Source organism: Lutimonas halocynthiae, assembly GCF_030409835.1.
Lineage (GTDB): Bacteria > Bacteroidota > Bacteroidia > Flavobacteriales > Flavobacteriaceae > Lutimonas > Lutimonas halocynthiae.
In genome coordinates this window covers 576,716-692,058 of the sequence record NZ_JAUFQO010000004.1, presented here as the reverse complement: position 1 = coordinate 692,058, position 115,343 = coordinate 576,716, and the positions used below count along the sequence as shown (strand labels likewise).

114 protein-coding genes and 1 tRNA gene (2 of these 115 running past the window's edge) are annotated in these 115,343 nt (G+C 36.6%); 60 read left to right on the top strand and 55 right to left on the bottom strand.

Annotation, left to right across the window (positions count from 1 at the left end; translation table 11 throughout):
* On the bottom strand, nt 1-765 hold the 5' end (the start) of the coding sequence (locus tag QWY87_RS08910) for an ABC transporter ATP-binding protein (RefSeq protein WP_290290389.1). The gene continues 972 nt to the left of window position 1, outside the view; 765 of the gene's 1,737 nt are visible here — the first part of the coding sequence; its start codon is at nt 763-765; its stop codon lies off the left edge, out of view.
* Nucleotides 766-904: 139 nt separating this feature from the next.
* Between QWY87_RS08910 and QWY87_RS08905 the strand changes: the two genes are divergently transcribed.
* The 5 genes from QWY87_RS08905 (at nt 905) to QWY87_RS08885 (ending at nt 4,634) form a co-directional block, all read left to right on the top strand.
* Nucleotides 905-1,378: a hypothetical protein gene (locus QWY87_RS08905; RefSeq protein WP_290290388.1), complete on the top strand. Its 474-nt coding sequence runs from the start codon at nt 905-907 to the stop codon at nt 1,376-1,378.
* Nucleotides 1,379-1,581: 203 nt separating this feature from the next.
* Nucleotides 1,582-2,058 carry a hypothetical protein gene (locus QWY87_RS08900; protein ID WP_290290387.1) on the top strand — a complete coding sequence of 159 codons (477 nt, stop codon included), beginning with the start codon at nt 1,582-1,584 and terminating at the stop codon, nt 2,056-2,058.
* A gap of 281 nt (nt 2,059-2,339) precedes the next feature.
* Nucleotides 2,340-2,687 carry a T9SS type A sorting domain-containing protein gene (locus QWY87_RS08895; protein WP_290290385.1) on the top strand — a complete coding sequence of 116 codons (348 nt, stop codon included), beginning with the start codon at nt 2,340-2,342 and terminating at the stop codon, nt 2,685-2,687.
* A 170-nt stretch (nt 2,688-2,857) separates the two neighbouring features.
* Nucleotides 2,858-4,006 (top strand): sulfotransferase family protein, encoded by a 1,149-nt coding sequence (locus QWY87_RS08890; protein ID WP_290290384.1) that lies wholly within the window; start codon nt 2,858-2,860, stop codon nt 4,004-4,006.
* Complete coding sequence (locus QWY87_RS08885) at nt 3,990-4,634, top strand: START domain-containing protein (protein ID WP_290290383.1); 645 nt, start codon at nt 3,990-3,992, stop codon at nt 4,632-4,634. The genes QWY87_RS08890 and QWY87_RS08885 overlap by 17 nt, the downstream gene beginning before the upstream one ends.
* 5 nt (nt 4,635-4,639) lie before the next feature.
* Here the strand turns inward: QWY87_RS08885 and QWY87_RS08880 are convergent, their stop codons facing one another.
* The 7 genes from QWY87_RS08880 to QWY87_RS08850 all read right to left on the bottom strand — a co-directional run bounded on the left by QWY87_RS08880 (nt 4,640) and on the right by QWY87_RS08850 (nt 13,790).
* Nucleotides 4,640-5,380, bottom strand: coding sequence for an outer membrane lipoprotein-sorting protein (locus tag QWY87_RS08880; protein ID WP_290290380.1), 741 nt, complete (start codon nt 5,378-5,380; stop codon nt 4,640-4,642).
* Nucleotides 5,373-7,637: an efflux RND transporter permease subunit gene (locus QWY87_RS08875; RefSeq protein ID WP_290290378.1), complete on the bottom strand. Its 2,265-nt coding sequence runs from the start codon at nt 7,635-7,637 to the stop codon at nt 5,373-5,375. The genes QWY87_RS08880 and QWY87_RS08875 overlap by 8 nt, the downstream gene beginning before the upstream one ends.
* Nucleotides 7,638-7,691: 54 nt before the next feature.
* Complete coding sequence (locus QWY87_RS08870) at nt 7,692-8,258, bottom strand: sugar O-acetyltransferase (protein WP_290290376.1); 567 nt, start codon at nt 8,256-8,258, stop codon at nt 7,692-7,694.
* 175 nt (nt 8,259-8,433) lie between these two features.
* On the bottom strand, nt 8,434-9,381 hold the full coding sequence (locus QWY87_RS08865; protein WP_290290374.1) for an L-histidine N(alpha)-methyltransferase: 948 nt from the start codon (nt 9,379-9,381) through the stop codon (nt 8,434-8,436).
* The gene (gene egtB / locus QWY87_RS08860) at nt 9,381-10,532 is read right to left on the bottom strand and encodes an ergothioneine biosynthesis protein EgtB (RefSeq protein WP_290290373.1); all 1,152 of its coding nucleotides are present in this window, start codon (nt 10,530-10,532) and stop codon (nt 9,381-9,383) included. Before egtB ends, QWY87_RS08865 begins: the two co-directional genes overlap by 1 nt.
* 153 nt (nt 10,533-10,685) lie before the next feature.
* Nucleotides 10,686-11,960, bottom strand: coding sequence for an NAD(P)/FAD-dependent oxidoreductase (locus QWY87_RS08855; protein ID WP_290290371.1), 1,275 nt, complete (start codon nt 11,958-11,960; stop codon nt 10,686-10,688).
* Between the two features lie 15 nt (nt 11,961-11,975).
* Nucleotides 11,976-13,790, bottom strand: a complete 1,815-nt coding sequence (locus QWY87_RS08850) for a M61 family metallopeptidase (protein WP_290290369.1) — start codon at nt 13,788-13,790, stop codon at nt 11,976-11,978.
* 82 nt (nt 13,791-13,872) lie between these two features.
* Here QWY87_RS08850 and QWY87_RS08845 point away from each other — a divergent pair, with 82 nt between their 5' ends.
* Complete coding sequence (locus QWY87_RS08845; RefSeq protein ID WP_290290367.1) at nt 13,873-14,733, top strand: CvfB family protein; 861 nt, start codon at nt 13,873-13,875, stop codon at nt 14,731-14,733.
* 3 nt (nt 14,734-14,736) lie between these two features.
* Here QWY87_RS08845 and QWY87_RS08840 read toward each other — a convergent pair whose 3' ends face one another.
* On the bottom strand, nt 14,737-15,735 hold the full coding sequence (locus QWY87_RS08840; protein WP_290290366.1) for an acyl-ACP desaturase: 999 nt from the start codon (nt 15,733-15,735) through the stop codon (nt 14,737-14,739).
* 191 nt (nt 15,736-15,926) lie between these two features.
* Between QWY87_RS08840 and QWY87_RS08835 the strand changes: the two genes are divergently transcribed.
* The 5 genes from QWY87_RS08835 to QWY87_RS08815 are packed head-to-tail and all read left to right on the top strand — an operon-like array spanning nt 15,927 to nt 21,014.
* A complete protein-coding gene (locus QWY87_RS08835) occupies nt 15,927-16,376 on the top strand; it encodes a potassium channel family protein (protein WP_290290364.1) in 450 nt (149 codons plus the stop codon).
* A gap of 41 nt (nt 16,377-16,417) precedes the next feature.
* Complete coding sequence (locus QWY87_RS08830; RefSeq protein WP_290290363.1) at nt 16,418-17,491, top strand: HlyD family secretion protein; 1,074 nt, start codon at nt 16,418-16,420, stop codon at nt 17,489-17,491.
* On the top strand, nt 17,481-18,524 hold the full coding sequence (locus QWY87_RS08825; protein ID WP_290290361.1) for a hypothetical protein: 1,044 nt from the start codon (nt 17,481-17,483) through the stop codon (nt 18,522-18,524). The genes QWY87_RS08830 and QWY87_RS08825 overlap by 11 nt, the downstream gene beginning before the upstream one ends.
* Complete coding sequence (locus QWY87_RS08820) at nt 18,521-19,915, top strand: efflux transporter outer membrane subunit (protein WP_290290359.1); 1,395 nt, start codon at nt 18,521-18,523, stop codon at nt 19,913-19,915. Before QWY87_RS08825 ends, QWY87_RS08820 begins: the two co-directional genes overlap by 4 nt.
* Before the next feature lie 16 nt (nt 19,916-19,931).
* A complete protein-coding gene (locus tag QWY87_RS08815; protein ID WP_290290358.1) occupies nt 19,932-21,014 on the top strand; it encodes an AI-2E family transporter in 1,083 nt (360 codons plus the stop codon).
* Nucleotides 21,015-21,054: 40 nt separating this feature from the next.
* Here QWY87_RS08815 and QWY87_RS08810 read toward each other — a convergent pair whose 3' ends face one another.
* The 7 genes from QWY87_RS08810 to QWY87_RS08780 all read right to left on the bottom strand — a co-directional run bounded on the left by QWY87_RS08810 (nt 21,055) and on the right by QWY87_RS08780 (nt 27,756).
* A complete protein-coding gene (locus QWY87_RS08810) occupies nt 21,055-21,318 on the bottom strand; it encodes a HypC/HybG/HupF family hydrogenase formation chaperone (protein WP_290290357.1) in 264 nt (87 codons plus the stop codon).
* Nucleotides 21,319-21,329: 11 nt separating this feature from the next.
* Nucleotides 21,330-22,199, bottom strand: a complete 870-nt coding sequence (gene hypB / locus QWY87_RS08805) for a hydrogenase nickel incorporation protein HypB (protein WP_290290355.1) — start codon at nt 22,197-22,199, stop codon at nt 21,330-21,332.
* Between the two features lie 76 nt (nt 22,200-22,275).
* On the bottom strand, nt 22,276-22,755 hold the full coding sequence (locus QWY87_RS08800) for a hypothetical protein (RefSeq protein ID WP_290290353.1): 480 nt from the start codon (nt 22,753-22,755) through the stop codon (nt 22,276-22,278).
* Nucleotides 22,736-24,190, bottom strand: a complete 1,455-nt coding sequence (locus QWY87_RS08795) for a Ni/Fe hydrogenase subunit alpha (RefSeq protein WP_290290352.1) — start codon at nt 24,188-24,190, stop codon at nt 22,736-22,738. The genes QWY87_RS08800 and QWY87_RS08795 overlap by 20 nt, the downstream gene beginning before the upstream one ends.
* 10 nt (nt 24,191-24,200) lie before the next feature.
* Nucleotides 24,201-25,469, bottom strand: a complete 1,269-nt coding sequence (locus QWY87_RS08790) for an NADH-quinone oxidoreductase subunit B family protein (RefSeq protein WP_290290350.1) — start codon at nt 25,467-25,469, stop codon at nt 24,201-24,203.
* Nucleotides 25,462-27,285, bottom strand: a complete 1,824-nt coding sequence (locus tag QWY87_RS08785; protein WP_290290348.1) for an NAD(P)H-dependent oxidoreductase subunit E — start codon at nt 27,283-27,285, stop codon at nt 25,462-25,464. Before QWY87_RS08785 ends, QWY87_RS08790 begins: the two co-directional genes overlap by 8 nt.
* 129 nt (nt 27,286-27,414) lie before the next feature.
* Nucleotides 27,415-27,756, bottom strand: coding sequence for a hydrogenase maturation nickel metallochaperone HypA/HybF (locus QWY87_RS08780; protein WP_290290346.1), 342 nt, complete (start codon nt 27,754-27,756; stop codon nt 27,415-27,417).
* 148 nt (nt 27,757-27,904) lie between these two features.
* Between QWY87_RS08780 and QWY87_RS08775 the strand changes: the two genes are divergently transcribed.
* From QWY87_RS08775 to hypE, 7 genes are all read left to right on the top strand, one after another.
* A complete protein-coding gene (locus QWY87_RS08775; RefSeq protein ID WP_290290345.1) occupies nt 27,905-29,041 on the top strand; it encodes a hydrogenase small subunit in 1,137 nt (378 codons plus the stop codon).
* Between the two features lie 6 nt (nt 29,042-29,047).
* Nucleotides 29,048-30,781, top strand: a complete 1,734-nt coding sequence (locus tag QWY87_RS08770; RefSeq protein ID WP_290290344.1) for a nickel-dependent hydrogenase large subunit — start codon at nt 29,048-29,050, stop codon at nt 30,779-30,781.
* Between the two features lie 16 nt (nt 30,782-30,797).
* The gene (gene cybH, locus QWY87_RS08765) at nt 30,798-31,517 is read left to right on the top strand and encodes a Ni/Fe-hydrogenase, b-type cytochrome subunit (RefSeq protein ID WP_290290342.1); all 720 of its coding nucleotides are present in this window, start codon (nt 30,798-30,800) and stop codon (nt 31,515-31,517) included.
* Nucleotides 31,518-31,634: 117 nt separating this feature from the next.
* Nucleotides 31,635-32,168 (top strand): hydrogenase maturation protease, encoded by a 534-nt coding sequence (locus tag QWY87_RS08760; RefSeq protein ID WP_290290341.1) that lies wholly within the window; start codon nt 31,635-31,637, stop codon nt 32,166-32,168.
* Between the two features lie 27 nt (nt 32,169-32,195).
* The gene (gene hypF, locus QWY87_RS08755) at nt 32,196-34,517 is read left to right on the top strand and encodes a carbamoyltransferase HypF (protein WP_290290339.1); all 2,322 of its coding nucleotides are present in this window, start codon (nt 32,196-32,198) and stop codon (nt 34,515-34,517) included.
* Nucleotides 34,518-35,600 (top strand): hydrogenase formation protein HypD, encoded by a 1,083-nt coding sequence (gene hypD, locus QWY87_RS08750; RefSeq protein WP_290290337.1) that lies wholly within the window; start codon nt 34,518-34,520, stop codon nt 35,598-35,600.
* Nucleotides 35,601-35,612: 12 nt separating this feature from the next.
* Nucleotides 35,613-36,638, top strand: coding sequence for a hydrogenase expression/formation protein HypE (hypE, locus tag QWY87_RS08745; RefSeq protein ID WP_290290336.1), 1,026 nt, complete (start codon nt 35,613-35,615; stop codon nt 36,636-36,638).
* 12 nt (nt 36,639-36,650) lie between these two features.
* On the opposite strand, the gene QWY87_RS08740 is transcribed toward hypE, so the two are convergent.
* Together QWY87_RS08740 and QWY87_RS08735 are read right to left on the bottom strand one after the other, a co-directional pair.
* Nucleotides 36,651-37,352 carry an urease accessory protein UreH domain-containing protein gene (locus tag QWY87_RS08740; RefSeq protein ID WP_290290334.1) on the bottom strand — a complete coding sequence of 234 codons (702 nt, stop codon included), beginning with the start codon at nt 37,350-37,352 and terminating at the stop codon, nt 36,651-36,653.
* A gap of 141 nt (nt 37,353-37,493) precedes the next feature.
* Nucleotides 37,494-38,000, bottom strand: coding sequence for a DUF456 domain-containing protein (locus QWY87_RS08735; RefSeq protein WP_290290332.1), 507 nt, complete (start codon nt 37,998-38,000; stop codon nt 37,494-37,496).
* Between the two features lie 194 nt (nt 38,001-38,194).
* On the opposite strand from QWY87_RS08735, the gene QWY87_RS08730 reads away from it, so the two are divergent.
* Nucleotides 38,195-38,644 (top strand): hypothetical protein, encoded by a 450-nt coding sequence (locus QWY87_RS08730; protein WP_290290331.1) that lies wholly within the window; start codon nt 38,195-38,197, stop codon nt 38,642-38,644.
* Nucleotides 38,645-38,650: 6 nt separating this feature from the next.
* On the opposite strand, the gene QWY87_RS08725 is transcribed toward QWY87_RS08730, so the two are convergent.
* The gene (locus QWY87_RS08725) at nt 38,651-39,787 is read right to left on the bottom strand and encodes a glycosyltransferase family 2 protein (RefSeq protein ID WP_494337526.1); all 1,137 of its coding nucleotides are present in this window, start codon (nt 39,785-39,787) and stop codon (nt 38,651-38,653) included.
* A complete protein-coding gene (locus QWY87_RS08720; protein ID WP_290290327.1) occupies nt 39,784-40,746 on the bottom strand; it encodes a lysylphosphatidylglycerol synthase domain-containing protein in 963 nt (320 codons plus the stop codon). Before QWY87_RS08720 ends, QWY87_RS08725 begins: the two co-directional genes overlap by 4 nt.
* A 72-nt stretch (nt 40,747-40,818) precedes the next feature.
* Here QWY87_RS08720 and ruvC point away from each other — a divergent pair, with 72 nt between their 5' ends.
* The 11 genes from ruvC (at nt 40,819) to QWY87_RS08665 (ending at nt 50,173) form a co-directional block, all read left to right on the top strand.
* On the top strand, nt 40,819-41,370 hold the full coding sequence (ruvC, locus tag QWY87_RS08715; protein ID WP_290290961.1) for a crossover junction endodeoxyribonuclease RuvC: 552 nt from the start codon (nt 40,819-40,821) through the stop codon (nt 41,368-41,370).
* A gap of 279 nt (nt 41,371-41,649) precedes the next feature.
* Nucleotides 41,650-42,192 (top strand): hypothetical protein, encoded by a 543-nt coding sequence (locus QWY87_RS08710; RefSeq protein WP_290290325.1) that lies wholly within the window; start codon nt 41,650-41,652, stop codon nt 42,190-42,192.
* A complete protein-coding gene (locus QWY87_RS08705) occupies nt 42,189-43,043 on the top strand; it encodes an ABC transporter ATP-binding protein (RefSeq protein ID WP_290290323.1) in 855 nt (284 codons plus the stop codon). The genes QWY87_RS08710 and QWY87_RS08705 overlap by 4 nt, the downstream gene beginning before the upstream one ends.
* On the top strand, nt 43,040-43,870 hold the full coding sequence (locus QWY87_RS08700) for an ABC transporter permease (protein ID WP_290290321.1): 831 nt from the start codon (nt 43,040-43,042) through the stop codon (nt 43,868-43,870). The genes QWY87_RS08705 and QWY87_RS08700 overlap by 4 nt, the downstream gene beginning before the upstream one ends.
* Nucleotides 43,867-44,523, top strand: coding sequence for a hypothetical protein (locus tag QWY87_RS08695; RefSeq protein WP_290290319.1), 657 nt, complete (start codon nt 43,867-43,869; stop codon nt 44,521-44,523). The genes QWY87_RS08700 and QWY87_RS08695 overlap by 4 nt, the downstream gene beginning before the upstream one ends.
* A 263-nt stretch (nt 44,524-44,786) precedes the next feature.
* Nucleotides 44,787-45,914 carry a radical SAM family heme chaperone HemW gene (hemW, locus tag QWY87_RS08690; RefSeq protein ID WP_290290317.1) on the top strand — a complete coding sequence of 376 codons (1,128 nt, stop codon included), beginning with the start codon at nt 44,787-44,789 and terminating at the stop codon, nt 45,912-45,914.
* 34 nt (nt 45,915-45,948) lie between these two features.
* Complete coding sequence (locus QWY87_RS08685; RefSeq protein WP_290290316.1) at nt 45,949-46,587, top strand: DUF4230 domain-containing protein; 639 nt, start codon at nt 45,949-45,951, stop codon at nt 46,585-46,587.
* A gap of 28 nt (nt 46,588-46,615) precedes the next feature.
* The gene (locus QWY87_RS08680; RefSeq protein ID WP_290290315.1) at nt 46,616-48,298 is read left to right on the top strand and encodes an AAA family ATPase; all 1,683 of its coding nucleotides are present in this window, start codon (nt 46,616-46,618) and stop codon (nt 48,296-48,298) included.
* A gap of 19 nt (nt 48,299-48,317) precedes the next feature.
* The gene (locus QWY87_RS08675) at nt 48,318-48,674 is read left to right on the top strand and encodes an MmcQ/YjbR family DNA-binding protein (protein ID WP_290290313.1); all 357 of its coding nucleotides are present in this window, start codon (nt 48,318-48,320) and stop codon (nt 48,672-48,674) included.
* 32 nt (nt 48,675-48,706) lie between these two features.
* A complete protein-coding gene (locus QWY87_RS08670; protein ID WP_290290312.1) occupies nt 48,707-49,252 on the top strand; it encodes a dihydrofolate reductase family protein in 546 nt (181 codons plus the stop codon).
* A gap of 105 nt (nt 49,253-49,357) precedes the next feature.
* A complete protein-coding gene (locus tag QWY87_RS08665; RefSeq protein ID WP_290290310.1) occupies nt 49,358-50,173 on the top strand; it encodes a hypothetical protein in 816 nt (271 codons plus the stop codon).
* Nucleotides 50,174-50,229: 56 nt separating this feature from the next.
* On the opposite strand, the gene QWY87_RS08660 is transcribed toward QWY87_RS08665, so the two are convergent.
* Nucleotides 50,230-51,072, bottom strand: a complete 843-nt coding sequence (locus QWY87_RS08660) for an AraC family transcriptional regulator (RefSeq protein WP_290290307.1) — start codon at nt 51,070-51,072, stop codon at nt 50,230-50,232.
* A gap of 134 nt (nt 51,073-51,206) precedes the next feature.
* Here QWY87_RS08660 and QWY87_RS08655 point away from each other — a divergent pair, with 134 nt between their 5' ends.
* Genes QWY87_RS08655 through QWY87_RS08625 form a run of 7 tightly spaced genes read left to right on the top strand, consistent with a single transcriptional unit; the run spans nt 51,207 to nt 59,285 of the window.
* Complete coding sequence (locus QWY87_RS08655) at nt 51,207-52,124, top strand: dihydrodipicolinate synthase family protein (RefSeq protein WP_290290305.1); 918 nt, start codon at nt 51,207-51,209, stop codon at nt 52,122-52,124.
* Nucleotides 52,125-52,391, top strand: coding sequence for a DUF1272 domain-containing protein (locus tag QWY87_RS08650; protein WP_290290303.1), 267 nt, complete (start codon nt 52,125-52,127; stop codon nt 52,389-52,391).
* Nucleotides 52,388-53,971 (top strand): aldehyde dehydrogenase (NADP(+)), encoded by a 1,584-nt coding sequence (locus QWY87_RS08645; RefSeq protein WP_290290301.1) that lies wholly within the window; start codon nt 52,388-52,390, stop codon nt 53,969-53,971. The genes QWY87_RS08650 and QWY87_RS08645 overlap by 4 nt, the downstream gene beginning before the upstream one ends.
* A 4-nt stretch (nt 53,972-53,975) precedes the next feature.
* Nucleotides 53,976-55,706, top strand: a complete 1,731-nt coding sequence (locus tag QWY87_RS08640; RefSeq protein WP_290290299.1) for a DUF885 domain-containing protein — start codon at nt 53,976-53,978, stop codon at nt 55,704-55,706.
* Nucleotides 55,696-56,706, top strand: coding sequence for a 4-hydroxyproline epimerase (locus QWY87_RS08635; protein ID WP_290290298.1), 1,011 nt, complete (start codon nt 55,696-55,698; stop codon nt 56,704-56,706). Before QWY87_RS08640 ends, QWY87_RS08635 begins: the two co-directional genes overlap by 11 nt.
* 24 nt (nt 56,707-56,730) lie before the next feature.
* Nucleotides 56,731-57,975: an NAD(P)/FAD-dependent oxidoreductase gene (locus QWY87_RS08630; protein WP_290290297.1), complete on the top strand. Its 1,245-nt coding sequence runs from the start codon at nt 56,731-56,733 to the stop codon at nt 57,973-57,975.
* A gap of 14 nt (nt 57,976-57,989) precedes the next feature.
* Nucleotides 57,990-59,285: an aminopeptidase P family protein gene (locus QWY87_RS08625; RefSeq protein WP_290290295.1), complete on the top strand. Its 1,296-nt coding sequence runs from the start codon at nt 57,990-57,992 to the stop codon at nt 59,283-59,285.
* Here QWY87_RS08625 and QWY87_RS08620 read toward each other — a convergent pair.
* From QWY87_RS08620 to QWY87_RS08585, 8 genes are all read right to left on the bottom strand, one after another.
* Nucleotides 59,282-59,749, bottom strand: a complete 468-nt coding sequence (locus tag QWY87_RS08620; protein WP_353959160.1) for a GNAT family N-acetyltransferase — start codon at nt 59,747-59,749, stop codon at nt 59,282-59,284. The genes QWY87_RS08625 and QWY87_RS08620 overlap by 4 nt on opposite strands.
* Before the next feature lie 33 nt (nt 59,750-59,782).
* On the bottom strand, nt 59,783-60,211 hold the full coding sequence (locus QWY87_RS08615) for a YybH family protein (RefSeq protein WP_290290291.1): 429 nt from the start codon (nt 60,209-60,211) through the stop codon (nt 59,783-59,785).
* Nucleotides 60,212-60,221: 10 nt separating this feature from the next.
* Entirely contained in the window at nt 60,222-63,257 is a 3,036-nt protein-coding gene (locus QWY87_RS08610) for an aminotransferase class III-fold pyridoxal phosphate-dependent enzyme (RefSeq protein WP_290290289.1), read from the bottom strand.
* An 11-nt stretch (nt 63,258-63,268) separates the two neighbouring features.
* Complete coding sequence (locus QWY87_RS08605; protein ID WP_290290287.1) at nt 63,269-64,183, bottom strand: aldose 1-epimerase; 915 nt, start codon at nt 64,181-64,183, stop codon at nt 63,269-63,271.
* Nucleotides 64,184-64,188: 5 nt separating this feature from the next.
* Nucleotides 64,189-65,211 carry a proline racemase family protein gene (locus tag QWY87_RS08600; protein WP_290290285.1) on the bottom strand — a complete coding sequence of 341 codons (1,023 nt, stop codon included), beginning with the start codon at nt 65,209-65,211 and terminating at the stop codon, nt 64,189-64,191.
* A 68-nt stretch (nt 65,212-65,279) separates the two neighbouring features.
* The gene (gene lhpI / locus QWY87_RS08595; RefSeq protein ID WP_290290284.1) at nt 65,280-66,230 is read right to left on the bottom strand and encodes a bifunctional Delta(1)-pyrroline-2-carboxylate/Delta(1)-piperideine-2-carboxylate reductase; all 951 of its coding nucleotides are present in this window, start codon (nt 66,228-66,230) and stop codon (nt 65,280-65,282) included.
* 154 nt (nt 66,231-66,384) lie between these two features.
* Complete coding sequence (locus tag QWY87_RS08590) at nt 66,385-66,885, bottom strand: GNAT family N-acetyltransferase (protein WP_290290283.1); 501 nt, start codon at nt 66,883-66,885, stop codon at nt 66,385-66,387.
* 35 nt (nt 66,886-66,920) lie between these two features.
* The gene (locus QWY87_RS08585) at nt 66,921-68,024 is read right to left on the bottom strand and encodes a DUF4407 domain-containing protein (protein WP_290290281.1); all 1,104 of its coding nucleotides are present in this window, start codon (nt 68,022-68,024) and stop codon (nt 66,921-66,923) included.
* A gap of 177 nt (nt 68,025-68,201) precedes the next feature.
* Between QWY87_RS08585 and QWY87_RS08580 the strand changes: the two genes are divergently transcribed.
* Nucleotides 68,202-68,969 carry an FkbM family methyltransferase gene (locus QWY87_RS08580; protein WP_290290280.1) on the top strand — a complete coding sequence of 256 codons (768 nt, stop codon included), beginning with the start codon at nt 68,202-68,204 and terminating at the stop codon, nt 68,967-68,969.
* 124 nt (nt 68,970-69,093) lie between these two features.
* Nucleotides 69,094-69,675: a PhnA domain-containing protein gene (locus QWY87_RS08575; protein WP_290290279.1), complete on the top strand. Its 582-nt coding sequence runs from the start codon at nt 69,094-69,096 to the stop codon at nt 69,673-69,675.
* Here QWY87_RS08575 and QWY87_RS08570 read toward each other — a convergent pair whose 3' ends face one another.
* Nucleotides 69,676-70,308: a sulfotransferase family 2 domain-containing protein gene (locus QWY87_RS08570; RefSeq protein ID WP_290290277.1), complete on the bottom strand. Its 633-nt coding sequence runs from the start codon at nt 70,306-70,308 to the stop codon at nt 69,676-69,678.
* A 2-nt stretch (nt 70,309-70,310) separates the two neighbouring features.
* Nucleotides 70,311-71,708: a dipeptidase gene (locus tag QWY87_RS08565; RefSeq protein ID WP_290290275.1), complete on the bottom strand. Its 1,398-nt coding sequence runs from the start codon at nt 71,706-71,708 to the stop codon at nt 70,311-70,313.
* 108 nt (nt 71,709-71,816) lie between these two features.
* On the opposite strand from QWY87_RS08565, the gene QWY87_RS08560 reads away from it, so the two are divergent.
* The 3 genes from QWY87_RS08560 to QWY87_RS08550 all read left to right on the top strand — a co-directional run bounded on the left by QWY87_RS08560 (nt 71,817) and on the right by QWY87_RS08550 (nt 75,144).
* Nucleotides 71,817-73,169, top strand: a complete 1,353-nt coding sequence (locus QWY87_RS08560) for a Gfo/Idh/MocA family protein (RefSeq protein ID WP_290290273.1) — start codon at nt 71,817-71,819, stop codon at nt 73,167-73,169.
* A gap of 70 nt (nt 73,170-73,239) precedes the next feature.
* Nucleotides 73,240-73,324 (top strand) — tRNA-Leu (locus QWY87_RS08555).
* Nucleotides 73,325-74,133: 809 nt separating this feature from the next.
* Complete coding sequence (locus tag QWY87_RS08550) at nt 74,134-75,144, top strand: LacI family DNA-binding transcriptional regulator (protein WP_290290271.1); 1,011 nt, start codon at nt 74,134-74,136, stop codon at nt 75,142-75,144.
* Between the two features lie 44 nt (nt 75,145-75,188).
* On the opposite strand, the gene corA is transcribed toward QWY87_RS08550, so the two are convergent.
* Together corA and QWY87_RS08540 are read right to left on the bottom strand one after the other, a co-directional pair.
* A complete protein-coding gene (gene corA / locus QWY87_RS08545) occupies nt 75,189-76,253 on the bottom strand; it encodes a magnesium/cobalt transporter CorA (RefSeq protein WP_290290269.1) in 1,065 nt (354 codons plus the stop codon).
* A gap of 75 nt (nt 76,254-76,328) precedes the next feature.
* A complete protein-coding gene (locus tag QWY87_RS08540) occupies nt 76,329-76,832 on the bottom strand; it encodes an outer membrane beta-barrel protein (protein ID WP_290290268.1) in 504 nt (167 codons plus the stop codon).
* A 283-nt stretch (nt 76,833-77,115) separates the two neighbouring features.
* Here QWY87_RS08540 and QWY87_RS08535 point away from each other — a divergent pair, with 283 nt between their 5' ends.
* Nucleotides 77,116-77,769, top strand: coding sequence for a hypothetical protein (locus QWY87_RS08535; protein WP_290290267.1), 654 nt, complete (start codon nt 77,116-77,118; stop codon nt 77,767-77,769).
* Between the two features lie 64 nt (nt 77,770-77,833).
* On the opposite strand, the gene QWY87_RS08530 is transcribed toward QWY87_RS08535, so the two are convergent.
* From QWY87_RS08530 to QWY87_RS08475, 12 genes are all read right to left on the bottom strand, one after another.
* Nucleotides 77,834-79,561: a sulfatase family protein gene (locus tag QWY87_RS08530; RefSeq protein ID WP_290290265.1), complete on the bottom strand. Its 1,728-nt coding sequence runs from the start codon at nt 79,559-79,561 to the stop codon at nt 77,834-77,836.
* Nucleotides 79,562-79,696: 135 nt separating this feature from the next.
* Entirely contained in the window at nt 79,697-80,617 is a 921-nt protein-coding gene (locus tag QWY87_RS08525; RefSeq protein ID WP_290290263.1) for an alpha/beta hydrolase, read from the bottom strand.
* A 21-nt stretch (nt 80,618-80,638) separates the two neighbouring features.
* Nucleotides 80,639-80,980 carry a cupin domain-containing protein gene (locus tag QWY87_RS08520; RefSeq protein WP_290290262.1) on the bottom strand — a complete coding sequence of 114 codons (342 nt, stop codon included), beginning with the start codon at nt 80,978-80,980 and terminating at the stop codon, nt 80,639-80,641.
* Nucleotides 80,981-81,038: 58 nt separating this feature from the next.
* On the bottom strand, nt 81,039-81,740 hold the full coding sequence (locus QWY87_RS08515) for a DNA alkylation repair protein (RefSeq protein ID WP_290290260.1): 702 nt from the start codon (nt 81,738-81,740) through the stop codon (nt 81,039-81,041).
* A 119-nt stretch (nt 81,741-81,859) separates the two neighbouring features.
* On the bottom strand, nt 81,860-82,834 hold the full coding sequence (locus QWY87_RS08510; protein ID WP_290290259.1) for a substrate-binding periplasmic protein: 975 nt from the start codon (nt 82,832-82,834) through the stop codon (nt 81,860-81,862).
* An 84-nt stretch (nt 82,835-82,918) separates the two neighbouring features.
* Nucleotides 82,919-84,616, bottom strand: coding sequence for a GMC oxidoreductase (locus tag QWY87_RS08505; RefSeq protein ID WP_290290257.1), 1,698 nt, complete (start codon nt 84,614-84,616; stop codon nt 82,919-82,921).
* Nucleotides 84,609-85,175 carry a gluconate 2-dehydrogenase subunit 3 family protein gene (locus QWY87_RS08500; protein WP_290290255.1) on the bottom strand — a complete coding sequence of 189 codons (567 nt, stop codon included), beginning with the start codon at nt 85,173-85,175 and terminating at the stop codon, nt 84,609-84,611. Before QWY87_RS08500 ends, QWY87_RS08505 begins: the two co-directional genes overlap by 8 nt.
* A gap of 165 nt (nt 85,176-85,340) precedes the next feature.
* Nucleotides 85,341-86,528 (bottom strand): acetyltransferase domain-containing protein, encoded by a 1,188-nt coding sequence (locus QWY87_RS08495; protein WP_290290253.1) that lies wholly within the window; start codon nt 86,526-86,528, stop codon nt 85,341-85,343.
* Nucleotides 86,529-86,661: 133 nt separating this feature from the next.
* Complete coding sequence (locus QWY87_RS08490) at nt 86,662-87,684, bottom strand: methyltransferase (protein ID WP_290290251.1); 1,023 nt, start codon at nt 87,682-87,684, stop codon at nt 86,662-86,664.
* A 24-nt stretch (nt 87,685-87,708) separates the two neighbouring features.
* Nucleotides 87,709-88,215 carry a nuclear transport factor 2 family protein gene (locus QWY87_RS08485; RefSeq protein WP_290290249.1) on the bottom strand — a complete coding sequence of 169 codons (507 nt, stop codon included), beginning with the start codon at nt 88,213-88,215 and terminating at the stop codon, nt 87,709-87,711.
* Nucleotides 88,216-88,250: 35 nt separating this feature from the next.
* Nucleotides 88,251-89,018 carry a hypothetical protein gene (locus QWY87_RS08480; protein WP_290290248.1) on the bottom strand — a complete coding sequence of 256 codons (768 nt, stop codon included), beginning with the start codon at nt 89,016-89,018 and terminating at the stop codon, nt 88,251-88,253.
* Between the two features lie 31 nt (nt 89,019-89,049).
* Entirely contained in the window at nt 89,050-89,556 is a 507-nt protein-coding gene (locus tag QWY87_RS08475; RefSeq protein WP_290290247.1) for an ester cyclase, read from the bottom strand.
* 263 nt (nt 89,557-89,819) lie between these two features.
* On the opposite strand from QWY87_RS08475, the gene QWY87_RS08470 reads away from it, so the two are divergent.
* Nucleotides 89,820-91,784 (top strand): tetratricopeptide repeat-containing sensor histidine kinase, encoded by a 1,965-nt coding sequence (locus QWY87_RS08470; RefSeq protein WP_290290246.1) that lies wholly within the window; start codon nt 89,820-89,822, stop codon nt 91,782-91,784.
* Here the strand turns inward: QWY87_RS08470 and QWY87_RS08465 are convergent.
* Nucleotides 91,781-92,521, bottom strand: a complete 741-nt coding sequence (locus tag QWY87_RS08465) for a response regulator (RefSeq protein WP_290290244.1) — start codon at nt 92,519-92,521, stop codon at nt 91,781-91,783. The genes QWY87_RS08470 and QWY87_RS08465 overlap by 4 nt on opposite strands.
* 360 nt (nt 92,522-92,881) lie before the next feature.
* Between QWY87_RS08465 and nadA the strand changes: the two genes are divergently transcribed.
* Nucleotides 92,882-93,880, top strand: a complete 999-nt coding sequence (gene nadA / locus QWY87_RS08460; protein ID WP_290290242.1) for a quinolinate synthase NadA — start codon at nt 92,882-92,884, stop codon at nt 93,878-93,880.
* Between the two features lies 1 nt (nt 93,881).
* Nucleotides 93,882-95,450 (top strand): L-aspartate oxidase, encoded by a 1,569-nt coding sequence (gene nadB, locus QWY87_RS08455; RefSeq protein WP_290290240.1) that lies wholly within the window; start codon nt 93,882-93,884, stop codon nt 95,448-95,450.
* Nucleotides 95,451-95,457: 7 nt separating this feature from the next.
* Here nadB and QWY87_RS08450 read toward each other — a convergent pair whose 3' ends face one another.
* Genes QWY87_RS08450 through QWY87_RS08435 form a run of 4 tightly spaced genes read right to left on the bottom strand, consistent with a single transcriptional unit; the run spans nt 95,458 to nt 98,658 of the window.
* Nucleotides 95,458-95,886, bottom strand: coding sequence for a DoxX family protein (locus tag QWY87_RS08450; RefSeq protein WP_290290239.1), 429 nt, complete (start codon nt 95,884-95,886; stop codon nt 95,458-95,460).
* Between the two features lie 8 nt (nt 95,887-95,894).
* The gene (locus QWY87_RS08445; RefSeq protein WP_290290237.1) at nt 95,895-96,341 is read right to left on the bottom strand and encodes an acyl-CoA thioesterase; all 447 of its coding nucleotides are present in this window, start codon (nt 96,339-96,341) and stop codon (nt 95,895-95,897) included.
* Between the two features lie 13 nt (nt 96,342-96,354).
* Complete coding sequence (locus QWY87_RS08440) at nt 96,355-97,542, bottom strand: pyridoxal phosphate-dependent aminotransferase (RefSeq protein WP_290290235.1); 1,188 nt, start codon at nt 97,540-97,542, stop codon at nt 96,355-96,357.
* 24 nt (nt 97,543-97,566) lie between these two features.
* Nucleotides 97,567-98,658, bottom strand: coding sequence for a fatty acid desaturase family protein (locus tag QWY87_RS08435; RefSeq protein WP_290290234.1), 1,092 nt, complete (start codon nt 98,656-98,658; stop codon nt 97,567-97,569).
* A 210-nt stretch (nt 98,659-98,868) separates the two neighbouring features.
* Between QWY87_RS08435 and rsmG the strand changes: the two genes are divergently transcribed.
* A complete protein-coding gene (rsmG, locus tag QWY87_RS08430; RefSeq protein ID WP_290290233.1) occupies nt 98,869-99,498 on the top strand; it encodes a 16S rRNA (guanine(527)-N(7))-methyltransferase RsmG in 630 nt (209 codons plus the stop codon).
* Here rsmG and QWY87_RS08425 read toward each other — a convergent pair.
* Nucleotides 99,495-100,073 carry a DUF502 domain-containing protein gene (locus tag QWY87_RS08425; protein ID WP_290290232.1) on the bottom strand — a complete coding sequence of 193 codons (579 nt, stop codon included), beginning with the start codon at nt 100,071-100,073 and terminating at the stop codon, nt 99,495-99,497. The two genes, rsmG and QWY87_RS08425, sit on opposite strands and share 4 nt — an antisense overlap.
* Before the next feature lie 222 nt (nt 100,074-100,295).
* Between QWY87_RS08425 and QWY87_RS08420 the strand changes: the two genes are divergently transcribed.
* The 4 genes from QWY87_RS08420 (at nt 100,296) to QWY87_RS08405 (ending at nt 103,790) form a co-directional block, all read left to right on the top strand.
* Nucleotides 100,296-101,393: a tryptophan 2,3-dioxygenase family protein gene (locus QWY87_RS08420; protein ID WP_290290231.1), complete on the top strand. Its 1,098-nt coding sequence runs from the start codon at nt 100,296-100,298 to the stop codon at nt 101,391-101,393.
* Nucleotides 101,394-101,405: 12 nt separating this feature from the next.
* A complete protein-coding gene (locus QWY87_RS08415; protein ID WP_290290229.1) occupies nt 101,406-102,221 on the top strand; it encodes a cyclase family protein in 816 nt (271 codons plus the stop codon).
* Nucleotides 102,222-102,245: 24 nt separating this feature from the next.
* On the top strand, nt 102,246-103,514 hold the full coding sequence (kynU, locus tag QWY87_RS08410; RefSeq protein WP_290290227.1) for a kynureninase: 1,269 nt from the start codon (nt 102,246-102,248) through the stop codon (nt 103,512-103,514).
* Between the two features lie 96 nt (nt 103,515-103,610).
* Nucleotides 103,611-103,790: a hypothetical protein gene (locus QWY87_RS08405; RefSeq protein WP_290290225.1), complete on the top strand. Its 180-nt coding sequence runs from the start codon at nt 103,611-103,613 to the stop codon at nt 103,788-103,790.
* Between the two features lie 51 nt (nt 103,791-103,841).
* Here the strand turns inward: QWY87_RS08405 and pruA are convergent, their stop codons facing one another.
* Nucleotides 103,842-105,470 carry an L-glutamate gamma-semialdehyde dehydrogenase gene (pruA, locus tag QWY87_RS08400; RefSeq protein ID WP_290290224.1) on the bottom strand — a complete coding sequence of 543 codons (1,629 nt, stop codon included), beginning with the start codon at nt 105,468-105,470 and terminating at the stop codon, nt 103,842-103,844.
* A gap of 140 nt (nt 105,471-105,610) precedes the next feature.
* On the opposite strand from pruA, the gene QWY87_RS08395 reads away from it, so the two are divergent.
* A complete protein-coding gene (locus tag QWY87_RS08395; RefSeq protein WP_290290223.1) occupies nt 105,611-106,309 on the top strand; it encodes an NRDE family protein in 699 nt (232 codons plus the stop codon).
* Here the strand turns inward: QWY87_RS08395 and QWY87_RS08390 are convergent.
* The 3 genes from QWY87_RS08390 to QWY87_RS08380 are packed head-to-tail and all read right to left on the bottom strand — an operon-like array spanning nt 106,286 to nt 108,631.
* Nucleotides 106,286-107,731 (bottom strand): DUF3667 domain-containing protein, encoded by a 1,446-nt coding sequence (locus QWY87_RS08390; RefSeq protein WP_290290221.1) that lies wholly within the window; start codon nt 107,729-107,731, stop codon nt 106,286-106,288. The two genes, QWY87_RS08395 and QWY87_RS08390, sit on opposite strands and share 24 nt — an antisense overlap.
* A gap of 39 nt (nt 107,732-107,770) precedes the next feature.
* Nucleotides 107,771-108,157: a Co2+/Mg2+ efflux facilitator ApaG/CorD gene (gene apaG / locus QWY87_RS08385; protein ID WP_290290220.1), complete on the bottom strand. Its 387-nt coding sequence runs from the start codon at nt 108,155-108,157 to the stop codon at nt 107,771-107,773.
* A gap of 45 nt (nt 108,158-108,202) precedes the next feature.
* Nucleotides 108,203-108,631: an RrF2 family transcriptional regulator gene (locus tag QWY87_RS08380; protein WP_290290219.1), complete on the bottom strand. Its 429-nt coding sequence runs from the start codon at nt 108,629-108,631 to the stop codon at nt 108,203-108,205.
* Between the two features lie 124 nt (nt 108,632-108,755).
* On the opposite strand from QWY87_RS08380, the gene QWY87_RS08375 reads away from it, so the two are divergent.
* The 8 genes from QWY87_RS08375 to QWY87_RS08340 all read left to right on the top strand — a co-directional run.
* A complete protein-coding gene (locus QWY87_RS08375; protein WP_290290217.1) occupies nt 108,756-109,331 on the top strand; it encodes a fasciclin domain-containing protein in 576 nt (191 codons plus the stop codon).
* Nucleotides 109,332-109,363: 32 nt separating this feature from the next.
* Nucleotides 109,364-109,828 (top strand): c-type cytochrome, encoded by a 465-nt coding sequence (locus QWY87_RS08370; RefSeq protein ID WP_290290215.1) that lies wholly within the window; start codon nt 109,364-109,366, stop codon nt 109,826-109,828.
* A gap of 22 nt (nt 109,829-109,850) precedes the next feature.
* Nucleotides 109,851-111,830 (top strand): Sec-dependent nitrous-oxide reductase, encoded by a 1,980-nt coding sequence (gene nosZ, locus QWY87_RS08365; RefSeq protein WP_290290213.1) that lies wholly within the window; start codon nt 109,851-109,853, stop codon nt 111,828-111,830.
* A 164-nt stretch (nt 111,831-111,994) separates the two neighbouring features.
* The gene (locus QWY87_RS08360) at nt 111,995-112,585 is read left to right on the top strand and encodes a hypothetical protein (RefSeq protein ID WP_290290211.1); all 591 of its coding nucleotides are present in this window, start codon (nt 111,995-111,997) and stop codon (nt 112,583-112,585) included.
* 76 nt (nt 112,586-112,661) lie between these two features.
* Entirely contained in the window at nt 112,662-113,102 is a 441-nt protein-coding gene (locus tag QWY87_RS08355) for a nitrous oxide reductase accessory protein NosL (protein ID WP_290290210.1), read from the top strand.
* On the top strand, nt 113,103-114,338 hold the full coding sequence (locus QWY87_RS08350) for a nitrous oxide reductase family maturation protein NosD (protein ID WP_290290208.1): 1,236 nt from the start codon (nt 113,103-113,105) through the stop codon (nt 114,336-114,338).
* The gene (locus tag QWY87_RS08345; protein WP_290290206.1) at nt 114,331-115,032 is read left to right on the top strand and encodes an ABC transporter ATP-binding protein; all 702 of its coding nucleotides are present in this window, start codon (nt 114,331-114,333) and stop codon (nt 115,030-115,032) included. The genes QWY87_RS08350 and QWY87_RS08345 overlap by 8 nt, the downstream gene beginning before the upstream one ends.
* On the top strand, nt 115,032-115,343 hold the start of the coding sequence (locus QWY87_RS08340; RefSeq protein ID WP_290290204.1) for an ABC transporter permease. Its footprint extends 471 nt past the window's final position; 312 of the gene's 783 nt are visible here — the first part of the coding sequence; it begins with the start codon at nt 115,032-115,034; its stop codon lies off the right edge, out of view. The genes QWY87_RS08345 and QWY87_RS08340 overlap by 1 nt, the downstream gene beginning before the upstream one ends.

The following is a 115,343-nucleotide window of genomic DNA, read 5'->3' as shown; positions in this document are numbered from 1 at the left end:
AAGAAGTAAGGCTGAAGAGCTTGTCATCATTGCCGTTGCTGTAAGGCTCTTTTTTACGTTCAGGAATAATTTTTCTACACCATCTTCAAAAGTTTTCAATTCCTGAGCTTCTGCGTTGAAGCCTTTTATGACTCTTATTCCGTTCAGTGTTTCCGTTAATCTACCGGTTACTTCAGCATTGATTTTTCCTCTAGCTCTGAAAATGGGTCGGATATAACCAAAAGCTTTTAATGCAATGAAGGCAAAAACGGCTACCGGTAAAAGAACAAATAGGGTCATGGTTGCATTGATTTTAATAAGGATAATCAATGAAATAACGGAGGTTAGCGAACCTCCTATGAGTTGTACCAATCCTGTTCCAACTAAATTTCTAACTCCCTCAACATCAGTCATAACTCTTGAGACCAATGCGCCGGATTTATTGTTATCAAAGAATCGAATAGGTAAAGTCAGTAATTTCTTTTGCACTTTTGCTCTCAATAAGGAAATTAAATGCTGGGCTTCAACCGAGAGTAATCTGGTTAAGGAAAAAGAACTAACAGCTTGAATAACAATTGATATAACAACTATAACGAGCAAAATTTTCAGTGCTTCAATATCCTGGGAAGGAATAATCTCATCAATAAGATTCTTAGTGGCATAGGGTAATACCAAGCCTGCTAAACTTTTTAAAATAATCAGGATTAAACCTGTCAACACAATTTTTTTACGAGGCCAGATGAATTCTTTAAATGCCCAAGCGAAGGAAACGTTATTTTTACTCATAACTTATGACCTTTCCAATATCAAGCCAAAACGAAAATATGTGACAAGAAGTCAGTTTAAGATATTTTTTGGATTCGAATACACAATTAAAAAACATTAATTGCGTTTAATGGAGTAGAACATTTTCAAAATAAACGCTATGAAATCACAAATTTTAAAAATTAAAGCTTTTGCTTTAGTAGTAATACTGGGACTTTCCTTGAGTGCATTTGGCTTAATGGAGACGAAAGAAAGATCTTTTCTTGACACCCATAAAGGAAGTTTATGGAAATTCGGAGAACCTGCTGAAGGACTAACAATTTATGCTCAGATCAATAAATCAGAGTCTGATCCATTCGAGATTTGGGTCTATAATGTAATAGATGAATGTTATTTATATGAAAAAATCTCTGAAGCCGGATCAACGGAAGTTATTGAAAACAGAAAGAATAAGGTACAGATCAAAATAAAAGAAAACGCTGATGAGTATGGTGTTTTTACCATGACCATTAATGGAAATGCCATGAATGTTGAGTTGGATTCGTATGAAAAGGGTAAGCTTGTAAAGGAGGAAAATTTTGTTCTGAACAGAACCTATGAAAAAGCGGATAATTTGGTAGTTTGTAAAAATTAATAAATTGATCAAAACATATTTAAAAGAACCGAAAGGTTCTTTTTTTTGGTTTGTATTCCCGAATTAGAATACTTTTATGCGATCATTTTATTAGAAATAATTAAAAAAAGCAGGAGCTTTGCTAATAAATTCGAAGGAACTAAGACAATTTAGACCTTTTTGTTGCGTTAGATAAAGTTCAAAAATAAATCAAATTTGAAACTATGAAACCATACATTTTAAGATTAAGAGCCTTTGCCTTGATAGCATTAATTTCATTTTCATTCATCGCTTGTAGTGATGAAGGAGATGAAGATGAAAAATTATTTTTAGAAACCCACGGGGATACTGTTTGGAAATTTGGTGAACCTGAAGATGACTTTAAGGTGTATGCCCAGATAAATAGTACTCCGAGTAATCCCTTTGAAATTTGGGTAAAATATGAATCCACAGATTGCTATGAATATCAAAGGATCACCGATGAAGGATCACCGGAAGTTATAGAGAACAGAGAAAATAAAGTTCAAATTCGAATTGGCGGCGATACTGGAGACTATGCTGACCTCACAATGACAATTTCGGGCAATATATTAAGAGTTGAGTTAGATTATTATGAAGATGGAGTTCTTGATGATGAAATTCAATTTGTTTTACAAAGAACAACTGATAGTACCGATGCCTTAGAGCTTTGTACATCTTAAAAAGTAGTTTAAAAAAGATATTTAAAAGAGCCCTAGGGCTCTTTTTTTATGCAATATGTTTTGATATCTCTTGATTTGAGGAAAAGAAAAGCTTAACAAAATTTATAGAATTAAATAGATAATTATTTATAATTTCATGTTTGATAAGGAAGTTGGATATCTTATGAACATTCCTGATTTACTAAAAATAATGATCGGTTGATAAATAGTATCTCTGGATTTTGATTAGGATAAACAATATTAGTAATTTTGCAACTGACTTCGGAATCGACTGATATATGATGAAAAAATACTTAATTGTTTTATTTTTTATACTTTTCGCTGGATTGAGCTCCATTTCCGCTCAGGTGACTACTGTTAATAATGCAGCTGAAAAGGAATCTATAGACAATTTCGTACTGAACGATGCAGTCACTATGTATCCAAACCCCGTAAGAAATTTTTTGATTATCCGTTCAAGTTATCCAATAACCAGAATACAGGTTTATAGTTTATTAGGAGATTTAGTAAAAGATGAGCTTGGAAACGATGTTGAACGAATTAATATGAGTTCCTTAAATTCCGGAATATATATGATCAAAATATATTCTAATCAGTTTTTTGTCACGAAGAAGTTGATCAAAAAATAGCAATAGTTTTAACTTCATTATTTCACCTTCCTGATTTATCAGATTCTAAAACAATTCATACTTGAATTGACGATTTATTCCTATTTTTAATTAATGTTTAGTCTTAAGTTTAAAAATGATTTTAAGTCTGTTTTAAATTAACCCAGAGAAAGCATTGCAGAATTAGACCTATGATCAATAGTCAAAAAAGAGGATTTTTATTACCACCAGCTGTAGGTTATTCTTTTAAGGTTTTATTGTACCTATTTGGAAATCACATGATTTCTTTAAGGTTTATGTTGCGGACCATCATTACGCTTTTAGTCAATCTGATAAACTGGCCTTTCAGAGCTTATGAGAAGCTTTTTATCAATAATAAATATATAGGGAATAAGATAAAAAAAGAGCCCATTTTTATTGTTGGTCATTGGCGCAGTGGAACGACTCATTTGCATAATATCCTTTGTCAGGATCCGCAAATGGCTTATGTTACCACCTTTCAAAGCGTCTTCCCAGATACACTGTTCAATAAAGTCGGAAGATTTATTTTTGAAGGCTTTGCTAGAATACTGATTCCTGGAACGCGAAAAGGCGATAATGTCATTCTGGGTACAAGCTTACCTCAGGAAGAAGAATTTGCCATTGGCGATAAGACTGCAATTAGCTTTTACTATTTCTGGATGTTTCCGAGGTCTTTAAAAAAGTTTTACAATCAATGTATAAGATTCAAGGGGGTTGATGATGCAAAGATAAAATCATGGAAAAAGGATTATAAATTATTAATCACAAAAGCACTTCACAACACCAAAAGAGAGCGGTTCCTTTCGAAAAACCCTCCTAATACGGGTAGGATAGGGGTGTTGCTTGAGATGTTTCCGAATGCAAAATTTATTCACATACATCGGAACCCGGTGGAGGTGTATTTATCAACGCAGAATTTTTTTAATAAAATGCTGCCACATCTTCAGCTTCAAACCATCGATCCATTGAAACTGGAGGAAGATATTATTCTTTTGTACAAAGACATTATGCAGGATTATTTGAATCAAAGAGAGATGATTCCCAAAGGGCAGCTCGTCGAAATAGCGTTTGAAGAATTAGAAAAGAATCCGAAGCTTTGTATTGAGAATTTATACAAGAGTTTAAACCTTTCTGGTTATCAGGAAAGTGAGTCAAACTTTGAATCTTATCTAGACAGCAAGAAAAGTTATAAAAAAAACAAACATCATATTACAGCAAAATTGATTCGCAAAATTCAAACAGAATGGGGTTTCGCAATGAAAGAATGGTCTTATGATGTTCCTGAACATATAGAAATTATTCATGAAGATCATAAATAAATATTTATTCATCGTTTTAATACTTTGTATTGTGCCATTGCATGCCCAGGACTCATGGGATCTTGTAAAAGAAAATGATGGGGTCAAAGTTTATACCAGAACGAATGAAGTCATGTCTTTTAAAGAGTTTAAAGCAACAATGACTGTCAAAGCAAAGGTTGAAGATTTTGTTGCTGTACTTTTTGACGTGGATGGACTAACTTCTTGGGGGCATAATATTTCAGAAGCGAAACTATTGGATAGACCAAATGATACAATTCAAATCTATTATGCTGTAGCAAAGGCCCCATGGCCTTATAAAGATCGAGATGGTATTTATAAAAATACTTTCAATTGGGATAAAAAAAACCGTTCATTAACCGTTGAAATTGAACTTTTAGAAGATGAAAGAGAGCTCAGCAAAAGTTATGTTCGTATGGATGGTTATGGCTTCTGGAGGGTTACAGAAATCTCAGCAAATCAATTGAAAATAGATTTTCAAATGCAGGTAGATCCGGGAGGTTCTATAAAGGCTTGGCTGGCAAATATGTTTGTCACAGATTCACCATATCAAACCATGACAGGAATCAGAGAGGCAATGAGTCTGGAAAAATACCAAGGAGAATCCTTTGAATTTTTAATCAAATGATCACTCTACTCTTTAGGTTTTAAGTTTTCAACGGTGAATATATTGTCATCAATTCCTTGATCGAATTTGATCTCGGTAAGAATAATTTCTGTTGAATGCTCTTTCTTGAGGTCTGTCATGACGACTTCCTTAGCATACCAGTATTTTCCTTGCTTTTTATAATTGAATTTTGCATTTTTAAAATACACCTTATTTTTATCGAAATACTCCATTCTTATGGGGTATAAATGGGTTTTATTCAAATAAACAATAATCTTTGAATAGCGTGACTTCATTGATTTCGGCATCAGCTCCAATTGATAGTTGTTGTCATCAGATGAGGATAAAATTTTCGGCGTAAAGCGCTCACTATATGAGCTTCCACTCATATCTTCATATGAAAAATCAGTTCCTGTAAAAGCCTGACTTTTGCTAAGAAGTGTCACTTTTACAGCTTTATTAAAGGCCGGCATATACAGCCAGATAATATCATCAGGAAGCGAAAGCGTCGCAATACCAATCTGTTTTTCAGGAAAGGTATACCTATATATTTTATGATACTGACCCTTTTGTTTCATGATGGCCTCTCTGACTTTTTCTTTTCCAGATTTATCCTTAAGAACCATTTTAACAAGCGCTTCTTTATCTTTTGGAGCAGACATTAATGCGTCCATTCCAGTAAGAAGAGAAGCAGCACTTTGACTATATACGGTGATCGAAAGTGTTACAAGAACAAAATAGATCCAAGTAGTTTTATAATTATTCATGTGAGTCATGAGTTTTATTTTTCTTTTTATGAATCGTGATTAATATAGCCGGGAGCAAGGTCATTGCCCCTAAACTTGAGCTAAACATACTGATAGCAATCAATATGCCGAAATATTGTAAGGGAACCATATCTGAAAATACAAGTACTAAAAACCCGGCAGAAACTGAAATCACATTGATAATAATCGCATTACCACTTATTAATAAAGTGTCTCGGATTGATTTTTCCAATTGACCCGTTTTTTCATAGATATCGTTAAAATGTGAAATAATATGAATGGAGTAGTCGATTCCAATTCCTAATGCCACACTAGCTACAAGTACGGTGGCGATATTTAAGGAAATCCCCGTAAGGCCCATAACTCCAAAAAGGATGATGATAGCAGCAATAATGGGAATCGAAGCAAATAAGCCGTTTCTGATTGATCTTAGCATAAGGCCAACGATGAGAATCACGAAAATAATAGCGATTGAGATACTGCCCAATTGACTATTAATCAAACTTCTATCCATGGTAATATCGACAAAAGGCATCCCCGTAATTTGAATTTCACAATCTTCTCTCGAGTTTTTTTGAATAAATTCATCCATATAGCTGGCAAATACTATTTTAGACTCATTATCAGGAGATTTGAACTTTGAGATGATTATTCCCTCGCTTAGGTCTTCACTTACAAAGCGCTGCATCACTTCATTGCCATCTAATAAAAACCACATTTGCTCTACCATAGCAAGATCCTCGGGGACTTCTCTTTCTCCCATAATGGCCAGATTTATTTCGGATATTAACTTGGCCACAGACATCGAACTATAAATGTCAGGGCTTTGCTCCATATACTGACTAGTTGCCATCATGGTTTTTAAAACTTCCGGATCCTGCATGTTTCCTTTGAAATGAACAAAGACGGGTTTTGTTCCTCCAAACTTTTCAACCATAATCCGTTCAGCTTCTCTGGTAGGGTTTCCTTTTTTAAAATATTCTTGAATATCTACGCTCCGCTCAATAGACATGATTCCGCTAAGACTCACTATGATGGCCAAAACCCAGAGGCTCAATATTAATTTGGTTCTTGAAAACAGGCTATTTGAAAGAGGCCTGATTATTTTATTTTCAATGAAAGAACTATTAGTTGTAGTCGTGCTATTTTTTTGCTTTGAAGCGGGTAATACTGAAAGCAATGCCGGAACAAAGAAGATCGCCATTAAACAGGCAACGAAGGTTCCTAAAGCGGTGTATAGACCAAAATCTACAATCATGTCAAGATAGGCGCCAAATACAAATGAGACGAATCCAATAACAGTGGTTATGGCAGCTAAAACCACAGGCACCATGATATAAGACAAAGCCAGTGCCACACTATTATTGATTTCTATTTTTTCTTGTTGATTTACTCTATTTACAACATGTATGGTATAGGCACTCCCTATGGCAAGTAGAATGATCGGAATATTATTTGAGATCATTGACATTGAATACCCAAGCAATGACATCGTTCCAAGAGACCAGATAATTGCAATAACCGCTGATAAAAGAGGTAAGAACACGCCTTTTAATGATCTAAAACTGATGAACAAGATGATTGCGATTAATAAAAATGCGATGGGCAGCAACAACATAAGATCACTCTTCATCAATTCAGCAATGTAGGTGATCAACATAGGAGAACCAATATAATAGAGTTTTTCGGGAAGGTTTAGGGCCTCGGTTTTGTCTAATACCTGACGCGCAACAGCATTAACATTGGCGCTGTCTTCAAGTGTAAAAATCACCAGGCATGAGGTCTCATCTTCAGACACAATTGAGCCTTTATACATCTCATTTGCAGCAATATTGCCTCTTAATTCATCGAAAGCCTCTTTTGATTGAGGAATTTCGTATTCATCAACTAATCGACCTATTTCAATACCATCATCACCACCTTTAATATTGATAATGTTGCTTAGGCTTGAAACTGAAGATATACCTTCAATTTTTGCAATGGTATCGGTTAGGGTTCTGATGTGTTCAATAACAGAAGTCTGGTAAATATTGTCAGTTTCAAGAATGACAATACCCATTCTATTACCTCCAAAATTCTGTCCAATTTTTTTGAGTAGAACAGCGTGTTTATCATCATCTGGTAGAGAGCTTAAAACATCTGCATCAATACTTAGTTTGCCGAGTTGGATTGAAAAAAAGGAGGTAAGGAGAACAACCAACACGATGATGGGCCACCTTAATTTAATGATATTTTTTGATAAGTTATCGACCTTCACAAGCTTTATAATTCAGTTTTTAAATGCTAATTTAAGCGTTTTTGAACGTTAAAATCAGCTATTCGAATTGTCAATTTCTTTAATAATTTTTGCAGGGTTTCCACCAACTACTACATTTGCTGGAACGTCTTTATTTACAATGGCTCCTGCCGCAATAACAGCCCCGTCACCAATAGTTACACCAGGATATATAATTGCTCCTCCACCAATCCATACATCATTACCTATCGTAATTGGTTTGGCGTATTCAAGCCAAGTGTTTCTTGTTTTAACATCAAGAGGATGAGTCGCCGTATAAATTTGAACATTTGGACCAACAAGCACGTTGTTGCCAATATCAACTTTCATCACATCTAGAATGACACAGTTAAAATTGAAAAAAACATTTTTACCTGTATGGATATTATAGCCATAATCACAATAAAATGGTGGCTCAACCCAGAGTCCTTTCCCGGCATTTTCAAGTAACTGATGGAGTAATTGCTTTCTTTCCTTTTTGCTGTCATCCGATAATTGATTGATCTTTTGAAAAAGAATTCTTGCACGATGCCTTTCAGCAACCAAGATCTTATCATTTGCATTGTATAATTCTCCGGAAAGCATTTTTGATTTTTCAGTCATATTCCAAGGATAAGGGTCATTGTTGTATCAAATATATACAATAATCAATTCTTATGAATAGAATTTAGGACACAATTCTTAATGATAGCAAGTCAATTATTACTTGATCTTTTGACTCAGTTCGGAAAAAGCATTGGTGCCTATTATTTTGTTTAAAGGCCAGTATTGCATTGGTTTAAAATCGGTTCAGAATATAATCTGCAAAGTAGCCCTGACTATCGGTTAGTTTATTGATAATTTTGAAATCAGTTTTGCATAGAATTTTGTCAAGGATTTGATCATTGTACTTCCTTGAAATTTCAGTTTGCATCTTTTCTCCTTTTTCAAACTTGAACGATTTGCCAATTCCTGCTATAGGAATTTCCTGAGCCACAAGGCTTACCAGGAAGCTTCGTGCAATACCTTCAATCGAGGTGTATTCTGGTGCATGCTCAAAAGTTGACAGGTCAAAGTCACCACCTAATTCATTATTGATTCTCGACAATAGATTTAAATTAAAAGCACTTGTGATTCCATGAGGGTCATCATAGGCTGGAATAACCAGCTTCTCTGATTTTATGAGGTCAACCCCTAAAATCAACTTGTCACCCGCCTTTAGATTTGCACCGATCTGGTAAATGAAACTGGCAGACTGTTCATCTGAAAGATTGCCAATATTCGATCCTAAGAATAAAATAACCTTTGGATGATGGTTTTCTTTTAAGGTCTCTAAAACACCAAAATAGTCACCGTGTTTTTTTCTGACTTGCAGGCTGGGGAATTCTTGTTCCAAATCAGAATCTAAAGACGCTAAGGCTGACATTGAAATGTCTATAGGAAGGTATTCAAAATCAAATCCGCCATCGAGCAAGGCACTTAATAATTCTTTTGTCTTGGTGCCATCTCCTGCACCTAACTCAATTAACTCAAAAAAAGTATCGGGTCGTATAGCCATCGAGCTGATCATTTCCTGATGTTTATCCTTGAAAATTTCGAATTCAGCCCTTGTGGGATAATATTCGGGCATGTTCATAATCTGAACAAATAAGTCATCTCCAACTTTGTCATAAAAGTACTTTGATGGAATGCTTTTCGGGAAATTACTAAGACCCTGTTCAACATCTTTCTTAAATTGATCTTTCATTATTTTACGAGTCTTATTCCTGTAAATTGCCATTGAGCAGTTGAAGGGAAAAAATTTCTATATGATTTTCTACTATGGCCTTTTGTAGTTCCGATTGAAGCGCCTCTTAATACCATTTGGTTTGACATAAATTTACCGTTGTATTCTCCAACAGCGCCATCCGCTATTTTAAAGCCAGGATAGGGGAGGTAGGCAGAATTAGTCCATTCCCATCTGCTGCCCCAAGATATTTGATCTGCTGCAGCTTCCCATTCAAATTCGGTTGGCAATCTTTGGCCTTTCCAGGCAGCAAATGCCATGGCCTCATAGTACGAAATATGATTTACAAAGTCATTAGGATCAACATGAACCAAACCATCTAAGGTATAATGCATCCACCCTTCTTTTTTACTTCTCCAGTAAAGGGGTGCTTTCATATCCAGGTTTGAAATCCATGCCCAGCCTTCATCTAACCAATAGTTGAAATTGCTATAGCCGCCTGCTTCAATAAAATCAATATATTCTTTGTTTGTTACCAGATTTTCTGAAATCTCAAAAGAGTCTAGATATACCTTATGTCTGTTTAATTCATTGTCATAACAAAATTCTTTTCCATCATAACCTATTTCATAGATACCTGCCTCGATTTTTTTCCATTCCGTATTTTTGGATATAGGATTTTGTTTTTGGGAATTTCCAGAAGGAGTAAAGTTGATCGGATTTAAGGAAAGACTGTATTTTATATCAGTTTGCAGAAGCTCCTGATGCTGTTCTTCATGTTGTATTCCTAAATTCACAAGTTCTAAAACATTCTTGTCAACTATGTTCTCTAGCAGGGCTTCAATATGTTTATTTACATGGGCTCTATAATCAAATATATCTGAGATGTACGGCCTGCTTAACAAGCCACGATTATTCCTCAAAACCCTTTCTCCTAAAGTATTGTAATAGCTGTTGAATAAAAACGCATAATGATCATTAAACAATTTATATTTTGGTAAATAATTTTTGAGAATCATTTCTTCAAAAAACCATGTGCTATGCGCCAAATGCCATTTTACAGGGCTTGTGAATTCAGCGCCTTGAAGGTTAAAATCTTCAGGTTCAAGACCATTACATAGATGTAGTGTATGCCTTCGTGTAGTAGAATACTTTTCTAAAATACTAATCATTAATGGGGGCTATAATAGGGATGATTAAAATACGGATTTACTTTCTAATGACAAAGTTGAGGCTATTATTAGTAAGGAGTTTGTCATAAAAGGCCACAAAATTTACTAATTGGTTCAAATAAGTATGGAAATGATTTTAGTAAAGCGATTGAATCAAAGTTTCTCTTTTGAGAACCTTCTGATGATGACCCGCGTTCCTTTATCGTAATTGAAATAACTCCAGGCCCAATTCATGAAAACGACCATTCTGTTTCTGAAATCAACCAGTAGCATGAGGTGTACAAACATCCAGATGTACCAACCGATGATGCCACTAATTTTAAAATGAGGGAGGTCAACCACCGCGTGATTTCTGCCAATGGTGGCCATGGTTCCTTTATCGTTATAAAAAAACGGTTTCATAGCTTCTCCTTTTGCCAGTCTATTGAAGTTTTTAGCCAATTGACTTCCTTGTTGTTCAGCAACTGAGGCCAACATGGCATTTCCTTCAGGATATTTATCTGATTTCATAAAAGCTACATCTCCAACAGCATAGACATCCTCCATTCCATTTATTTTGTTTTCCCCATCAACCCAAATTCTGTTGCCTCTAACTACAAGTTCTTTTGAAATTCCTTCAGGGAAATGTCCTTTAATTCCGGCTGCCCAAATCAATGTTCTTGATTCGAATGATTTTTCATCAGTTTTGGCAACAGCTCCATCATAGCTCAATACACGGTTATTAAGCCACACATAGACCCCTCTTTTCTTTAGATATTTTTCGGCTTTTTCTGACGATTCTTCACTCATACTGGCCAGTACCCTTTCATCAGATTCAATGATATTAATTTGCATCCGCCGTATATCCAGATCAGGATAATCATTGGGTAATACATGCTCCTTTAATTCGGCCAATGAGCCGGCAACTTCTATTCCGGTAGGTCCTGCACCTACAATAACGAAGTTCATTAAACGCTCTCTTTCCGTAAGGTCAGAGGTATTCAAAGCTTCCTCAAAATTTTGAATGATCAGGCTTCTAAGATTTAAGGCTTCGATTACATCCTTCATAGGCATAGCAAACTTCTCGATATCTTTCATGCCAAAAAAATTGGAGCTGGCTCCCGTAGCGATAATCAATTTATCATAACTGATTTCTCCAATAGATGTGATAATTTTTTTCTTTTCAGCATCAATTTTTTCAGTTTTAGCCAACCTGAAAAAAAAATTCTTTTTGCCTTTAAATATTTTTCGGATAGGGTATACAATTGAGTCTGGCTCTAAGCCACTGCTCGCTACTTGGTAAAGTAATGGCTGAAAAGTATGGTAGTTATGCTGATCGATGAGTACGATCTGATATTTGTTCCCATTTATTTTTTTACAGAATTTAAGTCCTGCAAAACCACAGCCTATGATAACAATTCTGGGAAGGTCAATTTGTGGGATGTTCATAAGCTTAATTTAGTGCTATTTTGACTTTTTATTTAGCCATAGATTTCGCCTGTTTGATACTTCCTTTGATGGTTCTTTCATCAAATAGGTATCATATGCTTTGTTTTCAACGAAGGTCATTTCTGTTTTGTATTGTTTTGCATACCGGTTATAGACTACTTTGACAACATCTCCTGCATTGTATGTCATAAAAAAGTCATTTGGTTTGACCTTGTTATTTGTCAGTTTGCCGTCAATAGAAACAATTTGATCTCCTTTAGACAGACCAGCTATATAAGAAGATGAACCTTTTTGAGGATTTGAACTTAATAACCATTTGTTATTCACGTTTTGAAGTTGAGCTCCAAAATTCGGCTTCTGCTCATATTTATTCTTGAATCCGATACCAACCGAAGCAAGCAAAGATTTGTAATCGGGCATGTCGCTTTGGTAAATATACCTGTTAAAAAACCCGCTGCTATAAGACATTGAGACATATTCAGCCAGGGTGTCTTCAAGGTTTTTTACTGTGTATGGAATTTCATTTTTTCCGAATTTTTCCCAAACCAGTCGCATATAGCCGTCAAGTGTTTTGTCACCTTCTAAGTTTCTTAGACTTAAATCTAGCGCGAGACCTATTACGTTACCATAAGAATAGTACGATATAAAAGTGTTTTCCCAGTTTACCTGATCTACTGCAGTGGCTGCATCTACAAATGGCGCCTGATAGCTCATTTCAATCGGGTTAAAATAGTTTCGTGCCGGAGAATTCCAAACATATCCTAATACATTGGATAAACCAGATGCATAATTTTCTCTTGAGATGATCCCGGCTCTGCACAGGGTAAGCTTCGTGTAGTAACTTGTAAACCCTTCCGCAAACCATAATTCTCCTGACATATTTGCCTCTGTGTAATCAAACGGCTCAAGAGACGCTGGTCTGATTCTTTCAACATTCCAGGCATGAAAAAATTCATGAGCAACAGTACCAATATTTTCTTGATCTCCTCCTTCTGACAATGATTTTAAATCGGTTAGAATGGTTGAATTTCGATGTTCCATGCCGTCACCAGTTATGTTTGACATATAACAGGCTAAAAAAGTATAGGTGTCGAAATCAAATGCAGGAAGTTCTCCAAAAACGGCAACTTCTTCCTTTACAATATGTTTTACATTTTCAAAATAGTCGTCAAAGCCTTCTAGATTATCAGCCTGATGTAAAACAAAATTGATATGATATGTTTTGCCATTTGAATCCATTGTAAAGCTTTTCATCCCATGATCACTTATTTCAATCGGACTATCCATAAAATAATCAAGATTCGGAGCAAAATATTCGTTCTCAGAAAGTTGTTTTAATTGTGTGGCAACTTTCCAGTTTAGATCTTTTCTTGGATCAAACCTGATATGAATAGGGCTTTTCTCGTATTGAGGAGAATAGATAAAAGTAGCGGGAACATTAAGATGTGCATGTGTTTCATCTACCTGAGAATAGGTTCCGTCACCATGATTGGCAAAAAGTGTATAGCTAATTTTAATAGTGCCCTTATGACCTGACACATCCCATTGGTATGGATTTGGTCGGTTAACTACAAGCTCATTTCCTTTTCCATCTTCAGCTTTAAAACCATATACATTTTTTGCAAATTCATGTATGGCATAACGACCAGGGGAAGTTCGGCTCATTCTGACTGATAAAGTGTCTGGAGACACGTCAGTATAATGAATTGAAATTTGAGCCTCGTGATGAATGGCATTTTTGAAAGATACCTCGTATTCAATTATTGACTGAGAGTAAACGGTTCCTATTGTCAATAAACATAGGAAGATAGCGTATGTAGATAGTTTCATTGGATTGTTGGCGGCATTAATTGGCACGTAAATATATTCATTATAAACGCAAAATCATAGTGACATGTTTAATTATAGTTTAATGAAAAAAGAGATACCTTTGTGGCATATGGAAAACGGGAAAATTAACAAGCTACAGATCCTAGCAACAAGCCAGGCGGGATATAATTTGAAGGATGATAAGGGTGAGGAGATCTTTCTACCTATTGACCAAATAGAGGAGTCACAAGAGGTTGGAACATCTTTGGATGTGTTTGTTTATAAAGACAAAACTAGAATGGCTACTACAAAGTCACCTTTGGCACAGATAGATCAATTTGCTTTTTTAAAGGTTAAGTATTTGACTGAAGCAGGTGCCTATGTTGATTGGGGATTGGATACAGAATTATTTGTTCCAAAGGAAGAACAAATGGAAGAATTGAAGGTAGATGAGTCGTATCTGATTTTTGTATTTGAGAATGAAGAAACCGGTGTTATTAGGGGGTCTCAAAGAGTCGAAGATTTTGTTTTTCACGAAAAAGTTGATGTAGTAAGAGGAGATGAGGTCAGTTTATTGTTATATCGAGAAAGTGAGTTGGGAATTAATGCTGTCATTAATAATATGTTTCAAGGCTTAATTTTTAAATCAGATATTCATAAGGAGGTTAAAGTAGGAGAGCAGGTTACTGGCTATGTGAAAAAAGTAAGAGAAGATGGCAAAATAGACCTTATGCTAGAACCTTTGGGTTATAAAAAAAGTGTAGAGTCAAACACTGACATTTTGTTGAGGGCAATTAAGGGATCTGAAGATTTTTTACCACTTACAGATAAAAGTGATCCGGCAGAAATTAAGAAAACACTAGGGCTAAGTAAAAAAGCATTCAAACGCGCAGCAGGTCATCTCTATAAAAACAAGCTTATAGAAATTCGCCAAGATGGGTTGTATCTTTTAAAAAATGAGTAATACTTACTTTACGACCAAAGGATTCATCCACTTAAATTGATGCTGGGTATCTGGAATAACGATCCTTTCGGCAATGCGTTCCATTCTTTCAGGTAATTTCATTAAATATGCTCTGGCTTTTTCAGCTTCAGCTGTCAAACCTGAAACCTTATCGATTTCCCAGGCATTATTTAACTTCCTCATGATATCTACATAATCAAAACTTGTGTAAACACCTGCTCTTTGAGCTACTTCTGAGAACCTTTCAAATAAAGATCCTTCTGCCTCAAAAGACTCTCTTAAATGCATGGCTGGCATTGTAATTTTCATTTTCATCATGTCAAAATAGGCCAACATCATTTCACTAGGATCTACTGCAAAAATTTGTCTAACAAATTCAGTATAGGCTTTATGATGTCTCATTTCATCTCCGGCAATGATTTTACACATTTTACCGAGATTTTTCATGCCTGCTTTTCTGGCTATTTTAGCAACATTATTGTGCGATACATATGTAGCCAATTCCTGAAAACTGGTATAGACAAAGTTTTTATATGGATCTCTTGAGGTACCAATGTCAAAACCATCTGCAATCAAATGTTGCGTAGTAACTTCAACTTCTCTCATATTAACCCGTCCAGACAAATAAATATATTTGTTTAAGACGTCACCATGACGGTTTTCTTCAGCAGTCCACATTCTAATCCATTTAGCCCAGCCGTTATCGCCATCTTCACCATGCTGCGTAATTCCATCAAGGTCCATTAACCATGATTCATAGGTAGGTAAAGCCTCTTCAGTTATCATATCTCCCACAAGTGAAATCCAGAAATCATTATTTAGATCTTTAGAAAGTTCTCTTATCTCTTCCACCTCGTTCATAAAACTATCAGATTGAGGGTTTGGTAGAAAATCAGTGGGTTGCCAAATTTTTTCTGGTGGTATCAAATAATCGGTCAGAAAGCCATCAACATTTTTCTCTAGCGTTTGCATTACTTCCTTACGTATATTTTTAATCGACATACTTTTTTGGGTTTAATATGAGTTGCGAAGGTAATTAGTTTTTATTAAAACTGCTTAATAATTGTTAATTCTGCATCATTTATTGCTTTTTTTCTCATAAAATGGAAAGTTTTGATTTCATAATCTCCTGCTTAATTGGAATTTATAGTTAAAAAACCTAATTTAGGCCTCCAAACCTGAACCGCAAAAACATGCTCTTAAACATATTAGTAGGATTAATTGTTATTGGATTAACCGTTGTCCTTCAGGGCTATGGAACTATGTATTGGGTGCGTAGATATGACGCCAAAAGAAGTACTCAAACCAAAAAAAAATTTAATAAACAAGGCGTTCAACTTCTAATCACAACGGCAATTTTTTTGATTTTTATACATCTTATTCAAGCTGGAATTTGGGCTTGTGTTTACATGTTCCTTCCAGGTGTTACCGAATTCGAAACATTTGAAAAATCGCTTTATTTTTCATTGGTCACTTTCACTACCTTAGGGTATGGAGAAATAACTATAGCTTCATCAAATAGGATTTTAGCTGGTCTTGAGGCAATAAATGGAATTACTGTTATAGGTTGGTCTACCGCATTTATGTTTGCCATTTTCCAGGAACTAATGAAAAAAGGTGTCAAAGAATCACATGCCAACTAATTATTGACCTAGATTGCACTATGTAAATTGTTGAAATTTTTATGAAAAAAGATAAAAGTTCTATTAAAAAAGTAAGCCTAATTGTTCTTCTGATTACGGGAATATTCTTTGTTTGGTATGTTATTTCAGACAGGTACACGCCTTATACCGATCAAGGTAGAATTCAAGGTTTAATTACACCAGTAAGCCCAAGGGTATCAGGCTTTGTTACTGATATTAAAGTTGATTTACATTCGAGGGTAAATGCTGGAGATACACTCTTTCAACTTGATAAAAGACCCTTTGAAATTGCGATACTAATAGCTGAAGCAGAAATTGACAATTCAACTCAATCAGTAGCGGCAAGCTCAGCTTCTGTAAAGTCTTCAGCAGGAAAACTTGGTGTGGCAAAGGCGCAACTAGACAGAGCTCAAAGAAACTGGAATAGGGTTCAAAAAGTCATGGAAGAAAATGAAGGTGCCTTATCTGAATCGGATAAGGATCAATCTGAAACGGCCTTGCTTCAGGCTATAGAACAGGTAGCATCAGCAGAAGCCAGTCTTGAAAGATCAAAACAGTCATTAGGTGATTCCGGCCCTGATAATCCAAAAATAAGAAGAGCGATTCAAAACCTTGAAAAGGCCCTTTTAGACCTCGAATTTTCAACCGTTATTGCCCCTACTGATGGGGTGATTGAAAGTTTTGAGGTAGATCTAGGATATTATGCTAATGCAGGGCAACCTATCACCACACTTATTTCAAATTCTGATGTTTGGATCCAGGCCAATTTGAAAGAGAACAATTTATCTAGGATGGAAATTGACGACGAGGTTGAATTTCTGCTTGATATAGCCCCGGGAAAAATATTCCTTGGAAAAGTAAAGAGTTTGGGTTTTGGTGTTGCTACTGGTGAGACTAATAAAGGTGGGCTTCCTACTATATCAGAGAAAAAAGGATGGCTTCAGGATCCTCAGCGATTTCCAGTGATCATCACATGTGATGATCCCAGTGTAAAGGATCTTTATCGGTTGGGTGGTCAGGTTGATGTAGTGGTATACACCGGGGATAATTTTGTTTTAAATGGTGTTGCAGGTCTTAGATTAAAGATAATTTCTATGCTTTCTTATGTTAGATAAACTACAAAACATAACTATTTTTTCTATAGAATGGAGGGCATTAATTCCCGTTCTAAGATATGTTCTGGGTTCCTGTTTTATACTGGGTGTCACTTCGCTCATGAATTACGATCTGGCATACCTTACTTCGGTACTTGCGCTTGGCTATTTAGCACCTGGTGCTAAACCACTTGGATTTAAGCAAGGGGTCGGTTTTATTTTGGCCTTGACTATTATTACAGGTCTCACTGTCATTTTTACCGAATTGTTTTTGGAATATGCTATGGTGTTTATGCCTTTATTACTTTTATCTCTTATGTGGTTATATTATACAGATAAGCTTCCAATGATGGTGAAACTATTCTCTCTAGTGAGTTTGGTCATTATCCCTTTTGTCTCTATTGATGCTGGCGCTATAGGAAGTTATGTAGCTGTTATATTGGTGTTTAATGCCTTTATGGCGATTATTTTGTCTCAATTGGTGTTTATGATTTTCCCACTTTGTGAGGCAGATATTCCTTTTGAGAAGAAAAAGAAAGAGGCAGGAAAGCAAACAGAAGCTGAACGCTATAAATATGCTGTAGGCATCATTTTGATTCTGCTTCCAGTGTTTCTATTGTTTTATATATTCAAGCTATCTAATAGTGTTTTAGTATTAGTTTTTATTGCGATATTATCTATAAGTCCGGCACTTTCAAATCCAAAAGTTGGTCTTGTGATGATTGCCGCGAATATACTTGGAGGTGTTTTTGGTATTCTGGCCTACAGAATGTTGACAATTGTTCCAAATTTTATTTTTTTGATCCTGATCGCTTTGAGCATAGGCCTATTCTTTGGAAGCCGCTTGTTCTCTGATAATAAATATGCAAGTATTTATGGAAGTGGGTTTTCGACTTTTCTATTAATTCTAGGTTCCGTGACCTCGTCGGATTCTGAGGCAGCAAGTGAGGTGTGGAGCCGTGTAATTCAAATCTCTATTGCCGTTATCTATGTTGTGACAGCCGTTGGTATTATGAATCGAATTGTTAATGTAAGAAAGGAAAAGTCAATATGAAAACTTCATTTAAATATGGCCTGTTGATGATCCTTCTAGGATGTATTTTCCTTCCATTGAATAGTTGTAAAGTTGGAGCTGATTATGAACGTCAGGAAATGAAGGGCCCTGAAGTTTTTTCACAGGATTTCCCAAAAGATAGCAGCATCTCTAACTTACCTTGGTGGAAACTGTTTAATGACAGTATTTTAGTTGACCTTATTGATACCGCTTTGGTCAATAATAAGAATATTCAGATAGCTATTTCAAGGATAGAAGAGGCTCAGTTAGAAATTGATATCGCCAAAGCTGATTATTACCCGTTAATTGGTTACAATGCCTATGGTGCCAGTTTAGCAAATTCAGAAGTTTCTGGTCTGTCAAATCAAGTAGGAGGAGGCCTTAATGTTTCCTATACGGTTGATTTGTGGCAGAAGATAAAAAGCATGAATAAGATTGCCTTACAAAATTATCTTGCCACAGAAGATGCGTATAAGTCGCTGAATATTAGCATAGTGTCTACGGTTGCGGGCGCTTATGTATCACTGAGGGATATAGATAACAGAATTATTATTTCTGAAAAAACAACAAAAAATTTTCAGGAGAATCTCGATGTAATGCAAGCCAGATTTAATGGGGGATTTATTAGTGAAGTAGATCTTTATCAGGCTAAAATCCAGGTAAGGCAAGCAAAAATTTCCCTAGAGATTTTCAACAGATCAAGAGTCCAGATTGAAAATGCCATTAGCGTTTTGTTAGGAACTGCACCCAGAAGTATTCCAAGAGGTTTGCCATTATACAATCAGATTTCTGTCCCAGAAATACCGGTAGGCCTGCCTTCTGAACTTTTAGACAGGAGGCCAGATATTGTTCAGGCAGAAAGAAGGCTTCACGCTCAAACCCTTAGGATAGGTGTTGCCGAGGCATTAAAATACCCTTCACTGACCCTTAGCCTTGATATGGGAGCACAGTTAGTAAATCCTTCATTTTTATTTGCAGATTTGGGTGCTCAGTTATTGGGACCTATCTTTAATGCAGGAAGACTGAGAAGAAATGTAGAGGTAGAGGAAGCCAGGACCAGGCAATTATTATTAGACTATGAAGCTTCTTATTTGTTAGCTTTACAAGAAGTTGAGGATGCCATGATTGCTGTTCAGACATATAGAATGGAGTATAAGCTGAGAAATGAGCAGATGTTAATGGCTACCAAAGCTGCAGAGCTTGCCTGGGTGCGTTATGATGGGGGACTGACAAGTTATCTGGAAGTTTTGAGTCTTCAAGGCTCTCAGTTTGATACAGAATTAAGGGCTTCTGAAGCTTTTAAAAATCAAATAACCTCAATAGTGAGTCTATACGAAGCCCTGGGAGGAGGCTGGTATGAAAACACGGAAGATATAGAAGAATTGAACTAATTTAAAACCTTTAATAATGAAAAATACTGATTCGAAAAACCCTATTGATGTGTACATCAAAATTGTACTATTATCACTGCTCCTGATGTGGAGTTTTTATATTGTAAGACCTTTTGTAACATTGATTGTCTGGTCGATTATTGTAGCTGTTGCACTCTATCCTTTTTATCAAAAACTTTTGAAAATAACCAAGGGGAAGAAAAAGGGTTTGGTAACCTCTGTATTTATATTGATCCTGGTTGCCTTGATCATTATGCCAACAATTAGTCTGACTAGTTCAATTCTTGATTCTGGTCAAGAGATTTATACAAGTTTTGACGAGGGAACATTGAAGGTGCCACCACCTGCTGAGACAGTTAGAGACTGGCCATTCGTAGGAGAAAAAATTTATGCAACATGGTCAACAGCTTCTAGTGATTTGGAAAAATTTATTGTCAAGTACAAGGATGAAATTGCAAACTCATTAGGGTGGTTTTTTAGCAGTTTTGCAGGCTTGATGGGTTCTGTTGCGCTAGGCTTATTTGCCTTGATATTTGCTGGGGTCTTTATGTCAACTGCTGATGCCGGATATCAATCAGGTGTCCAATTTGCAAATCGCCTGGTAGCTGGAAAGGGAAAAGAATTTATGGATATGTGTGTCAGCACGATTAGAAGTGTTGTTAAAGGAATTCTGTTAGTGGCTATCATTCAGGCTGCCCTATCATATTTAGGTTTTATCGTTATTGGATTACCGGGAGCCAGTCTTTTTGCTTTGTTGGTATTAATTTTTGCAACTGTTCAAATTCCCGCTCTACTTGCTATGATTCCTGCAATTGCTATTGTGTTTTCTTATGCAGATACGACGCCAGCTATCATTTTTACAATCTATGCAGTGCTGGTTGGGGCGTCAGATAATTTCTTAAAACCTATGCTTTTGGGTAAAGGTTTAGCAACGCCAATGTTGGTCATTTTGATCGGTGCACTTGGAGGTATGATGTTACAGGGTATTCTTGGTTTATTTATAGGCCCGGTAGTCCTTGCTTTAGGATATCAGATATACTCCTCGTGGGTTGCTGAAGGAACGGTTGATAGTAAAATTGAAAAAAGTGCCGAAGAATAATGGCATTTAAGAATGGAAAAGCTCCTTTTAGGAGCTTTTTTTATTTTATATCTTCTGTATTATCAAGATCATGCAGCTCTCCAAGTTGTTTTAAGAGATCAAAAGTTTTCTTTGCTTCATCTTCATCTATCATGCTTATTGCTGCGCCAACATGGACCATTACATATTGACCTACTCTGGCTTCAGGAACCATAGTCAGACTAACTTCCTTGATGATGCCGTCAAAAGAAACTTTACCGACCCTGAATATTTCGTCCAGTTCAGCGGTAATCTCAATAAGCTTTCCAGGTATAGATAGGCACATTTTTTTAAGATTTAAATTTGTGATTTTTGCTTTAAATTACTTTGTTCTTTTTTGAGCCACTCATACCAGGTTTCCATTCCTTCGCCCTTGGTAGCTGAAACTTCGAAAAATTCAAGTTTTGGATTGACCTGTAGAGCGTAAGATTTCAATTTATTAAGGTCAAAATCTAAATAGGGTAATAAGTCTATTTTATTGATGATACATATATCAGAACTTAAAAACATGTCGGGATATTTTAAGGGCTTATCCTCGCCCTCAGTTGTACTGATAATTACAACTCTTTTCCGTTCGCCCAAATCGAACATTGATGGACAAACCAAATTACCTACGTTTTCTATCATTAAAACAGATCCGTCTTTAGGCGCTAATTGTTTTACAGCATCATGTACCATATCGCTTTCCAGATGACAGCCCTTACCTGTGTTGATCTGGATTACAGGCACATTAATCGCATCTATGCGATTCGCATCTTGCAGGGTTTGTTGATCACCTTCAATAACTGCAAAATCAAGTTGGTCTTTAAGATCTATTAGCGTTCTTTCCAGAATACTTGTTTTCCCCGAACCAGGGGAACTGACCAGATTAATGACATAAAGTTCTTTTGCTTCAAAAAAACCTCTGTTTCTTGATGCCATTAGGTCATTGTGTTGCAGGATGTCTTGTTGTACTTCTATAACGGTCTTCTTGACATGAACATGTGAATGATCATGTGAATGAGAATGACTATGATCGTGATCATGATTGTGCTCGTGATGAGAGTGCTGATGTGTATGTTCATCATGTGTATGATCATGATGATGGTTGTGATCATGAAGATCTGCCCCAGGTTTTTGTATAGAAATATGCCCGTCAGGACTTCCACATCCACAAGTGCCACACATAATTATTAGATTTTGGATTTATCCAAATATAGCAGTTTGAAATGTCAGGGCATATGATTTTCATCATGTTTGCTTTTTATAGCAAACACGGGGTTTTCTTCGTTAATATTAGGTTTAGATTTTTTTCGAGAAAGTTAGTAGCCTTGTCTAGGTTTAGCAAACCCATTTCACTGGGTTCAAGAGACAGGCCCCATTTTTCGCCTTCAATCCCCATTATAAAAGTAGTAGGCCCCGTCTTATATAATTCGTTTTCTAACCAAAGTATGGTCTCAGGCTCAAGCATGTGAGAAGTGAGCCCGAATCCATTATTTGGTTGGCATGATTTGAAATAGAAGCCGCTCTCGGTAGCTTTTTTGGTGGCATCAATAAAAATTACGGTTCGATAATGAGAAAGCAATTCTGCATCTTCTATCTGTAACTGATACCGAAACAATAAGTCTACATCTAAAAAAATATTTTTAATATAGTCAAGCATTAACCAGCCCAGACCGTCGTCACTTCGACCTGAATTCCCAATTCCGATGACCAGTATATCTTTAGTTCCTTCTTTTGACATCGGTTAAATTTCCAAGATGATCGAATAAAGAAATTTCCAAGGGCATCTGACCCATCGCATGGGTGGCACAGCTAAGACAAGGATCATAGGCCCTAATGGCAACTTCAACTTGATTTAACATTCCTTCACTAACTTTTTGATTGCCATCGATGACTTCATTGGCAACCCATTTGACCGCCTGATTCATAGCCTCGTTGTTATGCGTCGTCGAAACGATAAGGTTACAGCGTGTAATTCTATCCTTTTCGTCTACCTGATAATGGTGGATCAATGTGCCTCTAGGAGCCTCTATAATACCAATTCCTTCACTTCTTCTAACCCCTCTTCTGACAAGGTCATTACTCAAAATATCGTCATCTTCAAGCAGGTCTTTCATGAGTTCTGCACAATGCAGCAGTTCAATCAATCTTGCCCAATGAGAGTACATGGATGCATTATTAGTTTTTCCCAGGGTCGCATTCAAGAATGACAATCTTTCAAATGCAGCAAGTGGCGTAGAAATTCCCTCACAGACATTCATTCTTGCGAGTGGGCCAACTCTGTTCCAGCCCCTTTCTCTGCCGAGATGTTTTAAATATGGAAACTTAAGATAAGACCATTTTTCAACTCCTTCGTAAAAATGATTTTGATAGGTATCAGAATGAATATCATCTAAAGTGATTTTACCTGATGCATCAATGGCCCTCAAATAACCATCATATAATTCCAGGTCACCGGTTGTTTTATTTACCAAACCTAAGTGGCCCGAAGGAAAGGCTGCGAATTGATTAAACCATTCTTGGTTTTTTGAATGGTATACCTTAATGAATTCGATAATTTCTTTAGACCATTCAATCATTGCATCAATTGAAGGTATTTCTTTTCCATTTAGGAAGTAATCTCTTTCTTGTGCGCTTATTTTTTTATGCACGCCTCCCGGAGTTGCCGAGATCCCATGAATTCTTTTACCCGCAATCATTTTGATGATTTCCTGCCCGAATTTGCGCATCAGGATACCTTTTTTTGCTAGTTCAGGATATTCCATTGCTACACTGACAACATTTCTTCTGCTTGGACTTGCATCTGCTCCAAATAAAAGATCGGGAGATGCCAGGTAAAAGAAGTGAAGGGCATGAGATTGGAAAATCTGAGCATAATGCAGGAGCTTTCTGATTTTTTGTGCTGTGATTGACAAATCTTCAGGCTCTAATCCTACAATCTGATCAATGGCTTTTGCTGCCGCCAGGTGATGACTAACGGGGCAAATACCGCACAATCTCTGAACCATGACAGGGGCTTCCCAATAAGGATGGCCCTGAATGAATTTCTCGAATCCTCTAAACTCAACAATATGAAAAAAGGAATCTTTTACTTTATTATTTTCATCAAGGTGAATAGTAACCTTTCCGTGTCCTTCTACTCGCGTAACAGGATCTATGACTATTTTTCGACTCATTTTAAGCTATTTAATCATATTTAAATTCTTCATGCATAACCGGAAATTCCTTACCCAGGAGTATACTTTTTACAACTTTCCAGATATGATTGGCATTTGGAGGACACCCAGGAATGAAGTAATCGATTTTAACCACTTCATTACAGGGATAAACATTATTTAGCAATTTTGGAATGTCTTCGTGATTTGGAATGGTGTTGGCTCCAATTTCACTTGTTACGCCATGAATGTAAGCTTCTTCCAGACAGTCTTTTAAGGAGAAAAAGTTTCTCATAGCAGGAATTCCGCCCATTATAGAACATTCGCCGAATGCGATAAGTATGTCACATTTCTTTCTGAATTCTTTCAGCACTTCTACGTTTTCTGAGTTGGCAACCCCGCCTTCGATTAAACCCACATGGCAGCGCTTGCTGAATTTTTTAATATCGGTGAGGGGTGATTTATTAAACTCGACGATCTCCAATAAATCAATGAGTTCTGTATCGATATCAAGCAGTGACATATGACATCCAAAGCAACCTGCTAAAGAAGTAGTTGCGACTATGAATTTTTCGTCTTCATATTTTAAGGCGCATAATTCTCCCGGATCTGTTTGTTTTGTTTTCCCAAGGATATCATATTTTCTGTCCCCGAAAGGCTGTTTGTAAATCATACCCTTGACGAGAATGGCACCAACCGGACAAAGATTCATAGCGTGTAAAGCTTCAGCTTCAGTAAGTTTTTCTTCTTGCTCATAATCAATATGAACTCTGGTATTCACGCCCCGGTTAACAAACGAAAAGATATCCATTCCATCAGTAGTCTGAATTTCCTCTACACAACGCTTACAGAGGATGCATCTGTTCGCCTCCATGATCATTCTTTTTGGATTAAAATCCACATATTTATTGCTGAATACATGGGGGAAACGTGAAAAGGTTAGGCCCATATCATAAGCAAGATTTTGCAGATCGCAATTGCCACTTTTTTCACAGGAAGGGCAAAAATGGTTGCCTTCGGCGAATAACATTTCAATAATGGCCTTACGCGTATCAATCAGCTCGGGAGTATTGATCTCCACATGCATACCTTCTTTTACTTTGGTAGTGCAACTTGTTGTGAATTTTCCGTTAACCATCACGGTGCATATCCTGCAAGTGCCAAGAGAAGGTTCGATTTCTCTGAAATGACAAAGCGTAGGAATATAGATGCCATTTTTCTTGGCAACATCTACTAGTTTTTTATTTTCCAATACCTGGTATTCGTTACCATCGATATTGATTTTTATCTTTTTATCCATGGACTTTTTCAATTTCATTAATAATGGTATCGTATTCTAGGGTCACATTTTTAATATCAAATGATTTGTTGAAGTCGCTTTTAGCAAGAATACATTTATTAAACTCCTGCGGAAACTTAAGCATAGCCGAAAGCAAGCAGTTCGTGGAGGTTTTCCCTAATCCGCATCGGCTGGATTGTTTTATAATGGTGCTCCATTTTTCAAGATCCTCCAAATCAGATTTTTCTGCATGGCAAAGCATGATCTTTTTTAGTTTCTTAGTAAGTAAAAAATTACCTGTTCTGCAAGGCGCACAGATACCACATGACTCTGAAACAAAAAAGTCGCTAATGTTCTTGAATATCGGCATGAGGTCTCTTTTGTCATTGAAAACCATAAATGAACCGCCGCTTCTCAGGCCTATGGCACTCATTTTTCTAGCGTATTCTATTGGATCTTCCCATTTGAACTGCACCTGTTCAGCTAATAAATTTTCACCGGAGATTTCCCGGTCAAAATCAGCTGCAGAAAGGCATTCTCCGGCATAACCGTTAAACAGAATCATATAAGGGTTTTCGGCTTCAATAAGCTTTAGAAATTGCTTGAGTTTCATTCCCCATTCAATCTCATAAATACCTGGTTTTTTGCAATCACCTGATACACTTAATAATTTGGTTCCTTTTGTGGCTTCAGTCCCAATTTTTAAATATGACTTAAGAGACATATTCAGGATTCTTGGGACGGCGCAAAGGGTTTCAACATTATTGATTATAGTAGGTTTTCCGTATAGTCCTTTTTCTACCGGAAAATACTCTTTAGTTGAAGGTTCTCCTCTCTTGCCTTCCATGGAACTGATTAAAGCAGTTTCTTCTCCACAGACATAGGCTCCTGCACCCATATGGATATGAATATCAAAGTCAAATCCGGTTATGCCCAGAATATTTTTCCCCAGAAATCCTTTGGTCCTGAAATGCTGTATTTCTTCTTGAATTTTATCTCTGAGATAGAAATATTCGGCACGGAGATAGATATAGCCATAAGTGGCTCCAACCGCATAGGCAGCTGCTGCCATTCCTTCAAGCATTAACCCAGGGTGTTTATTCATAAGAACCCGGTCTTTAAAGGTTCCTGGCTCACCTTCATCAGCATTGCAAATGATATATTTTTGATCGGCTATATTATTTTTGCAGAACTCCCATTTCATTCCAGTAGGGAAGAAGGCGCCGCCTCGACCTGATAATTTTGACTTTTTCACTATATCGATGAGCTGATCAGGAGATATTTTTCTTAATTTTTTTAAGCTGGATCCTGGCGTATAGGGCTTAAAAAAAATAGTTTTGTCTTTCGCAGGAGTATACTGGATGTTGTTTTTTGGAAATGTGCTAAGCGATTCAGGATTTGCACCTTTTCTCAATTGACCAATAATATTCTTAACCTTAATTGGAGTTAGATCAGTAAAAGCTTGAAAATTGATCAAAGCAGAAGTTTCCTGGTCGCTTAATCCTATACATGAGGTCTCAAACAAGCCAAATAATTTGTCATCAGTGGTTTCTCCCACAGAGATGCCCAGTTCTTTTTCAAAGGTTTTTTTGACAACATCGTAATTACGTTGCTTAGAAATAATACCGTTGTTCAAATAAATTGTAAAGTTACCCGCGTGTGAGCGGTGATAAAAATGATAGAACGAAACAATGCCTTCCAGTTCTGTTCTGGAAATATGAAATTCACTGGCAATTTTTGTCATGTCATCAGGAGCGATGTACCGTCTTTTTTTTTGAATATCCCATAGAATATCCATCAAAGAGGATTTTGGCGGGGGGTTTTTTGGAGCAGCCATAATCAATAGAAAGTAATGCTAAAATTTACTCAATTAATTGCTTACAATTCATGACAAAAGTCACTCTTTTAAAGATTTATAAATAATTGAGATGTGAAGATTAAAACTGCGAAAGCAACAAAGAGAATGTTAAGTAACTTCAAGTGCTTTTACTCTGAGCTCTTTACCTTGAATAATTCCTTTAAGATAGTTTTGACAGCTCGGACAAGGATCATAAACATGTTCTAAGGAGAAAATGAGATCGCATTCCATGCAGTGACCTTTGCCTTCAATTAGGTCAATTTTTCTGACAGCATTCTCTAATACAGTATCCTTTACAGCACCGGGCCAGACAAAATCCAGGGCATCAAGTTCAATACCCGCTAAACTGCCTATTTCCAACTCGATAAGATCAACTGTCTTCGCACCGGCTTTTTCAGCCTCTGTTTCAGCGATTTTTAGTATCCCCATAACCACTGATAACTCATGCATTGTGATATGTATTTTCTGGTTTAACTTATAAAGATAACAGAAATTTAATCAAAAAACATGATAATAGTCATGGCCTCAGCTATTTAAATATTTTAAATTTAACATCATTATTTTTTTTCACCAACGCATTACACTTAAAATTACTGATATGGCTACAAAAGACGGGCATAGAGAAACCTACTATGAAAGTGCAATAAGAAAGGGTTATAATCGAAGGGATTTTATGAAGTTTGCGGCTTTCATTTCAGCCTATATGGGCTTGGAAAACTCTATGATAGGGCAAGTTGCGAATTCTTTGGAAACCAAACACAGACTTCCAATCATCTGGGAGCATTATCAAGAATGTACTTGTTGCAGTGAGTCATTTATCAGGTCTGATCATCCTATGGTTGCTGATATTATCCTTGACAATATATCTTTGGATTATACAGAAACCCTTATGGCTGCTTCAGGGCATCAGGCAGAGGCTGCCAAACACGATACCATGAAAAAATACCATGGGGAATACATTTTATGTGTTGAAGGATCTGTTCCTATGGGGGCAAACGGAGTGTATTGTACCATTGCAGGTAAAACCGCACTTGAGCATTTAAAAGAAGCAGCTGAAGGTGCAAAGGCTATAATTGCCTGGGGAAGTTGCGCTACTAATGGATGCGTGCAAGGCGCAAAACCAAATCCAACTGGGGCAACTCCAATTCATAAGATTATCAAAAATAAACCCATAATTCAAATGCCTGGCTGCCCACCAATTGGAGAAGCAATGGCGGCATTGATTGTTCACTATGTGACATTTGAAAGATTACCTGAACTTGACAGGTCAGGAAGACCTAAAGCATTTTATGGAAAACGAGTGCACGATACCTGTTACAGAAGGCCTTATTTTGATGCTGGTCTTTTTGCAGAAACATTTGATGATGTTAATGCAAAAGAAGGATATTGTTTATATAAACTTGGTTGCAGAGGACCTTCTACTTACAATGCCTGTGCCAGTATGAAGTGGAATAACGGTACAAGTTTTCCTATTGAATCAGGGCATGGCTGTATAGGATGCAGTGAAGCCAATTTCTGGGATAATGGGCCATTTTATAAACGGATGACCAATGTGCCTGGATTTGGAATAGAAAGTACAGCAGACAAGGTTGGAATAATTGCTACAGGAGCAGTTGCAGCTGGATTGACTGCTCATTCAATTGTAGCGAATGTATCAAAATACAAGGAATTGAAAGGCCGCTATTCGAGAGGTAAAATCAATGAAGAACACTTAGATAAAAACGAAGAAAAATAAATCACCATGGCAAACAGAATAGTTGTAGATCCTATTACCAGGATTGAGGGACATTTAAGGATTGAAGCCGAAATAAAAGATGGAAAAATAGTAGATGCCTATAGCTCGAGTACTATGGTTCGAGGGCTTGAAAACATCGTTAAAGGCAGAGATCCAAGAGATGTCTGGGCCTTTGTGCAAAGAACCTGTGGCGTTTGTACTACAGTACATGCGATCAGTTCGGTAAGAGCAGTTGAAGATGCCTTAGGTATAGCGGTTCCTCCCAATGCTGAAATGGTTCGAAATATCATGGCAGGGGCTTTATATATGCATGATCATGCAGTTCATTTTTACCACCTTCATGCCCTTGATTGGGTAGATGTGGTGAATGCTTTAAGCGCTGATCCTGCAGAAACTTCAAAAATTGCCCAAAGTATTTCCAAGTGGCCCAAAAGTTCTCCTGGTTACTTTAGTGATGTGCAAAAACGAATTCAAAAATTTGTTGACAGTGGTCAGCTAGGCATATTTGCCAATGGCTATTGGGGGCATCCTCAAATGAAATTACCGGCTGCTGTGAATTTACTTGCTGTAGCACATTATCTTGAAGCTTTAGAATGGCAAAAGGAAATTGTCAAAGTACATACTATTCTTGGCGGTAAGAATCCGCATCCAAATTATTTGGTTGGTGGAATGGCTTGTGCCATTAATGAAAACAGTACGGGAGGATTAAATGCAGAGCGTCTGGCCCATATTGGTAAATTATTAAAGCAAGGAAAAGATTTTATTGACCAGGTTTATATTCCTGACCTATTGGCCATTGCTTCATTCTATAAAGATTGGGGTGCAATTGGAAAAGGTGTTGGAAATTATATGTCGTATGGAGATTTCCCGATGAATGGATATGGAGATCCTTCTGGTTTTAAATTTCCACAAGGGGTTATTCTTGACCGAGACCTTTCCAAGATACATGATGTAGATCATCGCAATGGAGATATAGAAGAATTTGTTAATAATTCATGGTACGATAATTATAAAGAAGGAGCCGAATCTGGAAGGCATCCTTGGGAAGGAGAAACCAATATCAATTATTCAGGACCACAACCACCTTATGAACACCTTAATGTTGAGGAAAAATACAGCTTTGTCAAAACCCCGCGCTGGAAAGGTAAGGCCATGGAAGTAGGTCCATTATCGAGATTGCTTGTTGGTTATGGAAGAGGAAATAAAGAAATTCAAGATGTTGTAAATGGCGCATTAACACATTTAGACGTTCCGGTAGAGGCATTGTTTTCAACCTTAGGAAGAACCGCTGCAAGAGGAATTGAGTCGCAACTAGTGGCTAATTGGACAATTGAATTTTATGACCAATTGTTGTTGAATATAAAAAACGGTGACTCACGAATGGCAAATATGGAGCTTTGGGATCCATCAAAATGGCCTTCTGAAGCCAAAGGAGTTGGTTATACAGAAGCCCCTAGAGGAGCTTTAGCACACTGGATTACCATTAAAGATGGGAAAACTGAAAATTACCAGCAGGTAGTTCCTACTACCTGGAATGCTTCTCCACGAGATCCTTCAGGTCAAAGATCAGCTTATGAATCAGCGCTATTGGATACGCCTGTTGCAGATCCTAATCTTCCGCTTGAGATCATCCGGACGGTGCATTCATTTGACCCCTGCCTTGCTTGTGCAGTACATCTTTATGATGAACATGGGAATCACATTTCACGTGTGAGTAATGTAGGTAGTTGTGATATATAATTTATGATTTAGAGTGATGGATACAACATATAGTAAGACTTATGACTTTAAAAGAGTGTTGGTTTGGGAATTACCTGTAAGGATTTTCCACTGGCTTAATGCGCTCTGTATTACTGTTCTTGCGATAACCGGATTTATTATTGCAGACCCGCCAGCTTTGATGTCAACAGCTGAGGCTGTAGATTCATATTGGTTTGGTACGGTAAGAACCATACATTTTGTTACGGCTTATGTGTTTCTTTTAAATGCAATTGTCAGGGTATACTGGGCATTTAATGGAAATTATTATTCTAATTGGAGGGCCTTTTTACCTTTAACCAAACAAAAATGGGACAATATTAAACATGTCTTAAAAGTGGATGTTTTATTACAAAATGAAGAAACTGAGGTGCTGAAAAATATTAGTGTGGGCCATAATTACGTAGCTTCTTTTTCTTATATCATTTTATTCCTTTTAGCCTTGGTACAGATATTTACAGGTTTTGGTCTATACGCACCGACTTCTGGTTGGTGGTTGCCAAAATTGTTTGCATGGGTACCAAGTATATTGGGCGATGAAATGACAACGCGATTTATACATCATATGTCAACGTGGTTATTTATCATATTTACTTTGATTCATGTTTATCTGGTTTTTTACCATGATTGGTTAGAAGGCAGAGGAGAATCATCAGCGATGATAAGTGGTTATAAATTTGTGAGGAAAGAGCGTTTTGAAGATGATGAGCATATTTGAGGAGACTAAATCTCAATGCTTATTTGATTTAGTTGTGTTAGTTAATTTTTAGGCTTGCCATAAAGGGTCATTGTCATTAAACTTTATGGCAAGCCTAATTTTATTAAAAAGAAGAGAATGAAAGATGATCAAAGAGTTCCTGTTGCTATAAGCAGTGATGCTTACTTTTTTGAAAAAGACAAGTCAGAAAGTATATTGATCCTTGGAATAGGAAATTACTTAATGGGTGACGAAGGAGTTGGAGTGCAGTTGATTCAGCATATGAATAACATGCAACTACCATCAAATATTGATATTCTTGACGGTGGTACTGGTGGCTTTTTGCTTTTGAGTTGTATAGAGGCTTATGGACAGATTATATTTGTGGATGCAACTATGGACGGCAAGAAAGAAGGAACAATTTCATTGATCAAGCCTAAGTTTGCATCTGATTTTCCTACAGCTTTAAGTGTGCATGATGTTGGGTTAAAAGACATGATTGAAGCGGTGTATTTATTAGATAAAAAGCCCGAAATTCAATTAATTACAATCACGATTAATGAAATGAAGCCGATGACGCTCGAACTTTCGAATAATGTGGCTCAGGCAATTCCAAAGGCGGTTGATCTTATTCTTGATTTAACGAAAGAGGTTTATGCTAATCATAATTGAGGCTCAGTTTTTTATTAATGAATAAACATGTTAAAAACATATAAAATAGCAATAGGTGGCAGGGTTCAAGGAGTTGGATTTCGCCCATTCGTCAGTAAATTGGCAAGAAGAATGGGGCTATTAGGGTATGTGTCAAATAATGAAAACGGAGTTATTATAATGGTGTCTGGAGAAGCAGATACCATTTGTCATTTTTATACGGACTTAATAGAGAACCCACCGCTATTAGCCAAGATTAAAACGCATCATTATTTAGAGCTAGCATATGTTGAATACAACGCATTCATCATTATTCCCAGTCAGAAAGCGCATAAACTGAACCTGGCTCTTACGCCTGATTTTGGAATTTGTCCGGAGTGCAGGCTTGAGATCTTGGACCCTGTAAACAGGAGGTTTCAATATGCTTTTACGACTTGTGTAAATTGTGGGCCTCGTTGGGCAATTACTGAAAATTTTCCATTTGAAAGAGACCATACTACCATTGCTGCATTTAAGATGTGTCCAACCTGTCTTGCGGAATATGAAGATGGTGACGATCGCAGGTTTCATTCGCAAACAAACAGTTGCCCTGATTGTGGGATTAAAATGGAACTGACAAATAGTGAAGGCATTTCATTAAAAGTATCACAAGCTGCTATTTTTAAGAAAGTCAACGAATTGATTCTAGGAGGAAACATTATTGCAATTAAAAATACAGGAGGATATTTACTCTGTTGTGATGCAACAAATGCTGATGTCGTAAAACGATTAAGATACTTAAAAAGGAGGCCAAAGAAACCTTTTGCCATACTGTATCCATCGCTTGAAATGATGGAAGCTGATCTTAGTCTAGAACCCTTTCAAAAAAAGGAATTATGTAGTGTTGAACGGCCAATAGTTATTGTTTCAAGCAAAGATTATGCCGGAGAAATTGCAATTGATGACATTGCACCCGGACTTCAACAACTTGGTTTAATGCTGCCTTATTCTGGAATATTGGAAATGCTGTCAAAAGAACTGGAAGCCCCTGTTATCGCGACTAGTGGTAATATTCATGGGAGCCCCATTATTAGCGACAAACAGCAGGCCATTGAATCGATTTCAGAAATTGCCGACTTTTTTCTTCATCATGAATTGGCCATTTCAAACCCACAAGATGACTCAGTAGTCAAGTTTAGCGCTAAATACCAGCAGCGCATTCTATTCAGAAGAGCCAGAGGTTTTGCACCTAATTATCTTGAATATGTCAAAGGAAGTGATCAAAAAATACTGGCACTGGGTGGCCATTTAAAGAGTACTATTGCTTTTGCACCCAATGATTATTTATACTTGAGCCAATATTTGGGAAATCTGGATCACTATGAGGTATACAATAGGTTTAAGGAGACCTCAGAATTCTTTCAAGAGCTATTTGATCAGAAACCGGATTGCATACTTGTCGATAAACACCCAGCTTATCTCAGCACGCAATACGGATTAGAATTGTCAATGAAAATTAATGTTCCGGCATACAAAATTCAGCATCATAAGGCTCATTTTGCCTCTGTCTTAGGTGAACATGATTTGTTTGAAGCTGAAGAAGCCGTTTTAGGTGTTGTATGGGATGGGACTGGTTTTGGAGATGATGGTCAAATCTGGGGTGGAGAATTTTTCACTTTTCAGGATGGGCGTATAACCAGATCCGGCCATTTTGAATATTACAACTGGTTGGCAGGAGATAAAATGGCAAAAGAGCCCAGGTTGTCTTTATATGCTTTGAACCAGGATAGCCAGGCAGATTTTTTATACAAGAAATTTACAACTCTAGAAAGAGATATCTATCGTTCATTAAAAAGATCAAATACCTTAGAAACATCTTCGGTAGGACGGTTGTTCGATGCTGTAGCATCTCTATTAGGGATATGCGATATCAATACTTATGAAGGAGAGGGCGCCATATTAATGGAAAATAGTGTGACAGACTACGATTTTGAGCAACTAACCCGATATGTAAGGGTTGGGGCCAATAAAATCGTTTCGACTAATTTGCTTTGGAAGATCCTGTACAATGATTATCTCTCGGGTACTGAGAAAGAAACAATCATCCTCAATTTTTTATACACCCTCGCTCAAACGGTCACAGATATGGCAGCCATTATGGGCTTAAATAAGATAGCCTTAAGTGGAGGTGTTTTTCAGAACACGGTATTAATCGATATGATAAAAGAGTTGTGCAACGACAGATTTGAATTATTTTTGAATATAAATTTGTCGCCCAATGACGAGAACATTTCATATGGGCAAATGATGTATTATTCGAAGCTGTTAGCAAATAAAAAAGAGAAAGAAACTGCTAAAGAAGAGAAGTTTCAAATAAAGCAGGAGAACTAAATGAAATATTTAAGTGAATATAGAAACATTGATGCTACCAAACTGGTACTTGATAACCTTTCAAAATCGGTTACAAGGCCATGGAATATTATGGAAATCTGTGGAGGCCAGACGCATGGCTTGGTAAAAAATGGAATTCTTGAATTACTTCCTGAGCATATTCGCATGATACACGGGCCTGGATGTCCGGTCTGTGTTACGCCTTTACATCTTATTGACAAGGCAATTGAGTTGCTGAATCAGGGCGTTATTGTTTGTTCTTTTGGAGATATGATCAGAGTGCCGGGCAGTCAACAAAGTCTATTGGAAGCAAAGGCTAAAGGAGGAGATTTAAGGATATTGTATTCACCTCTTGAAGCGGTCAATATTGCCAGAAGCAACCCGGATAAGGAAGTTGTGTTTTTTGCAGTTGGTTTTGAAACCACTGCTCCTGCCAATGCTTTGTCAGTACTTCATGCTCAAAAAGAAGGCCTTAAAAATTATTCGATTCTTGTGTCGCATGTGCTGGTGCCACCTGCGATGGAGGCTATATTAGATGATGAATTTAGCAGTATTGATGCTTTTTTAGGAGCAGGTCATGTTTGTGCCATAATGGGATATAAAGAATACCATGCGCTATCTGAAAAGTATCATATTCCGATCATTATTACTGGTTTTGAACCCTTAGACCTGGTACAGGGAATTCAAATGGCTGTCGATCAATTAGAAAGCGGTAATCACAAAGTGGCCAATCAATATGCTAGAGTAGTTAAAGAAGAAGGGAATTTAAATGCCATTCGGATCATCAGACAGGTTTTTGAAATCGGCGATAGAGAATGGAGAGGGATTGGTATGATCCCAAAAAGCGGCTATAAACTCACTAAAGAATTTATAGCATTTGATGCGGAGCGCAAATTTGGAATTCAAGGAATTAAAGTAGATGAGCACCCCAGTTGTATGGCAGGAGAAATCCTTAAAGGCATAAAAAAGCCCATACATTGTCCGGAATTCGGCAAGGGCTGTTCACCTGCTAAGCCATTGGGCGCACCAATGGTTTCTTCTGAAGGGGCCTGCAGTGCCTATTATAATTTTTCACAATATTAATAACTTAGGACTATGGAAACGAGCGAATTTAATAATAGCACTATTAACCTAGGACATGGCAGCGGCGGGATCATGACAAGAGACCTGCTTGATAAAGTAATATTTTCAACTTTTGACAATCCTCTTATAAATCAGAAACACGATGGAGCCATCATAAAGTTTGAAACTGAAATAGCTGTTTCAACAGATAGTTTTGTGATATCTCCTATTTTTTTCAAGGGAGGTAATATTGGTGAGCTGGCTGTGAACGGAACGGTAAATGATGTGGCTATGTGCGGTGCTGTTCCTAAGTACCTATCTCTTGCGTTTATTGTTGAGGAGGGCTTGGAGATGAAGGAATTCATAAAAATTGTAGAATCCGTGAAAGAAGCCGCTGATAAAAGTGGGGTTCAGATCATTACAGGCGATACAAAGGTTGTAGAGCGTGGTAAAGGGGATAAGATATTTATCAATACCACCGGATTTGGAGCCGTGCATCCCAAAGCTAAAATTGCCACCGGAAATATCAAGATTGGAGATAAGATCATCGTGAATGGAAATTTGGCACAGCATGGAATGGCTATCATGTCAGAAAGAGAAGGCTTGGAGTTTGAATCGACAATTGAAAGTGATACGACAAATGTCAACCACCTCGTTTTAGAATTGTTAGATGCTTTTGGGGAAAAAATTCATCTTTTCAGGGATCCAACCAGAGGAGGTATGGCCAGCGTATTATCTGAAATAGCAGTAGATATAGACATGGGAGTGAAATTGGTTGAGAATGACCTGCCCATAGAAAAACAAGTTGCAGCGGCCTGTGAAATTTTAGGATTGGATCCTCTTTATGTTGCAAATGAAGGGGTATTCATCAGTATAGTGGATGAAAGTATTGCAGATGAGCTACTGGCGCTGATGAGAAAGCATCCCAAAGGAAAAAACGCAACCTGTGTAGGTCATATCACTGCAGAGCATCCCAAGAAAGTAGTGATGAAAAGTGGTATAGGAGGGGCAAGAATGGTAAGCCCTTTGATTGGCGAACAGCTGCCTAGAATATGTTAGGTTTGATTTTGATTATCCCTGACCAATAATCCAATAGATTCCAATAAGTATGGCAAATACACCACCTGTTAGGCGAATACCTTTATAGAGATTTTGACTATGTTCATTTTTGGCAAAGGCTGCTATTTTTCCTACAATCAATGAAAATAAACTCATAGCGATTATTATTCCCAAAATGAAACCGGTTATATACATACCTGCCGCTAAATTATCTTCAAATCCCAAAATTGGAATGAATAAAATAAAGTGGGCAATCCCTGCTAAACCATGAAGGACTCCAATTGAAAAAGAAGCAAAAAAACCTTGTTTTTCTTGTGGCGGATGCACGTGGTCATGACTCGGGTTATGGCTGTGTTCGTGAGGGTGTTTATGAATTAAGGGCTGGGTTTCACTATGAATATGAAGATGCTTATGGTGTGACTCTGATCTAAAGACTTTGACAAAAGCCCAAACACCTATAATTACTAACACGAAACCAACAAGTTGTTCGCTGTAATTTGAGATTTGTTCGATGGGAATGAGCTCCTTAAAGAATAAAAATAATAGGCCAATCAACAGCATTCCAAAAATATGGCCCAGACCCCAGAATAATCCAATCTTCCAGGCTTTTCTTTTGGCTTCAATAGCAAAAGGTAAGACAGCGGCAATGTGATCAGGCCCCATAATTACATGAAGCATGGACGCCAGTAAACCAGCAAAAAAAGGGAATGTCATGTCAAGATAAATATTTGATTATTTATATATACAGTAGAGGTTCAAGACATCATTACACTATCAAATTTACAATTAAATATTTAAAAATTAAAGTGATTAGAGGAGATAGTTTCATAAAAAAAAACAAGCTAAAAAGTATGGCTATAAAGAAAATAGACCGGCGCGAAATTCAAAAACCTTGTAGCAAAAAACAGCTAAGAAGATGATGCTTACAAATAGTTTCATAGTAGTCGAAGCAAGAAATCCGACAAACGACCCGAAAGCTGACTTAAGGGCTCTTTTAAGGTCTTTAGGATTGTGAATGAGTTCTCCAATTAAGGCACCTACAAAAGCGCCTATAACAAAGCCAAGTGGTATGGGTAAAATAAGGCCAATGATCAAGCCCAACGTGGCTCCGGTAGCTCCCTTTTTAGATCCTCCAAATTTTTTGGCTCCTAAACCAGGGATGATATAATCCAGAATTAAAATAATTAGGGCTATGCCAAATGTAACACCGAGCCAGTAATAATTCATTGGAATTGTTTTTGTCAGAAATAGTAGTAAAATGCCAAACCAGCCAGTGAGTGGGCCGGGTAAAACAGGAAGGACTGAACCCACAATTCCGAGTACAACGAGAACAAAACCAAAAAGAACTAATATCAAATCCATAAGCGAATGTAATAGAAACTTTTTAAACGATATAATTTATCATATGAAGCAAGTGTTTAAGGCGCATTGCTGATAGTATTAACAATTTGTCCAAGTTTTGTACAAAGGAGATGGATTTTCAAAAATATTTGTACATTCACATGGTATAAGCGAATACAATGTTTATTAGGCTGATCATCTTCATATCCATAATAATGGTAACGAATTCCTGTGATTTTATATCACCTAAAAAGACGACTCTAATAAACACCGAACTGGCAAATTCAACAATTGACTTTAACGATGTTGATGTGTACCCTCTTTTTATGGATTGCAATAATTGCGATACGAGTGAAAAACAGAATCTTTGTTTTGAAATGGAACTGATCAGACGCTTGCAAAAATTGACGAGTAAAACAGTATTAGACGCCACAGGGAAAGTTAATGATACGGTATTGGTTGATATCCTTGTAAACACCCAGGGGGAAATATCAATTGTCAAGATTCATAAAAATGAGATTGTCGCTGAGCAAATCCCTGAGCTCGACAGCTTATTGTATAAAAGTATTGCTTCGCTTCCGGCGGCGGTTCAACCTTCTCTCAAAAGAGGGATTCCTGTAAATTCGATGTTTAAATTGCCTATCCTCGTTTCAGTCAAGGAATAATTTCGATTAATATTTTCTTTCTTTCCATGTATAGTTTTTCTTAAAAGAAAGTAACACAACAAGTACTGTAAAAAAGGGATATAATAAACTGCTGAGAAAATACGACTGCATCTGTTCCTTCTGATTGAAAAAACCTGCCGTTTTATACAGAAGCACAAAATCAATATTGAATTTTAATAGAAACAGAAATCCAAAATGTAACCAGGGTATATTCCCATTCAAGGCTAAAAAGAAGCCCGTAAGAAGGCTGAAGTTGGTGAGAAAAACTAAAACGCCAACGAGTTTGGAAAAAATGTGTTTATAGGCTACTGTTTTAGAGGCCCATCTTACCCTTTGCTGTAAAAGTTCTTTTAAAGTGTTTTTTGAAGTTGTCAAGACCACAGCATCATTTGACTTGAGGAATTCAACCTTTTTTGGAAATTCAGCATACATTTTTTCGAGAAGGAATACGTCATCTCCGCTCGCGATATGTTCATTTCCTTGGAAACCATTCACTTGAACAAAACTTTCTTTTTGATAACAAAGGTTTGCTCCGTTACATAAAAACGGTTGCACAAAATCGTGATTTTTCAGACCGAAAACACCCATAGTTGTTGCTTGCAGACTTAAAAAATCTAAAGCTTGAAATTTATGAATAAACCCCGTTTCAGCTTCATAACTTACTGGAGCTACGACCATCTTTGGAGATGCTAGCCTGATGAAATTATCAAAAGCATTCAGCCAATTCTTTGGAACAATACAATCTGCATCTGTTGTTATGATCCACGGATATGATGCCAGCTCAATTCCTTGATTGAGGGCTTCTTTTTTTGGGGAAGTACTGTTGCCTGTTTTAGAGATTAACAGAATGTTCAGTTCGGGATGCTGTTCTTTAAACAGCTGAATAATATTGCTGGAGCCGTCATTAGAATTGTCATCGATTAAAATGATTTCGAATCGATCAGGGTGATAATCTAAGGTATCAATGCTTTTCAGTAATCTGGGTAAACCCTTCTCTTCGTTTCTAAATGGAACCAGAATTGAAAAATAAGTTTCAGGATTTGAATAATCGATAACAGGCACTTCTAATTTGTCAAAACCCCTACTCAAAAAAAGAATTAAAATGGAATAGAAAACGCATATGATTAGTATTGGAAATATCATTTCGAAACCTTGCTTTCATTCAGCGTTAATTGCTTGCTGTTAAATGTTAACACGTAAAAACTTCCCACTATGGCAGGAATGGCAAAATTTAGAATCCACATTGAAGCAGTGATACTAAGAATGATGATCTCGTTAATTCCAAAAAAGCGAAATAATGTAACGGCAACAGATCCTTTAACCAACCAATCGAAAAGTACAAACCCAGGAATTATCGAGGAAATCAAATACATTGAAAATATTACTGGCATAACTATGAAATAATCCATTTCTACACCAAAAAATAGAAGAAAAAAGTAGAACTGATGTGAAAAAACAAAATATCTGACCAGAGAAAATAAGAATGTTTTTTTATGAATTACACTTGGGACATTTCGCAGATCAAGAAGTATTTTTTGAATAGAAAGTGTCCATTTCTTATTGATGAAAACAACAGAAAATAAAACAATAAATGCGATAATGCCAAATATGATTAACCCTGAAACCGGAATTGGAATTTGTACAATAAAATCTTTTAAAAAGAAAAACCCAAGGCTTCCAAGAAGGATAGTAATAAACATTTGATATGCATTGCCCATGAAGTTTAATAACAACACTTTTGGCCTTTGTTCTTTTTTAAAATAAACCGCTTTTGCACCATACTCTCCAATCCTGTTTGGCGTAATGAGAGAAGCTGTGAGCGATGCAAGACTTTGCTCAGCCGAAGTCTTAAGGGAAATATTTTTGATTGTCACAACCAATGACTGCCATTTTTTAATTTCAAGTACCCAGTTCACTACAGTTAGCAGTAATAGAAAAATGAGAAACGATACACCTGTTGATCCTAAAGATTCAATTCTTTCAGACCATAAAAAATTACTGAAATGATCATTGTTCAATAGCTTATCGGAAATGACATAATAAGCCCCGGTAATGATCAGGACTTTAATTAAAAACACTAAACTCGAAAAGTATTTTTGCAAGATATTGTACATTTACACAAAGAAACAAAATATCATTCTGATATTTACACACAACCTTCAAAAGAATCAAATTTGCCAAAAGAGAAGATCATATTAGGAATTGACCCTGGAACTACCATTATGGGTTATGGCCTTATTAAGGTTGTAGATAAAAAAATGTCATTCATGCAATTGAACGAATTGATGTTGACAAAATATAGTGATCACTATACCAAACTGAAATTGATCTTTGAAAGAACTATCGAACTCATAGACACTTACCATCCGGATGAAATAGCCATTGAGGCACCATTTTTTGGCAAGAATGTGCAATCTATGTTGAAGTTAGGGCGAGCTCAGGGTGTTGCTATGGCAGCAGGTTTGTCGAGAGAAGTAAGTATTACTGAGTACTCTCCTAAAAAAATTAAGATGGCCATTACCGGAAACGGAAATGCTTCGAAAGAACAAGTGGCTAAGATGTTACAGAGTCTTTTAGGCTTAAAAGAACTTCCTAAAAATCTTGATGCCACTGATGGATTGGCAGCAGCTGTTTGTCATTTTTATAATGAAGGCAAGATAGAAACAGGAAAAAGCTATTCTGGATGGGGTTCTTTTGTTAAGCAAAATGAAAAAAGAATTGGTTGACATGTATGGCGAATATTGATTTCCTTATACTTGAAGGAATGTTTTTCGAAACTATTTTTTATATTTGAGTATGCTAAAGTCCCCTTCTCTTTAACAACCTTCGATCAATGTCTTAAGATATCAGTGTTTTATTCGGTATATTAAAGATAGGAGCATTCTTACGTGTTATGGGACTATTGTGCATTGCCCTGTTTTTTTTATAACATTGCAACTTAATCGCTCTTTTTAAAAATGCATTTTTTTTATCATTTTTATTCATGAAATTATATATTTGTTTACTTGAATAAGACAATTTTACCCATACAGCCTAGCCCAATCATTTCCTATTTTAGGGTAGGTAGATTATTGTATGCTTCACTGATACTATTTATAATAGAATCATGGATCTATGGCGTGCAGCTCATGAAATCAATTAGTTCTGGATCAGTTTTTTGGATTGTGTTTTGGACCCTATTTTTTCTGTTTTCGTTTGTTCACATATATTTGGTTATCATGGATGGCTGGTCGCGTTACCAGAATTATAAACGTATAAAGGATCAATTTTTTATCCATGGTTTTAATAAGAAAATCACACTCATTTATATAGGTTCCAAATGTCAGCGTATGGCTGCAGAAACAGCTGCAGAAGAATTAGGAATTAAAGACCAAGTACAACAATGCTATCGTGATTTTGGTGTAAAATGGTACCATTACCTTCCTTATTTTATGGTAAAGGAGCCGTTCTTTCTGTTCAAAAAAATGTTTTGGTCGCGCACTTTTCTGGAAGAATTCTACAAACCTAAATTTGATTACCGGGCTATCGTCAAATCGCAAATAGTATGATTTACTGCGAACGAGTGCATAAAAAGTATGGTAAAGTAAGAGCCCTTCATAACGTTAGTATTTCGTGTGGAAAGGGAGAAATTTTGGGTTTGGTAGGCGCAAATGGAGCGGGTAAAACGACCTTGTTTAAAATTTTACTCGGATTAGTTACTGCCGATAGTGGTGAGGTTGAAATAGCTGGCGACGGCCCAAAAAAGATTGGAGGGATTATCGAAAAGCCAGCACTTTATCCTTACTTAAATGCACATGAAAACCTGCGATTATTTGCAAAAATGCAAGGGGCAGATTTCTCAAAAATCGCTATAGAAGCTTCCCTAGAACAAGTTGGTTTACCTTTAAATAGAACAGACCCGGTTCGTAATTTTTCTATGGGAATGAAACAACGCTTGGGTATTGCTGTTGCCCTTCTTAATGACCCTTCTTGTTTGTTGTTGGACGAGCCTTTTTCAGGTTTAGACCCGCTAGGTATTGAAGCACTAAAACAACTTATTTTAGACCTGACACAGCAGACCCAAATGACCATATTAATTTCTTCTCACATCATTGATGTGTTAAGTACGGTTTGTACGAATTTATCAATAATTCATAATGGAGAGATTGTACAAACAGGAGCGACCAGCACAATTCTGGCTGCTTGCACTAAAAGTTATTCTTTATGCGGAAGCGATATTCATAAAGCATCTTTTTTAAGCGACTATGATACGGTTTCGAATGGAGATTGTATGACTATTTCGGCATCAGCTACCGAAATCTCTGAAATCATATTTAAATTATCACAGCAGCAAATAGCAATCACTTCTTGTAGGCCTGTACTTGACTTGCAACAACTATTTAATCCGAAGGAGAAATGATGCGACTACTTTATATTGAAACCTATAAATTGTTTCGTCAAAGCCGCACCTATTATGCAATTTTGGCCCTCTTTTTTATTGAAGCCATCGTACTATTAAGTGCTTATTATCAAGGCACAGGAATTATTGATATTGTGTTGGCCAATTTGAAGGATACATTCTATTTTCAAGGCAAGCTGCTTAACGGGAACTTGATCATATACTTTATACTCAACTCCTTTTGGTTTCATGTACCCTTACTATGCATGATAATTGTATCTGGCATGCTTACAACCGAATATCAAGAAAAAACTTTAGAAACGGTACTAATGCAACCTGTTGTGAAGTGGAAATACCTATTAGCGAAATATATCGTTGCCAGTTTATTTACCATTTTTTTAGTGCTACTATTGGCCTTAACGTCCTTTATATTGTCGTACGGAATTTTTGGAAAAGGAGACTTAGTGGTCTATACCAACGGACTCACTTTTTTTGAACACGATGATGCCTTCAATAGATTGGTGTATGCTTTTTTATTCGGAACCCTTTCTTTGGTATTCTTTTCTGTGGTAAGTTTAACCCTTGCGGTGATGCTCAAAGAAAGTTTTAAAACTTGGATTGTGGCTGCGTTGTTTTTGATCGTTTCTACATTATTATTGAAAATAGACTTAGGTAATGATGTATGGAACCAGATAGCCTTTTTTAAATTGAACAATACCTGGCAGTATTTTTTTAACCACAACATTGAATGGAATACGATTATAATCAATTCGGTCTTGATGGGTCTTTATATTTTAGTGACGATGCTTGTGGGGCTATTTTTATTTCAGAAAAAAGACATTGGATGAAACTACATGGAATACTTTTACTGTTTTTATATGCTGCTAATGGCTTTTCTCAAACAGCTGAAGAACAGGTACTTTTCGTTAAATCTAGACTGGATAGTATTGAAACCTTTCAAGCGGATATAAAGCTACATGTGGATATTTCATTCATTAAAATGCCAGATAAGGAAGCACTGGCAGTTTTTAAAAAGGGTGAAGATTTGGTCATCGAATCTGAAGATTTTGTACTAATTCCCAAACGAGGATTAGACTTGTCGTTTAGTGAACTGTTTGAGTATCCATTTATGGTAGTAGACAGAGGTGAAGTAGAAGGGCAGTCAACATCGCTATTGGCAATTTCTATTTTACCATCAGATAATAAGGCAGATTTTAGTGTGGCCAATTTGCATATAGATACCCAGAAGCAACGCATCACTTGGGCCGAAATCAACACTAAAAAAGACGGTGCTTATACACTGAGGCTCACATACCCAGATAGCCAGGCTATACTTCCAACCAAATTGGACGTTTCATTTGAAATGGACCGCATCAGGATTCCACTTAATTTTGCGGGCAGCGATGTCTCGATTGACCGCAAAAAGATTCGGGAAGCCGATCAGAAAACAGGAAAAATTAGACTTGCATTAGAATACAGAAGTATTGAAAAAACCCAATAATTTAGGCTTATTCATGTGTTTAAACGGTGTTTTTAATCGTGCGGAATGTTATTTTTTAAACACTTCCGGTAAAATTTATAGGTAGTGAGCAATCTAATAGCTTTTTTCCACAAAAAGGTGAAGAGTTAAAGGGAAAATTACCTTGGCCTATGCCAATTTGGAGTTGTGAATATTTCTGCTATGCTGACCTTGCCTCTTGGCTTCAATAAATAGTTGATAGTGTTCAGTACTTTGTATCTTGCGCTCCACATTTTTAATCAGTTATGGCTGGAATTTATATTCACATACCCTTTTGCAAGCAAGCCTGTTACTACTGTGATTTTCATTTTTCTACTTCGGTAAAGAAGAAGGGTGAAATGCTCAGGAGTATTCATAAAGAATTGTATTTGCGAAAATCTGAAATTAGTGAAGCGGTTGAAACCATTTATTTTGGTGGAGGAACTCCTTCATTATTGGATACCGAAGAGATAAATTTTATACTAGATCTTATCAAAGATAATTACGAAGTGGCTGTTAATCCGGAAATTACATTGGAGGCTAATCCGGATGATTTGTCAAATGAAAAAATAGAAGCCCTTGCCGCTTCAGATATAAATCGTTTGAGCATTGGTGTTCAATCATTTTTTGACGAAGATCTGATTTATATGAATAGAGCTCATAGTGCATTTGAAGCCAAGCAATCGTTAGATATGGCCATCCGTCATTTTGATAATATCACCATTGATCTTATCTACGGAATTCCAGGTCTTTCTGAGACGCGATGGCTGGAGAATTTAAAGCAAACTATTGATCTTGGGATAGGGCATATATCAAGTTATGCCTTAACGGTTGAATCAAAAACGGCTCTTGATCATTTCATCAAAAGTGGAAAATACCAGCCACTTGATGATGCCCTGGCTCAAAGACATTTTAAAATCTTGCAAGATATAGCTGAGGCGAATAAATATGATCAATATGAGGTTTCTAATTTTGGAAAAGAAGGCTTTTACTCCAGACACAATACGGCTTATTGGAAAGGAATAAGCTATCTGGGTGTAGGACCATCGTCTCATTCATATGATGGGACTTACAGGAGTTGGAATGTTTCAAACAATGCAAATTATATGGCATCAATTCAAAAAAGTGTTTTGCCATCTGAGAAAGAATTGCTCGAGGTAGAAGATAGAATCAATGAATCAATAATGACGGGCTTAAGAACTAAATGGGGTGTTTCACTTGTGGATATAGAAAAGAACTTTGGAGAGGCTCACAAGAATAAAATTTTACATAATGCTGCTAAATACTTGGAGCAGGGAACTTTAAAATTAAAAAAGGGGCAACTATCTTTGGGTCCTGATTCCTATTTTTTGGCTGATGGTATTTCAGCTGATTTGTTTTTACTGAAAGTATGATATATTTAGTACTTTTAAAACATCAAAGAATATTATGGAAGCTTTATTAGGCCTTTTTCTTGGAGCGATTATCACTTATTGGGTTTTGAAATATATCAAAATTCAAAAAAGAAAAGATATGACCAATGCGCAATCGGTCATCATTATGGAGCGGATCAGAAAGGTATGGAAACTCATTACGGTTGAAGGTGAATTTGCTGAAATTTATCATTACGAAAACACCAAGGAGCGTTTTATGAGCATGGTATCAAGTAAAAAGAAGGCCATTCTTTTGATCAATGCCAAGGCATATGTAGGTTATGACTTGTCTAAAATTAAAATGGAGGCTGTCAATGAAAAAAAAGTGATTAAACTAACTGATTTTCCTGAACCTCAAATTCTAAGTCTTGAGACAGATCTCAAATACTATGATAAGAAGGAAGGTCTTTTCAATAAATTTGACTCCACCGATTTAACTGAGGTTAATGTACAGGCAAAAGAACATGTGCTGTTAAAAATTCCAGAAAGTGGCTTGTTTGATACAGCTAAAAGTGAAGCCCTCGAGGCCGTGCTGTTAATAGAAAATATAGTAGAGACTATTGGCTGGACGCTGGATTATCAAGATTTATTATTAGCAAAAAGCAATAAAGGTATTCTTGGTAAAGAGGAAGTGATTAAAAAATTGGAATCCTGAGAAAGGACTAATCGAATTAATATAAAAAGTGAATCAAGAACAAGCCTTAGCTATATTAAAATCAGGAGATAATGTTTTTTTAACCGGCTCAGCCGGGGCTGGTAAAACGTATGTTCTTAATCAGTATATACAATACTTAAAAGCACGGAAAATTCCAGTTTCAATAACGGCTTCCACCGGTATTGCAGCCACTCATTTACAAGGAACCACTATTCATGCCTGGTCTGGAATTGGAATTAAAGATTCATTGACTACTAGGCAATTAAAGGAGCTTAGAGATAAAAAGTACCTCAAAAAGCATATTGAAAAAACCAAGGTTCTGATTATTGATGAGATCTCAATGTTGCATAGAAGACAATTTGATTTGGTGAATGAAGTGTTGCAATATTTTAGAGAGAATGACAAACCTTTTGGCGGGATACAAGTTGTTCTGTGCGGTGACTTTTTTCAGTTGCCTCCAATTGGAAGTTCAGGAGAGATCAACCGAGATAAGTTTTGTTTTATGTCACAGTCTTGGTTAAATGCCAACCTATCTATTTGTTATTTAACCGATCAGTATCGGCAAACAGAGGGTGAACTCAACAATATTCTGAATGAGATCAGGTCAGGGATGGTAACAGACAGATCAATCTCAATCCTTTCTACTAGTAACGAAAGTTTAGATATTGAAGAACCAACAAAATTATATACACATAATTTAGATGTTGATAGAATTAATTCAGCTCAGATTGCGGCGATTAAGGGCCGGAAAAAATCATTCAAAGCTAAGATTAAGGGAAATTTGAAACTAGCTGAATCGATCAAAAGGTCAATCATGGCGCCGGAATCATTAGAGTTGAAAAAGGACGCTAAAGTTATGTTTGTCAAGAATAATTACGAAAAAGGTTACCTGAATGGTTCATTAGGGACCATCATTAATTATAATGATGATGGAAATCCTGTTGTTCGCTTGAATAATGGTAATGAGATTACCGCAGAACCTGAAGACTGGAGAATAGAAGATGAGACCGGTAAACTTCTTGTGAGTTATGTCCAAGTTCCACTTCGGCTTGCATGGGCTATAACCGTGCATAAAAGTCAGGGAATGACGCTGGATGGAGCTGTAATGGATCTCAGTAAAACCTTTGAGAAAGGCCAGGGATATGTTGCTTTGTCAAGGGTTAAAGGATTAGAAGGATTGCAATTGATGGGTTTTAATCAAACGGCCCTTGAGGTTGATGGGTTGGCTTTAAAAGCTGACAGAAGGTTTCAGGAGCTATCATCTGAGATTGAACAAATTTTTGAAGAGGATGTTCTTGAGATTAAGGCTCGAAATTTTGTCAAAAAAAGCGGAGGTATCTCCAATAAAGACGAGATTCAGGAAAATAAAAAGAACCTGGAAAAAGGGGAGAAGGTGACAAAAAAATCAACTTATTTAGTCACAAAACAGTTGATTGACAAGGGAAATTCTCTTGAAGACATTGTAATAGAAAGAGGGTTGACACTCGGTACAGTTTCTACGCATCTTATCAAGATTATGGAGCTTTATCCTAAGACTGACCTCAGTCGATTCAAACCCGACTCAAAGACCTTGAATAAGGTTAAAAATACCAGAAATAAACTATTGAAAGAGGTTGGGCCAGGAGAGCGCATTAGCTTGAAGCCGATATTTGATATGCTGCAAGGCCAGGTGAGTTATGATCAGATAAAGATGTCTTTGGTATTTTTATAAAACTAGAAGCTGATTCATCATGCATATAGAAACGTTTAGAAACTATTGTCTTAGTAAACCGATGGTTACCGAGGAATTTCCTTTTGACGAGACAACCCTTGTTTTTAAAGTTTGCGGAAAAATGTTTGCCCTAACCGGATTAGAATCACCAGCGTTTAAAGTTAATTTGAAATGTGATCCTGATAAGGCCATTGAATTAAGGGAAAACTATGAAAGTATTACTGCAGGTTTTCATATGAACAAGAAGCATTGGAATACAGTATTGTTTGATGGATCATTCTCAGAGGACCTGTTTAAAGAGCTGATCGATCATTCCTATTTTTTAGTAGTAAATGGCCTGCCAAAAAAAATGCGCAATCAATTCAACTTTGATTAGCTTTTAGAAAAATAGACAAAATATATAGCGCTATGAGGAATATTGTTTACTACGTTGCAACTTCTTTGGATGGTTTTATTTCAGGACCGGATGGTGATATTAGTGGCTTTATGGCCAGTGGAAATGGAGTGGATCAATATCTCAAGGATATACAAAAGTATGACACCGTAATTATGGGCCGTACAACCTATGAGTTTGGGTATAAATTCGGAATGAAACCAGGTGATTTGGCTTACCCGCATATGGAACATTATATTTTTTCTGATAATTTGAAATTTGAAACAAAGGCAGAGGCCTTGCATCTCAGAAAATTGAATTTAGACCATATTTATGCACTGAGAAACCAAGAAGGACCAGATATTTATTTATGTGGAGGTGGTCAATTTGCAGGATGGTTATTGGAGCATGAGCAAATTACCCATTTGAAATTAAAGTTAAACCCATTTATTGCTGGAAAAGGCGTAAAACTTTTTGGATCTTCAACTAAGTTTTATAAAACGGAATTAATAGATAGTAATCTTTATGATGATGGGTTACAAATAATGACTTATAAATTAAATTACCAAATCCTTCGATAAGTAAAAGGGGGGTCTCGATAAAGAAATAGGTCACTTCGTCCTAAAGCATTTTTTATCGAATGATAAAAAGTATACTTTTCTTGTAAATTAACTAAACCCCTTTTTATGAAAAATTTACAATTCTATTTTTTAATGTTTTGCTTGTGTTTGTCAGTAAATGTCTTTGCACAGGATGAGGAAAAAAGACCCGAATTTATAACCGTAACTACCATGCATTGGAATATGGAGCAGGAAGATTATAGTTTGGATGAATGGAAAGCCGTTGAAAAAGAATATCTGGATAAGGTCGTGATGAAAAACGAATTGATTGCAGGTGCTTCTTTTTATATGCACAGGTTTACAGAAGACAATACAGAATTACTCTATGTGCAGACGTTTAATTCGTGGAATGATATTCACGATGCGGCTAACAGAAGCGGAGAATTGGCCAAAGAAGCATGGCCTGATGAAGCGGCTAGAGATGCGTTTTTTAAAAAGCGTATGGATTATTATTCGGTAGAACATTCTGACGAAATCTATGCGACTATGGATGGAGCTAAGCCATTAGCTGAAATGCCTACCAAAGATTTATTACTCTATTTGCAAGTGAGGCATTTTGCATATCCGGAAGATGGTACTTATGAAGAATGGAATGAATTGAATAAAGAATACCTGGAAAAAGTAGTTCATAAGAATGAGTATATAAAAGGATATTACCCAAATGAGCACTATTATGGGGCAGACAGAACAGAATATATTGAAGCCTTCTATGTAGAGTCATTGGCGGATCTTGATAAAATGCTGGATAAATTGGACGAACTTCCTAAAGAGGCATGGCCAGATGAAGCAGCAAGGAAAGAAATGGGTAAAAAAATGAGTAAATATTATACCGGAACCCATAGCGATTTTATTTATACCTATGTGTCCGGATTATCTAAGTAATTTGTTTTTGTTAAGTATTTATTCGCCGAACCGTATTTACGGTTCGGCGAATATTTTTAAGCACGCTTTCTGAATGCCGAAGGCGTAATTCCTTTCAAAGATTTAAATTTCCTGTTGAAATTCGTCAAATTGTTAAATCCGGATTTGTAAGAAACTTCGGCTATACTGAGATCTGTTTTTTTACTAAGAAGTTTACAAGCGTTTCCAACTCGTATATCAAGTAAAAAATTGATATACGTTTTATTGGTTCGTTGTTTAAAATACCGGCAAAAGGCATTTGGAGTCATGTTGGCAATATCAGCCACTTGATCCAGGTTTATGGTCTTATCAAAGTTTTGTAAAGTAAACTCAAAGATGTCTCTCATCCTTTTTCCTTCTTCTTCTCCGTATGATTTTTTGTGTATAGCAGATGATAAAGTCGTAATAGATGCGGTGTTAGCTATAGTTTTTAAAATTTCAATAAAGCAGATGAACCTGTCTAGCTTGTTTTGATGCACCAGTCCTTCAATTAAAGCTGCCAAACCATTTTGTTCTGCGTCAATTTTAAAACCAAGAGTGGAAGCCAGAAAAAATGGACCTAACTTTTTAAATTCGGGAAAATCGAAAAAATGATCCCCATAACTGGATTTCATAAAAAACATAGAAATCATGTGAACTGAGCCCTCTATTTTATCATTGTTAAACACATGGGGTAAATTCTCACCGATAACAAACAGATCGCCCTGGTGAAACTCACCAACATGGTCGCCAATAATAAAAGTGCCTTCACCTTTTTTTATCAAGCTGATTTGTGTTTCCTGATGCTGGTGCAGTTTGTCATAAAACATAAGCCCCTCGTCTTCTTGCACAACCAAGGTTGCATTTTCAGGTTTCGGGATTTTAAACGGCAGTACTTTCATGCGTATTTAGATAAATATTATTCAAAAATATATAATTATATCAATATTGAGTTAATATAGTACTATAATGTGCTAATTTATATGAAAACTAATACCATGGCTTCTTATACTTTTGCATAAAAACAAACATAATTATGAGTATACAATGGAAAGGGGTAATGCCTGCTGTAACAACCAAATTTAACGATCAGGATGAATTGGATTTGGAAAATTTTAAAGTCAATATTAAGGCACAACTAGACGCCGGAGTACATGGAATTATTTTGGGTGGTACCCTTGGAGAAGCAAGTACTTTAACCGAACTGGAGAAACGAACACTTGTTCGTGAAACAGTTTCTTATGTGAAAGGGGCGGTTCCTGTGATCATTAATATTGCTGAGCAATCTACCAAAGCAGCGATTGAATTAGCTCATATGGCCAAAGAAGATGGCGCCAGTGGCTTGATGATGTTACCTCCAATGCGTTACAAAGCTGACGATCGTGAAACGGTAACGTATTTTAGAAAAATAGCACAAAGCACTTCTCTTCCTATTATGATTTATAATAATCCAGTTGATTATGGTATTGAAGTGACCTTGGATATGTTTGAGGATTTATTAAATGATTGTCCAAACATTCAGGCTGTGAAGGAGTCAACAAGAGATATTTCAAACATCAATCGAATTAAAAACAGGTTTGGTGACAGATTGGCCATTTTATGCGGAGTTGATACTTTAGCTCTTGAAAGCTTGTTAATTGGTGCCGACGGTTGGGTTGCTGGTCTGGTATGTGCCTTTCCTGCCGAAACGGTGGCAATTTATGAATTGGCAAAAGCAGGAAGAACTAAAGAGGCAATCGAAATTTATAGATGGTTTTTACCATTGTTAGAATTAGATATAAACACTAAATTAGTACAGAATATCAAGTTGGCCGAAGTGGCAACCAGAATCGGTACAGAGAATGTTAGAGAACCCAGGTTACCTTTGGCTGGAGCCGAAAGAAAGAAAGTATTAGGCATTATTGATCAGGCAATTAAAGACAGACCATTGTTGCCAGATTATCAGAATTTATAGATGTTAGAAATCCGCCCAAATTGCGAGAATTGTAAAAAGCCTTTGGCTTTTGATGCGGTTGACGCTATGATCTGTTCCTTTGAATGCACATTTTGTAAATCTTGTGTTGATAAAGTACTTTTAGCTGTCTGCCCCAATTGTGGTGGAAATTTTACCCAGCGCCCTGAGCGCCCAGCAATTTTATTAAATAAATATCCCGTCTCTAAAAATCTGGTATATAAACCAGTAGATAAAGAAGAACACATAAAAAAATGGAAGATCACATGATAACAGGACAAAACCATATCGGATTTGAAAGAAGTGCTAAAGGTGCTAAACTATTTAAAACCTTCAATCCGAAATTAAACATTGAGAATTCAATTAAATTTCATGAAGCTTCAAGCGAAGAAATTGACAATGCGGTGAGCCTCGCCTGGAAAGCATTCCAATCGTATCAAAACTATTCCGGTGAAAGAAAAGGCGATTTTTTAAATGCCATTGCAGATGAAATTGAGGCTTTAGGGCAAGAATTGATAAGTGTTTATTGTGAAGAGTCTGGTCTGCCAGAGGGCAGAGCTATGGGTGAAAGAGGAAGAACAATGTTCCAGTTGCGAACTTTCGCAGAATTGGTTAAAAAAGGAGATTGGGTCAACGCCCATATTGATACGGCACAACCAGATCGTGCCCCATTGGCTAAACCAGATATCCGGAAAATGATGATTCCTTTAGGTCCGGTTGTTGTATTTGGAGCAAGTAATTTTCCATTGGCATATTCTACTGCAGGTGGAGACACAGCTGCTGCTTTAGCTGCAGGCTGCCCTGTTATTGTCAAGTCACATCCCATGCACGCCGGAACCGGTGAATTAGTTGCCTCAGCCATTAATAAAGCTGCTGAAAAAACAGGAATGCCGGATGGTGTTTTCTCAAACCTGAATAGTAGCGGAATAGAAGTGGGTGTTCAATTGGTGCAGCATCCTAAAGTCAAGGCTGTTGGATTTACAGGGAGCATAAAAGGAGGTCGTGCATTATATGATTTAGCTTCAAAAAGAGAGGAGCCAATACCTGTATTTGCAGAAATGGGAAGCGTAAATCCTGTGGTTTTTCTGCCAGAAGCTTTAAAAGAAAGAGGAGATGATCTTGCCAAGACCTACGCAGGTTCAGTCACATTAGGAGCCGGGCAGTTTTGTACAAACCCAGGCTTGTTATTAGGTTTAAAGGATTCAAATCTTGAGCAATTTGTGAACACCTTGTCTGAAGAAATTGTGAAGATCGAACCAGGATGTATGCTGCACCCTAATATTATTGGGGCCTATGAAATGAATAAAGGAAAAGCACTGGCTCAGCAAGGATTGCAAATGGTAGCAGAGTATGACCAGGAGGTTGGTGCTAACGTGGCCAGACAGGCTGTAACCACTGTTGAAGGGGATACTTTTTTACAAAATCCTGCATTACACCAAGAAGTATTTGGACCTTTTACAATGGTTGTTCAATGTAAAGATAAAGAACAGTTGGAAGCCATCATTTTTAAAATGGAAGGTCAATTAACAGGGACACTTATTGCTAAAGGAGACGAGGCGAGCGCCTATCCGGGTGTTATTGAGGCATTAAAAAACAGGGTAGGACGTATCATATTTAATGGCGTACCAACAGGAGTTGAGGTTTGTCCTTCAATGGTTCATGGAGGGCCATATCCTGCATCGACTGATAGTAGGTTTACTGCAGTTGGAATCAATTCAATCAAACGATGGGTAAGACCATTTAGTTACCAGGATTGGCCAGATTCATTATTGCCGGATGCCTTACAAAACGAGAATCCACTTGGAATTATCAGATTGGTCAATAATCAATTGACGTCAGAAAGCATATAAGTTTATGAGGGTAAAAACTATTTTTTTCGCTTTTGCCCTTTTCACATTTGTTGCCTGTGAATCGGGTAAGCCCAAAGCCTCTGGCAGATTAGAGACCGTTATTGAAAAGGTAGAGCGTCATGACGGATATGACGAAGACAAATTCCCATTAGGTGTATTTACTGAAACTTATTTCGAAAGCGAAGCAAATTTTGCTCAACAATGTTTGAAGGACTTGCAAGAAATCGATTCTCAGCATCTCAGTGATACGGAGCAGATTTCTTATGAATTACTAAGGTTTACTTTGCAGAATAAGGTAGATTATAATTCTTTTGAGATGTATTTGAATCCACTCTTGTCTGATTCAGGTTTTCACAGCAATTTAGTCTATAAGGTAAAACCCTTGGGAAACTATAAAGAGACTAAGGATTATTTAAAGTTGTTAAATGATATTCCAAGGTTTGTAGATGAGTACTTTGTTCTTCTTGAAAAAGGATTAAAAAAGGGCGTGTCTCAGCCAAAAATTATTTTCAAGGGTTACGAAAGTACCTATGACAAGCATCTGGTTGAGAATTATACGGAATCTTTTTTTTATAGTCCTTTTTTAAATTTACCGGATAATTTAACGACAAAACAAAAAGATTCTGTTTTACAGGCAGCGGAAAATAGTATTGTTAAAGACGTTACACCTCAATTCAAAAGGATCAAGAAGTTTTTTGAGGAGACGTATTTACCAAATACCCGAACAGATTTAGGGGTTTCAAAAACCCCAAATGGGGAAGCTTTTTATCAGAATAGGATTAATTTCTATACCAGCAGTGAACAGTATTCAGCCAAAGACATTCATGAAATTGGTTTGAGCGAAGTGGGGCGTATCAAAAGTGAAATGCTGAAAATAATAGAGGAGCTAAAGTTCAAAGGATCATATGAAGATTTTCTGTTATTCCTGAGAACGGATGCGCAATTTTACGCTCAAAGCCCGGATGAATTGATGATGATAGCCAGAGACATGGCAAAAAGAGCAGACGAGCAGCTTCCCAGGTTTTTTATCACCTTACCAAGAAAACCTTATGGTGTGGCACCGGTTCCAGACGCAATTGCTCCTAAATACACAGCAGGCAGGTATGTTGGAACTGAGGCTGATAGCGCTGAACCTGGTTATTATTGGGTAAATACTTATGATCTTCCAAGCAGAACCCTTTATACGCTTCCGGCATTGACGGTGCATGAAGCAGTTCCTGGGCATCATCTTCAAATTAGTTTAAACAACGAATTAGGGGATCGAATTCCGGAATTCAGAAGGGATTTATATATTTCCGCTTATGGAGAAGGTTGGGGACTTTATTCAGAGTTCCTTGCCGGGGAGATGGGTATGTATACCAGTCCATATGAACGATTTGGACAATTGACTTATGAAATGTGGCGTGCCTGTAGATTGGTGGTCGATACCGGGATACATGCTTTTGATTGGAGTAGAGAAGAAGTGATAGCGTATATGAGAACAAATACGGCACTTTCATTACATGAAATTGAAACGGAAACTGATCGCTATATCTCCTGGCCAGGGCAGGCTTTATCCTATAAAATTGGAGAGCTGAAAATAAGAGAATTAAGATTAAAAGCTGAAGAGAATCTAGGGCCAGAGTTTGACATAAGAGAATTTCACGAAATTATTTTAGAAGAAGGTACAGTGACCCTGCCGATATTAGAAAAAAGAATCAATCAATACATTGATAATAAAAAGAATGGCGCGTAATATTTTTAATTGCATTGACGGACATACTTGTGGTAACCCCGTGCGGCTCATTACAAGCGGAGGGCCTGAACTTCAAGGTAATAACATGAGTGAAAAAAGGCTTCATTTTATGAAAGACTTTGATTGGATCAGACAAGGGTTGATGTACGAACCCAGAGGGCATGATATGATGAGCGGGAGTATTATCTATCCACCTCATGATCCAGAGAATGACTTTGCCATTTTATTTGTGGAAACTTCTGGTTGTTTACCCATGTGTGGTCATGGAACCATAGGCACTATAACTATTGGAATAGAGGAAGGTTATATCAAGCCCAAAGTTGCAGGTAAGATTAAAATGGAAGCCCCGGCTGGTTTAGTGGCTATTGAATATGAGCAAAAGGAAGGGAAAGTTACTTCGGTAAAACTGACAAATGTAAAAAGTTACCTTGCCGCTGAAGGCTTGACTGTTGATTGCCCTGATCTTGGAGAAATTATTTTTGACGTTGCTTATGGGGGTAATTATTATGCGATTGTCGATCCGCAAAAAAACTATACCGGACTGCAAGATTTCACAGCCGGTCAGATCATCCAGTACTCACAGACCGTAAGGAAGCGGATTAATGAAAAATATCCGGATTATTTTATTCATCCTGAAAATGAGTCAATCAGAAACGTGAGTCATATGTTATGGACGGGGCAAACTCTTGATGCAAATTCATCGGGAAGAAATGCTGTCTTTTATGGCGATAAAGCCATTGACAGATCACCTTGTGGTACAGGAACTTCTGCGAGATTGGCACAATTACATGCCAAAGGTAAATTGAAAAAAGGAGCGTCTTATATTCATGAAAGCTATATAGGATCTACCTTTATTGGATGTGTTGAAGAAGAAACAAATATCAATGGGAAACCAGCCATTATTCCGAGTATTCAAGGCTGGGCCAAGGTATATGGATATAATACAATTATTATTGACGAGGAAGATGATCCATATGCTCATGGATTTCAAGTTATTTGATAGGGATTTATAAATTAGTAAGGAATGAAAAAGTGTATCATTATTGGAGGTGGCGTCATAGGCCTTTGCACAGCCTATTATTTACAAAGAGAAGGGCATCAGGTTACAGTTATTGATCAGTCTTCTATGGATCAAGGCGCTTCTTATGTCAATGCAGGGTATATTTCACCAAGTCATATCATTCCATTGTCAGCTCCTGGAGTTGTCAGGAAAGGAATAGAGTGGATGTTTGACCCTTCGAGTCCTTTTTATGTAAAACCTAGAATAGATGCTGATTTTTTGCGCTGGGCATGGGCCTTTAATAAGAGTTGTTCTGAAAAGCACGTAAAGACTTCCATGCAGGTCATCAGAGATATTGCTGTTTTAAGTCATGAATTATACCAAGACATTAGTAAAGAAGCAGACTTTAATTTTCACTTTGAAAAGAAAGGTTTATTGATGTTGTGCAAGACTGAAAAGATGTTAGAAGAAGAAATAGAAGTAGCTGAATTAGCCGCTAAAGTTGATCTCGAAGCAACAGTCTTAGATAGAGAAGGGTTAAAGTTATTGGAGCCCAACCTTGAAGTAGATGCGATTGGGGCTACTTTTTATAAATGTGATGCCCATTCTACGCCAGCTGAGTTTATGAGCGATCTAAAAAAGTGTTTGCTGAAAAATGGAGTTGAAATTCTGAAAGGCCAGAAAGTTGTAGATGTTGATTTGAAAGACAATAAGATCATAGCGGTGAAAAGCGACAAGGGATTGATTAGTGGAGATGAGTTTGTCTTCGCTGCAGGTTCATGGACTGGCTTGATCGCTAAAAAATTAGGCATGCAATTATTGCTACAGGCAGGTAAGGGCTATAGAATCAATGTAACTCGCGATACAGGGATAAAGTATCCTGCTATTCTGGCTGAAGCGAAAGTAGCGGTGACGCCAATGAATGGATTTACCCGTTTTGCCGGAACGATGGAAATCAACAAGATCAATGATGATGTGAACCCGGTTCGTGTAAAAGCGATAGCCAGAGCTGCTGCTGACTATTATCCTGAAGTAGCTATAAAAAATGAGGAAATGAAAAATGCAGCATCTGGATTAAGACCCCTGTCACCGGATGGATTACCCTATATAGGAAGGACTAAAAACTGTACAAATCTTACCATTGCCACAGGGCATGCAATGATGGGTTGGACCATGGCAACAGGAACTGGGAAGCTTGTTTCAGAGGTCATTACATCGAAGAAGACATCTTTAGTTTTAGAGCCCTTTAGTCCGGATAGAAAATTTTAATCTTTTAGTTTATTATGAAATACCAAGCTTTACCTAACCGTCTTTATATCAAGAATAGAAATAATTTTGGTGCTGCGATGAGTTCGAATGCCATTGCTTTGCTTTGTTCAAATGATGTGCAATATACCAATGCCGATGATAGCATGGGATTTGCTCAGAATAATGACCTTTTCTATTTGTCAGGGATTGATCAGGAAGAATCAACCTTGTTATTATATCCTGATGCAAGTAAGCAAGAAAACAAAGAGATCCTTTTTATTAAAAAAACGGATGATCATATCAAAGTATGGGAAGGTGAAAAATTAACAAAAACTGAAGCTTCGACAATTTCAGGGATTAAAAGAATTGAGTGGACAGAAGACTTTGAAAAAATTCTGCAATCGGTGGCCTTTGAAGCGGATGCATTTTTTCTTGGACATAATGAGCACTTAAAAAGAGCCACCCGCGAATTAGAGACACAACAAGACCGATTGATCAAATGGTGCAGAAAACAATATCCTTTGCACGTCTATGACAGGGCAGCTAAACTGACCCGCGGGCTAAGACAGGTGAAATCTGAAGAAGAGGTTCAAATGATTCAGCAAGCTGCGGATATCAGTATAAAAGGTTTTGAGCGCGTTTTGAAGAAAGTAAAGCCAGGAATAAAAGAATATGAACTTGAGGCAGAACTGACTTATGTGTTCTTTAAAAATGGTGCTATAAGACACGCTTTTAAACCAATTGTAGCATCGGGTAAAAATGCTTGTGCTTTGCATTATAACGACAATGATGACCTTTGCCAGGATGGTGATATGATACTCATGGATTTTGGGGTTTGTTATGCCAATTACAATTCAGATACCACCAGATGCTTTCCTGTGAATGGAAAATTTTCTGCACGTCAAAAGGAAGTATATCGGGCAGTATTAAATTGTTTAAAGAAAGGGTCAGCCTTGCTGAAACCAGGTGTGGTGTCAGAAAAGTATGAAGCAGACATGGCAGCTTTAGTTGAAAAAGAACTAATAGGTCTGGGCTTATTAACATCGGCTGATATTGCCAAGCAAGATCCTGATCAGCCACTTTATAAGAAATATTTTATGCATGGCACGGCCCATCATATTGGATTGGATGTTCACGATGTGGGATTGTACTCAAGACCTTTTGAAGCAGGAATGGTACTCACCTGTGAGCCGGGTATTTATATTCCGGAGGAAGGTATTGGTTGCAGACTTGAAAACGATTACTTATTAACCTCTGGGGGGAATATTAACTTGACAGCAAACATGCCAATTGAAATAGAGGATATTGAACGTTTGATGGCTGGCGCTTAATAGTCGGAAGCATCCAAACGCATGGTTATAAGATGTTTCTTGAAGCCGACTTTTTCATAGGCTTTGATGGCCGAAGGATTGTCTTGATATACAGCCAGTCTTATTTCATTGACGTCTCTTTCTTTACACCACTGAATTAAATCTTCAATCAGGAGCTTGTTTAGTCCTTGACCTCTATGAGCCTCATCAACATACATAAAACCGAGATAACCCTGTAAATCATGCTTTAAATAGTGTCTGTCAGCCTTTATCTGAGCATAGCCAGAAGCTACAATCTTTGAATTGCATTCTACAACCAACACTTCAGTGTCTGTTTGTTTTATAAAGTCAGCAATATCGTAGTATGAAACTTCACCTTCTTTGATAGTGCTGTCCATGGGGCGTTCCACTTTTATCAAAGCCTGCTCAAATTCAAGAAGTAGCGGCAAATCAGCCAAGGTCGCTTTTCGGATGGAATACATCATATTCATTTAGATTCGATTCATAATAGGAGTTGATTAACTGGAAGTGTCTGCAATGATCTTCCATTCTCCTTTGATTTTTTTAAGAATGAGCATAAAAATTCCATCGGCATTGCCCATGGTTCTTTTCAAATGGTATTCTCCCATAACATAGTAAGAGCCCTCATCTATGATGGATATTTCATTAAGAACAAATTCTAAAGTGCCAAAATGTTCTTTTGTGGGATAGGCTTTTTTATAACGTGCTAGGGTATTGTCCCATCCATAGGTAACACCGTTACTTCCATAGAACTTTAGGTCTTCAGATTTCCAATAGCCTTCCATAAACCCATCAATATCGTAGTTGTTCCAGGCTTGCCTTTGAACTTCAAGCAGGTTTTTTATCGCTTCTTTATCCGCGTTTTGTGCGAGTGTTGAAACAGAATTTAAACAGACAATACTGATTAGTAAGATTAGATTTTTCATCATTTATTTTTTAGATTTTCATATAGTCTTCTGAAAGAACTTTTTTTAGCCCGAGTAAAACCTGTTCTGCATTAGTCTTTGAAAAAACCATAGGAGGTTTGATCTTTAAAACATTGTGATCAGGGCCGTCAACGCTCATTAAAATACCGAGGTCTTTCATGCGATTTGCCAGATAGGCTGTTAGATCAGCTAAGGGATTTAGCGCATTGTCTGTTAATTCAATGCCTAAAAACAAACCTTGGCCTCTTACATCCTTAATAATGGCAAAATCTTTAGAAATTTTAAGGAGTTCTTTCTTTAAGAAGTTACCCACTTCAAGCGCATTTTCTTGCAGTTTTTCTCTTTTAATGGTTTGTAAAACTTCAGTGGCAATTGCACAAGACACTGGGTTACCACCAAAAGTATTAAAATATTCCATGCCATTCGCAAATACATCAGCAACAGCTCTGGTGCAAACAACAGCAGCTACAGGATGGCCATTCCCTAAGGGTTTTCCAATCGTCACAATGTCAGGAATAACATCGTGTTGTTGAAAACCCCAAAAAGTCGATCCTATTCTGCCACAGCCAACCTGCACTTCATCTGAAATACAAAGTCCACCAGTGTTTCTGACATGCTCGTAAGCCTTGCCTAAGAACCCTTTAGGTAATTCAATTTGGCCTCCACAACTAATAATGGGTTCAATAATAAATGCCGCTGGCGCTTTTCCGGCCTTTAAAAGGGATTGAATTGTAAGGTCAACTTCATGAGCATATTTTTCACCTGAATCTACACCTCTGTATTTTCCTCTAAAGCTATCTGGCATAGGAATCAAGTGTGTATGCTCAGGGCAACCACTTCCTCCTTTTCCGTCAAACTTATAGGAACTGATTTCTACGCAGGCATTGGTATTTCCATGATAGCCCATTTCTGATGCCAGTATATCTTTTTTGCCAGTAACAACTTTTGCCATTCGTAATGCAAGTTCATTGGCCTCACTACCGGAGTTCACAAAATGAACAACTGATAATTCTGGCGGAAAGGTTTCCAAAAGTGCTTCTGCCAGTATGCGGATGTTCTCATGTAAGTATCTTGTATTGGTGTTCAACAAGGCCATTTGCTCTTGCCCAGCTTTGACTACTGCTACATGTTCATGGCCTACATGGGCCACATTGTTTACCGTATCCAGATAACTCGTTCCGAATTGATCTATCAAATAAGCCCCTAATCCACGAACGATCTGGATAGGTTCATCATAAGACAAACTCATTCCCTTACCCAAATGCTCTTTCCGGTAGGAGACGATGTCTGAATTTGATAAAGATATAGAGGGTTTTAGGCTTTCTAATTTAAAAAGCAAATTAGGATCAGGGCATAAACTCCTCCAGACTTCCAGCTCACTTTTATAGGCTACCCCCGGGAAATCAATATCATAATCTAATAAAGAGAGCATGAGTTCAAAATGAAGATGAGGTGGCCAGTTCCCATTTTCAGGATAATCACCCAAATAAGCAAGTAATTCACCAGGCGCAACTTTTTCTCCCACTTTTCTGGCAAGCGCACTTTTAACGGATAGGTGTCCATAGAGACTATAAAAAGTCAGGTCATCTATCTGGTGTTTTAGAATGATTAAACCACCGTATTCTTTATCTCCTTCATCATTGGTTGCCACGATGATTTCTCCAGGCAATAAACTGTGTACTGGCGTTTCAGGCGGTAGCCAAAAATCGATTCCAAGATGTATAGTTCTGCTCTCCGGCCTTTCATTGCCCATTTTCATATAGGCATCTGTTGTATAAACCATTCGAGGTTCGAGATAACCGCCTGCTATAATTTTATCAGGATGTTGCTGCTGAAGTTTGTTGATTTTAAATTCAAAAAGATCAAAATCTGCAAAATCACTTAAATGCCCTAACCATTTACTCGAAACACTCAGGTCAAGAGTAAGGCAATCTTTTGACTTGCGACTGGGAAAAAGTGTTTCAATACGCAGCTTGGTTTGAGATGCCCATTTGACAAACGCAGCTTCTTGAGGATGTCCGGAAAAGCCACAAGCATTTCTGATGCTAAAATGTACAAAATCAGCACTGAGACTTTCCCACTTCCATAATACATCCCATGCTTTGGCTTCGCTAACTTGTAAATAGACATTGTCTGGCTCCTGAATCTTGTTCATGGCAGATTTTGTAACCGTGATGACGAGCCTCATGGCGATTAAATCATATAGAAAACCAAGTTCTTTTTCAAGAATTGGCCAGCTTTTGTTATAACCTGAAATGATGGCTACACATGCCGATAAAGGATCTTCCTGATTCATGATGCCATAAGCACATGTAATGGCAAGATCATTTATGGATTGGGTATAGATAGCATCTCCATAATCAATTGCCGCTAATACCTCAGGCGTTTTGAGATCTGATGATACAATGACATTATGATCATTGGGATCATTATGTATCACCGACTTTCTCAATAATTTGTATCCTTTCTGCGCCTTTTTAAATCGATTTTGAAAGTATTGCAAGATTCTTTGCTGATCATCATTGAACAGTTCAAGCTGTGAGCTGGTCCATAAAGATGCTGCAAGATCCCACTCAAATATTCTGTGCGCACTTGGATGATCAAAATTCTCGAGGGCTTTGGTGAGTTTACCACAAGACTCTCCTAAACTAAGCCTCAAAGAATCTCTTTGTGGATTTATCTGATAGTACATTCGGCCTGGAATCCAACTGAGTAACCTCGTGTGTCTTTGTCGTCCATAATCATCTATGACCTTAGCGATGAGCTCAGAAGAAAGATCCAAGAAGGGTTCTGGCGCCAATAATTCTGTTTTACTTTTAGCCAGGTGTTGTAGCAATTTTTGTTGAAAATCTAATTCTTCTATTGCTACCCCGGGTCTTGAAATTTTCAAGATATAGCTATCTTTTTTGTCAACACGAATTTTAAAATTCATGTCATATTCTCCCGGAAGAGGGCTTGCTTCTCCTTTGATTCCGTATTGCTGAAAAAGAATTTCTTCAGCTTTTTTCGGCTTGATTAATATGTTATCATAGTTGAGTTCTTCCATAAAATCAGTCGTTAAAAAAGGCTGATATGTAATTCAATGGCCCAATGATCTTTTTCACCAGGTAATAATTCTTTGAAACCTATTTTGTGATTAAAGCTGTTCGCAATAGTAGTCATGGGTTCAATGGCAATATTTTTGCGATGAGGTGGCGTATATACCTGCAGATAAGTATCTTCAGGATAGTCAAATTTTAGTTCCAGCTCATAATTATCAGCAATGAATTGACAGGTAGCTTTTTCGAGTGAATAGGCATCATCAAAAGTTTTACCATCCATTTTAAATGATTTCGAAAGATCTGATTTAACCGTCTGTATGGGTAAATTCCTATTGTTACATTTATAAAAGTCCCTTGACGGAAATGAGAGCTGACAATTTTCTAAATTATTGACAGCAAAATAAGGATGCCATCCCATTCCCATTGGGAATGCAGCATCACCAGTATTCTCAACATCAAATGTTAACGAAACCTCTCCTTGGTGACTGACCTGATAGCTTAAAAGAAGTACGAAGGGGAATGGGAAACCAGGCTCTTTCCCGATTGATGTATATGACAAAACAACCGAGGCACTGTTTTCAGCAGTCTCAGAACTGATCAGCTTAAATTGTTTGTTGTAAACAAGACCATGCAAGGCATTGTTTAATGGTTTTTCATTGACGGGGAATTGGTGTGACTGCCCCAGGTGGTCATAAGCGCCATCTTCAATTCTGTTTGGAAAAGGAAATAAAACAGACGACCTATAAGTGGATTGATAATCAAGGAGTCCTTCATTGTCATGGCTGATTCCATCAATTATTCTAAGGCCGTTTATCATCAATTCCTGCAGGCTAGCACCTAGATTTGGGTATATCTTAGCAGATACTTTTTCGTTTCTAATATGTATGTATTCTAATAACTTATTAGAATCAACAACTTGTTCAATATGCATAGCGTTTATCTTAAAATAAAACCGTTCTTAATCGGGTCTTTCGGGTCTATTACAAATGTATGCATTCCAGTAATAAATGCAGTTCCTTCAACTTGAGGAATTATGGCTTTAAAAGGGCCAAAATCAACTTCATCAATAACAGATCCGATAAATACAGAATCTGTGATGCTTTCAATATGCATGCTGTCACCTATAGCGATTTCATTTCTGAGAAAGTGAATGGCCATCCTTCCCGAAACCCCTGACCCTGTTGGTGACCTGTCTACTTCACCATCAGCGAAAATGCAAACATTTTTACTGTCAACGTCTTTTTTTTCTGATTTACTCAGGAAGATCGTACCGTATAAAAAGCCTAATTCTTCATCAAAAGGGTGAAATATATCAGAATCTTGATTCATTACAGCCTGTTTTATATCCATTCCTTTTTTGATCAATTCCTGATAAGCACTTTTTGAGAGATCAAATTCAAAATGGTTCTTTTCCATATCGACATAGGCATAATAGGCACCACCATAAGCTAGATCATAGGTTACATTGCCAAGACCAGGAACAGCTACTTTTTTATCAAGACCAGCTACAAAACTCGGAACACAATGAAATCGAACAGCCTTTAAAATGCCATTTTCAACTGTAGCAAATGATGTTATCCTGCCGCAAGGGGCATCAATTTTTATGATATGATCACCTTCACTAACTTCAACCCATTCCATTTGTATGGCCAGGGTGGTCAGGCCGATAATAGCGTGCCCGCACATAGTAGAGTAGCCTTCATTATGTAAAAAGATTACACCGAAGTCTCCCTCGTCATCATTCGGAGGCGTTAGGATACAACCATACATATCTGCATGACCTCTTGGTTCAAATAGCAATGCGGTTCTCAAATAATCATAGTTTTCTTTACAATACCTTCGGTAGTCCAAAACAGAGTTTCCTTTAAGTTCAGGAAAACCATCTACAATTACCCTTAGGGGTTCACCACCCGTATGCATATCAATAGTGCTGACCTGAAGCCAATCTGAGTCAGGCATAAAGGTTTTTTTACGGCGTATGTTTTGATAAGTAGTCATTCGTTTTTCTATTGTTTAAACTTACTATTTTACCATTGTTCGAAATAGTATTTCGCTGCAATCAAATCTTCAGAGGCATGACCCACTGATTTGAAAAAAGTGATTTCCTTTTCTGATTCACGGCCTTTTTTGGCAGCAGAACAGAGATCGAATAAATCAGCTTTAATATCTTTTTTATCAAGTACTCCATTCTGAATCGGAATAACAATGTCGCCAGACTCCTTTAAGCCGCCTTGAAACGTATCTAAAAATATAGCAGACCTCATTATAGCCTCATCATCGGCTTCTCTCATATCTTTTTTATAGGCTCCAACAAGGTCTATATGTTGACCCTTAAGTAGGTGTTGACCAAATACTAAAGGCGTTTTTGATAAGGTAGCACACGAAATAATATCAGCCAATCCAAGGTACGGAATATAGTCTTTAACTGCGATAATGTCGAATGGATCAGGGGTCAAGTCTAAAGCGATTTCTTGGGCTTTTTTATAATCTCTTCCCCAGATATACACCTTTGTAATGGGTCTTATGCTGGCATGAGCCTTAATCAAATTTCTTGAAAGTGCACCGGTACCGATCATAAGAAGCACGGAGGCATCTTCTCTGGCTAAATAGGATGCTGCTAAAGCTGAAGTAGCGGCAGTTCTTTTAGCTGTGAGCGCCTTGGCATCCAGTATGGCGCGAATAGTTCCTTTATGCCCATCCATATACAGGTAGGTGCCTTGAATGGCGGGTAATTGGTATTTCCCATTGTTAGGATTGACCGTTACTATTTTAACGCCCATGTCATTGCCTGCTCTCCAGGCGGGCATTAATAATAGTGTTGAATCTATTCCTTCTTCAGGATTTTTGTAATCGTGATGATGCCTCATGGGTGTTTCAACAGATGCTTCAGCAAAACCGTCCTTTAAAGATTTGATGAGTAGATTGAAGTCAGTATGCGACTCCATGAATTCGTTTTTAATAAACGGAATTTGATCCATTGGGCTTTTTTGATTAAAAGTAATTATTAGTTCCTATTAATCCTATATTACCTTATAATTAGATAGGATAATATAGATATGCCTTAAGAAAGTACCATAATGAGCTCTTGATGGCAGCAATCCTGAAGCGGGTGGTTTATGGTAAATGTAGTTATTAGGAAAAAAGCATGATGTCAATTTCTTCATCAGGAAGGCGAATCATTTTTTCAAATTCCAAGCCCAGTTTCGATAATAATTTGATTGAGGAAGGATTATCCGGATTTACTATGGCAATAATTTTATCAAGTTTTAGATCCTTATAGCCATAGTCATAAACTGCTTTGGTGGCCTCAAATGCATAACCCTTGCCTCTAAACTCCGGGAGCATTCCGTATCCTATGTCTATGTGATCAAGCCCTTCTCTATCAACAAGGCCAGCAATGCCAATAATCTGTTGGTCACTTTTGCGGATCAGACTGTAAAACCCGAAACCAACTTCATCATAAGTCTTTAAAAAACGAGTCCGAATATATTCTTCTGTCTCCTCAATGGTTCGGATGCCTCTGTCTCCAATATTTTTAATCCAGTCTTTGTCATTCATTAACTTTAAAATAAAACCAGCATCATCTAGTGTGATTCTATTGATCAGCAGCCTGTCAGTCGAAATTACATTCATTAGGATAGATTTTCCCCCAAATATAAATTAAATTTTTAGCTTAAAACATCACTTTGTTTCTTATAAAAACTATCTGATTGTAACTTCAGCAAGTCCTTGGCTTTTTGTTTTTTATAGTCGTAAATCTCCTCATCCTTGGCTACGTCGTAATAGACTTTTTCATTTAATGAAATGTCAGTAGTCAAAACAGCATCCCTCTGATTTTTTTGTTGAGCTACCCAGGCTTTTAGCGTTTCTTCCTGTTCCTCAAACTTAAGGTCATAGGCACCTTTAGGAGCCATAATTTTCGCAAAGACTGGCGCTGTTTCAATCGCAATAAATAACAATAGTATAAACATTGATGGCAAAGAGGGTAGTTCTTCAAGTGCATTAATCCTGGCCATTAAGCCGTCAAATCCATCAATAATGGGTTGGCTATTGGCAGTTTGCAGTTTTTGTTTCTCCCTCAAATCTAATAGAACCATTTCTTTCCGTGCTATTTTTGTGGCACTGCTATCTTTTAATTGCTGTAGTTCTTTAAGCTGGGCATCATGCTTTTCTCTTTTTTCTTCATACACCGGGCCCTTACCAAGTTTCATAGTGCCTTGTGTTCCTTCCGCTTCAGTAATATAAGTATCGTATAAGGCGTTGACTTCAGTCTCTTTAGCAATAATATTAGCCTCAATAGATTTGATGTCGGCTTCAACTCTTTGTATCTCAGGTGTGAATTGCTGGGCGATCTGATCCTGATTTAACAGCGTCATATTATTTTTTTGTTCCAATAACACCCTATCTATTTCCTTTTCAAATATTTTTAATTCCAAAGGTTTAGAAATAACGATGGCAATGATCAAGGCTAAAACCAATCGGGGAGAAGCCTGAAGAAATTCCTTCCAAAAGGAATCCCGTTTTTTTATGGTTCCGACAATGAATCTATCCAGGTTAAAAATGAGCAAGCCCCATATTATACCAAATAATACTGCCATATAAACAGTATCAAAAACAGTGTATAAGGCATATGCACTCGATACAAATGCCATGACAGCTGTAAAAAATACAGTGCCACCAATACCGGCATATTTAATCTGTTCTGATTTAGGACTTTCCTGAAGAAGGTCGGTGTCTGCGCCAGAGCACATCCAAAAGAATTCTTTTATCATGATGAGGAGGGTTTAGTTAGAAACAACGTAATTATTCTCCTATATGTTGCCCGTTTATTGTTTTCGTTATGGTAAAGTTTTGTTAAAGTTTTCTGATTCCTTAGTTTTGCATGTTCTGAATCAATTTCTTTCAGACTTATTTATACATAGAATAATAATTGATTTAGTCTTTTAGACATGGGAATATTTAATAAATTATTTGGAAAAAAATTTGAGGCCATAAACAACTATAACCTGGTTCCAAAGGATTTGGCTGAAGTGCTGAATGTAAATGTTGCTTATAACAAATACGGCGCTTATTGTATGCCGGTTTCATCACAACACAGAACCTTGAATCAAAAAATTCTTAAAGGGCAGGTTTTTGAACCTGATACCATTCAGTTTATGGCAGAGAATGCTAAAGATGGAGATATTGTTCATGCAGGTACATTTTTTGGTGATTTTTTGCCAGGAATTTCAAGAGGTATCTCTGATAAAGCAAAGATTTGGGCATTTGAACCTAATCCAGAAAGTTATAGGTGTACTCAGATTACGATGCTGCTAAATGACATTCAGAATGTGACACTTTTAAATGCTGGATTAGGAGATGCGCCTTCGATTATTAGTTTGACAACTAAAGATAAGAAGGGGGTGAGTCTTGGAGGTTCAAGTACAATAGCTGATCAAGATAAAGAAGCAGGGACAACTGAACAAATTGATATCCTGACGATAGATGGATCTGTGCCAAAAGACAGAAATATTTCAATACTACAGCTAGACATTGAGGGCTTTGAAAAGCAGGCTTTAATGGGCGCTTTGGAAACGATAAAGAGATGTAAACCCATCATAGTATTAGAAGATGATCATGGTTTTACCAAGAGTGAATGGTTCAGAGACAACATATTATCTTTAAACTATAAAATGGATAAGAAACTTCATTATAATCAGGTGATATTGCCCATCTAAGCTGCAGGTGATATGCCTATAGGATTATAGTTTAAAGTGTAAAGATTAATTATTATTGTTACACAAGCAGTTTTGGGTTTAACCAAGTATTTAAATGTACTTTTATCATCTTATTTGACAGCCTATGAGTTTATTAAAGAAATTAGAACAAAGAAGTGGTACTAAATGTGAGTTATGTGCTTCTGAAGCGCAATTAAATGTTTACGAAGTTCCGCCGACGTCATCAGCTGATGAAAGTAATAGTATTTTGGTTTGCGATACATGTTCTGATCAAATTGAGAATCCTGATCATGTCGAGGTGAACCACTGGCGCTGTTTAAATGATTGCATGTGGAGTGAGGTTGCTGCTGTTCAAGTTGTGGCCTGGAGAATGCTGACAAGACTAAAATCAGAGGGCTGGCCACAAGATCTATTAGATATGATGTATCTGGATGAAGACAATTTGGCTTGGGCAAAAGCAACTGGTGAGGATGTAGAGCCTGAAACTGAAATTATTCATAGGGATGTAAATGGCGTTGTACTAAAAACTGGAGATTCTGTAGTCTTGATTAAAGATTTAAAAGTTAAGGGATCAAGCCTGGTTGCAAAGCAAGGTACGGCTGTTAGGCGAATTTCTTTGGATAGAGACAATGCAGAATTTATTGAAGGGAAAGTAGGCCCAACTCAAATTGTGATAATTACCAAATACGTTAAGAAAATAGGTTGATCAATCCTCGTAGCTATAGTTAAAAGTTTCAATATCTTTTGACCATAATTTAGCTACCAGATCTTTGTTTTTTTGATTGAAGTATTGGGAATAATCAATTTTATCTCCTCTTTTACGATGGGTCAATTGTTTGTTTTCAATATTGAGTTTTGAACATATGTAATTCCAATCTTCCTGTAGGTTCTCAAATCTACCGATAAAATCCATTTGTAATATCCCGTTTTTATCACACAGCATATTAACCATATGGGCATCGCCTCTTTTTGATTGATAAACGATATACTCGTCAAAACCCATTTTGTTCACTTTCTTGAATCGGCCATGACTGGGTGTTCGCTTGATAAATTCATATTCTGATACAAGTCGTTTCCAAGGGTTTCTGATGAAGGCGAATTTAAAATAAGCGTCAAAAATTGCTTTTGGCATTAATTTTTTCACTTTTAAAATGTCACTGTGTTGTCTGTAGGCAAATTTTTGATAATCAGCTTCTGTTTTAAGTAACCTGCTTTTAACTTTTGATGCTAATTTCTTAGCAGGTTTTATACTTAAAGGCTCTAGCGTATCTCTAATGCTGCTCCCGGCAGCCTTTCTTATATGAACAAAAATGAACTTATTTGAGTCAGATATGAGCATTACTATGATTCCTTATTATATAATTCTGTAAAATAATGATGGAACAAGGGAATGGTTTCAATTCCTTTTAAATAATTAAATACCCCGTAGTGCTCATTGGGTGAATGGATGGCGTCACTATCAAGACCAAAGCCCATTAAAATAGTTTTGCTTTTCAATTCCTTTTCAAATAAAGCAACTATTGGAATGCTCCCACCTGATCTTTGAGGAATCGCCGGAACACCAAATGTTTCTGAATAAGCTTTATTAGCCGCCTGGTATCCAATATTATCAATTGGTGTAACATAAGGATGTCCACCATGATGAGGGCTTACTTTGACTTTCACAACGTTAGGTGCAATTTTTTCAAAATGCTCAACAAATAAATTGGTAATTTCATCAGGATCCTGATCTGGAACCAAACGCATGGAAATTTTAGCATAGGCTTTACTGGCAATAACCGTTTTGGCGCCTTCACCAATGTATCCACCCCAAATACCATTTACATCTAGGGTAGGTCTTATAGAATTTCTTTCGTTTGTCGAATAGCTCGTTTCTCCATAAACATCTTCAATATCTAATGCATTTTTATAGGCGTCTAATGAAAAAGGCGCTTTTGCCATTTCTGTTCTTTCTTCTGGGCTCGCTTCAATAACCTTGTCATAGAATCCGGGAATCGTAATATGATTATTCTCATCGTGCAAAGAGGCAATCATTTTTGTCAGTATGTTGATTGGATTGGCTACAGCACCGCCGTAAAGACCTGAATGAAGATCTCTGTTAGGTCCGGTAACTTCAACTTCTACATAGCTAAGACCTCTTAACCCAGTTGTAATTGAGGGTTGCTCATTAGAAATCATTCCAGTGTCAGAGATTAGAATCACATCATTACTCAATTTGGATTGATTTCTTTTTACGAACCATTCCAGACTTTCAGAACCTACTTCTTCTTCACCTTCTATCATAAACTTGATATTACAAGGAAGTATATCAAGCTGCATCATCACTTCAAAAGCCTTTATATGCATGTACATTTGACCCTTGTCATCACAAGATCCTCTGGCGTAAATAGCTCCTTCAGGATGGGTTTCTGTTTTTTTAATTACTGGTTCGAAAGGTGGAGAATCCCACAGTTCAATGGGGTCGGCAGGCTGCACATCATAATGACCATAAACCAAAACTGTAGGTAATTTTTCATCAATTATATGCTCCCCGTAGACGATAGGATAACCGGGTGTTTCACAAATCTCAACCATTTTACATCCTGCCTGATTTAGAGCTGCTTTTACAGCGTCAGCCGTTTTTAAAACATCATTCTTAAATGCTTTATCTGCACTTACAGAAGGAATTCTTAATAAGTTCAATAATTCATCAATAAACCGTTGTTTGTTTTGATCAATATAGGATTTTATGGCAGACATATGAGGATAGTTTTTTTTTACAGAAACAAATATAGACAAAAGAAAAGACCTATTTTTAAGGTCTATAAGATTTAAAAAAAGAATATTTTACAATCAAAAATACAAGGAATGAAGTCAAGAAGATCATTTATTCAAAATGCAAGCTTTATAGGAGCTGGGTTGAGTTTGGCACCTAATTTAATTTTTGCTACACCAGATAAAAAGTCTTCAGTCAATATTGGTTTAATAGGTGTAGGCTTAAGAGGAACCAATCATCTCAATAACCTTCTTTCCAGAGATGATGTGCAGGTTATGGCAATCTGTGATATCGATCAAAACAGAATTGATCTTAATCTGGATCTTATAGAAAAAGCAGGTAAAAAGAAACCCGAGGTTTTTGGAAAGAACGAACTGGATTATAAAAATTTATTGGAGCTTCAAGACCTTGATGCTGTTATCATTGCAACACCTTGGTTATGGCATACCAGAATGGCAAAAGACGCGATGCTCGCTGGTAAATATACCGGGCTCGAAGTATCAGCTGCTAATACCATGGAAGAGTGCTGGGATTTGGTAAATACCCATGAACAAACAGGTACGCATTTAATGCTACTTGAAAATGTGAATTACAGAAGAGATGTTTTGGCAGTATTGAATATGGTCAGGCAAAATGTATTTGGAGAGATGATGCATTTTAGATGCGGCTATCAGCATGATTTGCGTTTTGTAAAACTTAACGATGGCAAATCTGCCTATGGAAAAGGTGTTGAATTTGGTGACAAAGGAATTTCAGAGTCAAAATGGAGAACACAGCATTCCCTATTGCGTAATGCTGACGTTTATCCAACACATGGAGTAGGACCGATAGCAGCCATGACAAATATCAATCGAGGCAACAGGTTTGTTTCGATGACCTCACATGCTACAAAGAGCAGAGGCCTGCATAATTATATAGTGGAAAATGGAGGAAAAGATCATCCGAATGCAAAATTAAATTTTAAAATGGGAGATGTCATTACCAGCACTATAGAAACTGCTAACGGCGAAACCATCATTATTACGCATGACACGAGTTTACCCAGACCCTATTCGCTGGGATTCCGGGTTCAAGGGACGAAAGGTCTTTGGGAAGTGGACGGCAGCCGTGTTTATGTTGAAGGGGTTTCAGAACCCCATAAATGGGATGATGCCGACCCATGGTTGAAAAAATATGACCACCCTTTATGGGTTAAATACGGTGAACATGCTTCTGGAGCCGGGCATGGGGGTATGGATTTCTTTGTAATTCACGCATTTGTTGAATCAGTTAAACAACAAATTGCACCTCCAATTGATGCATATGATGCTGCGGCTTGGAGTGCCATTACACCCTTATCAGAGCTGTCTATTGAGAACAATGGTGCTCCTCAGGATTTCCCTGATTTCACAAGGGGTTTATGGGTGAAAAGACAGCCTTATAACTGGATCAAAGATTCTTTTTAAAAACGATAACAAATTTCCAAAACTTTGTTTGCTAATTTGCAAAAATGATTATATTTGCAATCCAAATTTCGCGGGCGTGGTGAAATTGGTAGACACGCTAGACTTAGGATCTAGTGCCTCACGGTGTGAAGGTTCGAGTCCTTTCGCCCGCACCAACTTAAAAGCTTCTCATTTAGAGAAGCTTTTTTTATTTTATGAAGATAAAGGAAACTGGTTTGGCGGGCGATCCTGGCGCTATCTGGCCCGTCACTAAAAATGTCTGCGAGACATTTTCTTTACGTTCCGTCCTGCCCGCACAAAGAAGCTCTTCATATCGAAGGGCTTTTTTTATACATTATATTTATGTGTTTTATTAATCTAAGTAGCGGGCGATCCATGCGCCATCTGGCCCGCCTGCCTTCCGGCAGGCAGGTTCACTAAAAATGTCTGCGAGACATTTTCTAACGTTCCGTCCTGCCCGCACCAATAAAAAAGCTTCTCATTTCGAGAAGCTTTTTTTATTTTATCAAGATAAAGGAAACTAGTTTGGCGGGCGATCCGAGCGCCATCTGGCCCGTCACTAAAAATGTCTGCGAGACATTTTCTTTACGCTCCGTCCTGCCCGCACAAAGAAGCTCTTCATATCGAAGGGCTTTTTTTATACATTAAAATCATGGGCTTTATAAAGCGAAAGAGCGGGCGATCCATGCGCCATCTGGCCTGTTCGCTAAAAATGTCTACTAGACATTTTCTTAACGCTCCATCCTGCCCGCACCAACAAAAAAGCTTCTCATTTCGAGAAGCTTTTTTTATGAATTGATAGCATCAGTTTTAATTCCTCTTAAAGAGGAAGCCCTTATTTTCAATTAGTAGAAGTATAAAGACGAAAACGGAATCTATTTCAGAAAGTTAAAAATTTAGTTTTTTGACATTTTGTATTTTTTAGTACCTTCACCGGGCAGCAATAAAATGATCTACCCGAGTGATGAAAAATAAAAAGATAACCCTAAAAGAGTTAGCGGCTATTTTAAAAGTGTCTGTTTCAACAGTTTCTAAAGCTTTAAATGATAGTTACGAGATTAGTGAGGCCACTAAAAAGAAGGTCAAGACTGCTGCGATTAAGTATAATTACTCTCCCAATTTACTTGCTCAGGGGCTAAAAACAAAAAGAACAAAGATTCTTGGTGTAATTATTCCTGATATGCGTGCCCCATTTTTTATTAGAGTTTTACGAGGTATCGAAAGAGAAGCGAGTGATCAGGGCTATAATATATTGACCTGTTTTTCCAATGAATCTTTTACAAAGGAGAAAGCGACACTTGATATGTTGTCTCAGGGAAATGTTGACGGCATCATCATGGCTTTATGCAAAGAATCTCAAGAACAGGGGCTTTATATGCATGTTAATGAGACGATATCCAAAGGTATACCGGTGACTTTATTTGACAGAATAGATGATCGTATCAAATGTGATAAAGTGGTAATCAATGATTTTGAATCAACCTATAATGCAACAAAGGTGCTCATTAAGTCAGGCGCAAAAAATATTTTATTTATATCTCCTATCAGTACAACTTCGATAGGAAAAGACCGGTACAGAGGCTATTCCTATGCACTTTCAGAAAGAAAGAGTTTATCTGAACACGTATTGCATTTTGAGGAATACAAAGATTTTTCATCTGATTTAAACGCGGTTCTGAAAAGTGAGAAGATTGATGGGATCATCGCTGCAAATGAACTTACTGGTATTTCAGCCATCAATATTGCTTCTCGGTTAGGCTTTAAAATTCCTGAAGAGATTTCAATAATTGGTTTTACAAATGGTCTTTTGTCTATGAATAGTAATCCTCCTTTGACTACTATAAGTCAGCATGGAAAAGATATAGGTAAGGTGTCCACTTCTAAACTGATTGAGAGGCTCAAAAATGATAAATTGGAATATGCTACAACCGTCATAGAAACAACATTGATAAAAAGGGGAACCACAAAGAATTAATTGGGTCTTTCTTTTCCGCAATTGTGTTGACCAAACCTTCTACATTACAGCCACTTTTTTCTTTTAAAATAGAATAACATCAAGATCGTAATAACGGCCATTACCCCAAGCATTATAAAATACCCGTATTTAATTTGTAATTCGGGTAGAAATTCAAAGTTGGTGCCGTATATACCGGCGATAAAGGTTAAGGGTATAAAAATGACAGAAAAAATGGTCAGAAACTTCATGATATCATTCAGTTTACTGCTGATGATCATATGGTAAATATTCAGTTGGTCAGATAATAATTCACGATAACTATCCAAGGTGTCGCTTGCTTGATTCATATTGCTAACCAATTCCTTGAAATGTACATCATTCTTTTTATGAATGAAATCAGATTCTATTTTAGACAATGCCAGAGCCATTTCCCTGGCGGGTTTGATACCTTTTCGAATATAATTGAGTTCTTTTTTAAACAGATTGATTTGTTCTATAACGTTCTTGTCTGGTTTATCAAGTATAACATCCTCAAAGGATTCTATCTTCTCTCCAAATAAACTAAGCACGTACAAATAATGATCGATAACCGTATCTAAAAGAGCAAATGCCAGATAGTCGGTTTTAGAATCCCTTAGTGTTCTTTTATGATTTCTTATTCTCTCACGAACGGGCTCAAATACGTCTCCTTTTTTTTCCTGAAAGGAAATCAAAACATTGTGATTGAACATAATACTGAGATTTTCAACTGAAAAATGTTCATTCTCTTCATTGTATTGAACCATTTTTAGTGAAAGAAAGATCCATTTTTCATATTCATGAATTTTTGGTCTAGCATTTGTCTCCAAAACATCGGCCAGTAAGAGCCGGTCTAAATCTAGCGTGTCTCCAATATCTTTTATAAGCTGAAGATCATGAAGACCATCAACATTTATCCAGGTAACCGCATTATTTGATGAGGACTCTGGTAAATTCTTTGCTGATTCAATCAGATTTTCCTCAACGCTTGACTCATTAAATTCGATACTTCTGAGAAGTACTTCATCTATTTTTCTTTTACCTCTAAAAATAAGTTCTTGAGGAGAAAGGCCAATTTCGTCTTTAGATGTTTTTAAATATCCTGCCATAAAGCAAATGATTAATTAAGTCCAAAGTAATCATTTTTGCAGAATACTACTCAAAATAAATGTCGATCAGCTCATTTACATAGTAAACCCGTAAGAGAGGTCAATACTAAATGAAGTTTCTTTCCCACTTATATTATATTCGTAGGAGGCTGATAGACCTAAAGAACTTTTTAGGTTTAATGGAATTAAATAGCCGAAGAAGAGTGCTGTACTCCAGTCTCCACTGGTGAATTTATAATTTTTGTCTTTATTATCAGTATCCATAAATCCTTTTCCTAAACCCGTACCCACTGACCAACGTTCGCTGATAAGGTATGATCCTGTTATTGCCGCAGTAAAAGTACTCACAACCTTATCTTTTTTGACATCGGTTTCCTGATCCCACATTAAACTACCTGCGATACCGATAGGTACTTTGTTTAATCGACGACTATACTCTCCGCTGAAGCCGAAAAAATGAGCATCACGCTCAAAGACCTGACCGTAACTTCCAGCCAGACTCATGAAACCTTTTTTTTCAGCATCTCTAGATATATTAGCATTTAGTTGCGCTGCGGCAATAACTGGTATAAGCAGCATTGTGTACATTATTGTGCGGAGCAATAATTTAGTCACCCTATTGTAATAGATACTCATAATGATTGCTTATAATTGGCATGCATAACGGCAAAAATACTATATACACGAGTATAAACATAATTGTGTTTTTAAGATACTTTTCAAATGCAAAGAATTCATTTATTTTTATTAATTCATATCATATTTTATGAAAGCCTTAAGAATGTCTTACGTTAATTAATTCGTATTTTTGCTTTAGGCACGTATTTTGTGCTTTATAAATAAGAAATTTAAAACAACAGTGATGAAAAAACTAACAAGCCTATTTACACTTTTTGGAGCAATTTTGATAATGGTCAGTTGTGGACCTTCTGTGAGCGTAACAGATTCATGGCATGCGCCTGATATAGCAGAATCAAAATCAGATCACTTTGTTGTTATGGCAAGAGTAGATGATGTTGTTGGAAGACAGCGTTTTGAACAGGAAATTGTAAAACAATTAAAAGCAGGAGGTGTTGATGCCGTAGAGAGCTATAAAAAATTTCCTGAATTGAATTTAAACCTTAAAATGACTCCAGATCAAATTGATGCACTAGTGGCAGATCTTTCAAAGCAAGGAATCAATGGTATTGTTTTAACTGTAATTAAAGATATGAAGACAGAGATAAAAACTACTTCAAGTGGAGGCTATAGCAGCGGCTACTATGGAGGGTTTAATGGTTATTATGGGTCTTATCATTCTCCTTATGGTTATGGAGGATCTTATGTTCCTGCATCGTCAAGAACATATGAATCTGACATTTATAAATTAGAAACGGTGGTTTTTGATTTAGACAGACCCGGAGATCAAATGATCGCTGTGATATCTGTAAATATTACCGATCCTAAATCAGCTTCAGAAGTAGCACCAAAATATGCTGAGAAACTGGCTAAGGAGTTTGAAGGCAAAAATAAATAGGTCTTATTAGATTTAGAATAAAAAGCTCCCATAGGGAGCTTTTTTTATTTCTGAATAATTCACATCAATGCGAATTGTATTGTAAAACCTCACTTGGCAGGTAACCAATTCGATGTGCTATCGCCAAAAGTCTTTCATTCGAATTTAAAGTAATGGGCCTGGAATAAATCGTCCATGAAAGATTAGCTGGATTGATGCCATTTTTAACAATTTTATACCCAATTGAAGCTCCTTCAGTCTCCGAGTATAAATCGATTTTTCCATTTTGCAGCTGCACCTGAATTGCTTCTGTCTGCGGCTGAATACCATGGGGATGAAGCCTGGCTATTAATGCTTCTTCAGGAATTAGGCCGGTATCATTAATTTCATCTGTCCAATTTTCACAAGCCTTTCTCATTTTCCCTAATATCGATTTATATGAAGAATCTTGGGATAGATCATGAATTTCATAGGGATCATTTTGAATATCAAAGAGCTCTTCGTTTGGTTTTTTCTCTCTGAACCACAAGGCCTGGTCTTTGTTTAAATTACCTTCCTTTTTTAAACGAAGTAGTTCCTGCATGATAGGCATTTGATTTCTATAAGTGACTTCAAGAAACATGGGTTTTTCGGGATCGTAGTATTTGATGTATTTGAAATTTTTATCTCTTACACTTCTGACATGGTCAGTGGTTTCATCAAATCTATCGGCAGCTCCATATACATATTGCGGTTCTATTCTGCGTTTGTACTCACCAAGAAAAGCCTTCCCCTGCATATATTGAGGAGGTTCAATTTTGGCAAGAGACATAAGGGTAGGTGCCAGATCAATAAAACTGATCATTCTGTTGTCTCTTTGATGTGATTGTTGTGGATTTGGAAATCTTATGATCATTGGAACTTTGATTCCAGAATCATATAATAGCCTTTTTTGCCTCGGAAGTGGCCCGCCGTGATCTGTATACCAAAATATGATGGTATTCTCTAACAAGCCATCTTCTTTTAGTTCATTTAAAATTTTGCCTACCTGAGCATCCATTTCTTTTATATTCGAATACATACGACGGATATCCTTTTTGGCAATGTCGGTATCTGGTAAATAAGGAGGAATAGGTACCTTAAGATTACTATCAACCCACAAGGAATCGTTTTCTTTCTTCCATATTTGAGCCTCATGCGTTATGCCGATATTAAATACTGAAAAGAATGGCTGCTTGTCATGTCTATTTCTCCAATGGGCCTTTGCACCACTTTCATCCCATGCAGTGGGTGTTTTAAGGAATTGATAATCTTCTTTGCTATTGTTTGAGCAATAGTAACCTTCTTTTCTCAGGTATTCTGTAAACATTTTAACCTGTGCTGATGGGACTGCCTCATAGGGTTTGATGTTTTCAGGCATCGCGTTTTTTTGATAATTTATCAAGAACTCCTCTGAAGGTTTACCGCCGAACCAGGGTCCGGTTCTCATATGACTTGCACCTATACTATTGGCATACATTCCGGTAATGATAGCAGCTCTGGCCGGAGCACAAACAGGATGAGGAGAATAGAAATTATCATAACAGACACCTTCTTGCGCAAGCTTACTCAAATTTGGGGTAACAACGGTTGAATCTCCAAAAGACGGAATATATGCACTCAGGTCTTCAGCAACAATCCATAAAATATTGGGTTTACTATTTAGATCTTGACTAAGAGAATTAGAAATTACAATTACATCAGTCTTATTTTTGCTTTTACTACAAGATTGCAAAACAAAACCTGCAATGATAAATATAATATAAAAGCTTAATAAGTTGTTTTTGAAAGGCATATTTTGATGTTGATAAATGGTTAATATTTTTGGTTGCAAGGATGGTCGATGCCTTCTAACAGGGCGCCTTTATCGACCATAATTGATATGCCGGTTATTGCAATTTCATATGACTTATTTAAAGGTATGAATTGATTATTTGAGTATGAATGAAAGAGGTACTTCAAGTCTGTTCATCCACGCTCTTTCATTGTGTGCTGCGCCTTCATATTTTTTTGTCATCCAATTTTTATGATGATAACCATTCTTCGTCATAATCGAATCGATCATCAATTGATTGGGTTCATAAAGAGAATCAATTGTTTTGGTGCCATAATCAAAATAAAATTTATGAGAATCAGGATCAGGAATATGCTGATCAAGGTAATTGACGAAAGACTCTGGTATTGGATTCTTGTAATTTGTAAACGTTCCTGTCCAGTGAGTTGACATGCAAATAGCTCCGCCAAAAATATCAGGATATTCACAAATGGCATACATTGAAATCAAACCACCGTAACTTGATCCTCCAATAAAAGTATGTTGTGCATCTGTATAAGTGCTATAAGCTGAATCAACATATGGTTTTAGTTCTTTAACAATAAATTTGAGGTAATTATCAGAATTGATATCATAAGTATATAAGTCTGTATTTTTACTTATTCTAACTTCATTTAATAGTGAATCCTGAGTGTTTAATGGCAATGATTCAAATGCTTTTTGAGGAAAGTAATCAGATTGTCTGTCGAGACCTGAATTCCAAATTCCAACCACTATGGTTTTTTGAATTTTATTTTCATTTAATAGTTTGCTCATTGTTTCATCTACTGCCCATTCCTGATTGTTCCAAGTTTTTGTTGAGTCAAACAGTGCATGACCATCATGCATATAAAGAACCTGGTATTTTTCATTTGAGCTATACTGATCTGGGAGCCAAATATCAACGTTTCGATGGCTCACAAAAGTAGAATGAAATGGTTTGATATGGATAAGACTCCCGTCACCTACATTCCTCTCGCTAGATTTTTTACAACTAAAAGCAAACAGGATTAAAAGTATAAAGCTGATTTTGTACATTTTGTTTTGCTATTATTTGTTTTAGCTATTGGCAACGCCTTTAACTCTGTTGATCTTATCCTTTTTAGAAAGAGACAGTCTAATGATACTGTCAGAAAGCGCTTCAAGGTCATGAGGAACAGATCCATCAAGAGAAAGCATATCTCCTTTTTTAAAATTGTGTTTTTCTCCATTTACACCAAAGATTATGTTGCCTTCAAAAATTTCTACGACAATTGGAAAGGGTGTTTGATGTTCCTTCATAGATTGCCCTTTTTTTAAAAGAATTCGCAGTTCTTTGCTGTTATCAGTTTCAAGTAGCACAGAGACATTAGGCTTGGTTTCATTATAATTTAAGTCATTTGCTATTGAAGCGGTTTTCATAAGCTAGTTTTAAGTTTGCGGTAAAGATTTAATTTTATATGGTGTCAAAACATGACATTTAGCATCTTGCTGTTTTTCTTTTTTTGCCGAGCCTTCCCTGTGATTCAATTTTTGCAATATAATCTTTAGCCAGCGGTACCTTGCAAGAAGTTTCTCCCATAAAAACGCTTACTTTTCCGATTTTAGCAGCGACTTTTTTAGACTTTTCTGTTAATTCAGGTATAAAACTGCCAACTGCAATAACAAAACCATTCATGGTATATTTCACCCTGTTTTTTGCGTTGTGAATCGTGTTTTCGATTTCATCCAACAGTGATGAATAAGCATTCAAATCTAGAGAATCATTAACGCTGGCATAGTTTGAAAGGGTAGACCAGCCGGCTGCAGCTATATTCTCTTTTTCTGACCGAATCCATTTCAGGCCTAATTCAAATCCGTATGACGTCTCTGCAGCGACCCATGGAACGGCATACTCACTTAAATAATACCAATAGGCAGCTTGAACCCAGCGGTTTAAATCATCCTTACTAATTTGTTTTTCATCGGCCATTAGGCCAGCGAGGTACATGGCATCTGAATTTCCTGTCTCATATAGGGCAAGAGATAAGGTGTGGTTTTTCTTCGTTTTCTTTAATATTTTTTTTAAATCGCCCACTTTAACGCCAAAAAAAGGTTCTTGAGCTCCATGTTTTAAAAACGTATTTTTTGTCCTTTCATCTCCATAAGATTCCAATTCTTTCAATACTGCTGATAAGTCCATTTTGACGTGAGGTTTGGTATTAAGCTATAGTATAATCTTATAAATTTAGCAAAAAAAAACTGCCCATGCTAAAAAGCATGGGCAGGCAGGGTTTTGCATGAACAATAAGAATTTGTTTCTTAAAAGTCTAATCTGATATAGGTATCTTCTTCACTAGGTGTTTTGTCTTCAACAAGATCCAGTTTATAGCTCTTAGGAATATTATCCCAATCTTCATAAAGTTTGCCGTCGATATAGTATCGTTTAGGACCATTTTTTTCTTTGTAGGAATTGTCCATCATTAAACCATAAATATTTTGAGGTGCAGCGGTTCCTGCCATATTACTTCCGAGAACCAATTCGGTGACACCGTCTCCATCAACATCAGCTTGAATCCAGTTTAGTTCAAGTATTCTGTTAAAACTTTCATCAGCGACCATCTCTTCAATTTGTTCATCAAATTGACTTATTATTTCCTCAGCATTTTCAACGTTTTTGCCTAAGGCAAAATGCAAAGGCTTGACCAATAGCGGTTTCTGACCTATGGCTAAATGTTTGGTTACATCATTCAACTGATATTTTAACATATATTGAATCAACAGGGCGTCAACTAGCATGTAATCTATTTTATCAGAAAGTAAATTTTCCAGATTTTTTTGATTGTTTACATCTGAAACAATGGTAATCTGTTTATTATTTCCGAAGTTCCCATAGGCATAATTGTCAACAACTCCGATTCTCATACCGCTTAATTGAGAAAATGAGTTTTGGCTTACATCACTTCCTTTTCTTCCAACCAAAATCAATTGATTATATAAATAAGGTTTGGAAAAAAAGTATTTTTCTTTTCTGTCATCACTTATCCATAAGGCAGGAGATCCGTCAAATTTTCCTGATTCAATTTCACTCAATACATCATTGAACTCAATTATTGAAATTGATGAAACGGTGTTCATTCTCGTTAATGCTTCGCTAACAAGATCAGTCAAAATTGATTTTTCACCTTCCACATTGGTAAAAGGGGGCCAGGCGTCTGCAGCAAGTTTTAATTCTGCTTGCTGAGAATACAAGCTGAAATTAACTAATAAGAGTAAGTAAAGAATAGATTTATTCATAAAAGTACTTTTTCGAAAATAGTGATTATTTAACTTATAGATGGTTTATACTTGTTTTAGTTGCGTTGGAATTCAAAGGATACTTCATGCTTTTTTCGCTTCTTTAATAGCATGATCACAGGCCCTTGCGGTAATCGCCATATATGTCAATGATGGATTTTGAGTGGAGGTGGAAGTCATACAAGCACCATCAGTTACATAGACATTTTTACAGCCATGAAGTTGATTCCATTTATTTAATAAAGATGTTTTAGGATCTTTTCCCATTCTAACGCCTCCCATTTCATGAATATCTAAACCAGGAGCTTGTTTTGAGTCATAGGTTCGAATATTTGTAAATCCGGCCTCCTCAAACATTTGTGTCAATTGCTCATGATAATCTTTTATCATTTTTTCGTCATTATCATCATAGGCAATATCAATTTTAAGCAAAGGAATACCCCAATCGTCTTTTTTTTCTCTATCCAGTGATACCTGGTTTTCTTCTTTTGGAATGGTTTCACCCATCATATGCGACCCGACTTGCCAAACCCCATATGTTGGATTCAACAGTCCATCTTTCAAGTTATTACCAAAGCCACTAGTGTCTTGAAGAACTTGTCTTCTGGCGGTAAATCCTGATGCGTATCCCCTCAAAAAATTCGTTTCCTGTTTTTCAACATTTCTGAATCTAGGCAGATAGGCGCTGGTTGGCTCTCTACCTGTAGTATGTTTATCGGCATATCCATCAAACTCTGCTGACATGCGTGCCCGATAATTATGAAATGCTACATACTTTCCTAACAGGCCATTGTCATTGCCAAGCCCATTCGGAAAGCGAGTAGATTTTGAATTCAACAAAATAAGGTTGGTATTCAAAGTTCCGGCGTTTACAAAAACAATAGAAGCGAAATATTCTTTTTTCTCTTTTGTTTTTGTGTCTATAACAACTACGCCCGAAGCCTGTTGTTTTTCCTCATCGTACATAATAGATTCAACCACAGAATCATGAATCATGCTTAGATTTCCAGTATTCATTGCCCAGGGCAGTGTACTTGAATTACTGCTGAAATAGCCACCAAACGGACAGCCACGTTGACAAAGGTTTCTATATTGGCATTGGCCTCGCCCTTGTTTGGCGAAAATTTCTCGATTCTCGGTGATATGAGCACAACGCCCGCTTATAACATGCCTGTCCTCGTAATTTTCCTCAACCGATGATTTAAAATGTTCTTCAATGCAGTTTAATCCCATCGCAGGCAGAAAATCACCATCTGGTAAAACATCAAGCCCGTCTTTATTTCCGGCAATACCAACAAATTTTTCCACGTAGCTGTACCAAGGATCTAAATCATCATACCTGATAGGCCAGTCTACAGCAAAACCATCTCTCGCCGGGCCCTCAAAATCATAGTTGCTAAACCTTTGTGTTTGCCTTGCCCATAACATTGATTTCCCTCCGGTTTGGTAACCTTTAATCCAATCAAATGGTTTTTCCTGTATATAAGGATGCTCCTTATCTTTTGAAACAAAATGCTCGGCATCTTCTCTAAATACATAGCACTTGCTGGCAATAGGATTCTCTTTCTTAATGTCTTCCGTAAGATTTCCCCGATGTTTGAATTCCCAGGGATTCATATTTGTAGTTGGATAATTTACATTGTGTTTAACTTCTCTACCTCTTTCAATGACTAAAGTTTTGAAGCCATTTTCAGTAAATTCTTTAGCTGCCCAGCCACCACTCATTCCTGAACCGATGACAATTACATCAAAGGTGTTTTCATTCTTATCCATATCAGCCATTTACGTTTATTCTTTTAGAGTTGTCAACTGTTTCACAAGGGCCATAGCTTCCGGGAATCAAAGTATAAGGCATTACTTCCTTCATAATGTATTCAGATTGCATATACCCATAAGAGGTTAAACCTTTTACGGCAGAAACAAAAAACGAGATATCTTTTTGTAAAGGATCGGCATCCTCAGATGCCTGACTTATTATGTCTGATAAGGAATTTTCACGCTCACTTTGCTGCATAGATAAGAAGGAAGTTCCTTTCATCTCTTTTGCAAAGGAATCAAATGATTTCATGCCTTTTAAGAAACTTGCTTGTTTTTCATCATCCATACAATCATCCACCATTATCCAAACAAAATTATGTACTTCAAGAGATGCTGCTCCAGGAATGTCTCCTTCAGGAATAATGCAACTAACAAGCTCTTTCATTAAAGCTTCTTCAGAAGTTTTAATGTTTAACTTATTCATCACCAAACTAACTTTCTCTTCTGAAAAATTGCATGAAGGTAACAATACCATCCCACCTGTTAGGATCCCTAAATTTCTTAGGGCATTTCTTCTGTCCATTTTTTATAATCTAGCATTGCAGCATCCATTCGAACCTAGAAAGAAAGGGTAAAGGAAATATGACTTAGATGGCGGCAAATAAGGTTAAGGCGTAAATATATGAAAATTTATCCTTTGAAAGAATGCATACAAAGCGATATCAAAGCTTTGATTTTCTAAGAATAATTATAAATAACTCAACCACCATTTCTGAGGATTGTTGAGTTTATAACGCATGTATTTCTTGCATAATGGATATAATGATGCTACGATAAGTACCCAAACAAGGTATACGATTCCAAGAGAATAACCATAATCGGCTAATTTATTTGTGCTAAAAGATGTTGAATCAAAAATCATTAATCTCCAGTCTTTTCCTAATACAAATAATGTAAGCAATGCCGCTGAATGAATAAAAAATATGTGTAAAACATAATAAAAAAAGGGCACTCTTCCGAATACAAGCAGAAAATCGGTCACTTTTGATTGAATGCCTTCAAGTAAATAAAGCACTATAAAGGTAGGCCCGATTGTGATAAGAATGTACAGTAAAGAAGGAGGGTATTTTGAAACCTTTAAAAATGATAAAATTGTAAATACCAGATCTTTTTGTCTGCTCCAAGGCGCCATATCACCATATAAATTAATAACTCGTAATAGTAAAAAAAGAGATATGGTAGAAAAACCCAAGATTAATAATATTTTTTTTCTCTTGTTAGCATCGTATTTTTTATGATATAGAAATCCAAAACAATAGCCTAAGGCCATAACAGCAATCCAAGGTAAAACGGGATAATAGAATGAAATCATACGTCCGCTCTCTAGGGGTAGGTCTTTAGCCTGATGAAAAATATACCATAAAATAGAACTAAAACTATTTCCTTCAAAAGTTATTGGATCAAGCATGTTATGGCCAAAAACGATAAGCAGTGAAAGTAAGAGAATTATTTTTTTAGGCAGATGAATCAGGGCTGATAGAAAGATCATAGAAAGACCGATGGCCCATATCACCTGTAAATTTATAAACTCATAATAAGGATTAAACCACCAAAGGAAATTCATAATAATGATTTCAACAAATATCAGCCAAAGGCCTCTAGTGAATAGGAACTTAGATAGCTCTTTCTTTGTTCTGTTTTGCCCGTAAAGACTGGCGGAAGTACCGGTAAGAAAGATAAAAACAGGGGCGCAAAAATGTGACACAAAACGCGTCATAAATAAAAAGGGAGTTGTTGTCTCCAAATCTAAAGGATCAGAAACGATGGCCTCTAAATGAAAATAATCGCGAACATGATCCAGCGCCATAATAACCATCACTAAGCCTCTTAATACATCAATAGATTGGATTCTCTTAGATTTTGTTTGCTCAGTCATTCATGGTTTTTGAATTTGATATTTTGAAAGATAGTGATATCACTGAGAAAGACAAGACACGTATCTTGAAACCTTTCCCCTTTTTGATAATTTTTCAAAATACGTGCACTTGTCAATTTCTATTATTCGTCATTTATTTTACTGCTATAACTGCACTGGTTGGTCCAGTTAAAGGCATTGAACTAACGGTTTTGAATCCTGCTTCTTTAGCCCAAGATTCCATGTCTGAAAAACTATAATCAAAACCTTCTTCAGTTTCAATTAACATGTTTAAAGACATCATTAGCCCGAAGGCATTCGTATTTCTGTCATTATCAATCACATTTTCTATAACTACTAAAGTGCCATTTTCGGGTAAGGCATCAAATGCCTTTCTAATGAGCATTTTTTTATCTTTTAGGCTCCAATCATGTAAAACATTACACATCGTGATGAGTTCGGCATTTGGCAGGTTATCAGCGAAAAAATCTCCTGCCACCGCTTTGACTCGGTCGCCCAAACCGAGTTGTTTAAAATTTTCATTGGCTATTGGTGCTACAGGGGGAAGATCAAAGGATAGACAATTCATATGTGCATTGTTTTTTGCAATATGAACGCTTAAATTACCTCCGGCGCCTCCAATGTCACAATGGGTCTGTATGTTTGAGAAGTCATAATTATGAGCGAACATATCAAAGTTTCCGGCCTGTATGCCTCCCATGGCGTGTAGAAATTCCTTAAGTGTTTCTTGGTTGGCATAAATGGCTTCGAACATAGACGCCTCTCCAGATTGGCTTTCATTTTGTGGTTCTCCTGTTTTTAAAGCACCTTCAAGATTATTCCAAAAGGGATATAACCTGTTATTCGCCATTTCTAACATACCTCCCATATAGGATAATTTGTTTTTGTCTAAAAAAAGAGCTGTCTCTTCAGTATTTGAATAGATGGAGGTTTCTTTTAGACCTTTTCGCTTTAAAAATTGAAGCGCAACCAAGGTGTCCAGAAAATCATATAATGATCTTTCGTGGAGGCCCAATAATTTCTGAATTTCTTTGCCTGACTTTTCTCCTCCAGCCAGATGCGTGAAGAGATTTAGGTTTACTGCCGTCAGGAGGGTTTTGGAAGCCCAAAAACCCAAACCAACTTGCATTATTTTTGAAGGATTGATTTGATTCACTTTGTTGTTTTTTTAGGTTAATAATTAATTATCACTTAGATCAATTGTCTCAATATTTTTTAACTCCTCATTAAGTGCAGCCGTATCCCAGAATCCGCATTCTTCGATAATTTTCCCATCCACAAATTGAACGGTCAGATGCACAGGGATTTCAATAACCTTATTATTCGCTTTTAAAGTTCCTCTCCAGAGCGCCCAGGAATTTACCCAGATTTTGCCTTTGTCATCAATGATACGTTCCATGCTTAGGTCTTCTCTTTCAAAACCATAGCTCGATAATTTAGAGATTAAGTCAATATGTCTTTCCTTGGTTACTTCAGGGCTAGACCATACATGCCAGGTATTCTGATAAATTTTTGCAGAATCAGCATATTGTTCAGACCATTTGTCCCAGTCGGCATTTTCATAATACTCTATGCCTTTTTTAAGCAAATCGATCTCAGGAGAATTTCGTGTATATCTTTCTTTCGTATCCACCTGACAAGAGAGCATAGCAAAAAGCAGCATTGCTGTGAATAATATTTTTTTCATCGTCGTAATAATATAAGGTTTGATTAGTTGATTACTTATTTGGCTGGAATATAACCGAGATCTTCTCTCATCCAACCTCTCTTTTCGTCAGTTTTCCAAGTATACTTTCTCATTTCCTTTAGTACTGGTTCAAAGTCATCTTTCATAAGCTCCCAGTTTTCATCTCCTCTTTTGGCACTTTCTAGATTGCTCTCACCGGCTACTGCAATCATGTAATAGGTTCCCATTACACCAAATCCGGTTTTATAAACACGGTAATGTATTTTTGAGTTGTGTTTTTCAAAGGAGGCTTTGAGCTTCTTCAGACTTGCAACAAATCCTTTATTATTCTCTGGGGTAACATAATTATAATAAAGTGTTCTATAATTTTGGCCTTCAATAGTTTGAGAAATTCCTCCGGGCATATAAGAAAGACCTTTGTTGAGGTATACAACATAGTCACCGTGTTCATCATAAGTAGTGTTAAATCTTTCAAATAGTGCGCTCATTTTATCTTTGCCCATTTTTTCAGAAAGCGTTGCAAATGCATCGATATCCATCTCTGCAAAATTTTGCATTGGTGTAATATATAAATATGAATTATCGTTCAGAGACATTGTCAGCCATTGGGTTTCTTGAACATTATGTTCTGTGCAGGCAGCTACCAGGTCTTTGGCAATCTGTTCGTATTCTTCTCTCATTTCTGGTTTTACACGGTCTTCGTGTATCCAATAAGCTTGGTAATCTTTAGAATCCTGAGCAAAGGAAATCAAAGGCAATAAGGTCATGACCAGAGTAAGCAGGCTAATTTTTAAATTTTTCATTTCGTTTTGGTTTTAAATATTTGGTTTATGGTTATTCAATTTTTGGCCTCTCCAATACATAGCCGAGTTGCTGCAATAAGGCGAGTTCAGTGTAAAAAATTGTTTGGTGAGTGATTTTGCCTTGCTCGTCAAAATCTAATCGGCTAGCGCCGTTGATCTGAACTTTTTTACCTGTCGCAGGAACATCTCCAAATACACCTGTGTTGGTACCTGTTAAATTCCAGTTCATGAATATCTGGTTGTCAACCGGTGTAATTTGCTCCACTGTGAAATGCAGGTCAGGAAATGCAGTAAAATATATATTAAAGATGGCTGTCAGTTCAATGAGGTTGGTTGCGGCTTCAATATTGTTTACATCTCTTTTGAATTCATTTGAAAAATATTGATCAATATTTTTTAAGTCCTTTTTGTTCCAAACTACATCGACAAAAGCCAGAGATGTTTTTAAATTCTTTCTTTCTTTTTCAGCTCTGCTTTCATTTTGAGTGCAAGCTGCCAAAATCAAGAAAAGAAATACTATTCTTATCGATGTAGACATTTGATTTTTTTTTACAGTAATTCAATTGATCTTTAGACCAACTAATTTAAGTCTCTTTTAGGCTAAAAATCAAACCTCTTAGGACAGAGACTCGTTTTTCTTGTCCCAAGAGCCCTTTTTATTTATCAAAAGCATTTATATTATAATTTGTAACTTTCGATATGTAATGCTACAGTAAGACAAATCAGTTTCTATTTTTTCGTTTCTTTTTGATCATTTTATAATTATTGATTTTAATACTGAGCAGCAATTATGACCTCAATATGATTAAACATTTTTCATTTTATTTATTAGTTGTTTTTTTATTTACATGCAATATTGATTGGGTGTATGCGCAGCAACTTATTGATCATGATAGGCCAGTGGCTTATTATAGGGTGTTTGATGAGACGGATAAATTTGATGCTTCTTATTTAGAGGACCTTGAAAAGGGTTATTCCAGTATTGAAGTAGATACCCTGAAATTTGCAGCCCTTAATGACCTTGCTTACTATACTCATACTAGAGACTTAAAAAAATCACTCGAATTAACAAGGAAGGGTCTTGAGCTGGTCAGGGCTTCTGAGAATATCCTGTGGGAAGGACGATTTCAGATAACTGAAGGTGCCATTTTGTTAAGAATGGAAAAATTGGACACGGCTTTTCTCATTCTGAAAGATGCCGAGCAAAAAGTGCTTAAGAAAGACCTGCCATTACTTTATACACAACTCGGTTATATTTCTGAAAGAAAGGGAAATATTTTAAAGGCGGCTGATATTGCTTTTGAATGTAAAAAGATTGGAACTGAATTAAATGACAATAGAGCAATTGCTCAGGCTTATAGTGATCTGAGTAATTTGTATTGGAAGTTTTCGGATTTCGAAAAAGGGCTGGACCTTGGGATGCAATCAATCAGTTATTTTGAGCAGCGCAATGTAAAAGATATGGATTATGATTTTGCACTCTATGTAGTGGGAAATAATTTATTGAATCTTCAAAAGTATCAGGAGGCCTTGATATATTTTAAAAAAGCGATATCAATTGGAGAACAGTATGGGTTTTATAACAATTTAAGTGACATCTATATTTCCTTAGTTGATCTTTATACTGAATTAAATGAATATGAAGAGGCTTCTTCAGCAGGGCAAGAAGCCATTAAATACGCTAACTTAATTGATAACGACTTTTTACTTATGAGATCGTGGTTGGCCATTGGAAGATTGAATTTGTTTCAAGGAAAATATGAGGAAGCTATAGGCTTATTAAAACAATCTCTCTATGTTGCCACACCTGAATTTGGAGATAAATTCTTTTTAAGTCAATTGCATTACAGATTGGGAAAGGCCTATCGTGGAAATCATAACTATAAAGACGCCATTGAGGCTTTTAGCGTATATGATTCGCTTAAAAGGCAAGTATTTGATGATAATTCAAAACAAAGAATGGCCCTATTAGAGTATGAATTTGATTTAGAGGCAAAGGAGACCACCATTATTGGTATGGAGGAACGAATAAAAAAACAAAACTCTACACAATCTTTGATTGTAATTATATCAGGGCTTTTACTGGTTTTATTGATGGTTTTGTATGTTACTTATCAGAATAATAAAAAAAAGAATATCCTTCTTGAGAGTCAGAATGAGGAGAAGGAATTTCTTTTAAAGGAAATTCATCACAGGGTTAAGAACAATTTGGGAATTGTATCAAGTCTTTTGGATCTGCAGGCCGATAAAATAAAGGACCCAAAAATTATTGCAGCTATAGAGGAAAGTAGAAATAGGGTGTATTCTATGAGTATGATCCATCAGAAATTATACCAGGGAAATAATCTCTCAACAATAGAAATGAAAGAATACCTTATTGACTTGAGTAAACATATTTTAGACTCCTTTGGCTCAGAAAATGAGGTTGGATACATATATGACCTTGAGGATATGCAACTGGATGTTGATTCAGCAATTCCAATAGGTTTGATCGTAAATGAATTACTAACTAATGCGTTCAAACACGCTTTTCCTGAAGACAGAAAAGGCATTGTTTATATAACCTGTAAGTATATAGCAAAAGACCGAATTCTCTTAGAAGTGGCTGATAACGGGATAGGGCTTTTGGAATTTGACAAAGAGGATGATCAAGGCAGCGGTTTTGGAACCCAGCTCATTGATTTACTGATTCATCAGCTCGATGGCTCCATTATGACATTAAGTGGAGAAGGAACTAAAATTAGGATGGAATTTGATGTCGATTAAAAAGTTTGTAAACGGTCCATCAATTCTTTTCTCAAGGTCTTGCTCAAGGGAACAGCTTTTTTTCCTATCACAACATGGGTTCCTGCTACTTCATCAACGTGAGAAAGATTGATGATAAATGACCTGTGTATTCTTAAAAAATGTTCACGAGGTAATCTGTCATTAATTTCTTTCAGCGTCATAACAAGCAAGCATTCTTTTTTCTTTGCATAGATTTTACAATAATTTCTATCAGCTTCAAAATAATAAATATCGTTAATAAGAATTTTGATCATTTTTTCATTTCTCCTCACATAGATACTGTCGCTTTGTACAAAGGGAGAAATACACGTTTCCTCTTCTTCACTAGCAAAACCATTTCTATTGAGCCTGTCCATTGTAAGGTCTATGGCATGCTGCAGGTCAAGCTTTTTAAAAGGTTTTGAAATGAATGCATATGGGTTTGTAGATTTAGCTCTTTCAAAGTTTTCTTCGTCAGCATTTGCCGTTAGATAGATGATGGGTATATTGTTTTCCAGGTGCATTTGATTTACGGTTTCTATCCCGTCAAGGTCACCTTTTAATTGAATGTCCATAAGAACAATGTCAGGCCGGCTATGCCTTACATGTGAGATGGCTTCTTCACCACGTGAAACGATTCCTGTTACTTCATATCCCAGCTTGGAAAGCTGTAGTGAAATATTTGCACCAATGATCATTTCGTCTTCTACTATCAAAATTTTTGCGGGGGATTTCATATTGATTAGTTATATCGGATAAATAAATGGAAATTTTTAACTCAAAAAATAATAATACTTTGACAATTTAAATTGTTCATTTGATTTTAATAAAAAATATCCAATACAGTTAGCTGCATTTGGATTCATTTTCTTTTTTTTAAGCAATTAGGAATGAGTCGAATATAGTGAAATTTTGGGAAATAGGCAAAATACAGTACCAGGCTATGAATCGATATGAGGCACCTAATCGTTAAAATTGCGAAACAATGAATCTTAAACTTTTGAAAGGAACATGTATTATATTTAAAGCTCTCATGTATTTACACATCTGTGTTTGACTAAAAAACAGTAATTTTGTTAAGCTAAAATGTTTAGAGTATGGAAATTGAACAAGCCAAAAAAGAATTAAAAGAGAAAGGGTTTTTAGATATAGAAACCAATGAAGGAATAGATTATGCTGTTGAAATTCAAAAACTTAAGAAGGAGAAGAATGCTGTAATTCTTGCTCATTATTATCAAGAGCCGGCGATTCAGGATATAGCTGATTTTGTAGGTGACAGTTTACAGCTTTCATATAAAGCGGCAGAAGTTGATGCTGACCTGATCGTTTTTGCAGGAGTTCATTTTATGGCTGAAACGGCCAAGATTCTAAACCCAAAAAAGAAAGTATTACTTCCAGATCTTAACGCTGGTTGTTCTTTATCTGAGGCTTGTGAAGCCAAAGATTTGCAGGCATTTAAAGATGAGCATCCAGATCATGTTGTGGTTACTTATGTAAATACATCAGCTGATGTAAAGGCAATAAGTGATATTTGTTGTACTTCTTCAAATGCAAAGAAGATAGTTGATTCCATTCCTTTGGATCAACCGATCATATTTGCTCCGGATAAGAATTTAGGAGCATATATCAATAAAGTAACAGGTAGGAATATGTTATTGTGGGAAGGCGCATGTATTGTACATGAGGCTTTTTCAATAGATAAATTATTAAATACACATCTGGCGCATCCTGAGGCTAAAATTATAGCACATCCAGAATCTGAGGAGCATATTTTAAAGACCGCTGCCTATATTGGTTCTACATCAGGTTTGATAAATTTTGCCAAGACAGATTCAGCAAACGAGTTTATTGTTGCGACAGAGGCAGGCATATTACATGAAATGCAAAAGAAAGTTCCCGGGAAAACATTGTATCCAGCTCCAGCAGTTGAAGACAATACCTGTGCTTGCAGTGAATGCCCCTATATGAAAATGAATACAATGAAAAAGTTGTACCTCTGTATGAAACATGAGTTGCCTGAAGTGAATGTCCCCGAGGACGTTCAGAAAAAGGCGCTGATACCAATTCAAAAAATGTTAGACATTTCTTCAAAATAAAATGAGTGTATTTAAAGCAGATATTCTGGTATTAGGTTCGGGAGTTGCAGGGCTTTCCATTGCCATAAAATCTGCAACGGCACTACCTCAAAAAAGAATAATTGTAGCTACTAAAGCAAATGAAAGTGAATCCAACACTAAATATGCTCAAGGCGGAATTGCCGCTGTTTGGGATAAGCTAGATTCGTTTCAAGATCACATTGACGACACAATGGTTGCGGGAGATCATCTCAATAAGCCAGAGATAGTGAAAATGGTTGTAGAAGAGGCACCAGCTTGTATGAAGCGACTCATAGAGTGGGGGACTGATTTTGACCACAATACTGAAGGAGAAATAGACCTGGGAATGGAAGGAGGTCATTCTGCAAATCGAATTCTACACTTCAAAGATATTACTGGTTTTGAAGTGGAGAAAACACTGTTAGAGCAAGTAGATAAATTACCAAACATTGAAATTTTACCCTATCATTTTGCCATTGATTTGATCACTGATCATCATTTAGGCAAAAAGATTGACTCTAGTGATATTTCATGTTATGGGGCCTATATATTGAATCAGAAAACAAATAAAATTGAAACCTTTTTAGCTTCTTCGGTAATACTAGCTACAGGCGGAATAGGACAGGTTTATGCGGCTACGACAAACCCAGTTATTGCGACAGGAGATGGTATCGCTATGGCCTATCGGGCAAAAGCCAGAATCATTGACATGGAATTTGTGCAATTTCATCCAACAGCGCTCTACCAGCCAGGAGTGAGTCCTTCATTTTTGATTTCTGAAGCAGTTCGAGGGTTCGGTGCTTATTTACGAAATAAGGCCGGGACCAGATTTATGTTAGACATTGACGAAAGGGCAGAGTTAGCTCCAAGAGATGTTGTATCCAGAGCCATCAACAAAGAACTTATTTTTTCAGGTGACCCACATGTGTATCTAGATTGCAGTCATTTGGATATGACAGAATTCAAAAAGCATTTTCCTAATATATATGATAAATGTAAAAATCTTGGAATAGATCCTTCATTTCAAATGATCCCTGTTGTTCCTGCCGCGCATTATTTGATGGGGGGAATAGAAGTTGATGAGAATGGCTACAGTTCTATTGGTAATTTATTTGCTTGTGGAGAATGCTCTAGAACCGGGCTTCATGGGGCCAATAGGTTAGCTTCAAATTCATTGCTAGAAGCCTTGGTGTTTGGACATAAGATTGCTGAGGAAATAATTCAAAACAGGAGTGATTTAAAATTTACTTTTGAAGACATCATACCTGAATGGGACGAAGAAGGAACCATGGTTCCTAAAGAGAATGTGCTTATTTCTCATAACAGGAAAACCATTCAAAATATTATGAGTGACCTTGTCTCAATTGTTCGTTCTGATGAGCGTCTGGAGAAAGCTTTAGACCATTTGAATTACTTATTTCAGGATACCGAAAAGGCTTATGAAAAGTCGAAATTGTCTCCACAAATTTGCGAATTGAGGAACCTGAATGCAATCGCGTATCTCATTGTAAATCAATCGATTAAAAGAAGGGACAATAAAGGTGCTTTTTACAGTCTTGACAATCTTTGAAAAAAGATTAGTCCCATCTATTTGAACTGGATACAGCGAATTTACCGGCACCGAGAAAGAATATACTCAAAGCGCCAAACAGGTATAAACCTACTAATTCTAAGGCCCATTCACCGTGATCTCCTATCTTTAAAAGATCTTCTCCATGAGCCACAAACATGGCCACTAACATCGTAGCTACTACAAATAAGGAAGCCAGTTTGGTTCTGTAACCAATGATAATTAATATGGGGGCAAGTAGTTCTCCAAGGTAAACGGCATAAGCAATACTGCCAGGAAAACCCTTTGAACTGAACATGCCAACAAGTCCGTCTACACCATGAATTAATTTATGATAGCCATGAAACAACATCAAGCCACCGATACTCAGTCGCAAGATTAATAAGCCAATATTTTGTTGAAAGTCTTTGAAAGACTTAGAAGTCGATTTAGACATAATTGCAACTATTTTTTGTTAATAGGGATGACCTCAAAATCATCAGTCTTTGTAAGTTTTTCAAACACCTCCAAAATGATATCAGGAGGAGTGGTCAACTTTCTTTTCGAAAGATCCATCCATGCGGCATATACTTCAATTTCTGCCGAAAGAATTCCATCTTTACGGTATAGTTTATGAATGAACTTAAAGCGCTCTCCATATTGGGAAGCTCCTTTTAAAAGTACTTCAACTGTGATATCATCGCCAAGATTGATCTCTCTATAAAAATTAGTTTCTTCTTTAAATAGAATCGGACCTATCCCTAATCGGTTAAATTCCTTTAATGAAAGTCCGTATGCATGGAATAGGCGAACTCGTGATTCTGCAGCATAATCGTTATAGGCCGTATGGCGCATGTGATTATTCGGGTCAAAATCAGCCCAACGTGTAGGAGAAGAAAACTTAAAGCTCATTGGATCAAACTTACTAAGACAATAATTCTGCGATACGTCTTACAGCTTCTTTCAATTCAGCCTGAGAAGCAGCATAGCTTATACGGATACAATCTGGTGCTCCAAAAGCCTCTCCAGTAACCGTTGCAACGTTGGCTTTTTCTAATAAGAGCATAGCAAAGTCTGATGCGTTCTCAACTTTAGTCCCTTTAATAGTTTTACCGAAGTAATAAGATACATCAGGAAAAACATAAAATGCACCTTGTGCCACATTGGTTTTAATGCCTTTAATCTGGTTCAACAATTCAAGAATCATATCTCTTCTGATATTGAACTCATCTACCATATACTGGATCTTTGAGACAGGAGCATCTAAAGCTGCAATGGTAGCTCTTTGAGCAATGCAGTTAGCACCTGAAGTAATTTGACCCTGCATCTTGTTACATGCTTTAGCAATCCACTCCGGACCACCGATATAACCTATTCTCCATCCAGTCATGGCAAAGGCTTTTGCAACGCCATTCACGGTGATGGTTCTGTCATACATACTTTCAATGGATGCAAAACTAAAGTTAGGAGTCCCATAATTTATATGCTCATAGATCTCGTCTGAAAGAATATAAATCTGAGGATGTTTTTCCAACACTTTGGCTAAGGCTCTGTATTCTTCTTCTGTATATACAGTTCCACTCGGATTGTTGGGAGAATTGAAGAAGATCATTTTTGTCTTTGGCGTAATCGCCGCTTCCAACTGCTCAGGTGTGATTTTAAAATCACTATCAATACTTGATGGAATTTCAACATATTTGGCCTCAGCTAAAATACTAATTGCTGAATAGCTTACCCAGTAAGGCGCAGGAAGTAGTACTTCGTCACCAGGATTCAATAAAACCATGGCCACATTAGCAATTGATTGCTTGGCACCTGTAGAAACTACGATTTGATTGATATTATAATCAAGATTGTTGTCTCTTTTGAATTTTCTGCAAATAGCTTCTCTTAGATCAGCATATCCGTTTACCGGAGAATAAGAATTGTAATTGTCATTGATGGCTTGAATAGCAGCATCCTTGATAAAGTCAGGCGTATTGAAATCTGGCTCACCCAGACTTAAACTGATGATATCTTTTCCTTGTTCTTTTAATTCCCTTCCCTTTGCAGCCATTGCTAAGGTTTGTGATACGGGTAAACTGTTAATTCTGTCGGATAATGGTTGTGACATTGTAATACTTAAATTTTGGATTATTTATGCAATTTCAGGATGCTTCCCTAGTTTGTCGAGTTGTTTGAAATGGTCGATAAATGCGCCCATCATGGTTCGATACTCGTTATAAGGAAGGTTGAATTCTTTAGTGGTATTTTTAACGATCTCAGACAATTTCTTATAGTGAACATGAGAAATGTGAGGAAAAATATGGTGTTCCACCTGGTGGTTTAAACCTCCGGTGAAAAAATTCACAATTTTATTGTTAATCGCAAAATTTGAAGTAGTATACAATTGGTGAATGGCCCAAGTATGCTCCATAAGCCCTTCTTCATTCGGCTGAGGCATGTCAGTATTTGGCATCACATGTGCTAACTGGAAAACCACACTTAATATCATTCCTGCAGTATAGTGCATGATAAAAAATCCAATCAAAATTTTCCACCAGGCAATATCCATAACCATGATTGGTAATACCAGCCATATCGAATAGTATAATATTTTTGTAATCACTAAGACTGACCATTCTTTAGCTGGATTAGGAAATTTCCCATAAGAAAGCTTCCTTTTTAAATAACTATTCATTTGCTTAAAATCAGTAGTTATCGCCCAGTTAATAGTCAAAAGACCATAAAGGAAAATAGAATAATACTTTTGAAATTTATGAATTTGAAGCCATTTTGAGTGTTTCGAAAACCGAATGATTCTTCCCGCGTCGATGTCTTCATCCATACCCTGAATATTTGTATACGTATGGTGTAAAACATTGTGTTGCACTTTCCAGTTATACACGTTACCAGCAAGAATATAAATGCTGCTACCCATAATACTGTTTACCCATTTTTTACTCGAAAATGATTCATGATTAGCATCGTGCATAATGTTCATGCCAACTCCAGCCATTCCAATACCAATAGTTATGGTCATCAGAATCATGGCCCACCATGGAAGTTGTATAGTTAAAAGTACAACTAGCGGTATGAGAAACAAGCTAAACATGATGATTGCTTTAGTATATAGCTTCCAATTACCGGTTTTCTTTATGTTGTTCTCTTTGAAGTAGTTATTGACTCTTTTGTTAAGTGTCTTTATGAAATTAGTCTTATCTCTTGTAACAAATTTTATCCCTTGCATATTATTTCAATTATGTTTTGTTAAAATAACAAAATTCAGTTTGCAAAGTTAGTCGTTTTTTGATAGATTTTTAATATTTTTTGTTAAAATAATCCCATTTCGCTAACAGATATATACTGATGGAAGCTTAGTCTTGCCAATGATTTAATAGGGTAAATCAGGTAGTGAATAGCGGAAGAAAGAATAATTGTATTTTTGCTAAAAAATTGAATGAATTTGATCGCCGACAATTTCCCGAATCTCTCAGATAAGCAACTGGAACAATTTTCAAAACTTGAAGATCTGTATGCAGAGTGGAATGCACAGATTAATGTAATTTCAAGAAAAGATATTGATGCTTTAAATCTAAAGCATGTACTTCATTCATTGGGTATAGCGAAAGTGCAAGCCTTTTTGCCAAAAACAAAAGTGCTTGACGTTGGCACAGGAGGAGGTTTTCCGGGAATCCCCTTGGCAATTATGTTTCCGGAAACACAATTTGTATTGGTCGATTCTATTGGAAAAAAAATAAAGGTTGTACAAGCTGTTGCAGACAGTTTAGGTCTTTCAAATGTTCAAGCTATTCATGATAGAGCAGAAAACGTGAATGGAGAGTTTGATTTTGTAGTTAGCCGGGCAGTAACTAAAATGGATGACTTCGTTTTATGGGTAAAAAAGAAAATTAAGACAAAGAGTAAGCATGAGATAAGGAACGGGATTTTATATTTAAAGGGAGGAGACCTCACTGAAGAGCTACAGAATTTTCCGCGCGCTACATTATATGAACTACCTAATTATTTTGAAGATCCGTTTTTTGAAACGAAAAAAGTGGTTCATATTCCTATAAAAGTCAGGCTCTAAGCGTGTTTTTCCCATCCTGTAAGGCCTGCAGACACAATGAATTTCATCATTTCACTTGAATTCACATCAAGATGTCTAATCTGGGTTCTAGGAACGATAAACAGTTCCCCTGAAAAATTATATGAATGCGGAAAGTAAACAGCAACTTTGCCTTCTGCTTGGATAATATCCAAATTTTCTTCAGTTACAAATCCAAGTTTTTCCAGATTTGAATTCAAATTTACCTGGACCAGTACGGGTTGGTTGAACTTTTTTTCTTTACCTACAAAGGCACTGAAGAGGTCGTTAAATGCGGAGTAGATAAAATTCAACAATGGAACTGAATCAATTACTTTTCTAAATATTTTTTTCAGAGGTTGCGCTATTATGGTCCTTCCGAGAAAGCCTATCAATACCAGAAATACCAATAATGAGAGTAGGCCTAGGCCAGGGATATGAACGTCAAAAAACTTTGTTATTATTTTTTGAGAAAGGCCGTCAATAAAATTGAATGCTGCATAGATGATATAAGCAGTAATGGTCAATGGGGCTAGGTATAGCAGTCCTTGAAGCAGGTAATTAATCAGCTTTTTCATGAGTAGAATTTTAATTTAAAATAATTGTTTTCAAATTACAAAACATTTAGTTGTTGAACAGAGATTAATAGCTGCATTTGATAAAAAAAAGACCAGACTACGCAAGTGTTTTAAATTTAAAATTTACCAATAAAGTGACTCTTAATTTTCTAATCCTTAATTTTCTTCCTTAAATTAGCTTGATTATTGAAATATTCTCAAAAATCTTACTCGCGATAATTTATGGATAAAGAACTTTCATCGATACACTACGATCAATACTTACAGTTACAAAAGATACTAGATGCGCAAAAGTTAAGAAGTGTGGAATTTAAAAAACCAGCTCATGATGAAATGCTTTTCATTATTGTGCATCAGGTTTATGAACTTTGGTTTAAGGAAATTCTGCATGATATTGGCTCCGTGATGAATCTTTTTAGTGAAGGAAGTGTGGAAGAATCGGATATAGGAATTGCTATTTCGAGGCTTGACAGAATAGTTAAAATTCAGAAGATTCTTGTTGATCAAATTGATATTATTGAAACCATAACGCCTCTTGATTTCTTAGATTTTAGAAATTATTTGTTACCGGCATCAGGGTTTCAAAGTTTTCAATTCAGACAATTAGAAGTATCCCTTGGATTGAAAAGAGAAAGGAGGATATCTTACACACAGTGTTCTTACTCAGGGGTTTTTTCAGATGAAGAACAAAAAATTCTGGACGGTTTAGAGGCTGGAGACTCTATGTTTGATCTGGTAGAAAAATGGCTTGAAAGAACACCTTTTTTACAATTTGAAAAGTTTGACTTTCTTGAGGAGTATCAAAAGTCTGTGAATTTGATGCATGATAGAGAAGAAGATGACATCAATAAGGCGGATTATATTTCTGAGCAGGAAAAACAGTTTAGAATTAATATGCTGGCAGAGACTGATACTTATTTTAAATCGATTTTTGATGTTGGTATCCATAATCAGAAATTAGAAAATGGTGAGTTGAAATTGTCTTATAAGGCAACAATTAGTGCGCTTTTGATCAATTTATACAGAGACGAGCCATTGTTGAGACAGCCTTTTATGTTTTTGCAAAAGTTGATAGATATGGATGAACTCTTAACCACCTGGCGGAACAGGCATGCGCAAATGGTGCTAAGAACCTTGGGTCAGAAAATTGGTACGGGAGGTTCATCGGGTTATGATTATTTAAAAAAGACTGCAGAACAGCACAGGGTCTTTTACGATCTTCACAATATATCAACGCTATTAATTCCACGGTCATTTTTACCAGAGTTACCAATCGAATTGAAGGAGAAATTGAACTTTAGTTTTTCAAAAAAACATTAATAGTTTAGGATAATGATACTACGTACGATTTTAGATAAGCAAGAATTTGTTTTTGATACTAGTAGGGTTTTAGATATCTCCATACCGCTATATTTTAATGGAGATCAGCCAAATACCTACGGAGTAGAGAAGGCGAGTTCCAAAGCCTATGAAACAGACGATTTTATTGGCGATACCCGAAGAGGCGGGGGATGCAATTTCGAACAATTAATCATAACTCCGCATTGTAACGGCACACATACTGAATGCCTCGGTCATATTACTCATAAAAGGTATAGTATTCGAGAACAACTGAAAGATTCTATCATTCCGGCTACTTTGATAAGTGTGGTTCCTGAAAGAGCGATTGGTTCGGCAGATCATTATAAACCGGAAAAAAATAAAGAAGATTTTTTTATTAGTAAGCGGGTTTTGCAAAAAGCTTTGTTGTCTGTGCCAGAGGATTTTATGAAGGCATTGGTCATAAGAACCCTTCCGAACGATGATTCAAAAAAAGCGAGAAATTACATGGATCATGAGCCTCCTTTTTTTTCTCTTGAAGCCATGAAGTTTATTGTCGAAAAGGGAGTAGAACATTTATTAATAGATCTCCCTTCTGTTGATCGGTTATTTGACGATGGAAACTTAAATGCACATCATGTTTTTTGGAATTTGGAAGAAGGCAGTCATGAGTTAGATGCGAAGCAGGAAATGCAAAAGACCATTACCGAAATGATTTATGTAAATGAAAAAATTAAAGATGGTTCGTATTTATTAAATTTACAAATAGCACCATTTGAATCGGATGCCTCACCGAGTCGCCCCTTACTTTACCCATTAATTAAATAAATTAGCTTTACTATTATTTACCCTATGGAATATAAACCAACTAGAGAATTTGCAGAAGAAATGGATCAAGTAGATCCTTTAAGGCAATACAGAAATGATTTTTATTTTCCTAAACACAGCAACGGGAAAGAAGCCATATACCTTTGTGGCAATTCCTTGGGGCTGCAGCCTAAATCAGCGAAGTCTCATATTTTAGCAGTTCTGGATGACTGGCGAGACCTTGGCGTTAAAGGGCATTTTGAAGGTGACAATCCTTTTGCGACCTATCATGAAGATCTCGGTGCGAAAATGGCTAAAATTGTTGGGGCACAGAAAGATGAAGTAGTGGCAATGAATAGTCTAACGGTGAACCTTCATTTTATGATGGTTTCATTTTATAATCCGACTGATACACGATTTAAAGTGATCATAGAAAAAAATGCATTTCCTTCAGATCAATATGCGGTAAAATCACAAATTGAGTTCCATGGTTTCGACCCCGAAGAAGCGCTTTTGGAAATTGAACCTCGGGATGGTGAAGATCTGATTAGAACAGAAGATATACTCGATCTGATTTCAAATAAAGGTCAAGAGATTGCCTTGATCATGATTGGGGGATTAAATTATTATACGGGTCAGGCTTTTGAGATTGAAAAGATTACTAAAGCAGGCCATGATATGGGCTGTCTTGTGGGGTTTGATCTGGCTCATGGAGCAGGAAATCTCGAATTGAATTTGCATGATTGGGGTGTAGATTTCGCAGTGTGGTGCACGTATAAATATATGAATTCCGGGCCCGGAGGTATCGCTGGCTGTTTTGTTCATGAAAGGCATTTGAAACGAAAAGACCTGAAGCGTTTTGCGGGATGGTGGGGTCATGATAAAGCAACCCGATTCTTGATGGATGATACATTTGTGCCAATCCCAAGTGCTGAAGGCTGGCAGATGAGTAATGAGACTGTTCTTTCAATGGCGGCCTTGAAGGCTTCTCTTGAGATTTTTGACGAGGTTGGAATGAAGGCTCTGATTAAGAAATCAAGGCTGCTCACGGCTTATCTTGAATACCTGATTGAATCACTTGATACAAACAGGATTCAAATTGTTAGCCCTAAAAATGCCACCTCAAGAGGTGCCCAATTGTCTATTAGGGTTTTGAAAAGTGATAAGTCATTATTCAAAATAATAAGTGAGAAAGGAGTTATTGCTGATTGGCGAGAGCCAGACGTGATCAGAATTGCCCCAGCACCTTTATATAATAATTTTAGTGACGTTTTTAACTTTGTTCAAATATTGAAGGAGGCATTAGGGGTATAAACTGAAAGGTTACAAGAATCTTTTGGGGAATAAGCTAATCAAAGTCATGATTTAACTTAAGTATCTGAATTACTTTTGAACCAAAATAATATCATTATGAACAATCAAAACGAATGCCTGGTTTGTCAAAAGACTCAAAATGAGGCTCCTGTCACGGAGTTCCATTACAAAGATTCAAGTTTTTATATCTGTGCGCAACACATGCCCGTACTTATTCATAATCCTGAAAAATTGATAGGCCTATTACCAGATGCAGATAAAATGCAAGGGGTATAAAAAAACCCGAAATCAATGATTCCGGGTTTTAAAATATTTGAATAATATCAATTACTCTCCTAAAAACGGATACCTGTAATTTGTGGGTGGTACAAAAGTCTCTTTAAGAGTTCTGTTTGATACCCATCTCAATAGATTCCATACTGATCCGGCCTTGTCATTTGTGCCCGAACCTCTTGCTCCACCAAATGGTTGTTGTCCTACAACAGCTCCGGTTGGTTTGTCATTAATATAGAAGTTTCCGGCTGCATTTTCTAATTTTCTTGTAGCCAAATCTATAACATACCTGTCTTGACTAAAAATAGCTCCTGTTAAGGCATATTCACCAGTTTGATCTACCAAATCAAGTACATCTTCCCATTGATCGTCTTCATAAACATAAATTGTTATGATAGGGCCGAACAATTCGGTACACATTGTTTCGTATTTAGGATTACTGGTAAGGATTACCGTAGGCTCAATAAAATAACCTACAGAATCATCATATCCACCACCAACAATGATTTCGGCATCACTGTCTTTTTTAGCTTGATCAAGATATCCTGAAAGCTTTTTGAAAGCGCGGTTATCAATAACTGCATTGATAAAGTTTGAAGAATCACCAGGTGTTCCAATTTTGAATGAATTCACATCCTTAATCACTTGTTCTTTAATGTCAGCCCATAAACTTTTTGGTAAATAAGCTCTTGAAGCAGCCGAACATTTTTGACCTTGGTATTCAAAGGCACCTCTTGAAATAGCCGTAGCTACTTCAGGAGCATTAGCCGATGGATGTGCCCATATAAAATCTTTCCCACCTGTTTCTCCAACTATTCTTGGGTAAGAACGATAAAATTTCACGTTTTTTCCAATGGTTTCCCAGAAGTTATCGAAAACTGGAGTAGATCCGGTAAAGTGAACGCCTGAAAAATCTTTATTATTCAATAATACATCTGTAATTGTTCCTGAATTTCCGGTAACCATATTGATAACACCATCAGGTAAACCAGCTTCTTTAAACAATTCCATAATGACATGAGCAGAATATACTTGAGATCTTGCTGGTTTCCATATCACAACATTTCCCATCATGGCAGGAGCTGCAGGTAAATTACCAGCAATAGCTGTAAAGTTAAAAGGTGTGATCGCATAGACAAAGCCCTCTAAAGGTCTGTATTGCATTCTATTCCATATACCAGGTGAAGATTCAGGCTGGTTACTGTAGATTTGAGTCATAAATTCTACGTTAAAGCGCAGAAAATCAATTAACTCACAGGCAGCGTCAATCTCTGCTTGCATCACATTTTTTGATTGAGCGATCATCGTTGCTGCATTCATTCTGTATCTGAATGGCCCGGCCAAAAGCTCAGCTGCTTTTAAGAAAATGGCAGCTCGGTGTTCCCAGCTTGTATTAGCCCATTGCTCTCTTGCTTCAGCAGCTTTTACAACGGCTAATTCAATATGCTCTTTATCTGCAGTATGATACTTTCCTACACTATGCTTGTGGTCATGTGGAGGATTAATTTCAACAGTATTTCCCGTTCGGTATTCTTTACCTCCAATATAAAATGGAATGTCTACCTGTTCGTTGAACATTTTGTTATACGTTGCAATTAAATCTGTGTGTTCTTGAGTGCCTGGAGCATAAGCGTTTACTGGCTCGTTTATCGCTTTTGGCACCTTGAAAAATCCGTTTGACATATGATAATATTTTAGATTGGAATAATTCTTTTTTTAGTGAGTGCAAAGGTACGAAATATGTAAGATTTTAAGACTTAACTAGGTGCGAAATGTTAACTTTGTCGTTAATGATTCGTTAAATTTTTATATTCACATTTTTTATGTGCACAGTTACATTTTTACCATTAAACGAAAATGGATTTGTTTTAACCTCAAGCAGGGATGTTGGTTATCAGCGAGAAAAGGCATTGGCTCCTCAGAGCTATATTGAAGATGGTGTTTCTTTACACTATCCAAAAGATGGTAAAGGAGGCGGTACTTGGATCGGAACAAGTCGCAATAACAGGTTGATCTGTTTATTAAATGGTGGATTTAAAAATCATGAGCAGCAAAATTTCTATGCAAAAAGCAGGGGCCTGATCGTAAAGGAGCTCTTGGCTTCAATTGATTTAGAAACTGCCTGTCATGAAATCGATCTTTTGAATATAGAGCCCTTCACAATTACAGCCGTAACTTGGTCAGATGAGCAAAGGTTATATGAGTTTGTCTGGGATGGAAACAATAGATTTTTTAAAGAATTGGATTGGAAACCCAGTATATGGTCATCTTCTACTTTATACACGGATGAAATGAAAGTAATGAGGGAAGACTGGTTTTTAGATTGGCTTGCAGAAAATGAAGTTAAACCAGTATCAATTTTGGAATTTCATCGAAACGCAGGCATAGGAGATCCTGAAGTTGACGTGTTTATGAGACGAGAAAAAGTGGGTACTGTTAGTATAACTCAGGTGTTATTAAAAGAAATGAACTGCGAAATGAATTATTTCCCTTACGGATTAGATCAAAAAAGCGAGGAATGAAATAATGACTCCTCCTAAAAGGGCCAAAAACAAAAATGCTACGTTGAGTAATATATATTTGATCAGTGTTTTGAACCAGCCTTGCCCATAAAAATTCTGCATTGCTTTATACAAGTAAATCATAAATGTAAGAAGGAAGATTAAGATTCCAATATCTGAGTCAACAATTCGGTCGACTATTAAAAAGATCAGCAACAATAAAAAGAAAACGGTTTGAATATGAAAAACAAAGACCAGGTTTTCAGTGTAATTAAATTTCCGACGAATGTAGAGCAGCGATACGATTAATGTAAAAATAGGCAACAAAAAGAATAAGGCAACGGAGATTCTTGAAAGCACTCGTTCAATTATTTGCTTCCAATAACCTTCATCATCGAAGGCGTCAGCCCATTCTTTGGATTTGTTAAAAAGAAACCCATTCCAGTAAGATGGTTCAAAACCAAGTTTCTTAAGAGCCTCTGAGGTTTTTCCAGTAGGATAGTCATTTTGATAATCTATGAATGTCTTTATAATATTGAACCCACTTTCATTTTCTTTTGAACGATAAATCATTGCTAGTGGGATTTCATAATCTATTTTATTGGCATTAAAAATACTGTCTAAATGTTTGACACCTTGTCTTTCTATATTTCCTTTGACCGAGATTTCTTGCCATAACATTGATGCGGAGAAGGCACTGTTAAGCTTGAAATTTTGATCAAGATCAGTCAGTTTCTCCGCCTTTTCTCCAATAAGTTCAAACAGCTGATTCATAGCAGAATCTTTCTCAGAAATCGGAATACGTTTATCCTTGAACTTCTCTAATGTTAAACTATCTGCCGCAATCGAATCTATGAAATTGAACAACATTGTAGTTTGAAGCGTTAATCGATTATTGTATTCGTTCTGAATTGAATCTTTGTTATTGGAAATAGTATTAATACTATTATCAATAAGACTCAGGGTAGATGAATCAAGAACCACATCATTTTTTCTCAATTCATCTAATGTTTCGGATTTAATATTATCCATTTGTTCCTTTCCCTGATCGAGGTTTATTTCAGGGATCAGTTGATACGATTGTTCATCAATAGTCTTAAAATTATCTATCGTTGAAAAGATTCCAATAACAAGGAAAAACAAAATAGTAATTTGAATATATAATCTGAAAGGATTCATATACCGCATTCTCTTTCCCTCCACATAATTCTTGGTCACGTATCCAGGTTTAAAAACCAGGCCAACAATTGTATTGAGAAATCTGCTGTCAAAAGAAAGAAAATCATCAAAATAAGCCGAAAGATATTGCTTCAAACTCACCTTTTTAAGATCGTTAACCTGACCACAATTCGGGCAAAAATTATCATCTTCCGAAATATCATTTTCGCAATTCAAACACGTTTTGCCGCGGATATTTTTTGTAAAACGGGTAATTGACTTCATGAAAAGGCTTGATTAATCCAAAAAATAAATGTAATCAATTTAATTAAAAGTAGCCGGAAGCATCAACTGAAATGTAGGAATACTTACCCTGAATTTTTCTGAAGTTGAAAAATTTATCATAGAATAATGCCCATTCATTGAGCCGATGGGTGAAACTAAAAAACAGTGGGATGAATAAGTATAGGATTGCTTGGGTTTAAGAACAGGTTTTTTGCCTATAACACCCTCTCCTTCAACCACTTCAAAATCATTTAAGGAATCAAAAATATTCCACCTGCGACTGATTAGTTGCACGGTATCACTACTCTGATTCTCAATGGTAACACTATAACTAAAGGCGTAATATACCTTCGAATTTTGATAGCGGTTACCTTCAAAATTTGAAGTAATTGAAATTTTTATTCCTTTTGTAACTTGCTGAATCATAGCTTTTCAATGCCTTAATTAGACTAAGCAAAGATACTAATTATTTTAAAAAATATGGGATTTTCCTTTTTTGGCTTCTAATGCAAAGTCAGAGATGCTTCTTTTTTTAAGTTCATCTTTTACTTTGATATTAAAAGGGGAGGCCAAATGATGGATCGCACAAGGGTTCGCATCACTGCATTTTGGCAGCCCTAAATAGCAGGAATTGAAGTTTTCTTCACCATCTAAACAAGAGATTACTGACATGAGATTTCCTCTTAATTGTTTTTTAGAAAGAAAAAACCCCCCGGTTGGTCCCTTAGAAGAACTAATAATTTTCTCCTTGCTAAGGTGTTGAAAAATCTTGGCTAGAAACGGAATGGGTACATGAATATTTTCACCTACTTCTTTTGATCCTAATTTATTATCTTCAGAACCATTTAAGGCTAGATAGATCACACCTCTTATGGCGTATTTACTTTGGTTGCTCAGCATCTTACAAATATATAAAAGATAATCTTGTCCTTTATATGATATTTATCATGGTTTTAGTGACTTATGTTACATAATTTTGTAACAAATCTAACATAAAATTATAAACTAACTTAAATTATACATAATGAAAAGTCGCATATTAATCATTGCAGTCTTGTTAACTTTTTCATTTACGTCTTGTAAAAAAGAAGCGCAACAATCAGAAGGCTCAAGCTCTGAAAAAGTCATTGAAACAAAAGAACAAAAAGGACAATCTGGGGTTGAAGACAATGAGTCTGACGCTAATGCATTACAAGTTGCAAAATCAATAGAGGATTTTAGCACTTTAGTTGCCGCAATTGAAGCCGCAGGAGTTGAGGATGCTGTGGTAAATGCAGGCCCTTTAACCATCTTTGCTCCTTTGAATTCAGCATTTGCAAAATTGCCAGAAGGAACAGTTGAGAATCTTGTAAAACCAGAGAATAAAGCGACGCTGTCTTTTATTCTTGTAAATCATGTGGCTCCTGCAAACTATCCAATCAAACAATTGAAAAAAGAAGCAAAAAAAGGAAGAAAACTTTATATGGCTTCAGGTAAATACTTGGTTGTAGAGAACAAAGATGGAGAGATCTATGTTGGTGGAACAAAAATATTAAAAACAGTACAAGTAAGTAATGGTTGGATCCATGTCATTGATGACGTCTTGGTACCTGCCGAATAATCATAATATAACTACATAATATAACTAGAAGAATGAAATTAAAATTTATTATCGGATGTGCCCTGGCTGTTGCTATGGCGAGCTGTGGAGGAGATAAGCCTAAGAAGGATGCTCCAGCTGCAAAAGAAAAGGAAACGGAGGTAGCACCTGAAGCAGTCGATCCAATGACTAATAAAGGTATAGGACCCATAAAAAGTTTGACTTTGGGCGAGATTGACAATACCATGGTTGCTGAGGGAGAAGTTATATTTAAAGCAAAATGTACTGCATGTCATAAAATCACTAAGAAGTTTGTAGGCCCAGCTTTAAAAGGTATTACAGAAAGAAGGTCTCCAGAATGGATTATGAATATGGCTTTAAACCCAGAAGGAATGGTTGCAGACGATCCTATAGCTCAGAAGCTGTTGGTTGAGTATAACGGAGCTCCTATGGCAAATCAAAATCTTACTGAACAAGAAGCAAGAGCGCTTTTAGAATATTTTAGAACAAAAAATTAATCAGACATAAATCTAAGTAATTATGAAAACAATGTATAAATATTTTATCACACTAACGGTGCTGTCTTTATGGATGGTATCATGTGGTGATGCTAATTCGAGTAAATCTAATAAAGGAGCATTATCAGGTAATGCTGCGGAAAAGGTTTACGTTGCTCCAGGTGAGCATGATGAATTTTATGCTTTTGTCTCGGGAGGTTTTTCAGGACAGCTTGCTGTGTATGGATTGCCATCTGGAAGACTTTTTAAAGTGATTCCTGTATTTTCAGTAGATGCTGAAAAGGCTTGGGGTTTTAATGAAGAAACAAAACCGATGTTGAATACATCACATGGTTTTATTCCTTGGGATGATTCTCACCATCCTGACATTTCTCAAACTAATGGAGAACTAGATGGAAGATATGTGTTTATCAATGGTAACAATACACCTCGTATTGCGAAAATTGATTTGACTACTTTTGAAACAACTGAAATTATTGAAGTTCCTAATTCTGCGGGTAACCACAGTTCTTCTTTTGTAACAGAAAATACAGAATATGTCGTGGCCGGAACAAGATTTAGTGTTCCATACCCACAAAGAGATATGCCAATTTCTGAATACAAAGGAAACTTTAAAGGCGCTTTATCTTTTATTTCTGTGGATCCGGAAGACGGTGGAATGGAAATAAAATTTCAAATCATGATGCCAGGTTTTGATTATGACCTATCTCACCCTGGTAGAGGTGATTCTCATGGATGGTTCTTCTTTACAACTTATAATACAGAAGAGGCAAATTCATTATTGGAGGTAAACGCTTCGCAAAATGACAAAGATTTTATTGCAGCAATTAACTGGAAGAAAATAGAGGCTTATGTGAATGGTGGTGGAGGTACAAAAGTTCCTGCTAACTACGCACATAACGTATATGATGATGCTACACACAGTGCTACTTCAACTATGAAAAAAGAAGTTCTTGTAGTAGATCCTAGTGAAGTTCCCGGAGCTATTTACTTTATGCCTACTCCAAAATCTCCTCACGGTTGTGATGTTGATCCAAGTGGTGAGTATATAGTTGGTAGTGGAAAACTTGCTGCGGAATTGACCATACATTCTTTTAGCAAAATGTTAACAGCCATTGAGAATAAAGATTTTGATGGAGAGGCTTATGGAATTCCAATTTTATCCTATGAATCTACTTTAGCAGGAGCTGTTAAACAACCAGGATTAGGACCACTTCATACTGAATTTGACGGTAAAGGAAATGCTTATACTACTTTCTTTATTTCTTCAGAAGTTGTAAAATGGAAATTAGGAACATGGGAAGTTTTAGACAGAAAACCAACGTATTACTCTGTAGGTCACTTGATGATCCCAGGTGGTAATTCAAGAAAACCATTTGGTAAGTATGTTGTTGCCATGAATAAAATAACAAAAGACAGATACCTGCCAACAGGGCCAGAAGTTACTCAGTCAGCTCAGTTATATGATATCTCAGGAGATAAAATGGAATTATTATTAGATTTCCCAACGATTGGAGAACCACATTATGCAGCAGGTATTCCGGCTGATATCGTGGCCAAGAATTCAAAGAAGTTCTTTAAACTTGAAGATAATGAGCATCCATACGCTGTTAAAAGCGAAGCGGAAGCCAAAGTGGTTAGAGATGGCAATGTGGTTCATGTATATATGACTATGATTAGATCGCATTTTGCACCTGATAATATCGAAGGAATTCAAGTTGGTGATAAAGTGTATTTCCACTTTACAAACCTAGAACAAGATTATGACGTACCACATGGTGTAGCAATGATTGGAGCCAATACATCTGAATTATTGATCATGCCAGGGCAAACAGAAACATTTATATGGGAACCAAAACAAGAAGGTGTTTGGCCATTCTATTGTACAGATTTCTGTTCTGCGCTTCATCAAGAGATGCAAGGATACGTAAGGGTGTCTAAAAAAGGTTCAAATGTACCTATTTCATTCACACTTGATGGTGACGCTGTAGACGTTGAATAACATAAAGAAAGAGGTTAAGTTAATTATTGTAGAAAACGGACAGTGGAATTTTTAACTGTCCGTTTTTGTATAAAACGGGTAATTATCCAACCTTAAAAAATAAGATTAAAGAATAAAATAGGTTGTAAAACCTGTTTCTTTCGCAATCCCCATAAATACCAAGTATGAAAAAGTCAAAGATTTTAATGGTCATAGGATCCTTGTTGATATTAGGATTGTTTGCATTTCCTTTGTGGAATATAACCTTAGAAGCGCCTCAATATCCGATCCCACTGGGAATGAATATTCACATCAATAAATTTTCGGATGTGCATGAGTTTGATATTAAAAATATCAATTTGATGAATCATTATGTAGGAATGAAGTATATCCCGGAAACGATTCCTGAATTTACAATATTCCCGTTGGTAATTGGATTCATGTCACTTTTAGGAGTTCTTATTGGTGTCTTTGCAAACTATAAATGGTTTTTGCTATGGTTCGTTATAATGTCTGTTATTGGTATCGCAGGAATGTATGATTTTTATTTATGGGAATATGATTATGGACACAACCTCGATCCAAAGGCCATCATGAATTTTAAAAATCCGGATGGAAGCCCAATGGGATTCCAACCACCATTATTTGGTACCAAACATATTCTTAACTTTATTGCTCATTCATATCCTCGTTCAGGAGCGTATATGATGTTTGCAGGAATGATGCTCACACTAGTAGCTTTCTTTGTGGGCAAGAAAGAGGCGAAGGTTTCCTAAGTGAGAATATTCATCTTCTTTTGAATAAAAGAGAAGTATGAATAAAGGATTATATTTGTTGAACTAACTAAAAAAAATGAAAAAAGTACAATTAACTGCTTTGATGGCTGTGCTATGTTTATTGGTTTCCTGTAAAGTGGAACCAGAACAAATAAACTATGGCAGTGATGCCTGTCATTTTTGTAAAATGACCATAGTTGACCAACAGCACGCTGCACAATATGTCACCAATAAAGGAAAGCAATTCAAGTATGATGCCATAGAATGTATGGTAAACGAATTGGCTGAGAAAAAACGTGATGATATTGCGATACTTCTCGTTGCAGATTATAATTCACCTGGTCATATGACCTCTGCCATCTCGTCTGTTTATCTAATTAGTCCGGCAATTAAAAGCCCAATGGGAGCAAATCTTTCAGGCTTTGTAACTGAGAACGATGCCTTGGCGGCAAAAGGTGAGAATGACGGGGAAATATATAGCTGGGTAGCACTTTTGAAAAAATTTGATGCTGAGTAAATGAAAAGAATTGGTCTTGTTTTTTTGGCATTTATTTCTTTGTTTTCCGTTTATGGGAAAGAAATAGAGGTGTGTTCAGGTTGTGAGGTTAAAACTATCAAAGAGGCTGTAGCATTAAGTCAGGATGGGGATGTGATTCTTATCAAAAGGGGTATTTATAAAGAGCACGACATATTGGTTGAGAAATCAATTCATATTAAAGGTGTTAATGGCCCTATAGTGGATGGTGAAAATAAAGAAACCATATTTAGGTTTTCAACAGATAATTTTTCTATTAGTGGTCTTGAAATCATCAATGTAGGTCGTAGCTATACAAAAGATTTTGCAGCGATTCTGGTTTCGAGATCTGATGGTTTTGTCATTGAAAACAATGTTTTTAAGCACGTCTTTTTTGGAATTCTTGTTGAAAAATCGAAGAATGGACAGATTCGAAACAATATACTGAGTTCAGAGGCTGAGTCTCAGGCCAATTCAGGAAATGGTATTCATCTATGGCATTGTTCAAAAATGCTCGTGGCAAATAACGAGTTATCAGGTTTGAGAGATGGGATTTATTTTGAATTTGTCAAGAAGAGCGAAGTTTTTGGAAATAAAAGTGTCGGGAACTTACGTTATGGTTTACACTTCATGTTTTCTAACGAAAACGCATACTATGACAATGTATTTAAAGACAATGGAGCAGGCGTAGCCATTATGTTTTCAAAGTTTGTGAAAATGCATGACAACCGATTTGAACATAATTGGGGTACAGCATCCTACGGATTATTACTAAAAGAGATTTATGACGCAGAAATCACCAACAATGTGTTTGAACAAAATACTATTGGCATAAGTGTTGACGGTTCTACAAGGATTAATTATACCAATAATACATTCAGTAGAAACGGGTGGGCCATAACCATTATTGGTGCCTGCTATGAAAATGTATTTTCCAGGAATAATTTTTTAAATAATGCCTTAGACCTAAGTTATAACAGCAAGATAAATACCAATATATTTGAAAATAATTATTGGAGCGAATACGCTGGTTATGATCTTGATCGAAATGGGGTGGGAGATATCCCTTACCGGCCTGTAAAGCTGTTTTCATATATTGTGCACAATACACCAGAAACGATTATTTTGCTGAGAAGTATGTTTGTTGATATTATTAATTTTTCAGAAAAAGTATCCCCTATTTTTACACCAGATAACCTTATAGACAGTAACCCTTTAATGCAACGGATAGATGATTGAAATAAGCAGTTTGAATAAGCGGTTTGGTAAACTTACGGTTCTTGACGGCCTGGATCTTAATATTAATTCAGGTGGTATATTTGCCGTTTTGGGCCCCAATGGCTCGGGTAAAACAACTTTGATCAAAAGTATTCTCGGGATGGTGATTCCTGATAAAGGAGACATAAAAATTGAAGGAGCTTCTGTATTAAATCAATCGGATTACAGGAACAATATAAATTACTTACCGCAAATAGCTAATTTTCCAGCTAACCTTAGCGTTAAGGAGTTAATTAAGATGGTCAAAAATTTAAGACCCAAAGAGGCCAATGACGTAAAACTAATTGAGCATTTTGGTCTTGAACCCTTTTTAGACAAAAAACTGGGCAACCTCTCTGGAGGAACAAAGCAAAAGGTAAATATCGTACTTACTTTTATGTTTGAAAGTGATCTTATTATTTTGGATGAACCAACCACTGGTCTTGATCCGATTTCTCTCATTCATTTAAAAGAGCTCATTCATCTTGAAAAGAAGAAGGGTAAAACCATATTGATAACAACGCATATAATGAGCTTTGTTGAAGAAATTGCAGATGAGATTGTATTTCTTCTTGATGGAGAAATCTATTTCAAAGGAAGTTCAGACGAATTAAAGGAGCGGACGGGTCAGATTGATCTTGAACACGCAATTGCTAAACTGATTTCAAAAGACTAATGATAAAGATTTTAAAATATAGCTTTTTTGACTTGATGCGTAGCCGCTGGAGTTATGTCTATTTCGCATTTTATTTGGCACTTGGTTTTGTGCTTTTATTTCTTAATAATGATGTGAATAAGGCAGTCATTACGCTGATGAATATCATTATTGTATTGACACCCTTGATCGGAACCATATTTGGGGTCATGTATTATTATAACTCAAAGGAGTTCACTGAATTACTACTTGCGCAACCCATTAAAAGAAGTACAATTTTTACAGGGCAATACTTAGGTATATCGATCTCGCTGACCCTGAGCTTAATATTG

Bases quoted from the DNA above. Each gene is read 5' to 3' on its own strand.
- QWY87_RS08905 (WP_290290388.1), top strand. From the start codon at position 905: ATGAAATCACAAATTTTAAAAATTAAAGCTTTTGCTTTAGTAGTAATA.
- QWY87_RS08900 (WP_290290387.1), top strand. From the start codon at position 1,582: ATGAAACCATACATTTTAAGATTAAGAGCCTTTGCCTTGATAGCATTA.
- QWY87_RS08895 (WP_290290385.1), top strand. From the start codon at position 2,340: ATGAAAAAATACTTAATTGTTTTATTTTTTATACTTTTCGCTGGATTG.
- QWY87_RS08890 (WP_290290384.1), top strand. From the start codon at position 2,858: ATGATCAATAGTCAAAAAAGAGGATTTTTATTACCACCAGCTGTAGGT.
- QWY87_RS08885 (WP_290290383.1), top strand. From the start codon at position 3,990: ATGAAGATCATAAATAAATATTTATTCATCGTTTTAATACTTTGTATT.
- QWY87_RS08880 (WP_290290380.1), bottom strand. From the start codon at position 5,380: ATGAATAATTATAAAACTACTTGGATCTATTTTGTTCTTGTAACACTT.
- QWY87_RS08870 (WP_290290376.1), bottom strand. From the start codon at position 8,258: ATGACTGAAAAATCAAAAATGCTTTCCGGAGAATTATACAATGCAAAT.
- QWY87_RS08865 (WP_290290374.1), bottom strand. From the start codon at position 9,381: ATGAAAGATCAATTTAAGAAAGATGTTGAACAGGGTCTTAGTAATTTC.
- egtB (WP_290290373.1), bottom strand. From the start codon at position 10,532: ATGATTAGTATTTTAGAAAAGTATTCTACTACACGAAGGCATACACTA.
- QWY87_RS08855 (WP_290290371.1), bottom strand. From the start codon at position 11,960: ATGAACATCCCACAAATTGACCTTCCCAGAATTGTTATCATAGGCTGT.
- QWY87_RS08850 (WP_290290369.1), bottom strand. From the start codon at position 13,790: ATGAAACTATCTACATACGCTATCTTCCTATGTTTATTGACAATAGGA.
- QWY87_RS08845 (WP_290290367.1), top strand. From the start codon at position 13,873: ATGAAAAAAGAGATACCTTTGTGGCATATGGAAAACGGGAAAATTAAC.
- QWY87_RS08840 (WP_290290366.1), bottom strand. From the start codon at position 15,735: ATGTCGATTAAAAATATACGTAAGGAAGTAATGCAAACGCTAGAGAAA.
- QWY87_RS08835 (WP_290290364.1), top strand. From the start codon at position 15,927: ATGCTCTTAAACATATTAGTAGGATTAATTGTTATTGGATTAACCGTT.
- QWY87_RS08830 (WP_290290363.1), top strand. From the start codon at position 16,418: ATGAAAAAAGATAAAAGTTCTATTAAAAAAGTAAGCCTAATTGTTCTT.
- QWY87_RS08825 (WP_290290361.1), top strand. From the start codon at position 17,481: ATGTTAGATAAACTACAAAACATAACTATTTTTTCTATAGAATGGAGG.
- QWY87_RS08820 (WP_290290359.1), top strand. From the start codon at position 18,521: ATGAAAACTTCATTTAAATATGGCCTGTTGATGATCCTTCTAGGATGT.
- QWY87_RS08815 (WP_290290358.1), top strand. From the start codon at position 19,932: ATGAAAAATACTGATTCGAAAAACCCTATTGATGTGTACATCAAAATT.
- QWY87_RS08810 (WP_290290357.1), bottom strand. From the start codon at position 21,318: ATGTGCCTATCTATACCTGGAAAGCTTATTGAGATTACCGCTGAACTG.
- hypB (WP_290290355.1), bottom strand. From the start codon at position 22,199: ATGTGTGGCACTTGTGGATGTGGAAGTCCTGACGGGCATATTTCTATA.
- QWY87_RS08800 (WP_290290353.1), bottom strand. From the start codon at position 22,755: ATGTCAAAAGAAGGAACTAAAGATATACTGGTCATCGGAATTGGGAAT.
- QWY87_RS08795 (WP_290290352.1), bottom strand. From the start codon at position 24,190: ATGAGTCGAAAAATAGTCATAGATCCTGTTACGCGAGTAGAAGGACAC.
- QWY87_RS08790 (WP_290290350.1), bottom strand. From the start codon at position 25,469: ATGGATAAAAAGATAAAAATCAATATCGATGGTAACGAATACCAGGTA.
- QWY87_RS08785 (WP_290290348.1), bottom strand. From the start codon at position 27,285: ATGGCTGCTCCAAAAAACCCCCCGCCAAAATCCTCTTTGATGGATATT.
- QWY87_RS08780 (WP_290290346.1), bottom strand. From the start codon at position 27,756: ATGCATGAGTTATCAGTGGTTATGGGGATACTAAAAATCGCTGAAACA.
- QWY87_RS08775 (WP_290290345.1), top strand. From the start codon at position 27,905: ATGGCTACAAAAGACGGGCATAGAGAAACCTACTATGAAAGTGCAATA.
- QWY87_RS08770 (WP_290290344.1), top strand. From the start codon at position 29,048: ATGGCAAACAGAATAGTTGTAGATCCTATTACCAGGATTGAGGGACAT.
- cybH (WP_290290342.1), top strand. From the start codon at position 30,798: ATGGATACAACATATAGTAAGACTTATGACTTTAAAAGAGTGTTGGTT.
- QWY87_RS08760 (WP_290290341.1), top strand. From the start codon at position 31,635: ATGAAAGATGATCAAAGAGTTCCTGTTGCTATAAGCAGTGATGCTTAC.
- hypF (WP_290290339.1), top strand. From the start codon at position 32,196: ATGTTAAAAACATATAAAATAGCAATAGGTGGCAGGGTTCAAGGAGTT.
- hypD (WP_290290337.1), top strand. From the start codon at position 34,518: ATGAAATATTTAAGTGAATATAGAAACATTGATGCTACCAAACTGGTA.
- hypE (WP_290290336.1), top strand. From the start codon at position 35,613: ATGGAAACGAGCGAATTTAATAATAGCACTATTAACCTAGGACATGGC.
- QWY87_RS08740 (WP_290290334.1), bottom strand. From the start codon at position 37,352: ATGACATTCCCTTTTTTTGCTGGTTTACTGGCGTCCATGCTTCATGTA.
- QWY87_RS08735 (WP_290290332.1), bottom strand. From the start codon at position 38,000: ATGGATTTGATATTAGTTCTTTTTGGTTTTGTTCTCGTTGTACTCGGA.
- QWY87_RS08730 (WP_290290331.1), top strand. From the start codon at position 38,195: ATGGTAACGAATTCCTGTGATTTTATATCACCTAAAAAGACGACTCTA.
- QWY87_RS08725 (WP_494337526.1), bottom strand. From the start codon at position 39,787: ATGATATTTCCAATACTAATCATATGCGTTTTCTATTCCATTTTAATT.
- QWY87_RS08705 (WP_290290323.1), top strand. From the start codon at position 42,189: ATGATTTACTGCGAACGAGTGCATAAAAAGTATGGTAAAGTAAGAGCC.
- QWY87_RS08700 (WP_290290321.1), top strand. From the start codon at position 43,040: ATGATGCGACTACTTTATATTGAAACCTATAAATTGTTTCGTCAAAGC.
- QWY87_RS08695 (WP_290290319.1), top strand. From the start codon at position 43,867: ATGAAACTACATGGAATACTTTTACTGTTTTTATATGCTGCTAATGGC.
- hemW (WP_290290317.1), top strand. From the start codon at position 44,787: ATGGCTGGAATTTATATTCACATACCCTTTTGCAAGCAAGCCTGTTAC.
- QWY87_RS08685 (WP_290290316.1), top strand. From the start codon at position 45,949: ATGGAAGCTTTATTAGGCCTTTTTCTTGGAGCGATTATCACTTATTGG.
- QWY87_RS08675 (WP_290290313.1), top strand. From the start codon at position 48,318: ATGCATATAGAAACGTTTAGAAACTATTGTCTTAGTAAACCGATGGTT.
- QWY87_RS08670 (WP_290290312.1), top strand. From the start codon at position 48,707: ATGAGGAATATTGTTTACTACGTTGCAACTTCTTTGGATGGTTTTATT.
- QWY87_RS08665 (WP_290290310.1), top strand. From the start codon at position 49,358: ATGAAAAATTTACAATTCTATTTTTTAATGTTTTGCTTGTGTTTGTCA.
- QWY87_RS08660 (WP_290290307.1), bottom strand. From the start codon at position 51,072: ATGAAAGTACTGCCGTTTAAAATCCCGAAACCTGAAAATGCAACCTTG.
- QWY87_RS08655 (WP_290290305.1), top strand. From the start codon at position 51,207: ATGAGTATACAATGGAAAGGGGTAATGCCTGCTGTAACAACCAAATTT.
- QWY87_RS08650 (WP_290290303.1), top strand. From the start codon at position 52,125: ATGTTAGAAATCCGCCCAAATTGCGAGAATTGTAAAAAGCCTTTGGCT.
- QWY87_RS08645 (WP_290290301.1), top strand. From the start codon at position 52,388: ATGATAACAGGACAAAACCATATCGGATTTGAAAGAAGTGCTAAAGGT.
- QWY87_RS08640 (WP_290290299.1), top strand. From the start codon at position 53,976: ATGAGGGTAAAAACTATTTTTTTCGCTTTTGCCCTTTTCACATTTGTT.
- QWY87_RS08635 (WP_290290298.1), top strand. From the start codon at position 55,696: ATGGCGCGTAATATTTTTAATTGCATTGACGGACATACTTGTGGTAAC.
- QWY87_RS08630 (WP_290290297.1), top strand. From the start codon at position 56,731: ATGAAAAAGTGTATCATTATTGGAGGTGGCGTCATAGGCCTTTGCACA.
- QWY87_RS08625 (WP_290290295.1), top strand. From the start codon at position 57,990: ATGAAATACCAAGCTTTACCTAACCGTCTTTATATCAAGAATAGAAAT.
- QWY87_RS08620 (WP_353959160.1), bottom strand. From the start codon at position 59,749: ATGATGTATTCCATCCGAAAAGCGACCTTGGCTGATTTGCCGCTACTT.
- QWY87_RS08615 (WP_290290291.1), bottom strand. From the start codon at position 60,211: ATGAAAAATCTAATCTTACTAATCAGTATTGTCTGTTTAAATTCTGTT.
- QWY87_RS08610 (WP_290290289.1), bottom strand. From the start codon at position 63,257: ATGGAAGAACTCAACTATGATAACATATTAATCAAGCCGAAAAAAGCT.
- QWY87_RS08605 (WP_290290287.1), bottom strand. From the start codon at position 64,183: ATGCATATTGAACAAGTTGTTGATTCTAATAAGTTATTAGAATACATA.
- QWY87_RS08600 (WP_290290285.1), bottom strand. From the start codon at position 65,211: ATGCCTGACTCAGATTGGCTTCAGGTCAGCACTATTGATATGCATACG.
- lhpI (WP_290290284.1), bottom strand. From the start codon at position 66,230: ATGGATCAAATTCCGTTTATTAAAAACGAATTCATGGAGTCGCATACT.
- QWY87_RS08590 (WP_290290283.1), bottom strand. From the start codon at position 66,885: ATGAATGTAATTTCGACTGACAGGCTGCTGATCAATAGAATCACACTA.
- QWY87_RS08585 (WP_290290281.1), bottom strand. From the start codon at position 68,024: ATGATAAAAGAATTCTTTTGGATGTGCTCTGGCGCAGACACCGACCTT.
- QWY87_RS08580 (WP_290290280.1), top strand. From the start codon at position 68,202: ATGGGAATATTTAATAAATTATTTGGAAAAAAATTTGAGGCCATAAAC.
- QWY87_RS08575 (WP_290290279.1), top strand. From the start codon at position 69,094: ATGAGTTTATTAAAGAAATTAGAACAAAGAAGTGGTACTAAATGTGAG.
- QWY87_RS08570 (WP_290290277.1), bottom strand. From the start codon at position 70,308: ATGCTCATATCTGACTCAAATAAGTTCATTTTTGTTCATATAAGAAAG.
- QWY87_RS08565 (WP_290290275.1), bottom strand. From the start codon at position 71,708: ATGTCTGCCATAAAATCCTATATTGATCAAAACAAACAACGGTTTATT.
- QWY87_RS08560 (WP_290290273.1), top strand. From the start codon at position 71,817: ATGAAGTCAAGAAGATCATTTATTCAAAATGCAAGCTTTATAGGAGCT.
- QWY87_RS08550 (WP_290290271.1), top strand. From the start codon at position 74,134: ATGAAAAATAAAAAGATAACCCTAAAAGAGTTAGCGGCTATTTTAAAA.
- corA (WP_290290269.1), bottom strand. From the start codon at position 76,253: ATGGCAGGATATTTAAAAACATCTAAAGACGAAATTGGCCTTTCTCCT.
- QWY87_RS08540 (WP_290290268.1), bottom strand. From the start codon at position 76,832: ATGCTGCTTATACCAGTTATTGCCGCAGCGCAACTAAATGCTAATATA.
- QWY87_RS08535 (WP_290290267.1), top strand. From the start codon at position 77,116: ATGAAAAAACTAACAAGCCTATTTACACTTTTTGGAGCAATTTTGATA.
- QWY87_RS08530 (WP_290290265.1), bottom strand. From the start codon at position 79,561: ATGCCTTTCAAAAACAACTTATTAAGCTTTTATATTATATTTATCATT.
- QWY87_RS08525 (WP_290290263.1), bottom strand. From the start codon at position 80,617: ATGTACAAAATCAGCTTTATACTTTTAATCCTGTTTGCTTTTAGTTGT.
- QWY87_RS08520 (WP_290290262.1), bottom strand. From the start codon at position 80,980: ATGAAAACCGCTTCAATAGCAAATGACTTAAATTATAATGAAACCAAG.
- QWY87_RS08515 (WP_290290260.1), bottom strand. From the start codon at position 81,740: ATGGACTTATCAGCAGTATTGAAAGAATTGGAATCTTATGGAGATGAA.
- QWY87_RS08510 (WP_290290259.1), bottom strand. From the start codon at position 82,834: ATGAATAAATCTATTCTTTACTTACTCTTATTAGTTAATTTCAGCTTG.
- QWY87_RS08505 (WP_290290257.1), bottom strand. From the start codon at position 84,616: ATGGCTGATATGGATAAGAATGAAAACACCTTTGATGTAATTGTCATC.
- QWY87_RS08500 (WP_290290255.1), bottom strand. From the start codon at position 85,175: ATGGACAGAAGAAATGCCCTAAGAAATTTAGGGATCCTAACAGGTGGG.
- QWY87_RS08495 (WP_290290253.1), bottom strand. From the start codon at position 86,528: ATGACTGAGCAAACAAAATCTAAGAGAATCCAATCTATTGATGTATTA.
- QWY87_RS08485 (WP_290290249.1), bottom strand. From the start codon at position 88,215: ATGAAAAAAATATTATTCACAGCAATGCTGCTTTTTGCTATGCTCTCT.
- QWY87_RS08480 (WP_290290248.1), bottom strand. From the start codon at position 89,018: ATGAAAAATTTAAAAATTAGCCTGCTTACTCTGGTCATGACCTTATTG.
- QWY87_RS08475 (WP_290290247.1), bottom strand. From the start codon at position 89,556: ATGTCTACATCGATAAGAATAGTATTTCTTTTCTTGATTTTGGCAGCT.
- QWY87_RS08470 (WP_290290246.1), top strand. From the start codon at position 89,820: ATGATTAAACATTTTTCATTTTATTTATTAGTTGTTTTTTTATTTACA.
- QWY87_RS08465 (WP_290290244.1), bottom strand. From the start codon at position 92,521: ATGAAATCCCCCGCAAAAATTTTGATAGTAGAAGACGAAATGATCATT.
- nadA (WP_290290242.1), top strand. From the start codon at position 92,882: ATGGAAATTGAACAAGCCAAAAAAGAATTAAAAGAGAAAGGGTTTTTA.
- nadB (WP_290290240.1), top strand. From the start codon at position 93,882: ATGAGTGTATTTAAAGCAGATATTCTGGTATTAGGTTCGGGAGTTGCA.
- QWY87_RS08450 (WP_290290239.1), bottom strand. From the start codon at position 95,886: ATGTCTAAATCGACTTCTAAGTCTTTCAAAGACTTTCAACAAAATATT.
- QWY87_RS08445 (WP_290290237.1), bottom strand. From the start codon at position 96,341: ATGAGCTTTAAGTTTTCTTCTCCTACACGTTGGGCTGATTTTGACCCG.
- QWY87_RS08440 (WP_290290235.1), bottom strand. From the start codon at position 97,542: ATGTCACAACCATTATCCGACAGAATTAACAGTTTACCCGTATCACAA.
- QWY87_RS08435 (WP_290290234.1), bottom strand. From the start codon at position 98,658: ATGCAAGGGATAAAATTTGTTACAAGAGATAAGACTAATTTCATAAAG.
- rsmG (WP_290290233.1), top strand. From the start codon at position 98,869: ATGAATTTGATCGCCGACAATTTCCCGAATCTCTCAGATAAGCAACTG.
- QWY87_RS08425 (WP_290290232.1), bottom strand. From the start codon at position 100,073: ATGAAAAAGCTGATTAATTACCTGCTTCAAGGACTGCTATACCTAGCC.
- QWY87_RS08420 (WP_290290231.1), top strand. From the start codon at position 100,296: ATGGATAAAGAACTTTCATCGATACACTACGATCAATACTTACAGTTA.
- QWY87_RS08415 (WP_290290229.1), top strand. From the start codon at position 101,406: ATGATACTACGTACGATTTTAGATAAGCAAGAATTTGTTTTTGATACT.
- kynU (WP_290290227.1), top strand. From the start codon at position 102,246: ATGGAATATAAACCAACTAGAGAATTTGCAGAAGAAATGGATCAAGTA.
- QWY87_RS08405 (WP_290290225.1), top strand. From the start codon at position 103,611: ATGAACAATCAAAACGAATGCCTGGTTTGTCAAAAGACTCAAAATGAG.
- pruA (WP_290290224.1), bottom strand. From the start codon at position 105,470: ATGTCAAACGGATTTTTCAAGGTGCCAAAAGCGATAAACGAGCCAGTA.
- QWY87_RS08395 (WP_290290223.1), top strand. From the start codon at position 105,611: ATGTGCACAGTTACATTTTTACCATTAAACGAAAATGGATTTGTTTTA.
- QWY87_RS08390 (WP_290290221.1), bottom strand. From the start codon at position 107,731: ATGAAGTCAATTACCCGTTTTACAAAAAATATCCGCGGCAAAACGTGT.
- apaG (WP_290290220.1), bottom strand. From the start codon at position 108,157: ATGATTCAGCAAGTTACAAAAGGAATAAAAATTTCAATTACTTCAAAT.
- QWY87_RS08380 (WP_290290219.1), bottom strand. From the start codon at position 108,631: ATGCTGAGCAACCAAAGTAAATACGCCATAAGAGGTGTGATCTATCTA.
- QWY87_RS08375 (WP_290290217.1), top strand. From the start codon at position 108,756: ATGAAAAGTCGCATATTAATCATTGCAGTCTTGTTAACTTTTTCATTT.
- QWY87_RS08370 (WP_290290215.1), top strand. From the start codon at position 109,364: ATGAAATTAAAATTTATTATCGGATGTGCCCTGGCTGTTGCTATGGCG.
- nosZ (WP_290290213.1), top strand. From the start codon at position 109,851: ATGAAAACAATGTATAAATATTTTATCACACTAACGGTGCTGTCTTTA.
- QWY87_RS08360 (WP_290290211.1), top strand. From the start codon at position 111,995: ATGAAAAAGTCAAAGATTTTAATGGTCATAGGATCCTTGTTGATATTA.
- QWY87_RS08355 (WP_290290210.1), top strand. From the start codon at position 112,662: ATGAAAAAAGTACAATTAACTGCTTTGATGGCTGTGCTATGTTTATTG.
- QWY87_RS08350 (WP_290290208.1), top strand. From the start codon at position 113,103: ATGAAAAGAATTGGTCTTGTTTTTTTGGCATTTATTTCTTTGTTTTCC.
- QWY87_RS08345 (WP_290290206.1), top strand. From the start codon at position 114,331: ATGATTGAAATAAGCAGTTTGAATAAGCGGTTTGGTAAACTTACGGTT.